Origin of the sequence: Desulfosporosinus sp. SYSU MS00001, from assembly GCF_049943955.1 — a bacterium.
GTDB lineage: Bacteria > Bacillota > Desulfitobacteriia > Desulfitobacteriales > Desulfitobacteriaceae > Desulfosporosinus.
Genome location: NZ_JBNFTW010000001.1, coordinates 211,050 through 326,392, shown reverse-complemented (window position 1 = coordinate 326,392; position 115,343 = coordinate 211,050). Strand labels below are relative to the sequence as shown.

Sequence of the window (115,343 nt, the reverse complement as noted above, 5' to 3'; positions counted from 1 at the left end):
GCTATAAATTTTCCCAGCAAATTGACTCTAAAAATTGATAAAAATAAGGGAGCGAGTACTAGAAGTAAAATAAGGAAGGCGAACACAAGCAACTCTTTGGATTTTATTAAACGTTGAAAATTAAATCGCGAATTTCGAACATTGACCTCAGACATTGTCATCCCCCTTTCCATCATCAATCCTTAGTCATCTAAAGAACGGCTGCTGATATTGAACAGCCCATTTGGTCTCCACTGTAATAAGGTGATAATTAAGATAAAGACTAGGACCTTACCCAGAGAAGCATTGGTCAAAAATTCAAGGGTCGTGTTCGCTGTCCCGATTAAAAGCCCACCCGCAGCAGTTCCCACGAGTGTTCCCACTCCGCCCAGAACAACAACCATAAAGGTATCGACAATATAATTCGTCCCTAAAGTAGACCCAATGGAACCAAGCAAGGTTAAAGCACAGCCGGCAATTCCGGCGAACCCAGAACCAATAGCAAAAGTGTAAGCGTCCACTCTGCGGGTATTGATCCCCATACTTTCCGCCATTTCTCGGTTCTGCATGACCGCCCGGATTCTTCTCCCAGTTTTGCTTTTATAAAGCAGGAAATACATACTGAGCAGACAAACAATGACCAAAACGATAATAAACAGCCGCTTATAAGGCAATTGCAGCCCTTGGCTGAGGACAAGTCCTCCGTCCAGCCAGTCCGGGCTTTTCACATCAACATTCGGCGCGCCAAAAATATTGCGGGCCAGCTGCTGAAGTACTAAACTAACACCCCAGGTTGCCAGCAAACTGTCCAACGGTCTATTGTAAAGGTGCCGTATAACCGTACGTTCCAGGACAAAGCCGACAAGCCCGGAAACGATAAACGACGCAGGAATAGCCAAAAGAAAGTAGAGTCCGAATAGGCTTTTAGGCAAATGCAGGAATTGATTCTGCATGAGATAAGTTACATAGGCACCTATCATAATGAACTCACCATGGGCCATGTTGATGATTTTCATCAAACCAAACGTAATGGCTAGACCCAATGCGGCTAATATAAGAATAGAGCTAACACTGATTCCATTAAAAATTTGCAGGAAATAAGTTCCCATTCTTCCACCACCTTTTCCATCGCTTTTTCAGGGCAGAAAGTAAAAACTTTCGTTATATACTTTCTAAGCACAAGTCCAACTAGGCGGTCGCCCTCGCCAGTGACTCATAAGTGCAAAGATAGTGTCTTCGGACGCCAGCCAAGTTTTCTTTATAAGGTTGGGGTTTAACGGCGGAGGACGATAAGCCTGCACCGTTAAACCAACATTTAAGAGAATGAATTCTTCTAATTGCTGAGCCCTTTAGCCCAAGGATAGGATTTCAGATAAGGATCTGGTTTGACCGCCTTGCCGGTGCTCCAAATCTCTTTAATCGAGCCATCGGCGGCAACCTCACCTATTCTTACAGTTTTCCATAGATGTTGATTTTCACCCTCGATTTTAACCTGGCCTTCCGGTGCCTGGAATTCAATTCCTTTAGCAGCCTGCCGGACCTTATCCACATCGGTTGAGCCTGCTTTCTTGACAGCCGCAGCCCATAAATACACGGCATCATAAGCTGCTTCAATCGGATCATCAGTTACACGGTCAGCCCCATATTTGGCTTGGTATTTCTTCACGAATTCTTTATTCTCCGGGGTATCGGTTGTTTGATAGTAGTTCCAGGAAACCAGTTGCCCGGCCATATTGGCGGCGCCAATACCACGGACTTCTTCCTCAGCGACACTTACTGAAAGGGTTGTCAGGTCTTTAGAAGTGATCCCTGCATCCTTTAGCTGCTTGAAGAACGCAACGTTGCTGTCGCCATTCAAAGTATTGAAAACAACATCTGGTTTTGTGGCTTTAATTTTGTTGATGATGGTACTATAGTCGGTGAACCCAAGTGGTGTGTATTCTTCATCAACCACTTCGCCCCCTAAATCTTTAAGCTGGGCTTTAATAATTTTGTTGGCGGTTCTGGGAAATACATAATCCGATCCCAGTAGGAAGAATTTCTTGCCTTTATTTTTGAACAGCCACTCTACCGCCGGAACGATCTGCTGATTAGGAGCAGCTCCGGTATAGAAAATGTTGGGAGATGATTCCATTCCTTCATATTGAACAGGATACCAAAGTAAGCCATTGTTTTCTTCGAATACAGGCAATACTGCTTTGCGGCTGGCCGAGGTCCAGCAGCCGAAGACAGTGGCCACCTTATCTTGCTGTAACAGTTTCTTGGCCTTCTCGGCGAATGTAGGCCAGTCGGAGGCGCCGTCTTCCACCACCGGCTCTATTTTTTTACCTAATACTCCACCCGCCGCGTTAATTTCTTCAATCGCCATCATTTCCGCATCTTTGACCGACACTTCGCTAATAGCCATCGTTCCGCTTAAAGAATGAAGAATCCCGACTTTAATTGTGTTCCCTGAACTTGTAGTTGCCGCCGGTTGACTAGTCTGAGCGGCTCCACAACCTGTTACCAGTAATCCGGCAACAAGTGTCAGGGAAATTACTCCCGTTAGGCGTTTTTTTAGTTGCGTCGTTAAAATTTTTTTCATGTCTTCCTCTCCTCCCCTTGAGCTAAGACAGCATGATTGGCCTTGATCAATGCTGATGAGTTGCGATAGCGCTATCGAACCAAGCAAAAAGGCGCTGTAAAAAATGTCTTCTCTACCTCGTAAGGTACATAACATTTTTTCTCAGCGCCTTTGCCAGTTAAACTATATTCATTTTTGCATTTATCCAAGAGAAATCAAACCTTACAAAACAGCTTTTTTCACCCTAAAAAAACGGTCAAAAAATTTTACCCTCCCAGCTTTCGAAACTGTAAAGGAGTAAAACCGGTGTAATTCTTAAATAGTCGGCAAAAATAATCCGGACTGCTGTAGCCAAGTTTTTCACTCACTTCATAATTTTTATACTTGCCGGTTCCAAGCAAGTGCTTGGCATATTCCATCTTGACCTTTGTAGAGTAATCATTAAAGTTCACTCCGATTTTTTGTTTAAAAACCTTCCCTAGATAGTCTTTGCTCACGTGGACCTCATGGGCAATTGACTCAAGGGTAAGATCATCGCCTAGATGGTCAATTAAGTATTGACAGGCTTTTCTGAGCATACTGTCTCTCTGATGAAGCTCATATTTCTTTATCACATTGACCAACTCTTTAATGCGGTCCAGAAACTCCGATTTCAGCGCACTCAAAGAATAGCTATCCTGAAGGACATGGTCAAGAGCCTCGTTTTCAACCTTCTGGAGCCAGGAATATTCCTGGAATATGGTTCCGGTTAAGTTTAAAAGCATGATTTCCAATAACTTTGCCGTTTTAAACAGGTCTTGATCCAGTAACTTACTTAAATCCGCAAAAGCCATTTCCGCTTCAGTCAATGCTCCCCAATTTCCTTGTAGGATAAAATCTGCAATTCGCTCTTCTCGATTTTTAGGGTAAAAAAGAGTCAGGCTTTCTTCAATCAGCCTGTGTTCTTCCTCAGCCCTTATTCTTTGTTGGTTTCTTTCCTCCAAATATTCTTTCGTTCTTTGTAAAGCCTCACTGAGAATCTCATCCTCCAGGGGTTTGGTCATATAATCGAAGGCCCCTAAGCGTATTCCTTGTTTGGCATATTCAAAATCGCTGTGCGTACTCAGCAAAATGGTGCAAATATCCCATTTCCGCTCCCGCAGTTCGCTGAGAAACTCTATCCCATCCATCCCCGGCATCCTTATATCGGTTATGACAAGATCAATTTGACAATTTCCCAGTTTTCGCAAGGCTTCTCTTCCGTCACAAGCCTCTTCTTGCATTTGAAATCCATAATTCGCCCAATTTTTATATCTCCTTAACATGTACCTTACGGCTTTATCATCATCAACAATTAAGACTTTAAACACTTGCCTAACCTCCTTGTCTAGGCTGTCGGGGCCGCACTATTTTGAGTTAAAACTTTCTTTAGCAGAACTGCGGCCTCTTCAAAATTGTACGTGAAAATTGCTTCACTCAGTAGGTTATAGTCCTGACTACTCAACTCTGACTTCAGAAAAGACTGACAAACTGTAAACACAGTTGTCGCTTCAGCGTCCCCCTCTTCCAGAAGCTTAAGGAGTCTAGCTGGCTCGTTATAAGCAGTTTTATCGCCTGCAGATCTTACAGAATACCCCTCTCCTTCCGGAAGAGAGTCGGCAACAAATTGGGCAGCAGCTTTCAGAGTTGCCGCCAAGACTTTGGCAAACCGACTTATTTCTTGAGCCATCAACTCTTCATTCCGACTGCCTAGGACATTTTCCAAACGCAGGGATACTTCCTTCAGTTTATTCGCTCCAATAGTTGCGGAAATCCCTTTAAGTGTGTGGAGCAACAGCTCGGCTCCAGCAACATCACCCTTTGTCAAAAGCAGATTAAATTGATCATGGTCATTTTTATGGTTAGCCAGGAATCTCTCCAGGATATGCTTATAGCCTTCCCGCTTGCCTTGTAAGCGCGACAGAACACTTTCAAAATCTATCCATGTATTCGGTATAGTTAGCTTAGGGAACAAGTTTGGATTAGAAAAAGAGTTATCTTCTTCTGTTACGGCTTGTTCCGTCAATCCGGTCGATTCAATCGATTCAGTTGATCCTAGGTACAGAAACTTTCTTAACTCTTCAATCAGTTTCCCGGGGTTTAGGGGCTTCGTTAAGTAGCCGCTCATTCCTGCCGATTTGGCCCTTTCAGCAACCCCCTCAACTGCGTCTGCCGATAAGGCGATAACCGGCGGAGCATCTATACCCTTAAGTTCTAAGATACGCCGGGCCGTTTCATAGCCATCAATTTCAGGCATTCGAATATCCATCAAAATGACATCATAACGGGTTCTTGCTGCCATGGATACAGCATTAAAACCGCTCTGAGCTGTGTCAACTTCAAACCCAAGGTTTTCGAGAATCTCTTGGGTCATTTGTAAATTTATTTGATTATCCTCCGTCAAAAGAAGTTTTTTAGCAGCAAACAGCCGCGAGTTTAGTTTTTCGCTTTGAGAAGATGTCGCTACATAACCGGCGATTTCTAATTTTGCCGTAAACCAAAAGGTTGATCCTTTTCCCGTTCTACTACGGACACTAATTTCCCCCGCCATGAGGCTGACAATTTTTTTGCATATAGCCAGCCCTAAGCCGGTTCCCCCATACTTTCGGGAAGTAGAGGCATCCCCTTGGGTAAATACCTCAAACAAATGCTTCATTTGTTCCTCAGGTATGCCTACTCCAGTGTCAGAAATACTAAAACGAAGGTAAGCCTGGCTGCCGCCGCTTTTTATAACTTCAACTAAAACTTCCAATTTTCCCTTGTCCGTAAACTTAACTCCATTGGATAGGAGATTTAAAAGAACTTGCTTGAGTCTTGTCACATCCCCTTTTACATAGCGCGGAACATCCCCTTGTATTTCACAGTGAAAACTTAAGCCTTTGTGCTGAGCTTCAAGTTCAAACAAACTGCATATCTCCCTGACTGTCTCGTATAGGTTGAATTCCACAACTTCGAGAATCATCCGACCGGCTTCAATCTTAGAAAAATCAAGAATTTCATTAATAATCCCCAATAGGCTCTGAGCTGCCATATTTACATTTTGCAGATATTGCTTCTGTTTGAACGTAAATTCGGTATGATCAAGTAAATAGAGATAGCCAATAATTGTATTCAGCGGCGTCCTTATCTCATGACTCATATTAGCCAAAAATTCACTTTTAGCATTATTAGCTTTTTCGGCTTCTTCTTTAGCAGTTTTCATTTTTTCTTCGGCGTGTTTTCGCTTGACTAATTCCTCCTGAAAGGACCGGTATAAGTCATTAAAGGTATTGGCAAGCAATCTGAGTTCCAGGGAGCCTTCCGCCAACAAGCTGAAGTTTTCCTTGTTAAAGGAAAATACTTTTAACAATTCGGTATAATTCCTGATGGGAAACGTCACCTGTGTAAAGAGAATTCGCAGCAATACCGCAACCGCACCAATAATAATAACTGCCAAGATTGCCTGCAGGATCGCTGCCCTTTGGGTGGCATTCCGAGCACTTTCCAATTCTGCTTCCAAGCGGGTATTCATAATCTGCTGGAATTTGTCGATGGGGTCCATAATGCTCCGCTTGTCGGCATCGTATTTAGCATCAAACATGATGTCCCGTGCTTTAGCCAGCTTTTCCTCAGCACTTAGCTTTTGATCTTCGCCGCTTAAACTGTAGGAAGCCACTTCTGGCGGCATTTGCGCCTCCGGTTCCTGCATAGCATTAAGTACAAGCCGCATGGAATGTCTTTCCGTGTTCACCAGGGCATCTGAATTCTTTTTCGCCTCAGCCAACAAGGCCATTTCTTCACTGGGAGAGTGTAGTTCCGCCAGCCTAGAGATTACATGATCCCGTGTTTTGGTAACGTTGATCTCCTCCCAGTATTTGTTCATATGAGTCTTATCATTGGTTACCGCATACTTGCGCGCTTCATCCGTTAAATAATCCGAAGCATTGGCTAAATCAATGCCCAGTTGTTTAAATTCTGTTCTTCTTTTTTCGGCATTCTGTTCATCTTTAATGCTTGAACTCATGTAAACAACACTGCTTCCCAGCAGGATAGCAATAAGAAAAAAGATTCCTACCATTAAGGCACTAATTGTCGATTGTTTGATGATAATTTTTGATGGCATTTGACTCATCTCCAATAAAAAAAGCAACGGAGCGAGTTTGATCCTTCAAACAGGCTCCGTTGCCTTAATACCCAATAGATTAAATGTATTATATAATAGAATTAGACCCTAAGCAAGGACCGCTTTAGCCTCTAACTTGTTTTACCGACTCGAACTTGCCTTATTAGTTATCGCTTGTTGAGCAGAACCCTTCCTTTAGAATTTTACTATCAAATCAATTGGAGCTGGTCTTTTTGGATTTTACCCAAGCAATGAATCAACCAGAAATCCTCCTGGTGGATGATACACCGGAACATATTGAAACGGCTGTAATGATGCTGCGGGAAAGCAACTTTAAAGTGCGCATCGCTACCAAAGGGAGTACTGCTTTTAAGTTAATTGAGCAGCATCCTCCAGACCTTATCCTCTTAGATGTCTACATGCCGGAAATGGATGGCTTCGACATCTGCCGAATTCTTAAAACCGAAAGTGATTTTAGCTATATTCCCATTATTTTTCTGACATCCAGCAATGATCCGGAAAGTATTAAAAAGGGATTTGAACTCGGTGCCCAGGATTATGTCGTTAAGCCTTTTAATATTTCAGAACTTCTTGCCCGAGTCCATACCCATATCAAGCTTAAAATACAAACAGAATCCTTGATCAAAGCGAATCAAGAACTGGATAGCTTTTGCTATACCGTTGCCCATGACTTAAAAGCTCCGCTGCTCTCCCTCAGAAAACTCACAGAATACCTGGCTTTAGACTACTCAACTCTACTGGATAACGATGGCCTGGAACTAATTGATAACATTCAGCAAAAGTCGCAGGAAGTTGTCAAGCTTGTTGACCATTTACTTGAGCTCTCAAGAATGAGTGAAATGCCGATGAGCATCGAACCGATTAATTTAGAGCAACTATTTAGGAAAGTTTACGACGAGCTCATCAAACTTGAGCCTCCAAGAAATGTAACCCTTAGGATTAATAATATCCCTCTTATTCAAGGCGACCTAGTCATGATCAAACTCCTCGCTATCAATATTCTCTCCAATGCTTTAAAATACACCCGCATTCGCAAAGATGCTTGTATTGATATCTCATCTTCAGAAAATGAGACTGAATATATCATCTCTGTCAGAGACAATGGTGCAGGCTTTGATATGCGTTATGCTTCACGATTATTTAGCGTCTTTCAGAGACTCCATTCGCAAAATGAGTTCGAAGGCTCCGGTGTCGGTCTTGCCATCGCCCAAAAAATTCTTAAGAGACATCATGGTTTAGCCTGGATGACAGGAAAGGTTGATGAAGGCGCAACATTTTACTTCAGTTTACCCAAAACCTAAGTGAACTCGTTCAGCTAAAGCTGAACATCGGGGCTTCAGATACAATAATGTCCAGTGGACATTATTGCCGAGCCACCTTTCTCAATAGGAATACTTGGCGGCGAAGGAGGACTCTACTCCACCTGAAGTTTTCGAAGGCCCCACCCCCACTTGTAAAAGTGGGGGTGGGGCCTTCGAAAACTTGATAAACTAGCCATAGTCCTGGCGGGTATAATTCCGACTTCAATTAACCCTGTCCACAAAGAAATTCTTGCACCAAAGATCACTCGGCTGAAGAGTGTCCCGGCCAAAGTTATCTGTACTCATCTAGTGAGCCGCACTTGGAGCCTCAAGCTTAATCGCCGTATTTGCTGTCCGTAAAATTCATATTACAAAATTTGATGTTGTTATTATCTCTTTCTCTAAAACAATGACATATTCTTACACATTCCGGACATCTGAAATACATATAGGTTCGACCGTCGTGAAAAGCATGAACCCCTTTCATCTCAGAATTGCTAATCTTAATTTTATTGTTACAATGTTGGCACTTGATTTCATAAATAACTTCCATACTTACTCCTATCTTTGACTAACATACCCTGTTGCTTCCCAGTTCAAAAGGATAGCAAATTCAATTCTATCTGCATTTCTCAATGGCTGACTCTAAAATTTGCAATCCCCTTTTGAGCTGAGCATCGGTAACAACCAATGGGCACAAAAATCTTATGACATTTGCATAAATTCCCGCACTTTCTATGATCAAGCCATTTGATGCCGCACACTTCACAATATCCGTAACCAATTTGGGATTAGGATTCTTACTCTTTTTGTCGGTAACGAATTCAATGCCCATCATACAACCTATACCTCTTACGTCACCAACCTCTTCATATTTCTCTTTCCACTGGTTAAATTTTTCTTTACATATTTCAGCAATATCTAGAGAACGTTCACACATATTATCCCGCTCAATAATTTCTATAACCTTTAGGGCAGACGCGCAGGCAATAGGGTTTCCGCCGAAAGTACCTCCGATAATACTGCTTTTAACACCGTCAAAAATTTGGGCGCTGGCTGTAACGGCGCTAAGTGGAATTCCGCCGGCAATAGATTTTGCAGTTGTTATAATGTCTGGAGGACAGCCAGCCTCAGCCCAGTAGTTTGAAACAAACATCTTGCCCGAACGAGCAAAGCCCGTCTGAACTTCATCGGCAATCATTAGAATACCGCTTTCATCACATAGTTTTCTGATAGCCTTGACCCACTCTAAAGGTGCAGGAATAAAGCCACCCTCTCCTTGCACAGGCTCGAAAACAACCGCAGCCACATATTCTGGCGGTGATGCTTCTTCAAATACTTTTTGAAATTTATCCGCATAATAAGCTATTTTCTCTTCTTCCGAATATCCTTGCGGTCCTCTAAATAGATAGGGAAATTCTGCTCGGTATACCCCATCTGGGAATGGACCAATACCGAAGGAATAAGCCTTTTTGGAAGTCATAGCAGAAGCAAGCAGGGTTCTGCCATGAAAAGCGCCCGAAAATACGATGATATTAGGTCGCTTCGTATAAGACTTAGCAATTTTAACGGCATTTTCAACAGCCTCTGCACCGGAGTTTACAAACATCGTCTTTCTTTTTTCACCTTTGACGGGGATAATTTGGTTCATTTTTTCTGCCAGCTTAATATATCCTTCATGAGTCACTATGTTCATCATAGCATGGAAATATTTATCGGACTGTTCTTTGACAGCCTCTATTAGTTCAGGATGACTGTACCCTATATTCAGTACACCTACTCCTCCAACCCAATCGAGAAAAATATTACCGTCCACATCTTCCAACATTGCACCTTCTCCTCTGCTGATTACGCAGGGATAAACACAGTTTATGGCACGTGGAACAGCCTCTCCTCTCCTTTCTATTATTGCTTTGGCCTTCGGGCCCGGCAAAGGCGTATTTATCGTTGGCAAAGCATCTCTAAGCATCATAAATTATCTCCTTACATATAAAATGTTTTATACCTATCAGACTCTCATACTGCTTCTCGGCACCACAGAGGTTGGGAAAATGAAAATGGAACTTTCCCGGCAATAAGTATGCCTTACGTTGCGTGGGATACTTTTTCTTTAGATTGCTTTCCGGTATATCCTTTTAATATCTTCCAAACTAAATACAACCGGGTGATTAGCGATTCCGGCCGCAGAAACTTTAAGGCAATTTTCCGCCATCCAATCCACATCTTCCAGAGTAATTCCCTGCTCGCCCAGAGTTGTTGCTAAATCAATTTTAGTAAGCAATTCCCTAACTTTCGCTACACAGTCATTTTCATCCTTACCTCCTAAAAGTTTGGAAATAACAGCAAATTTCTCAGGTGCACCACTGATTGATTCTTCAAAAATCACCGGGGTAAGGGCAGCTAGCCCCCTGCCATGGACTATATTTTTTAAACCGCTTGCAGGATGTTCCAATCCATGCGGTGCTGTAACACCGGCTGTATTAATAACCATTCCGCCAAGTGTACTTGCGAAACAAAGCTGCTCCCAGCTATCAAGATCGGACGGATCATCATATACCTTACAAAGGCTATAGGCACTTAGACGGATACCTTCCAAAGCCTGCATTCTGGTCAACGGTTGCGATAGAAAGGACAAATACCCCTCCATACAGTGACAAAGGGCATCAAAACCAACGCAAGCCAGCGTGGATTTTGGCATGGTTGTCATAAGCAGCGGATCTATTATGGAACATGCAGGCACAATGGCTTTACAGCGCAGAGATTTTTTATCCATAGTTTTCGGATTGGTCATTACGGCAAAGCCGTTTCCTTCGCTTCCGGTACCGCAAGTTGTAGGTATGGCGATAACAGGCAGCGCCTTATCACTGAGTTTGCGGCCAAAAACAAAGTCATTGATATCACCACCGTTAACTATTTGAAAGGCAATACCCTTAGCAGCGTCAATACTACTGCCTCCACCTACGCCGATTATAACGTCGCAGCCCTCCGAAGCTGCCAGTGCTGCACCTTCATAGATTGTGGTGGTCAAAGGATTCGGGGTGATCTTATCAAATAAACAAAAGGAAACATCATTCTCTTGCAGAAGTGCTTCAATCTTAGGCAAAAGACCAGAACGTTGGGTGCTGCTTCCGCCGGTGACGAGCAGGACGCGCTTGCCCAGTGCGGCCGCCTTTTCACCAATGGTATCTGATTTTCCGCAGCCGAACACGAGATTAACCGGCAAATGATACTGAAATTCCAGCATAATTAAACCTCCAAAGGTGCAGGGAGAGAAGCTCAGCGTCTCTCCCCATGATGTTTGATTTATCCAGTTTTTAAGACCTCCACTTCTCAATCTGCCTATCTGCTTCAGAGACTGCCTCCTCAAAGCGTTCAACAACGATGTTGAAATCCTCGTAAGAAGTGGTCGCTGCAGGCTCAAAGCGGATTACCTTAGAATTGTTGAGAGTCCCGGCTGTCATGACACGTCGCGCGAACATGCCTTTGGCCACGATGTAGCCGATCTCCGACTTCGGAAACTCAACCCCAATCATCAAGCCGATGCCGCGGATTTCACTGAGAACGCGCGGATACTTGGCCTGGACCTCCTTCAGCTTGCTCATGAGATATTGACCTTTTTCTTTTGCCTGCCGCGGTATGTCATATTTGAGCATGAAGTTTATCGTGGCAATTGCCGCGGCGCAGGCCAGGGGATTGCCGCCGAAGGTTGGGGAGCCAAGTATCCAAGGATTATCCTGGAGTTCCTGTGTCCATAGATGTGGCCGGGCTATAATGCCCGTGATGGGCATGATACCTCCGCCGAAGGCCTTGCCGTAGGTCATGATGTCAGGGGTTACCCCTTCTTCCTCGCAGCGAAACATAGAACCCGTCCGCCCCATGCCGGTCTGGATCTCATCAAAGATTAAACAGACCCCATATTCGTCACAGATCTGGCGAACCTCCCGAAGATAGCCTTGAGGCGGGACGATAACACCGGCTTCGCCCTGGATCGGTTCAAGGATGACAGCCGCTACCTTCTCTCCCACTGCTGTGAGGTTTTTGATTGCTTTACGGATATCTGCTGCCACTCCATATTCCACGTGCTGCACCTGCTGCACTATAGGCAGATAGGGAATGCGGTAAGTACCCTTTCCCCCCATTGACAGAGCCCCCATTGATTTGCCGTGGAAGCCTCCGATGCTGGAGATATACCAGCGGCCGCCCGTGGCAATACGGGCGAGTTTAAGCGCCATCTCAACTGCTTCGGCACCGCCATTAGTAAAAAAGCAGTATTGCAAGTCGCCAGGGGTAATTTCAGCCACCGCTTTGGCAAGATAACCGCGCAGCGGATCAAGCAGTTCTTGGCTGTGCAGTGCTTGCCGGTGAAGCTGTGCCTCGACCGCCTTTAAGATTTCCGGATTTCTATGACCGCACATATAGATGCCAAACCCACCTAGGCAATCAATGAATTCCTCACCGTAAACATCGTAGAAATAAGAGTCGTGATCCATCCACTCGACAAAGGCGGCATTCGTAGAAACCGATTTACGATATTTAAGCCAGCCAGGATTGATATAGGTGTTATAGTTCTCTATCGCATCCTCGACGATTCTTCCCTTATCTTCTGTGCTGAGCTCGTGGCCAGTAATATAACCGAGTGCCCTGTCAAGTTCTTTTAGTGCCTGCTCTTTACTCATTCTAAACTCCTCTTTCCCTTACCTCATAAATTTCCTACCTAATTAAATAATGATTCTGCTGCAGAAACATCAAATTTCGGACACGTGCTTAACGTTTTCTTGTCTGCATTCGCTTACGCAAATTTCCCTAATACGCTCTCTTGGCAATAGTTACTTTTGGTAGTGAAATCAACGATTAACATAAATGTAAGTTGAAAATACTCTGTTCCAGCCGGAAAGAAAAACTAATCACTCTTTAAACCAACCGAGGGGCGACGGTTCGAGATTGATATTGATCTGTTTTACCTCGGTATATTCCTCAAACCCAAAGGTACCAAGTTCGCGACCCAAACCGCTCTGTTTGTAGCCCCCCCACGGAGCTTCGTTATACGTTGGATTGTAAGCGTTGATCCAGGTAATACCTGCCCGCAGCTTTTTAATGACACGGAGTCCTTTAGCACCATCTTGCGTAAAAACTCCACCTGCCAGTCCATAAATCGTGTTGTTGGCCAAGGAGACGGCTTCTTGTTCATCTTTGAATTTCTGGACAACCAACACCGGTCCGAAAATTTCCTCCTGAACAATGCGCATTTCCGGTGAGGTGTCTATAAAAATCGTAGGTTCTACGAAGTATCCCTTTTCTAAATCGCCCTCCAGAATTCGGTTTCCACCGCACACCAGCCTGGCGCCCTCTTTTTTTCCCAGTTCTATGTAATCAAGTACCCGGTTCAGGTGCGTTTCGCTGATCAGGGGGCCCATCTCGACGTCCTCCTCCAGCCCCGGTCCGACCTTAATCTGCTTAGTCCGTTCGACAAGCCTCTCTAGAAATTGGTCATGGATACTCTCTTCAATTAGGAGCCTGGAGCCAGCGCTGCAGACCTCACCTTGGTTTACAAAGATGGCAAAAAGAGTCCAATCCACAGCCGCCTCAAAATCCGCATCGGCAAAAATAATATTTGGCGATTTACCGCCCAGTTCGAGGGAGATATTCTTAATGTTGCCTGTTGCAGCCATCATAATTGAACGTCCTGTCTTAGTACCACCTGTAAAGGCGACCTTATCAATATCGAAATTGGCAGCAATCTCGTGTCCCACTGTATCGCCGGCGCCCAGCACAAGGTTAGCTACCCCCTTGGGATAACCCACTACGTCAATAAGTTCAAAAAGCCTGATGACCGTCAATGGGGTTAGCTCTGAGGGCTTAAAGACAACTGTATTGCCTGCCGCGAGAGCCGGAGCTAATTTCCAGGCAGCCATCAACAGCGGATAATTCCAAGGAACGATCTGACCACAGACACCGATGGGCTCGCGCACAACCAGAGTCTGCATCGGATCAGCTACATCATAAGTCTGACCATGGGGCTTGGTGGCAAGACCGGCGTAATACCTAAAACAAGCGACCGCATCACTGACATCGCACTGAGCCTCGCGGAGAGCTTTGCCGTTGTTCTGAGTTTCCAGCTTGGCAAATTCCTCCGCCCGCTTTTCCAGTGAGTCGGCGAGAGCAAACATAAGCCTGGCGCGTTCACTTGGAGGCGTTACCATCCAGCCGTCTTCATAAAAAGCCCTCTTGGCTGCAGCGACGGCAAGCTGCACATCTTCCGCAGCGCCTTCAGCTATGGTTGCCAGAACACTGGCGTCGGCTGGATTGATAACGTCTCGGGTCTTACCGGCAAGCGCCGGCACCCATTGACCGTCAATATACATTTTTTCGATACGTTCCATACATAAGCTCCTCTCTAAATTTATTAATCGGGAAGTCCTGACTCAGGCAAGTTTATGGGTTTTAAACCAGACCCTTTTTAGAGGTTTTGGCTTCGAAGGTTCGCATGACCACAAGAATTAAGAGCGTGATCAGAATAATCACAGTGATTAAGGCATTGATATCTGGTGAGACTCCTGTTTTAACCTTATTGAAGATATAAATAGGCAGCGTCACGCTATCCACACCGGTGGTGAAAAAGCTAACGATCACATCATCCAGCGACAGGGTGAGGGCCAGCATAGCACCGGCGAGAATCCCTGGGGCGATGATCGGCAGCGTGATGCGCAAAAGAGTGTGCAGGCGGGTAGCACCCAGGTCCATCGCCGCTTCTTCCACCGACATGTCATAGCCGGAGATGCGTGAACGCACCGTGACAACAACATAGGGTATCGAAAAGGTGACATGGGCAATAATCAGCGTCGTAATGCCCAGACTAATATTCAGGATGTGGTAAAAGGCGAGCAAAGAGATACCCATGACGATCTCGGGGATAACAATGGGGATATAGAGGAAGGAGTCGACAATACTTTTACCCCTAAATTGATAACGAAACATTCCTATAGCGGCAAGGGTGCCAATAAAAACCGAGATGACAACGGTAGAAACGGCAACGATCGCTGTGTTTTCTAAGGCCGACATAAGATCCGTGTTCTGCAGCATAACGCCGTACCACTGGAGAGTGAATCCCTGAAAAACGATATTGAGCTTAGAGGAATTAAACGAGAAAAAGACAATGATCGCGATGGGCAGGTAGAGAAAAATATAGATCAGGGTCACAAAGACCGCCGACAGGAGCTTGGTTAACTGTTTGTTGCTTGAATTCATAACCTTACCCCCCTTAAGTAATATTTTCGAGACTACCGCCGAAGTGCTTGTAGACTCTCATCAAGACGATGGTGAAGACAATCAGGAGAATCGACAGGGCTGCACCGAAGGGCCAATCTCTTGCCGCAAGAAATTGGTTTCTGATAAGATTGCCAACGAGGATGGAATTGCCGCCTCCTAATAGGTCACTGATGAAGAAGTAGCCAAGCGTCGGGATAAAGACTTGGATGCAGCCGGCAAAGACACCCGGAACGGTAAGCGGGAGCGTTACCCGCCAAAAAGCTCGCCGCGGCTTGGCACCAAGATCGTTGGCGGCTTCCAGCAAAGAACGATCAAGTTTCTCGATTGAGCTGTAAAGGGGCAGCACCATAAATGGAAACAGGGTATAGACCATTCCGACCATCACCGCTCCGTTTGTATAAAGCAACTGGAGTGGTCGAGAAATCAAGTGCGCCGATTGCAGCAGTGTATTAAAGGTACCGTTCGTCCGCAGCAGGATTATCCAGCCATAAGTACGAATAAGTGAGTTAGTCCAAAACGGCAGCATGATCAGAGAAAGCAGAATACTTTTGTTGCGGTTACTGGCCCTGGCAATGATATAGGCGAAGGGATAGCCTATCGTCAGGCAGAGTACAGTGGTTGCCAGAGCAATGACAATGGAAACAAGAAAGATCTTCAAGTAAAGGGGATCATCGATCCGCAGATAGTTTTGAAAATTTAAGTTAGCAACTACTCCTCCATAAGTACCTTTTTTCATAAAGCTGATTACAAGGATATACGCCAGAGGAGCGGCGACGAAAATTAAAAGCCATAGGATGACCGGACCAACCATCAGGAAAAGCGGAATACTTCGGGAAAGGGCCATTCGCTGCTTAGATGCGGTTGTCTTTGCTCTGAACGAAACTGCAGGTGGAGTCACGGTATTCATACACTCACCTCGATTTTTGGGACCTGCTCTATGAGATTATAGAGAGTTTCCTCATGAGTATGGAGAACAACGGTACCATCCTTTTCCCAATAGACCCAAACGACCTCGCCTGGAGCAATCAGTGGTGTGCCTGCCAACAAACTCATTTTAAGGTCCTGTCCATTAGGCAGCTCAATGATTGTCTTGATAATCGAGCCCACATAGATATGTTCTTTGACAGTGCCCCTGAGGTTGAAACCCGGCACTGCGGCAGCAGAGCATTTGAGCTTTTCAGGGCGCACTGAGATATACACCATCTCGTCCTGACTGAACCCGGCGGCGCTAACCTCGGCGTTGCCAGTTTCAAAGATAACGTTGAGATTGTCGCCGTCAACACTTCCAACCGAAGCCTCAAGAATATTCGATTCACCAATAAAATCCGCGACGAATTTCGTTGCCGGTTGATTATAGATCACATCAGGCGGACCGATCTGCTCCAGGATACCATTGTTCATGACTGCGATGCGATCACTCATGGTTAAGGACTCTTCCTGATCGTGCGTTACATACACAAAAGTAATGCCCAGTTGGCGTTGGAGGTGCTTGAGCTCGACTTGCATCTGCTTGCGCAGTTTGAGATCCAAGGCACCAAGGGGCTCATCAAGCAGCAAAACCTTAGGTCGATTGACAAGCGCTCGGGCAATAGCCACACGCTGTTTCTGTCCGCCTGACAACTGGGAAGGCATCCGCTTCTCATAGCCATCCATCTGCACTAAGGAAAGCATCTCACCTACCCGCTGACGGATTTCCTCTTTCTTGACTTTTTTCTCAGTTAGTCCAAAGGCAATATTGTCATAGACGTTCATATGGGGGAACAAGGCATAATTCTGGAACACAGTGTTGACATTGCGCTGATAAGGTGCCTTGTTCCCAACATTTTCACCTTCGATGATCACAGCGCCTGAGGTCACGGCTTCAAATCCGGCAATCATCCGCAAGGTCGTCGTCTTGCCGCAGCCGGAAGGCCCGAGCATTGTTAAAAACTCACCCTCCCGTATCTGAAGGTTTAGGTTTTTGACGACCTTGTTAGCACCATAAAATTTATCCACATTGCGTAGTTCAACCATGACCTTAGCAGATACTTGTGCCATACGGGCACCTCCTTATTGCTTGTGTCGGTTTACAGAGTTTTCTCCCCTCTCTCTCCGGTTCGTATGCGCATGACATCGCGGACATCCGAAATGAACACTTTGCCGTCTCCCACTTTACCCGTGGAGATTGTTTCGTGGAGCTCAGTGAGAATCTCCTCGACATCCTCATCCAAAACCACCGTCATCACCTGAACTTTAGGCAGTAAGTTTATCTCGAGGTTAAGTCCTTCAAACTCCTTGATTCTGCCCTTTTGGTGACCACAGCCCATTACGGCTGTGACAGTAAGGCCGATATAGTCATGCTTAGCTAGAATTTTCTTGACGTCGACGAGTTTCTCGGAACGAGTGATTATTTCAAGTTTTACCATCTTGTTCACACTCCCTTTTTTTGCGTTCGCTATGCCTGGAAGACTAATTAGCCCTTAAATTCTGTCCAGATCCTATCAAATTGGCTCAAAGAGGCCCCCACATCGTTAAGAAGTTCGCTGCTTTTAATCTTGTCGAAGGGGATATTGCTGGCTGGGTTGTCAAGATAGCTTTTCCCTAACAATGAATGAGCGGCTTTATTGGGATTGGTATAGGGGTACTCGTTGGAAATTAATTTACTGACGGTCGGATCAAGGATATAGTTGATGAACATCTCTGCTTCCTTTTCATGCTTGGTACCTTTAACGACACAGAGGTTGTCAATAGTAAGTCCTGAAATGCCCTCTTTAGGCCAAATAACTTTGATATCCGGGTTCGATTTAATAGCCAGGGCAGCTTCGCCGTTGTAGATAAGGCCAATAGAACACTCTCCGGAAATCAAGGCGGTTTTAGGACTATCGCTGTCGAACACCTTAATATTCGGTCTGAGTTTCTTTAACCAACGTTCAGCGTCTTTTAGATCATTTTCATTGGTGTCGTTAAGCGAGTGACCTGTCGCGAGCAAGGCAGCTCCGATAATGGGCCGCTCATCGTCAACAACGACTATCTGGTCTTTGAATGAAGGATCAAGCAAATCGTTATAGCTGGTGATGGTCTTAGTCACCTTTTTGGTGTTGACCGCCAGAACAACCGGACTGGAAAGGTACGGAACAGTGTATTTATTTCCCGGGTCGTAATCACGGTTTAGAAAACTATCATCTATGTTTTGAAAATTAGGGATATTATCCTTGTTAATCGGCTGAATAAGATTTTGGGCTATCATGCCTTTAACCGCGTAATTGCTGGGTACGACAACATCATACTGTGAGAGCCCACCCGCTTGTAACTTAGCTATCATTTCCTCGTTAGAAGAGAAGTTACTCATCTTGACTGTGATGCCATACTTCTGCTTGAAGGAATCGAGCACTGACTGCGGGGTATACTCAGTCCATTGGAAAAAGTTAATTTCTTTAGTATCGCTGTCGTCACTCGTTGTTTTACTGGAACCACAGCCACCGAGAGATACCATTCCAAACGCCAAGAGTACCACCATAACTAGGGATGAGATACGTTTCATGAAAGTTCCTCCTTACTTTGATTTAATTAATACTTGTGTTGGTTATCTCTTATAAAAACTTAACAATAAAAGCGGTTGTTAAGCCAACACCTGCGTCAGGACAAGAAAAAGGGTTGTCTCGCCTGTAGCGAAACAACCCCATTGTTGTTATAAGATGAAACAATCCAGTTCTAACACTTTGTTGCTTTTTTGGATATTTAATCAGAAATGCCCCATTGCATAGTTTGGAGATTCTATTTTCAGAGCCTGTTATTTCAAATTGAATCTCTTCCTTATAATTTCTACGAGCACTTCACAGGTTCCCTCAACTCCCAGTAAACTGGAATCCAGCATTACATGCTTGAAGTCTTTATCTGACATGGAGTAACCACAATAGTGTTTGTGGTATGCGTCCCTCGCTTTGTCGACAGCAGCAATCATTTTCTTTGCCTCGGCGGGTTGCATATTCAATATCTCCACACAATTACAAAGTCTTGCGGTATAAGGTGCATAGATGAATACATTAATAATATCCGTATAATCTTTGAGAATATAATCTGAACACCGACCAACGATGATACATGGCTTTTTTTCCGCGAAATCTGTGATAATTTTTTGCTGAACAGCAAATATTTGATCCTGAATTTCGTTAGTCCCCATACCCAACGGATAACTCATGTTGAAAAACTCAGATTTTGCACTTTCCTCTTCATCACTTATAGTTGAAACAGGAAGATTCAGCTTCTTTGAGGTGAATTCCACGATCTCTCTGTCGTAATATTCGATGCCCAACATTTCACTGACTTTTCGAGCGATCGGCCGACCTAGACTGCCAAACTGCCGTGCTATTGTAACTACAAATTTTTGTCCCGTAGTTAATCATCCCTTCGGAGAAATCTTGTTTTGTTTATGTTAGTATTTTAGCACACATAAACTATAATCCAATGGGCCCACTCAACAAACATTTTGCATTTTTTTGTATTCCCAGTACAATTCATTGACCCTTTGGGCAATTCCTGAGCAACAATGCTTCTCCCCAAATAAAAGTATCAAGCCTTTTTCCGAAGGCTTTGGCGGACCTCAGCTAGAAATCAACTTACTATATTTATTATTTAATTAGTAAAATTAGTATGATATACTCAAAAAAATCTACCAAGGAGGTTAGCCCTATGCGGACACAAGTAAAAACTTTATATGAGTCTGCAAGAACAAAATACATGATGACCATCCTTGGCGGGCAAAATGGGTTGAACAATGCTACTTCCTGGGTATATGTTACCGAAGATATTCAAACCGTTTCATTTTTAAAGGGTGGAGAGCTGGTTATTACCACAGGGCTTTTTACTCAAAATAACATTAATCTGTATAATTTCATCCGTACGATCGCTCTGCACAATTGCAGCGGCATCGTGCTTAATGTAGGTAAGTATATTAGTAAGGAAGATATTACTCCAGAAATTATCGATTTTTGCAATACCAACGGATTTCCGCTCTTCACGATGCCTTGGGAGATACATTTAGTGGACATTTTGCAGGATTTCTGCAAACTCCTTCTCTATGACAACAATTGGGAAAATCAACTCAGTGCAACCTTTCAGAACGCCATTAATCAGATGCCGGTACAAGACAATACTCTCCGCGCTCTAAATCAGTTTGGGTTTGAAACTACAGGAGACTACAGAGTTCTCGTAATCCGAAATTTAACAGATACAACCATAATTACTTCACCACTGAACAGCTACAGTCTGAAATATCACCTGTTTCAATATGACAATATGCACATTCTTGTCTATAATACGGCACAGAAGCAGCTTTCCTTGGAAAGGGTAATTACACTGATTTGTTATTGTGACAGTATTATTCTGGGTATCAGTGATACAGCACATTCCCTTGCCCAAATTAGTTTAAACTATAAACGCGCTCGTTTTTCTCTGGCTGCTGCAGAATTCTACAAACGGCAGAGTGTGCGTTTTGATGAGCTTGGACTGTTTCAGATATTTTTCAGTTTATCTGATCCAAGTTTGCTGGAAACACTTTTTTCGCAGCATCTGGGCAAATTAGAAAAATACGATCGCGACCACGATTCAGATTACATGAACACGCTTCATATTTACCTCTTATCAGATTGCAGCCTGCTCGATACGGCATCCCGGCTGCACACGCATCGAAATACGATCATCTACCGCCTGCGAAAAATTAAAGAAATCCTTAATATTGAGCTGGACAATTCTTCGATTAAATTTAATCTTATGATGTCATTTTGTATTAAAGAATATCTCTCTATGTTCTAACGTATTGTTGATGAACACAAATAGTAGGGTACCTATCCCGTAAAACTTCAAATTGTTTCTTGCCAAGTTTAAAGTCACACGTTCGGCATAGATAGGCCGATCACACTTCGACGTCTCTTTTCCTTGGTTTCTCTTACTAAGTCATCAGAATTAACGATTCTAAAAGCATCTGTAGGGCACACTTCCATACAAGCCGGTCCGCCTTGTCTTCCCAAGCACAGATCACATTTATTCGCAACCATTTTCTCTTTAATGCAGAGCTTGCCGCCGTCATCACATTTTAATCCCGCTTGCTGTTTCTTCTCTCCATCTTCATAGCTTGAGACCATCTCTATAGCACCAAAAGGACATGCCACGATACAGGTTTTACAGCCGATACAAGTCCTTTGATTGATATAGATAACCCCCTCCTTATTCACAATGCACCCTTCGGGACAAGCATTGGCACAAGGAGCATCTTCACAATGCCGGCACTGTATGGGAGCGCTTACAGCTGCGGTTTTTATAACACTCAGCCGTGGATTAAATTCAATTTCCAGCTTTGTTGAGGTAAATATATTCTCACTTGAATGAGCCACAACACAGGCTACTTCACAGGTTCTGCAGCCGATGCATTTATTGGGATCTGCGACAACAAAGCTATTCATTAGTTTTGCCCCTTTCTGACAACATATTCCGTATGCAATAGATGATGCGATTGATGTCCCAAAGGTTCCCCCACGAATTCCTTATACAGTTTTAGAATATCCGGATTTTCATGAGACTTCCTTATATTCAACTGGGAATCATGCTCATAAATTGAAGTTTTTCTGCTTCTTAACGCCGCTTCTCTGTACTCCGGTAAAAGAAATTTTGGCTGTCCTCCGCCGTTGATACATCCTCTCGAACAAGTCATCACCTCAATAAAGTGATATTGGCATCTTCCTGCCTTCACATCTTCAAGGATCTTAGCAGCGTTCTTTAAGCCTGAAACCACAGCAACCCTAAGTTCCATCTCACCCGCCCGTATCATTGCGGTCTTAATACTCTCACTGCCTCTGACAAAATTCAGTTCTATTCTTGGGGCAGGCTTTTTAGTCATTAATTCATAACATGTTCTCAAAGCTGCCTCCATAACTCCGCCGGTTGTACCGAAGATAGCACCTGCTCCTGAATAGTTACCTAACGGTAAATCAAAGGCTTCATCCGGCAAATTGGCAAAGTCAATTCCTCTATCCTTGATCAGTTGTGCTAACTCCCTTGTTGTTAGGACAACATCCACATCCCTATAGCCGCTGTCCGCCATCTCTTCCCGCGCACATTCAAATTGTTTGCAGGTACAAGGCATAATTGCAGCGCTTAAGATTTTGGACGGATCAATATTATCAATCTTGGCCCCGTAAGTTTTAAAGATAACCCCGGACATCTGCTGAGGTGACTTACAGCTAGATAAATGATGAAGCAATTCCGGATATTCCTGTTCGGCATATTTTACCCAGGCGGGACAGCAAGAAGTAAACATGGGGAGATTCTTACCCTCTGCTATCCGTTTAACAAGCTCACTGCCTTCCTCCATAATCGTTAAATCTGCCCCAAAATTTGTATCATAGACACGATCAAAGCCTAATCTTCGCAGTGCCGCAGCCATTTTACCGGGTGTGAGAGAACCGTAAGGAAAACCGAATTCTTCTGCGAGAGAAACTCTTACAGCCGGTGCACATTGAACAATTTTATAAAGTTCGGCAGAAGCTAAAGCCTCCTTGACTTGTTGAGCATGACCTATATAGTAAGCAGCAAAAAGAGGCTCCTTGACAGTTTTCAGCATGCTTCTTTCCTCAAGTTTAATTGCTCTTGGTGTTAAACTTTCGTCAAAAGCTGAAGCATAGACACTGCATATCTGGACACATTGACCGCATAAAACACAGCGTTCCTCATTGATGGATTGCGGGGCATCTTTTTCACCTTCAATAGCATTCACAGGACAAACTTCTGCGCAGCGTCTGCACCCTGTACATAATTCACGATCTATATTAATTAAATAATCTGTTCTGTCCATCGTTACTTTTCCCTTCTCTTAGCTGTCAACTATCTCTTCTAAGTCACACTGTTATTTTACTGCTGCTAAAAGATTCACAGCGGCCTGACGATTTCGCCGTTTCTTTTCTTCTGCAGGAATTACAAGGGTTAATGCTTGTTGTGGACAAGCGGCAACACACGCCGGCTTACCATGTTCTTTACACAGGTCACACTTGTAGGCAACAGTTTTAACCTTTTCCTCAAGGCCGAACTCGCCCTCTTCTTTCAGGTTCGCTTGAATTACGGCTTCGCCATCCTCAAACTGCGGGAGTAAATCGATGGCCCCAAAAGGACAAGCGAGCAGACATGTTTTGCAGCCGATACAGGCGGTCTCGTCAATTACAATCCTATTGTCCTCCTGCTTAATTGCTCCGATGCGGCAGGAATTGGCACAAGGCGCATCTTCGCAGTGCCGGCATTGAATGGGCATTTTAAGGTCTTCACCCCTTACAAGGTATAACCTTGGAATGATCGGGGATTCTATAGTTCCCACAGCCATTGCCACTTGATTTTCCTTATTATGAACCGCAAAGCAAACTATTTCACAAACTTTACAACCGATACACTTATTAGAGTTTGCTGCCACAAATGAATTTAAAGTTCCGCTCATCCTGACTCGTCCTTTCCTCAGCAATTTTTAACCTTATATCCAACCTTAAGACTCACACGTTTACACCCATCTGTTTCCTTAATTTAGCGTATTCGTCTCTTACATGCTGCTCAGCCCACGCTTGGTCCTTAATTCTTTCCACTTTAACAGCGCAATATTTAAATTCAGGAGTTTTGGTAATTGGGTCAACATGGTCACTGGTCAATTCGTTGCATGCTCCAATCCACCACTGATATGTCATATAGGTTGCACCCTTTTTCACTCTTTCAGTTACAAGAGCCCTGGCCATAACGCTTCCTCTTCGCGAACTGATTCTTATCAACTCCTGGTCTTTGATATTAAGTTCTTCAGCGTCTTCGACACTGAGTTGTACATATCCCGGCTCATCTGCAAGTTGTTGCAGAGCACGGCAGTTTCCCGTCATTGTTCTTACAGAGTAATGGCCAACCTCCCGTACCGTTGACAGACTCAGGGGAAATTCCTCATCTGCCAGTTCCAGTGGAGGCCTCCAGTCACAGGCAAATAGTTGTCCTTTTCCATTAGGCGTTGAAAATTGATTTTCTCCATATAAATAGGGTGTTCCGCTATGCTCCTCTGTCGGACATGGCCACTGAATACTTCCTAATTCATCCAAGCGCTTATAACTTGCCCCTGCAAAACTAGGACAGAGACGTCTCATCTCATTCCATATTTCCTCGGTATCCTTATACTTCATCTCATACCCCATGGCCGTGGCAATTTCACATATAATCTGCCAATCAGGTTTGCATTCACCCTTGGGTTCCACTGCTTTTTTGAATCTCTGGAAGCCGCGATCAGCAGAGGAATATACCCCTTCATGTTCTCCCCAGGAGGTAGCCGGTAGTATAACATCGGCATGAAGTGCCGTCTTGTTCATAAAAATATCCTGAACAATGACCAGCTCCATCTTATCAAGGACTTCTCTTACCTCACCGGCATTTGGATCACTCTGCACAGGATCTTCCCCCATGATGTAATAAGCTTTAACCTTATCCTCATGGAGCACCAAATGGGGTATTTCCGTAAGCTTATAGCCGACCCGCTCGGATAATTTAACTCCCCAGGCCTTCTCGAATTTTTTCCGCGCTTTTGCATCCGTCACCCCTTGGTAGCCCGGATAAACATCGGGAAGCGTTCCCATGTCACAAGTTCCCTGAACATTATTTTGCCCTCTCACAGGACCAATACCAACATTCGCTCTGCCCAAATTACCGCTCAGCAGTGCCAGAGAGGCCAATCCTCTGACGACATCAACTGCTTGAGAAAATTGACAAACGCCCATACCATAGAGAATCATAGCGTTTTTCGCCCCAGCATAGTCTCTCATCGCTTTTCTTATGTCATCTGCCTTGACACCGGTTATTTCCTCTGCATATTCTGGAGTGTATTTAGCCACTTCAGTTTTATAGTCTTCTAGGCCTTCCACATACTTACTTACATAGTCCTTGTCATATAGCTCTTCATTAATCAGGACATTACCGCAGGCATTAACTAAGGCCATATTGGTACCTCCTTTTAAGGGAAGCCACAAATCTGCAATTCTCACGGATTCAGTTATTCTTGGATCCACGACAATCACCTTAGCTCCTTTTTCCTTGGCCTTAATGATTCGCCGGGCAACAATAGGGTGAGAGTCCGCCCCGTTGTACCCAAATATCAGCAATAAATCCGCATTTTCTATCTCAGGAATAGAATTAGACATTGCACCGTTTCCTAACGACTGGGCCAGACCGGCCACAGAAGGAGCGTGTCAAACTCTGGCGCAGTGATCGATGTTATTAGTGCCAATAACAGCCCTCATGAACTTCTGCATGACATAATTCGCTTCATTTCCGGCTCCTCGTGCCGAACCGGTACCCATAATTGCATCCGGGCCGTATTCCTTTTTAATTTCAGTGAGCTTCCCGGCAACAAATTCTACGGCTTCCTGCCAAGAAACTTCTTCTAATTTCCCATTTTTTCTGATGAGTGGTCTTTTTAGCCTTGCGGTCAAGATTTGAGGATCATTTAAGAAATCCCACCCATAGTAGCCCTTTAGGCACAGATTCCCTTCATTTGTTCTTCCATCGGCAGCCTCAGCTCTGATTACCTGCCCATCCTTAACGACAAGATACAACTTACATCCTGTACCACAATATGGGCAGACTGTTAATACTTTTTTCTCCATGTTATCTTCTCCTTTAAGGTCATTGCTAAAAATAAAAAACCAGTACACAGCGTATTAAAACGCAATTGTACTGGTTTATTAAAAGCTAAAAAGTTTTATTTCAAACCTTTTTCTTTTCAATCGAACCATCGCCTATGAATTTCAAAAATAAAACAATCGTTCTGTCGGGACTTTCCAGATGATTAATTTGCCAAGTATATTCAAAGTTCCTGCCTATTAATTCATAAACCTCTTCTGCATATTGATTTTCCAGATAAGGCCTCAAGGTTTTCCAATATTCTTTGACCCGCTCAACGTCGCCCTCTTCGACTAAGATTTCGGACAGATTGGAAAGAATCCCTTTAATAGTTATGGTTATCAATTCATCGTCTATTTTTACTATAACATACTCGGGACCCTTTCCTCTATAGTGTTTAACTATTTTTACGGCTAATTTTCTTATTTTCTCCTGCATTTCAGGACTTTTGTCAAACATTGCGATGACACCTCAACTAGCAACCCCGGTAAAGATCAATAAACAAATTTCCTAAAGAAAGCACTTATTAAGTCGGCCACTCATATTACAACATTCTACACCATGCAATAGAGTTCGACAAGTTGCTAAGTATAAAACAATGCCTCTTGATACCCCTTCTTGCAATTTTGCTTTTATAATTCGTTTTGCCACTGAAAATCGCTAGGATTAATTAAATCCAATTTAAGTTCACGTAAATATTTGCCATCATTACGTTCTTCCATAACATTTGAGGAAATAACTATCTCTATATCAATATCTTTAAGGAAATCGATGTCTTTTACATTGAACTCCAAAAAGTCATAGCGTTTACTAAGATTATAAGTTTTAATCTGATTTTTATCTAAAATCTGTTTGACAGTTAAGATATCGTTACCGAACACCTTTGCAGATTTGTAATAATAATCTTTTCCCGATAAGTAATAATAACGTTCAACACACTGCCCAAGGTTTTGTTGATAAATTTGTCCGGTTAGCTTATTTTCAAGCGAACAATAATGAACTCCTATCTTAAGCCGTTGTTCGATTGCATATTCCAGCAGATCAAGGCATTCAATCTCACTTCTGTCTATCGGCAGACCTCCGGCATACCAATAATCGTAAAGCACATTAAACGGTGGATTTTTAATTTTGCATCCTCTCTTGCGAAATTCCTCAGTATTATTGAAAGGATAGCAAAACTCCAATAGATTAATACCGTTAATGTCCAGATCATTTAAGTGAGATAATAATTTTTTCATTTCCTCTAAAGTACCTGGAATTATCGGCATCTCAACCATGACAACTGGGATATACGATTTAGCTAAGGCGATATTATCAAGAACTCGGCTGCGTACTTCTTCAGTGTCTTCCAGCTTAAGGCTAAAGCGAATTTCATTCAGTCCATTTTTTTGAAGTGCTCCTAATAAATCCGGATTAAGAAGATCCCCAGCCGTGTAGAGTCGCGTATAGACATTTGGAAATAAATCCAGTGCTGTTTTGAAAAAGTTGACGACTTCGGCTGGATGAAGCAGCGGTTCCCCTCCAGATAAAGCCAGGTGTAAAATTCTCTTACCTTGTTGGTGAATTTCCTGTAATTCTTGTCCACAGTTTCTTAGATTCTGACGATAATATTCATATCCCTCCTGGTTGGGGTTAAAACAAAAATAGCATTGGCGCGGGCACTGTAGAGAAAAAAACAAGGTTGTCGATCCCACTCCAGTCTTACAATTCTCACAAGCAGGTGACAACCAATTTAGGAAAAGGCTTTTATCATCATTACGGAAGACTACACCCAAATCCCGCAAACGTTCGATTTTATGACTTATCTCTTTTTCTTGATTAGCGCCTAATGTAATAACAGAGGCAGTAATTTGAGCCAGGAATCTTTTATAGATATCGCGATAGATCTGTGCATAACGCAGCAGACTCGGATTCTTAATCGTTGCATCTTGTTCATTACAGAGATTAATAAGCATTTCTTTACCTTTCTTGATATATAAGATCATACATTTATGAAAGCTTAACGGATACTTAATTGTTAGCTGGACAATCTTACTCTTATCTTCTAATTAAAACAGCTCCCAAATTACACTTACGCAGCCAGAAACCCGCAATGTCTTCAAAAGGGGATAGGTAAAAACGTATCTCTAAAAATCAAACTGGAGTGCAAAAAGCCAAAGGCGTTCTCACTTCACTAGTATAGTTGAGTGAGAACACCTATATTTAATGATTAGCATCGCATCATTTTAAGCCAATCATTATTGATACAGCGGATCCGTAAAACACATAACGGCCTATAAATTCTCCGACTGCGATCAAAGCCAATGACCCGTAAACCCATTTCTGGATGGGCACCTTATTCCCAATTTGTTTCAATGCATAGTAAAGCAAGCCTGCTCCAACAAGAGATATAAGCCCTCTGAGAATTAAGGGGAATAGATAACTTCCCGTAAGAAGCTGGGCTGAGGCCACTGCGGCCATATTACCGCTATCAAGGCTGCTAATTAAAACAGGCAGATAAATCAGAGGGAAAATGACCGCAACCCCAGTTATCAAGCTGATTTTTTTGAGATGTGCTGCGACGTTTTCGGAAAGCTGTTTTCCTTTTCCTCCATAAATAATTAAGGCAACACATCCTGCACTCCCTAAAGCCAACGTAGCTCCAAAAAAGGCAACATACGTATTCGCATTCATCCAAGCCGGACGGACAGAGTGGCTATAAATATTCGACATACTCAAAACAGCTGCCAAGCCAACCAGTGAAGTAATCCAGCCTAAAGCACTGCTCGCCTTCTTTTGAAAGGCTTGATAACTGATAAAGGATAAAACGAGAAACCCTCCGGCAGTTAAAATTTCACGACTAAGCCAGGATGTTTTCAAGTTAAGAATAGAGCGATAGGCTCCTGTGGGGGTTCCTAAGTGGAAAAGCGAAAGGACAAGGGCAACGACCATAATTCCCACAACCGCTTTGAATCCCGGCTGAGTTAACTTTGCTGCCTCTTGAGGATTTTGCTTCAATAATAAAGAGCGAACCACCATTAACATAAGAAAACTTCCAATGGCCAATTGGCTAACGAGCGTAAACATCATCAAAGGCCATTCTTGAGCAAACATGTAATAGGCCTCCTTCCATAATTTTTAGTCATTCGCTATTTCATCGCTTCTTTATTCGCCTTAATGGTTAACGATGGATGGGTTATACCGGAGTCAGGCAAGGGTTTAATATCCGCATTATTTCCGTATTTCTTTCGCAGTTCCTCAATATCGCCGAATTGCAAAGCTCTCATCTGGCAAGCATCGACACAGGCGGGGTTTTGGCCCTTATCAATGAGGTCAGCACAAAAAGTGCACTTACCCACCTTACCCAACTTCTCTATATACTGTGGTTCTCCATACGGACAAGACCATGTACAGAGTTTACAACCGATGCATTTATCGCGGTCGTGCATAACAATGCCGTCCTTCTCTCTCTTATACAGAGCTCCGGTCGGACAGTTCTGGGTACACTTGGGCTGAGCACAATGGTTGCAAGCAATCGAAAGGTTATATTCCCAAGGATTCGGGTATTTGCCGCCTTCAAAATTGTAAACCTTGCGAAAAAAAATCCCGACATCGAGATCATTTTTATCTTTACAAGCAATTTGACAAACCTTGCAGCCAGAACAAATTGTCATATCATAATAAAACCCGAGTTGCGCCATTATTTTTCACTTCCTTAGAAAATGATTCGTTGAGGCCATTTAACATCCGGATCGAGAGGTTGATTATATTTCTCCAGCTTCACATTGCAAGAATTAAAGCCTGTGTGTCCTTGACCAGTTGGGATATGTCCGTCAAGAATTCCAGTACAGCCTGCTTTATCAACTCCGGCTTGCTCATCCATTTCAACCCAGGCACCTTCGCCAAGAGCAACGACGCCTGGCATAATACGCTCAGTGACCATAGCCTGGCGAATAACTGAGCCATGACGGCTGGTTACTTTGACAATATCATTATTCTTAATTCCCAGGTTTTGAGCGTCGCTAGCGTTTATTCTCAGCTCTTGGGGAAAGGCTTCCCGCAGCCAGGGTACGTTATCTAAGGTCGAATGAGACCTCCGATAGTAATGAAGAGTAATGACTTGGAAAGGATAACCGTTCTTAGAACCATCTTCATAGCCCTCACGCGAAGGTTCGTACTTAGGTAAAGGCGATTTCGTCGTAAAGCCTACTTTTTCAATGGCCTTAGCGAGTGAGTCACAGTAAATCTCAAATTTTCCGCTTGGAGTTGCTAATTTCTTGCCAACCGGATTGCCAATAAAGTCCTCAAAGCTGGTGAATTCTAATTTGTCGCCGCGAGACCTCGGAATTTGATAAATTCCCTTTTCTTTGAACTCCTTATAGGAGATGCGTCCCGTTTGCGGAATTCCTTTCGCTCCCAGTTCCTTGATATCTTCCGCTGTCAAGGTAACTAGTTTTTCATATCCCGTTCCGTCTGCCTTCATCACCTTAGCACCAGCTATCTGGTTATACAGCATTTGCGCTTCAGACAACGGGTTGACCGCTTTCGTTGGATCAAGCCCCAGCCTTTTAGCCAATTCCGTTACAATCCACATATCACTTTTGGCTTCAAAAAGCGGCTTCATGATCTGACGAAAATAAATAAGAATTTCACGATTCCCGGTAAGCAATCCCCCCAGGCGCTCCCACTGCGAGGTAACCGGTAAAACAACATCTGAATACCGAGCGTCCGTCGATAAAAACAGATTTTGAGCAAGGACGAATTCAACGTTACGGTGCGCCTCGATGCCCCGTGTAGTACCCGCTCTCTGGTTCAAGGTATTCCCAAACCAATTCCAGATCATCTGGATATTAATATCTTTCTGATCACCTTTACTTGCGGTATATTTACCCGTCAAAACGGCGTTCCACATTTCACCGCTATTAATTTTGCTTTTCGCCAGAGGATTGGGAATCGCGGGCAAGCCGCTGGCCCCAGGCTGTACTAACACCGGTCCGGCATTTGTTGCCCGATTGTGCATATTGGGGCTAACTCCTGCACCAGGTTTGCCAACATTACCGGTCATAAAGGCAAGAGTCATTATCGCATGCGGAAAATGCTCTCCATTGTTTATGCGGGCGGGTGCTCCACCAGTAATAATGGCTGCAGGTTTTGTCGTTGCATATTCCTGAGCAAGTTGACGGATCGTATCCACACTTACACCACAGATCTTTGCTGCCCACTCCGGTGTTTTCGGGGTTCCATCAAAAGTACCCAAAACATAATCCTTAAAGTTATCCTTAGGATCTGCCCCATCCGGCATATGATCAGCATCAAAGCCCACACAATAAGTATCCAAAAAGTCTATATCCAGTAAATTATTCGTTAAAATATGATGGGCCATCCCCAGAATTAAAGTTGTATCAGTAGCCGGGTGAATCGGTATCCATTCATCTGCCATAACTCTCGCTGTTTCAGAATGGACAGGATCAATCAAAATAAATTTGGCTCCTGCCTTTTTGGCCTGAAGATAATTAAACGTTGGCGTTCCCTGACTGGACTGAGCAGGGTTCGCACCCCAAAGAATAATCAGTTTTGAATCGCGCAATCTGAAGCGATCGTTGCCTGCCATCGATCCATTATCAGTTGTGATGCCCGTAACCTTTTGCCATACTACAGGCCAGGCTCCCCAAGAAACATCCCCCCAGCGAGTTGTACAGCCGCCATAGGCACTCATGAGCCGAATAGGTTCCATGTCCCCGCCTGAACCGCCAGGGGGTAAAAAGAAACTGGCATTACCATATTTACCTTTAATTCGTTTAATCTCACTAGCAACGATACCCAGAGCTTCATCCCAAGAGATACGCACCCACTCATCTTTTCCGCGAAGTTCTTTTTTGCCGCCTCCCGGTTCCCAATTTTTCCGTTTCATAGGATATTTGAGACGATCGGCACCCAGTACCATTTTGCGATGGGAACGACCGCGTGCACATCCTCTTTGTTGAGGGTAATCCGGACTGTCCTCATGGGTATCGTCCGTCTTTTGACGAACGACAACTCCATCCGCAACATAAGCCTTGTTTAAACATCGTCCTCCACAATTATGCCAACAAGCAGCAGTAATCCATTCACCTTCCTTATCTGCTAACTCTGCAACATTTGAATCCACTTTTTGCAGCCCGCAACCCGGCAGGGTTACAGCTGCTGCGGCTCCGGCAGCCAATGTTGCCGTTGCACCAAGGAAGGACCTTCTACTCATCATGTGGCTTTTTGCCTTCTCGATTAAACTCATATTTTCCACCTCCACGAATTGTAAGAAATACTAAGAATATATTTTTAAAAGCTCGAGAAGAGCTTCTAGATCAAGAGTTAAGAAGCCTCGAAGAATTTTGCCCATTCCCCGATAGAAATCCGTCTCGGCGTGCTGGATCATGTCGTGACTGAACTTTGGAACCCATTGCAAAAGATGCTCTTCTAAAAAAGACTTTTGATCCATCAAAAGTTGTCTGAGATCAACGCCATTTTCATCGTTATTCTCTAAACATAGTTGACTGAGCCGGAACATAAAATCCAACTCTAGTCCTAAGTGATCATCTGCCTCATGACCAAACTCTACGGGAAGAAACGAATACTTTAGATAAGCCTTCCTAACGGCTAGCGTCTCCTCTTGAAAGAGCAAACGCTCCTCGTTTAAATAAGTGGATTCCCAAGGCGGAGAAGGTAATTGATACGGACCGATAAAAAGTCGTGTGAATTCCCAATGCAAGTCATTGTAAACAGTTTCGCTCTGTATATCGTTTTTAGAAAGGTAGTTTTTAATTTGTTGAACACCTTCTAAAATCATTTCACGTTCACTTGCCAAGGGAAAATCCGGTGTAATCATGCTATTTTTCACAAACACAAGGAAATCTTTTGTCGGTTCCATTAAGAAAGTACGGCGCAGAAAATCGTAGTAAAAAAGACGCAACTCCAGTAATGGAGTCACTCGACTTGAAGCATGATTCACGTTTGTCATAGTTTTACTCCTTCGTGTATAGCCACTTACTATCCTTGGTTTCACATTAGTAAGTAAGTCAAATTGACAGAATTTACTGCATACTGCATCCAGTGTGTTGTGTATTGTCTATTGTCTATTGTCTGATTGATTACCTGTTAGTTGTCATACAACTAACCAAGCACTATCTTATCAGTTTTTTCTATGATGTCAATAAAAACTTAAGCTTGTTCTGCATTCCTAAACATTTCAAGTTTAGCATCGATCATATCGACATAAGCCTTAAGGGCCAGCTCGAGGTTCCTCGTCTTAAGACCAATAACAATGTTATAATGCTCATCTTCCTCTACAGCCTTGGGTACTCCATCAACTTCCCAACTTTTTTGAACTGTCGATTCATAATGTGCCAGCAAAAGGCTGCCCATGAGGTGAAAGGTGCTGACAAACAGACTGTTTTCAGATAAACGAAAAAGCCATTCATGAAATTGTCTATCGAGATAAAAATACTCCTCAAGGTCCGATTTTTCAGAGGCCTGGCACATTTTTATATAGATTTGTTCCAAGTGGTGAATTCCTTCTTCACCGGCCCGTTGAAAGGCAAGACGTATGACTTCCGTTTCCAGAGCCTTTCTAAACTCTAGGATCTCAATCTGGTTATGCGGTTTCATCATGATGGGGGCAAGTTCGGTTAAATAAACACTGGGTGTGAATTCCTTAACAAAAGTCCCTTCTCCCACTTTGGCTTCCAGTAACCCAAGCGTAATCATTTTCTGGATGGCGACGCGTACCGATACTCGGCTTACGCCAAATAATTCAGCAAGTTGGTTTTCGGAAGGGATTTTGTCCCCCGGCACCCATCGCTCATTTACAACATTCTCCTTTAATTGATTATAAACAAGTTCGGACACACTATCTTTAGAAATTTTCGTGATATTGTTCATTCATTTACCTACTTTTACAAGATTAAAGAAACCTCATGATCACACATTCTAGAGCTTCTAGTGAACTCGTTCAGCTAAAGCTGAACATCGAGACTTCGGAGACGAAAGCGCCTAGCCCATAACAAATGCTATCGCGCTGAAGGATAGACTCTACCCCCACCGAAGCAGAGTTCGGGGTTCCCACTCCCACTTAAAGAAGTGGGAGTCTTACGATTGGTTAAACAAGCCCATCTGCTTTATATCATAGCATTCTGTGGAATCCTGTCAATTTATTCATTAGTTGTGTTTGTTGATTTCCGCTCATTAAGTTTTAGAAGCAAAGTAAGCAGGAAGGCAGCCAAGCTGCAGGCAATCAAAAATCCCAGGACACCATTAATGCCCAACGAAGAACCGTTTATGATGCCAACCAGCTTATTGCCGAAGAATCCCCCGATGCTTGATGATGAATTAATAATTGCTACCCCCACCGCTGCTCCTTCTGTGGTGAGAAACGTGGCAGGGACGGACCAGAAGGGCCCGTAAAAGCAAGCATTACCCATTCCGTTCAGAACTACACCCAGAATTTTAACTGCTACACTTGAGGAAGTTCCTGCAAGTGCCAGCCCCGCGGCTGAAACAAGCATTGGGATCGCAATATGGTACTTTCGTTCTCTCGTGCGATCGGAATGGAGTGCCCATAAAGGCATGGCAATGGCACCAGCAATTCCGGGAAGCATCATGATGAATCCAATATCTGTATTAGAAAACGTAGTTGAAAATTCTTTGACAAGGGTTGGCATCCAAAAAGAAACACTTTGAAACATCATTTGAATCGTTATGTGAATTACAACAAGATGCCACACTCTGAAATGGACAAAGACCTTGGCAGCTGAGTATGACTGAACTCGGTTTTGGTGTTGCTCCGCTTGTAATGTCTGAGTTAACCATTTTTTCTCATCGGAAGTAAGCCATTTCGCATCTTCCGGTTTGTTCGTCATATAAAAATACGTCACAACACCTAGAAGAACAGCAGGAATTCCTTCAATAACAAACAGCCATCTCCACCCCGCGTAACCCAACCAGTGAATATGGTCCAGGACATAAGTAGCCAGAGGAGCCCCAACAATATTGGAAATAGGGCTTGCCACCATGAACAGTGATGTAGCCCAAGCCCTTTCTTTTGCAGGAAACCAATAGGTAAAATAGTATATGATTCCCGGGAAAAAACCGGCCTCGGCCATACCCAGCAAAAAGCGAAGAAGATAAACATGGGTAAAATTCTGAGCAAAAAAGGTTAAGGAGGTGATCATTCCCCAGGTAACCATGATTCGTGCAATCCATTTGTTGGTTCCAATTCGGTGGAGAAGAATATTGCTGGGAACCTCGAAAATCAAAAAAGTTATAAAATACGCCGCCGAGAGCGATCCATAGGCTGCCGAAGAAATATGCAGCGCTTTATTCATTTCCAGGGCCGCAAATCCTAAGTTTACACGATCTATAATATTAACGATATATAGAATAAAGGCAAACGGCAAGATTTTATATTTAACTTTGGTCAGCGTTTGTTTCGCTATATCTGACACAATAAATTTCTCCCTTGTTCATTATGTATTAATACCAAAGTTTATAATTCGGCCGAACCTGTTGACGCACGACCTACTCGTCCTGAATCAGTGTACTTTAATACGTACCACAATACAAGAATAGATCCACGTGTCGCGACTTAAAACCTTGCTCGACACCATCAGCTATAGCAAAGCCTTCTAGTAATGTTGATAAAGTACGGTTGCGTTCACATACAAAGCAGAGGCCCCTTACACAGAACACTGACAAACCCCTGCTTCAAAAAGGAGCAGGGGTTTGTGGGTATAATTGTTAAATTACCATTTCTGAGTTTAGCCTTTTCTCGTAACAACACCAATACTGCCATTTACAATAACTGAATCACCTGTTTTTAGTTCGGTGGTAGCAATTCCACAACCTACAACCGCAGGAATCCCTAGCTCCCGAGCCACAATGGCAGCATGGGATAAAGGTGCTCCAAGATCTGTAATAATCGCAGCAGCTTTTGGAAACAATGGTGTCCAGCCAATGTTAGTCATTGTCGTTACAAGTATCTCACCCTTTTGAAAATCTTTCGCTTCATCAAAGCTGTGCAAGATACGCACCCTTCCTTCAATTGTACCCGGGGCACCGGCAAAACCTTTGATAGAGTTTTTATCAAGTACCGGCGCTTGGGCATTGGGATCATAGTAATCCTGCCTTTTATCCTTAGAATTAATCCATTCCTTAGGATTAAACCTGCCTCTAATTAACTGAGGAAAGACAGGCATCTTTTGATATTCTTCAAAGTTTTTACGTCTTTTAGGCAGCTTATCCAGCATTTCTGTGTCTCCCTGCAGAAATTTTGGGACTTCAAAGCAATACATCATAAATATATCATTGTTTATCCCTGTAACTGAGCCGATCTTAAGCAGTAAATGCCGCATCACTCTAAAGACCTTTACAAACTCATTTCTCAAAGACTCACGGGTATTTGCATCCCTGGAAACTCGTTCCAGCTTCTTCTCCAGCCATTTTTCCTTAGCAGGAAATTTTTGCGCAAAGAGCTTTTTACCCTTCATAAATTCACGTTGTTGTTTTTTCAGCAGCTCAGTGGCACTCAGGTTTGTGTCTTTGTATTCTTTTATTTGCTTGTCAATAAATGAAGGGTCATCTGCCGGATATTCATAAAAAACCTCAAACTCATGAGGGCTTCTATGACCGTATAGCTCCAGATACTTTTCACCGCTCAAGCTGCCATTAATAACTTGTTCTATTGCCAACAGGGGCTTCATGCTTACAAGTGTTTGTTCACCGCTGAAATTGGAACACAACAAATTTGCCAATTCCTCGCCTGCCATCTTAGCAAGCTTTTTTCTAAGCGTTGCTAAAGTTGAGCTTCCTGCACCTCCAAACCAGATATACCATAATGCAGACAAAAATGGCCGTACATCAGATGTCCACAGCTTAAACAAATCCTGCCTGGTGTTTGCAGCTTCTATTCTTTCAAGTGTTTTCACATACCAAACCGGTGTATACTCCAAGTAGTAAACCTTTTGTTTCTTGGAATCCTTCATTCGCTTCAAGCTCTTTTTTGCCCGGAGAAACATTTCCTTGATTAATTGAGGTGTTCTAAAGGGATAAATAGGAACTTCAATATTATCAGGAATATATCCAAATACATCGCTTATAAGTTCCTTTGCCTTTGGAACATTATAACCAAGCACTTTTAACGAAGAAATCATAATGCTGATATTTGAATATGTTCTGCCGCAAATATTGCCGAACATAAAATACCCCGGAACTTTCTGGCACTCCAAGTCCATCTCATGCAGCAAGCTCCATGTAAATGGACTCATTACGTCCGGTACAGCCTCACCAACATTATTACTGCTCCAAAGTGCGTCGGCATCAAGGCTTTGATTGATTTCATAGTTGTCATAATCAATTGTTTGAAGAGTCGTGATTGGGCGTGCCTGAACAATATAAAGCCTTCCCCCTTCAACAACCCATTCAATATCCAGCTTACAGCAGAAAATCTCCTCTGCCTTCAATGTGGCTTTGTACAAGGCTTTTGCATAAGGTACGAAGGATTTATCGCCTTGATACTTTCCTCCTAGTCTTGTTATCGTAAAAGGATAAGCATTTTTCTCGCCCGACACAAGCTGTTCGCCAGCACCAAATACAAAGTTTCCTACCATATTTACATGACTGCCGGTAATGGGGTCGGCAGAAAAAAGCACCCCTGCCATCTTTGCGTTTATCATCTTTTGAACTACAACTGCTATTTTGTGTTCCTGGTTAATACCGTGAACCTTGCTGTATTCGTTCACACGCTCAGATTTTACAGAAGCGGCAACGATTTCTATTGCAGAAAACACATCAGCCCTTGCTACATCCAACACGGATTCAAACTCGCCTGCAAATGATGTTTTTGCACTGTCCTCTGAAAGAGCGGATGAGCGAACCGCAAAAGTACTGCCGGACAGCATTTCAAGACACTTTTCAATGTCGGAGTGCGCTTCTATTTTCAGCCCATTATTTTCAAATGCTGTAGATAAAATGACAAATCCGTTCGGAATAGCAATCCCAGCGTTGTACATCCTGCAGAGGGAGCCGCCCTTTCCCCCCGCAAAGCCAAGAGCTTCATTGGTAATATCACTAAAACTGTAAGCATATTCCATACTATTTGTTCTCCTTATAAAATACTGAGCGCAGCACTGCAATATATTCATCAATTTCTCTTGTATACCGCTCGTGTTCCTTGTTGTAATCTTCAACGCGTTTTTCGGGTGAAGCTTGAGATTCGCTGTATCCTCTCAAGGTAAATATAATAATGTCGATAGCTTTTTTTATATCAAGATTTTCTTTAAAAAGAGATAAATCAATATCCTTAAGCATCTCGTTTTTTGTATCGGAATACAATATATTTTTATATTCATTAATTTTTGAAGCCACAGCCTGGTCTTTCTCAAAATAGGCTGATGCCGCAAAGTCAAAAATATCAGGATATTTATTGGTGAGTTCAATTTTTAAAAAAAACATATTCCGCAATCTTTCCAAAATATCTCTTTCCTTTAGGTTAACTTGTGCATAGTATTCCTGCATTATTAGAGTGTTAGCATACAGGAACAGAAAGATATACAAATCCTTTTTTGTCCCGAAATAATGAAAAAGCAAGCCCTTTGATATCCCTGCCTCCAAAATGATTTCATCTGTAGTAGTTTTTTTGTAACCGTTATTGGCAAACTTGTTCATGGACGCAATAAGCAGGGCGTCACGTTTTGTATCCTCCATCGTAAATATCTTGTGCTTAGTTAATTCTTCCAATTTGGAAACCACCCTCCTATAGCAATTGACTAATCCAGTCAATTGCTATTATATTATTATTGACTGGACTGGTCAATAGATTGCAGGCAGAACCGTCGGTGTACACGCATCAGAATACAGAAAAACTAAAAAAATAAGGGGTATTGTCTCTTAATTTCGTAAAAGACAATACCCCTGCTATTATTGCACCTAAACCTTCAAGGCCTTGGTGCCTTAGGCTTTTGCAACTTCACTTATCCTATTTTGGTCTTATTTCGATTGGTCTTTGTTGTTAACAGCAGCCTGGGTGGTTGCAAACATTTTAAGACCAATCCCGTTTTCCACTATTATGGAACACTTTTAGCAATAGAATTTAATATCGTTAACTTTAAAATGATTCTTCCACTCTGCGCAAATCATGAAAGTTTGAGCAGCGATAATATCCAATAACTCATTCAACTCTTTTTGAGGTATCCTGCTTCCATTATTGGCAATGATACATCCACCGGAAGCTGTTAGCCATATTTTAGTAGCATTAGCACTCGGCTTTCCTTTTCCGACATGGACATGAATCGCTTCATTATTTTCATTCGACCAAAAATACACCAGATATTCGCCAATACGAAACAAACTAGGCAATCTGTATACCTCCCGCAGCAGCATACTTATACAACAGATGAGCATTGCTATGCAGGAATTGGCTAAAGTTCTCAATCTCTTTATCTGAAAATCCGTCTCTCTTTATCCAGGAATAAGTAGGTAACGCACATCTGGCCACATCGAATCCACCTTCTTTCGGACGCTCGAAATGAACTTCCAAACACTGCATGCCATCTTCTTCAATAAGGTGAGAATGTGTGATTTCAGTTTCATCCGCCAAAGTCATATATGGATACATCATGGCCACTAACCTCCTTACTTTTTTGCGCTTATAGTATACCACAAATTGGATTTCTTTGTTCATTGGAGGTTGCAATTTTCTGCGAGATATTAGTTTTAATTATTATACCTCAACGGATAGAACGGCTTTAAAATAGGGTATTGTCCCTAACAATTTCTAAGAGACAATACCCATTTTATTCTGACACAGCTTTTAGAATACTTTTTTCATTTAATTTTAAGCCTTAATTCAATTGGTCTTTGTTGTTAACCGCCGCCTGGGCAGCAGCTATCATAATAGACTAATCTCATTTTTTACAATTCGGAACAATTTTAGTTACCACAACAAATAGTCTACTCTATTTTCCTATCAACTGACCAAGCTGCTGTTCGATGCCTTTATTCACGACCGCCTCTCCTCCGAAGATAGTCGTCCCGGTCATCTTTTTGCCTTTCAGATAATTCACGACTTGCTCAGACAAGCTGCCGTCTGTCAGGATAATCGAGGTATTGTGATTGGCCGCATAAACGCTTCCTGCCAGAGCATCAGGGAAATTGCTGCCCGTAGCGACACAGACACTTTGCCCGGCTAAGTTGAAGTATTGCGCAACAGCCAGGGAGGTATCATAACGATCCTGTCCGGCAATTCTTATGATATTGGTTTTGTTTAGCGTGGTGATCTGTTCTACCTGATTTTCCACCGCTGCGCTAATAACCCCTTCTCCTCCGATGAGATAGACTTTGCTGGGGTTAATGGCCGCTATTTCATTCTTGACTGCATCACTGAGTCCGTCTTTTTGGACCAAGAGGATAGGGTACTGATTCTCTGCCGCGATACTGCTGATGGATAACGCATCCGGATAGTTGTCTCCATAGGCCAGCACAATCGGTGTTCCACTCTTGACCTTTAATTGATTGGCAATTTTGACGGAGGTTTCATAGCGGTCCGTTCCGCCTAAGCGGGTGATCTGACCGAAACCATCGGCCTTTACTTTGGCTTCCAGATCAGCACTGACCACGGCTGTGCCGCCTAAAATATAGACGTTCCCTGACGGAGCAAGATTGGCCTTCATATAATCTAAGACCTTTTCTTGATCCGCCTTCGAGGTTCCGACCAAAAGGATCGGAGCATTGAGTTTGTAGGCCAGGACACTTCCGGCCAAGGCATCCGGATAGTTGCCGGCGGTGGCTAAGACCACATTGGAAAGCGTTCCTGTATAGTTTGCTTTGGCAATGGCTAAGGCGGTATCCACCTGACTTTGACCTGCCAGCCGGTTGACCCCAGTGATGGGGGTGCTCATTTTAAAATCCCAGTGGACGATGTCTTGCCCTACGGAAATGGTCGGACTGGTATAGGGTTCATAGCCATCCTTGGCTGCGACGATATAGTAATCCGTATCAGGGAAGACCATAAAACCATAAGCACCCTTCGTGTCGCTGGTCTGCGGGTTCTGATTGTTATTAGGCTTAAAGCCGTCAATGCCCGGTAAGGCTACGACGGTGTCCGGTGTTTTGCCGTTGGTCTTGTTGCGTTCCGTATTGGCATAATACAAGGTGACCTTTGCTCCGGCAATGGGTTTGCCCGTGGCAGCATCCGTGATGATGCCATAGGGGTCAATTAAGGTGCATTTTAGGCTGACGGTCCCATTATTGGAAACTGTGATTTCCAGGGTTCCCAGTGCAATTGTTTGACCATTGCCTAAATCATAGGTGATCTTATAACGATTGTCCGTTCCTTTGGCTAGGTTGGCAAAATTGATCGTTCTGTCCGCAGAAACGCTTGCTGAAGTACCTGCTGATGATACATAGCTCACTTTAGAAAGATCGCTTAAAGGACTCGTCGTTCCGTCAGGTAGTTGGAAGGTTAGCGTTTGAGGTGCCTGCATGAAAGCGGTATAATTCCCGTCACTTTCCGTCGTTACAGTAGCTGTCAGATTAGCAACAACACCACCTGTCGTACCATCCAGGACACTGCCAGTAACGGTTGTCCCTCCGCCTGATGCGCTTCCACCTCCCGCTGAACTTCCTCCACCGCCTTCGTGTACAGCATTGGGTATCGTTTCAAACACCGCAGTTATGATAACGTTAGCGGCCGGCATGGTGAAGCTCGTGCCAGTTATACTATGATCGCTTCCGTCATTATATTTCAAGCTTCCCGCTTGTAGCTGCATTCCTGCATTGGGAGTTATGCTCAGGTTAATGGCCGAACCGGAGGTTGCACTGGTCGGGCTGGCTGTAATCGTACCTCCTGTCAAAGGAGCGATACTGACCGTGTAATAGCTTGCCGGAGTCTGTCCTGCCTCAGCATCAAGGAGTGCCTGGTAGATTGCTGCATGCCCTACTGTTGTGGGATGCGGATCGAGCTGCAGGGTCGCTAAGTTAAAATTAACAGCTCCGGGAGTTGTTCTGAACTTTGTATAAACATCGGCAACTTTATAGCCCGCCATTGCGTTGTTGTTGATTGCTTGATTGATCCCTCTGATGAGAGGATCAAAGACTGAGTACAGTGGATCTTGTTCACTAAAGGGATTGTAGAGATTGAGAACGTAAATTTGGGCCTGGGGCGAAAGGGTTTTAACCGCAGTCATAATTTGCGGGAAATCTGTGCCAAATTGAGTAACACCGGCTTGTAAAGCTTGAGTTAAGGCCGGCGAATTTGCTAAACTCGCTAGGATAGCGTCTTTATTCGGATTTGCAGCCATAGCCGCTGCTAATTGGGTCATTAAATTAGGATTATTGACGGGGTTCACCCCAAAAGCTGTACATACGGAAGCAATGACCGGGGAAAGCAAATTATCCCCGCCGATACTTAGGGTAATAACCTTGGCATTTCCGACCGACGCCCTATATTGGGCATTCGTTAGTAAGCGCTGCAGCAAATCGCTGCTCTTATCTCCCGATACGGCCAGATTATTTAAGGCAAGCTGATTAGAAGCGGGATCTGTCAGAAGATGATTATAGAAAAGATGGGTGTAGTCACTTCCGGGTGCGGCACTCATTCCATATGCGATGGAATCGCCTAAAGAGAGAAATGTTTGAGCGGTATACGCCGGCACCACCACGTCAGCGTCAGGCCCCGCATTAAGTCCTGGCCCTGCTGCGAGTCTTACTTGATATGTCCCGGCTGCCAAACCGGTAATCACTGTGGCTGAAGCCGGAACTGGAGTGTAATTGGCCGCTCCCTGGAGCCGGTATTCCATGCTGTCAGTGACACCTGTGATTTTACCGTCATTATTAGCGGCCGAAGTGGGAGCTATTCCGGTCAGCCCTGTTGGCGCGGATTGGTCTTGGTTCGGTGCAACGTACGTAAATTGGTCACTTGAAACCACCGTACTCGTTCCGTACGGCGTTGTTACCGTCACGTCAACTGTTCCGCTTCCCGCAGGAGATGTGACTGTGAGGGAAGTATCACTGACAACTGTAATACCACTTCCAGTCGTACCGCCAAATTTGACTGCCGTGACTCCGCTGAATCCTGAACCGGTTATCGTTACGGAAGTACCTCCGGCTCCCGAACCATTGGCTGGATTTATAGAAGTAATGGACGGCAACCCTGTTACAGAAACTGTATGAGCAGCTGCCGCACTGCTTTTTGTTCCATCATTGACGACAAACGAAATAGTCCTGTCACCTGTTGATGCGTTCGAACTACAGCTAAATACAACCGATGACAGCACATTTGCCCATTGAGCGACAGTAGCAGTTGCACCGGAAGAAGTCAAGGTCAGAACTCCTGTAGCAGCATTGTAACTGCCAACGATATTACCAAAGAGAGTAGAACTGGTGTTGGTAAAGGATAACGTATCACCGCTATGGAAACCGCTGCTTATACTTACAGTTGCGCTGGATTGGGTTGTATTATCCAGATCAGATATCGAAACACCGTTGTCGATAACTACAGCAGAACCACCGACAGGATACGTTATGGAGCCACCTGATGTGACAACAATGGGTGTCTGGTCTGTATCTGCCACGGTAACTGTTCTGGTGGCCGTATTACTGGTGTGACCTGAGCTGTCAACTCCTGTAAAAGAAACGGTTCTGGTTGAGCTGTTAGGTGTCACCGCCGTATTTGTATAGGTAACTGACTCCAACGCACTCTGCCACTGAGCGACAGTAGCGGTTGCTCCTGCTGAAGTCAAGGTCAAAACTCCTGTAGCGGCAGTGTAGCTGGCAACGATATTGCCATAGAGGGGATCGTTGGCAAAAGATAATACATCCTCACCGGAATGGAAGCCGCCGGTAATTGCCACAGTAGCACTGGACAGGGTTAAAGTATTTAAACCCGTTACCGTAACACCGCTGTCGATAGCAACTGGAGTTGATTTGTCATTGTCCCCGGCAACAAACGCAGCTGACCCGGAATCTGTGGTGATAACCGGCAGATCAACAGCTAGTGGAACTATACTCATCTGAGCGCCTGCCGACGGTGCTAATGCCAGGGTCAGTGCAATCGCTGAATTGTTTTGCAATGTTACAATATCCCCGGCGTTAAGCGACAGAATGACACTTCCTGAAATTTCGCCTGTAGCAGTAAGCAGCGATATCGATGGGGATGGGGCAGCTATACCATCAATCGCAACGGCCAAATCGGAACCCGCACCTGCGGTTATGCTGGCATTATAATCAATCTTATAAGTGCCAGTGTTCGCGATCATCATCGTTGGAGTCCCGGCAAGATGGCCAATCCCTGACATTGGACCATTCGTGCTGAATGGCACATCTGCTCCACTAACGACAGTTGCATCTGCTAACGTCGCCAATTGATATGCATTTCCCATTATTCCGCTAACTTCTGTAATGCTTATCTGAGCACCCGCCGCCGGTGCTAATGCCATAGTTAGGGGAACCGCAGAATTGTTACGCAATGTTATAACATCCCCAGCTTTAAGCGACAGAATGACATTTCCTGAAACTTCCCCTACAGCGGTAAGCACCGGTATCGATGTGGATGGGGCAACTATACCATTGATCGCAACGGCCAATTCGGCACCCACACCTGCGGTTATGCTGGTATTATAATCAATCTTATAAGTGCCTGCGTTGGGGATCGTAATAGTTGTCGATCCGGCTGTATGGCCAATACTTGACATTGGACCATTCGTGCTGAATGGCACATCTGCTCCACCAACGACAATCGCATCTGCTGTCGTCGCCCATTGATATGCATTTCCCACCGTTCCGCTAACTTCTGCAATGCTCATCTGAGCGCCTGCAGACGGTGCTAACGCCAAGGTTAGGGGAACCACTGAATTGTTACGCAATGTAATAACATCCCCGGCATTAAGCGACAGAATAGCACTTCCCGAAACTTCCCCTACAGCGGTAAGCACTGGTATACCTGTGGATGGGGCAACAGTGCCATTGACCGCAACCGCCAACTCAGCATCTAAACCCGCAGTTATGCAGGTATTATAGTCGATCTTATAAGTGCCCGTATTCTGGACCGTAATTCCTGTAGTTCCGGCAGTATGGCTGATACCTGACATTTGACCATTACCATTAAACGGAACATCTGCCCCGCCCATTACAGGTGCATCTGCTGCCGTCAAAAATTGGTTCACACTTCCATAGGCACTTGGTTGACTAGGTGCCGCATGCACAACTGGTACGCACATAGACATTACGATACAAACGATAAGCAGCACAGAAATAATAGGTTTCATTCGCATTTTAACTTTCAAGTTTATCACCACCAATGTAATTTTGGGCGTTTTCAAATTTTATCTAATTATTCAGACTATATCATATGTGCAAAACCTAACACGGCATTTATAAAACCTCCGTTGACATTTAGCCACAATACGGGATTTTACGTCAGCTGTTAATCTCTCATTATTATATTTAGTGCATAAGTTCACATTATAATACCATATTTGGCCACATTTTCCAAGATAATTATTTTACTAGTCTAAAACCTTTTCTTCTACAAAGCGGGATATTACAGATCTGCTTTTTCCTTAATCTATTTTCAAAACCTTTGATTGCGCATTTCGTTTCTCCTCATAAATACAAAAAAACAATAAAAATAGGGTATTATTTCCTTTAAATCATTAAGAAATAATACCCTTACTATGTTTTATACTCTGCGTCTCAACGTCTTAGCACACAAATCTTTGAGAGCTTTTACTATATTAAAGCCTTACATCGCTTGGTCCTTGTTGCTAACAACCGCCTGAGTGACTGCAAACACTTTAAGAGCAACCCCGTTTTTACTATTACGAAACACTTCCTGTAATCAGTGATTTTCATTATCTTAACCACTTGTGTGAATTCCAAAAAGTATCTGTACAAAATCCTGCCGTTCATTTAGAATTCTAACGATTAGCACTCTATTACCTTTAAGTCTATAGAATACATAATTTCTTTCAATGAAGATATACATATACTCTACAGGAACATCAATCATTCTTCCCAGATCTACACCTAATGCTGGATATTCCTCTAATCTTCTAACGCTACCTGTAATTTTAGCAAGAGCCTTTTGGGCAGCATCAACTCCAAAATTCTCAATGATATATGCCTTGATTTTCTGTAAATCCTCCAGAGCCTTCGGAGAGTATTCCACTTTTCCCATACTACAATCCTAATGAAACTTCTACTTCATCAGCAGAAAGCCACCCTTTCTCCCTGGCTGATTTTTCCCCTTCCTCAAGCTGTACCATAAGCCTTATCGTTGCGCGGAGTTTATCAAGTTCTTCCAACTTAATAATTGCATATTCACCTCTTCCATTTCTGGTAAGGTACACCGGATTGTTGTAGGCTACCTCTTTGAGTACTTCTGTATAATTTCTCAAATCGGATATTGGTTTAATATTTGGCATTTTCATCACTCCTAATAAATATTATATGTCAAACTATTTAAAACAACAACGTAAATTAACACGTTAATTTACAGCATTTGATTGCTTAATTTTCAAAATGGTATTCAATTGGTATAACCCTTGTGCCGAATCGGTTGGTAACAAAAAACAGGGTACTGTACTTTAAAAATATTAAGTAACAGTACCCTGTTTCGAATTCTTATCATAGCCCTCAAACTTTAGGTATATTTGTGGGCTTTACCTTACTATTTTCAGCCTTACTTCGATTGGTCTTTGTTGACAACAGCCGCCTGAGCTGCAGCTAAACGAGCGATCGGAACCCGGAACGGCGAACAGGAAACATAATTCAAGCCCACGAGATGGCAGAATTCCACAGAATTCGGCTCCCCGCCGTGTTCTCCGCAAATTCCCAAACTAATATCCGGGTTAGAACCTCGGCCGAGTTTCACAGCCATATCAATCAACCTTCCAACCCCGTCACGGTCAAGTACGACGAAAGGATCAGATTTCAGGAGGTTCTTTTCCAGATAAACGGGCAGGAACTTACCTTGAGCATCATCACGGGATAAGCCCATAGTCATCTGGGTTAAGTCGTTCGTGCCAAAGGAGAAGAAGTCAGCCACTTTACCGATTTCATCTGCCAGAAGGGCAGCCCGCGGCACCTCGATCATAGTTCCTACGTGATATTTAATTTGAACATTTTGTTCACCCATTACCGCTTGAGCTGTGTCGTCAACCAGTTTGCGCATCATCACAAACTCTTCTTTGCCCATAGTCAGCGGAATCATGACCTCGGGATGAATATCATAACCTTCTTTAACTAAGCGGGCACTGGCTTGGAAAACAGCTCTTGCCTGCATCACTGTGATTTCGGGGAAGGAAACTCCCAAACGGCAGCCACGATGGCCTAACATGGGGTTAAGCTCAGAGAGAGCACGGACTTTGCGTAATAAACCCTCTTTTTCATTTAACGCTTTCGGGTCGCTCTTAGACATACGAAGTTTCGTAATCTCAACAATCAGCTCTTCAGAGTGCGGCAAAAACTCATGCAAAGGCGGATCCAAGAGACGAATGGTTACAGGGAAGCCTTCCATCGCTTTTAAAATGCCATAGAAGTCTTCTTCTTGCATGGGCAGCAATTTAGCCAGAGCAACTTCACGTTCTTCCAAAGTTTGCGCCAGGATCATTTCCTGCACGATGGGAATCCGTTCAGGGTCCATAAACATATGCTCAGTTCGCGTAAGGCCGATTCCCACGGCACCAAAATTCCGGGCATTGGTTGCTTCAGCCGGAGTATCGGCATTGGCCATAACTTTCAGGCGGGAAATTTCATCAGCCCAGCCTAAGAACTCTTTAAACCCTTCACTTAATTCAGGATCAACCATCTTGACTTCGCCTTTAATAACTCGACCTGTTGCCCCATCAATTGAGAAAAGAGTTCCCTCAGGATATTCAACACCGTCAATAGCAACCAGCTTTTGGGCATAGTCAATTTTTAAAGCATCACAGCCGCAGACAGCCGGTTTTCCCATATGACGGGATACTACCGCTGCATGACTTGTCATACCGCCGCGGCTGGTTAAAATCCCTTGAGCCGCCAAAATTCCGCGGATATCGTCAGGAGTTGTTTCAGTACGGACAAGAATAACCTTTTCGCCTAATTGTCCTAATCGTTCTGCCTCTTCAGCGCTAAAAACGATCTTGCCGGAAGCGGCGCCTGGCGAAGCCGGAAGACCCTTGGCCAGAATTTGGAGTTTTGCTTCTCCATCCATCCGACGATGAAGCAGATGATCCAGTTGCTGAGGTTCGATGCGCATGACCGCTTCTTCTTTAGTAATCATACCCTCATGGTAGAGATCGACGGCTACTCGGATAGCTGCTGAAGCCGTTCTTTTCCCATTACGGGTTTGCAGCATATACAATTTGCCCCGTTCAATGGTAAATTCAATATCCTGCATATCTCGGTAATGCGCCTCAAGGCGTTGGGAATTTTCCACAAACTGTTTGTAAATATTTTCGTTTTCTTGGGCTAAAGTAGCAATAGGCTGGGGTGTACGTATCCCTGCTACCACATCTTCACCTTGGGCATTCATCAGGTATTCCCCGTAAAGTGCTTTCTCCCCAGTCGAAGGATTGCGGGTAAAGGCGACCCCGGTTCCTGAATCTGATCCCATATTGCCAAACACCATGGACTGTACGTTGACAGCCGTTCCGATATCGTGGGGAATATTATTAATGATGCGATATACATTGGCCCGGTCATTATTCCAGCTTCGGAAAACGGCTAGCACGGCCAGTTGCAGCTGTTCTTTCGGATCCATCGGAAAAGGCTTTCCTGTACTGCGAAGAATCTGTTTTTTGTACTCGCCAACCATCCATTTAAGGCTTTCTGGGGAAAGCTCCGAATCAAAACGAACTCCCTGTTTATCTTTAGCAGTCTCTAATATTTGTTCAAATAAGTAATGTTCAACCTCAAGGACCACATCGCCGAACATTTGAATAAAACGGCGATAGCAATCCCAGGCAAAGCGCTCATTTTGAGTATTAACAGCCAAGGCTTCCACAGTATCGTCATTCAAACCAAGGTTAAGTACAGTATCCATCATGCCCGGCATGGAGAACTTTGCTCCAGACCTTACCGAAACAAGAAGCGGATTTTTCTTATCGCCAAAGAGTTTTCCTGTAGCAGTTTCAACATCAGCCAAGGCCGGCCAAACTTGATCCCACGTCCCATCCGGAACGTTTTCTCCGTTAGCATAATACCCATTGCAGGCCTCCGTGGTAAGTGTAAATCCTGGAGGTACCGGCAGCCCAATTTGAGTCATCTCCGCTAAGTTAGCGCCTTTTCCTCCTAACAAGTCGCGCATGGATGCTTTCCCTTCTCGGAATAAATAAACATACTTCTTAGCCATTTCGCTCCCCCTTAAACAATATTTCTAACACAATGCTCGCAGTTTCTTCAACTGCTTTGCCTGTTACCTCAACGATTGGACAGCCTATACGCTTCATAATCCCCCGCGCATACTCTAGTTCCTGCATAATTCGCTCTAAGTTTGCGTAATCTGCCGAAGCACCTAAACCGAGAGTTTTTAAGCGCTCAGTACGTATCTGGTTCAAAAGTTCTGGCCGCAGAGTCAAACCAATTATTTTCCGCGGCGATATTGCATAAAGTTCATCCGGAGGAATTACTTCCGGAACCAACGGAATATTTGCAGCCTTAAGTCCTTTATAAGCTAAATACATACTCAGAGGAGTCTTGGAGGTTCGAGAAACCCCAATCAATACTACATCCGCATAAAGAACTCCACGGGGATCTTTACCGTCATCATATTTTACGGCGAATTCAATGGCCTCAACTTTCCGGAAATACTGCTCATCCAAACGATGAATAATATTAGGAGTATGAGTAGGTTCCATCTCCGTCTGCTTAGAAAGGGCCTCAATCACAGGGCCCAAGATATCCACCGTTTTCAGGCCTCTCTCAGCCGCCCTTCGCTCTAAATAATCTCTAAGGCCTTTCAAGACCAAGGTATAGACTAGAATAGCCTCTTCCGCCACAGCTTCTTCCAAAATCTCCTCAAGATGCGCTTCATCCCGTACATAGGGAACCCTTCGGATTCGAGTTTTTATACCGACAAATTGTGCTGCAGCCGCCCGGCCTACAAACTCGGCCGTTTCACCGAGGGCATCTGAAATTACATATAATACAGGCATTGGGCCCGTTACGTCCACACGACTACACCTCCGTCTTATTCCAAATTTACATAGAGACCCCGCCTACTTCTGACCTCTGGATATGTATCGCTACTCAAACTCTGAATACTCAATATAGCAGATGACCAATCTCACTCATTTTGATCGCTCATAGTCATTGTCGCGCTATGCTTTTGTCTCAGCAATCTGCACAAAGAGTTTCGTTACATTAGTCTTTGTGAAACGCCCTACAACCTCATAGCATTCTTCTCCGTTTTCATCAATGAAACTTTCAACAACCGGCAAGCTATCAACCTGATGCTGAACAAGCTTTTTGGCTGCACTATACACTGGTTCATCCGGAGTCGTCATAAAAATGTTGGGCATCCTTGTCATAATAACCCCGACTGGAACTTGCTGAAGATCTCCCTTGCCGAGAGACGCTTTCATGATATCTTTACGTGAAATCATTCCCAAGAGCACCCGCTCCGACCCAACGACCGCTAGACTTCCAACGTTTTGTGTAAACATCGTCACAGCTGCTTCATAGATACTTGCACTTTCCGGTATAGTTACCGCCATCGACTTAAAAGAACAAACTCTTAATTGAAGCAGCCTTTCCATCATCGGGGATGGTCCAAGATCATCTCGGTACGAATACCCAACACGCGGTCTGGCCACTAAGACCCCGGACATCGTCAAAATAGTTAAATCCGGGCGGAGGGTGGCTCGCGTCAAATCCAGCTTTTCCGCAATTTTTTCACCGGTTATGGATCCTGCTTCTTTAACGATCTCCACAATTCGCTGTTGACGATCCGTCCATTCCAACCCATTTCACCTCTTAATGATTCTTTCTACCTTTAATGTGACATACTAAATGAGGTTTACGCGTTTAATTATATCACATTATATAATCCTTTTACTAGATAGTGTTTATTTTTTATCGCAATAACTTACCAATTTGTTCAATTTGAATAACCTTTTATATTATTTAAAAAGCTTAAAACAAATAATCGTCACCAGGAAACAACGATCAGAAAACATATTTTAAGTTAGACTTATCTGAAAAAACAGAATCCCACTCAATACCCTTTAGTTAAAGTCATTTCAAAGTACATTTCTAACCAACGGCACCCTAAAAAGTTATTTTCCTGGTCATTAATCCAATCAGATTAATCATGTATTTTCTTTAATTAAAGCTAAGGATGGAGCGACGAGCCCCATCCCTAAGTCCTTAATCCAAAGGAAACTGGCTTTACTGAGTCATAGCGAAAGCAAAGCCTTTAATTGCACTTATAACATTGAATCTTAAGCTAAAACACTTAATTCACCTAAGCACCCTAACATTTTAACGCACTCTCCCAACAAGGCGAGTCGATTGTTCTTCAAGTTCACATCCTCAACCATAATCATGACTGCTTGGAAGAGCGCTTCAATCAAAGGAACAAGCTCTCCGGCCAATTGGTACGCTTCCCCAAAGCTGCCATCATTCAGGGCTTTGACAAAACGTTCTCGGCGCTGAGCAATCCCTTTTTCTAAAGCCACTTCGCTCGCATCAACCAACAAATTAGAGTTCAGATTTTGTTCAGATTCTTTTTTCGTCAGATTAAAACAACGGGTATAGGCTTGAAGGTAAGATACAAAGCCTTCCTCTTCACGTTTTTCCGCAAGTACCTGTGCTTTTTGCAGAACACAGTTTAATTGGTCTCCGCCTTGAGCCAAAACGGAATCCACAGTATCATAACGCAGTCCCTGTTCCTGGAGCACAAACCTTAACCGTTGTTGGAAGAAGTCCTGCAGGAGTTTCATGATCTCCTCCAACGGCAGCAGCGAAGTACCCTGTTCCCGAAAGGAACGATATGCTTCCTGAAGAAGCTCTGTCAAAGAAAGGTTCCATCCGGACTCCAGGAGTATTGCCACAATCCCTTGGGCTTGGCGTCTTAAAGCATAAGGATCCTGGGAACCCGTCGGCTGAATTCCAATCCCAAAGGCTCCAACGATAGCATCCAGTTTATCCGCGATACTGACAACGCGGCCTGCTTCAGATACCGGCAAACTATCACCGGCAAAGCGAGGTTGATAATGTTCGAAAATTCCCTGACATACTACCGGATTCTCACCGTTCGCCCTTGCATAATCCGCGCCCATAATACCCTGCAGTTCAGGAAAATCGCTGACCATTAAGGTAACAAGGTCGGCCTTTGCCAAATAGGCTGTGCGGTCAATATTCTCCGTAAGGGATTTGGCATAGCCTAATGTTTCGGCGATAAAACGAGACAGCCTGCGCAAACGTTCTACCCTTTGCTCGACGGTACCCAGTTTTTCATGATAGACAACTTTCTTCAGCTTAGAAACAAGCTCACTCAGCGGCACCTTCTGATCTTCTCGATAATAAAACGCGGCATCCTCCAGACGAGCTTTTAAAACCTTTTCATTGCCGGCCTTAACAACATCCAAAGCAAAAGCATCACCATTGCGCACTGTAATAAAGTAAGGCAAGAGTTTCCCTTCCTTGGATCGAACAGGAAAATAACGCTGATGTTCGCGCATAGGCGTCGTAATGACTGCTTCAGGCAAATGCATGTAACGATCCGCGACTTCACCCAACAAAGCGGTAGGATATTCTACGATATGGATGACTTCCTCGAGAAGCTCTTCATCGTCAGGAACCTCTCCGCCCACCTTTTCCGCAAGGGCTTTGATTTGTGTTTGTATTGTCACTTTTCGTTCTGCAGGGTCTACAATGACATAAGCCTTGCGCAAAACCTCGCCGTAATCTGAAGCATTCTCTATTAGAACAGAGTCTTTTGCTAACGTGCGATGTCCCCGTGTACTGCGGCCGGACTCCAGACCCACAAATTCAAAATTAACGACCTCGGTGCCATAAAGAGCCACGAGCCAACGGATCGGACGTGCAAAACGGAAATCCAAGTCTCCCCAGCGCATAGGTTTCGGAAAATGCAGGGCATGAATCATGTCTTGAGCTAATTGTGGCAAAAGTGTCGCGGTCTCCACACCTATTTCAGATTTGCGGGCAAATACATAAGGCACACTGTTAACCTCTTGGACAAACAAATCTTCCACGGTTACACCCTGACCTTTAGCAAAACCTTGGGCAGCCTTTGTGGGAACCCCCTTGGCATCATAGGCCGCTTTGACGGCAGGGCCTTTAACTTCTGTCAGCAAATCTTCCTGCTTGTCCTGAAGGTCCCTTACTAAAAGGGCCAGCCGCCGCGGTGTGGCATAAATCTCCAGTTTGCTATAGCTTAAGCGAAGTTCCTCTAAACGCTTACTTGCTTGTTCTTCTAATTGTTTCATGGCACCCGGGGAAAATTTAGCCGGGATTTCTTCTGTTCCGATTTCCAGTAAAAAGTCCTTCGCCACCTTATTTCACCTCTTTCAGGGAATTATTCTTGAGCAAAGGGAATCCCAATTTCTCGCGTTGCTCCACATAAGCCTGAGCGCAAAGACGGGCAAGGGCTCTTACCCGCCCGATATAACTGGTGCGCTCTGTAACACTGATCGCTCCGCGAGCATCCAAAAGATTAAACGAATGCGAACATTTTAAAACATAGTCATAGGCAGGCAGAACCAGCCCCTTCTCCACAACTCGTTTAGCTTCACGTTCATACATATCAAACCAAGTCTGTAAAGCTTCGATATCCGCTACTTCGAAATTGTAATGAGAGTAGTCAATCTCATTCTGCAAATAGATATCTCCATAGGTTACATCTCCGACCCATTCAATATCGTAAACGCTGTCTTTATCCTGAATATAGGTTGCCAGCCGCTCTAAGCCATAAGTGATTTCAGCACAGACAGGTTTACAGTCAATCCCTCCGCACTGCTGAAAATAGGTGAATTGGGACACTTCCATACCGTCAAGCCAGACTTCCCAGCCCAGGCCCCAAGCACCCAAGGTCGGAGACTCCCAGTTGTCCTCCACGAAACGAATATCATGTTCCTTGGGATTAACACCGATACGTTCCAGACTATTCAAGTATAACTCTTGAACATTGTCCGGCGAAGGTTTGAGAATAACCTGGTATTGAAAATAGTGCTGTAAACGATTTGGATTTTCACCATAGCGTCCGTCCGTCGGCCGACGGGATGGCTCAACATAGGCCACATTCCAGGGTTCAGGCCCAAGGGCACGTAAAAAAGTAGAAGGATTCATCGTGCCAGCCCCTTTTTCCACATCATAGGGCTGAGCAATAATGCAACCTTGTTCCCCCCAGAACTGATTAAGGGTCAGGATTAAATCTTGAAATTTCATAGTCCAGCCTCCTAGGTTAAGAATTAAGTTATTAAGCTGAAGGAATTTCGGCAAATAAAAAAGCACTCACTCCCGCAGCCATAACGGCTACAGGGACGAGAGCTTGTTCCCGCGGTTCCACCCTGTTTGACCCAAGCAAAGGGTCCCCTTAATTTTCTAACACTCAGAGCCGCCCCATTTGCCATCTCATTCGGCTTCCACCATCCCCGAACTCTCTAAAGAGACCTCCGCAAACTTCCTGCCCATCATCGCATTCTTAGGTTAATTAATCATAATTATATGCTGTAAATAAAATTGTGTCAAACGTTTATGGTATTTTTTTCCTAAAGATATTAATCCTCGCTTGCTACGAAATTATAGCCTTCATCATTATAGATCGAGGGCTTGTCAACAGAATCAATTTCCAAATGAAAATGATTTAACGCCGCTCCGACAGCCCCAACAAGAGCCACCATTCGCAAGCTGGGTTTTCTCCAGACCGAGTAGGCTAATGCTACCCCCAAGGGAGCCGAAAGACTTAAAACCGTCGTGTCATTTCTCTTCAGATTAATCTTCGTCCGATTAAACTCCTTCATTTTAGCTTTAATACTGTCCCACAGTTCCTCCCCGCGATCAGGAATCCCCTCACATATCTTTATCCTATCGTGTTCATGCCGTTCTCTCTCTAAAGAATCCAAGGCCTTTACCACATCACCCTGAGCCGAATTCAAAGCAGCACGGGCTTCCTCGTATCCGATGCCCATACGTTCCCGTAAAATATCCATCTTCTCAAGTTCCGACCACAACGCTTCACTCAAATTCTTTTCCTTCCTTTCCGTTAAAAGATCGGATATGACGTTCTAAGCCATCACTAATAGTGTTGCCCAATCTCCAGGATTTAAGAGGCCTTTCAAACTTATGCTCCAAATAATGCCGCAATGTCTCCAGAACCTCCTCCCTCATCCAAGCAGCCCAACGCAGCCGGTCAAGCTTAGAAAGATCAACCTGAATCAACTGACGCATAAAAGCAATACTGCCCGCCCGAACCATCCGCCCGGAATAACTCTCCCTGCATCGTCCACAAAGCGTACCACCTGCTTCAGAACTGAAAAACAAGCGTTCACCTTGTAACATCTCCCCACACTCCACACAATCACCCAAATGAGGCCGATACCCTAATATGACCATCAAACGCAGAGCATAAGCACTGAGCAAAAGAGACGTTTCATACTGTTCAAGAAGAAATAAACAAGTCAGCGTCAGCGTAAAAAGTTCAGTATTAGGCTGCCCCGAAATCGTCGAAATATCTAAAAGCTCCGCCATAGCCGAAGCTGCCAAAGAACGATCCAGATCTGACCAAAGGTAAGAAAAACTTTCCTTCGGACTGCACTGGCTCACCGTATCTAAGCTCTTGCCCTTATGAATTAAAAAATCCCCATATGTAAACAACTGCGCCCCAGCCCTTTGACGACTCTTAGGTTTTCTCACTCCTTTAGCAACAGCCTGAATTTTCCCCATCTCCCGGGAAAAAAGCGTGAGCACCCGATCCGATTCTCCAAATTCTCGGCTCCGGATCACCAACGCGTCCGCATGATAAACGGCCACGCCCTCAACCCTTTCTATTCTTTGTTATCTCTAAGGCAACTATACATGAACACGGGGTGAACACGGGGGACGGTCCTTTTAACACACTAAGCCAACACCGATTGCAAAACATGACAGGGAATAGCCTCAGAATCAGAATAAACATAACTACCTTTGCAAACTGAAGGCACCCAACTCCAACAGTGCTTAGGGAGCAGTTATCACAATACTCCCATCCGTCCCCTGACCCAGCTCAAGATGCTGCACGACGAGAGAACCATCCGGTAAACCCCAATTCAGACGGTGCACATACAATGTGCCGTCACCACATCATCCCCGTCGTTCCCCCGACCATAAGCCCAGGACGCAGTATGACAAGAGCGTGAAGTCTTTACGTAAGCAGTTAGCAAACTCCGCGAAAGCGACTGACCCCAGACACGGGGCGGCGCATAGGACGTGCGCCGCCGCCATAGCGCCACGGAGGGCGCTTATGGCGGGAACCCCGCACCCCAAAGCAGTCGCTTGAACGGCTAGTTTGCTCTGCGTCGTATGACTGAGCGCTCTGTCATACAAGTCCTCACTCAAGTACCGCGCTCGTCCCCAGCCTCTCCGCGCCGGCCTCTACCAACTGAAGAGCAAACTCCTTGGTCCTTATCCCCCCGGAAGCCTTGACCTTAACATTTTCCCCAACCCAATTTTTGAGGTTTCGCACATCCTCAACAGTCGCTCCACCACCGGCAAACCCAGTCGAAGTCTTAATATAATCAGCACCGGACCGTTTAACAATCTCCGCCACTGTTTTCTTCTCATCATCCGTTAATAAACAAGTCTCAATAATGACCTTGATTAAAAGCCCGCAACCATGAGCGGCTTCGACAACCCGGACAATATCCCGTTCAACCGCGTCCCACTTACCGGACTTAGCCCAGCCAACATTAATAACCATATCGACTTCTTTGCCCCCATGAGCTTTAACCATATAAACTTCCGAAACCTTTGCTTCTGTAAAGGTAGCCCCCAAAGGAAAACCAACAACAGCAGCCACACCAATTCCCGTACCAAACAAAAGCTTAGCCGCTGTCTGAACATAGGAAGGATTCACACAAACCGTTGCAAACTTATGCTCCTGCGCTTCATGACATAAAACAACAATATCTTTTTCAGCAGCCTGGGGCTTTAAAAGCGTATGATCAGTCATACTCGCTAAATTAACTTCACTCATTTTATTCATCCCGCTCCTTCCCATACCCATAATTACGCAAACTGTCGGCCCGATTACGCCAATCCTTCTTCACTTTAACCCAAAGCTCCAAAAACACTGGACTTCCCAGCAAAGCCTCAATGTCCTGACGGGCTAAACTTCCAATCTCCTTAAGCTGTTTACCCTTGGCCCCGATAATAATGCCTTTTTGAGATTCACGCTCAACAATGATCAAACCCCGAATCTTAACTAAAGTCTTCTTCTCATGAACCTCTTCGATCACCACAGCAATTGAATGAGGAATTTCATCACGAGTCAACTGTAAAACCTTTTCCCGAATCAATTCCGCCATAATAAACCGCTCCGGCTGATCCGTGACCTCGTCCTCAGGATAATACATCGGCCCCTTAGGCAAAAGATCAAAAATAACTTTCAACAGCTCATCCGTATTCTCCCCAGTTTTCGCTGAAATAGGAACTATTGCCTTAAACTCAGCCAAAGAAGAAAACTGCTGGATTTTTTGCAGCAATTGTTCTTTATCCAACAAATCAACCTTATTCAAAACCAGCACAACCGGTGTCTTAGTATGCTTAAGCATCTCAATAATGTACTCTTCCCCAGAGCCAAATTCCGATGAAAGATCAACCATATACAAAATAGCATCCACTTCGCGCATCGATTCCTTCGCTGCGCCGACCATATATTCCCCTAACTTATGTTTAGGCTTATGTATCCCGGGAGTATCCAGAAAAACAATTTGCCCCCGTTCCTCTGTTAAAATACACTGAATACGATTGCGTGTCGTCTGAGGCTTATCAGACATAATCAGCACCTTTTGCCCTAACAAATGATTAAGCAATGTAGATTTTCCCGCATTCGGCCTACCAATTACTGAAACGAAACCGGAACGGAATTCTTTCGAAGTTATTGAAACCAACGGTGAAGTCACTTCCCTATTCTTAAACTTTAGTTCTTTCTTCTATACTTACCATAACCCTTAGATGTAGCATCTATTCAGTTCGTGCTTTGCAATCACAAATTGAAAAGCATTCCCATAAAAGTAAATGTTCTGATCCATTCCAAACTGCGCTGCAAGAATGCCGTCCCCTAATTCGTCACTCTGTTCCCAAATTCAGTGCTCAGAGTGGCACAAGCATAAGGTCTGTAAGTAAACAGCCCGGTAAAACCTTATACTAATTGACTAACTTCCTCATCCGAAAAAGATCTCCATTTCAGACGGTGCACATAAATGTGCCGTCAACCAATCCGTTCCCTCGTTCCCCAAGCCCAGGACGCAGAGCGATACAAGCACGAAGTCTTTACGTAAGCAGCCAGCAAAACCTTCTGACAATTGACCAACATCCTCACCTGAAAAAAGTCCTCATTTCAGACGGTGCACATGAAATGTGCCGTCCCCTAATCCGTTTCCCCGTTCCCAAGACCAGGACGCAGAGTGACACAAGCGCGACGTCTTTACGTAAGCAGTCCAGCAAACTTCGTGAAAGCGACTGGACCTCAGACACGGGGCGGCGCATAGGACGTGCGCCGCCACCATAGCGCCACGGAGGGCGCTTATGGTACGATAATCTCCAGTGGAGATTATCGCCGTAGGCGGGTTTCTTAAAAAATTGCTATCGCCGAAGGATGAACCCCGCTCCTCAAAGCCAGTCGCTTGAACGTTAGTTTGCTCTGCGAACGTACGACAGAGCGCTGTGTCACTCAAGTCCCGCTAAAAAATCCGGCCCAAACGACTCCGGAAGCAGCCTCCTTAAAGTCGTCCAGCGAGTTTCCCTCCGGCCATTGACCAAAATCACCAGACAATCCCTGGCAAATTCACGAATTACCTGCCGGCAAGCACCACAGGGAGATGGGAACTCATCAGTCGGAACAGCAACAACAATCGCCTTCAGCTCACGCTCCCCTTGAGCTGCAGCTTGAAAAACAGCATTTCTCTCTGCGCAGATTGTCAAACCATAACTGGCATTCTCAACATTACAGCCGCTGTAAATCTTTCCTGAAGAAAACAGTGCCGCCGCACCAACGGGATAATGTGAATAAGGAACATAGGCTTGTTTATAGGCTGCTTCAGCCTTACTGACAAGCTCTTCTCTTACTTGAGGCGGGATACTTGATTCCTGAATTACTGACGGCTGAGATTCAAACTGATTCAAAAGTCATTAACAGCTCCTCGAAAAAGAATCCTCTGTGAACTCATTCAGCTAAAGTCTTACGATTAGATAAACCCTGAGGCGAGAAATTCCCGCCCCACGCTTGGAGAAACTTTAAAAGAAATGGCTCGCCATACGAAAAAAACGCGGGCAAAAAACAATCGCCCCAATGACAATTGCTTGAATTGCTGTCACAAGGACAGCACCCGCAGCAACATCCTTAGCCATCCCGGCAAGAGGATCAAAATTAGGTTGAACCAGATCCACAACAATTTCCAGTGCAGAATTCATAGCTTCTGCGCTGATAACACTGCCAATAGCAAAAATAAGCATCATCCACTCCGAACGGGACACCTCAATCCACCAAGCTAAACACAAAACAGAAATTCCGGCTGCAATATGAAACTGCATGTGACCCTGTGTTTTACATGTGTACCATATCCCACGTTTCGCTTGATTTAAACTGCGCCAAAACCCCGATCTTTGATATCTCCCCATGCTTTCCTCCGTCTTTAAGCAAGCATTTTCAATGCCTATCGTTCTAAACCTATAGCAGCCATTACTTCTTCCTCTTTGGCCCGCATCTCCTGCTTGTCCGCATCATCTTCATGATCATAACCCAATAAATGCAACGTGCCATGGACCGCTAAATAGACAATTTCCCGCTCCAAGGAATGCCCGTATTCTATCGCTTGTTCTCGTGCTCTCTCAACTGAGATAACAATGTCTCCAAGCATATCGTCTTCGAATTCTGCATCGGGCTCCTCATCTGTTTCCTCTTGAAGAGCAAATGAGAGAACATCTGTTGGACGATCAACTCCTCGATAGTCTCGATTTAATTCGTGAATCCGTTGGTTATCAACCAATATCAAACTCACCTCCGCCTCTTCCGGTCCTGCGGCGGAACGTATTCCTTCCTGAATAGCCCGTTCTAACAACCCAGTTAATTTATCTCGTACTTCAACACTAACAGTGTCTTCTTCCCAAGAAATATCTAAAATCACATTTAACGGGCATCACACAATAAGTAGAGTCGTGATGCCCTTACCTCCCTCCATGAAAAAAACGTTAGCTACGAATTCTGCCCAGGATGCTCTGGGGCTGGCTGTAGTTCTGTCTGTGGTGCTGCCTGTGATTCCTCCGGCTGTGGTTCTGATTCTGACTTATCCTTATCGTCAGGTTTCTCTAAACTCTTATTTTGTTCTTGAGAAACCCCTTCCTCATTACCTTTTACGGCTCCTTTACCGGCATCAGTCACAAGCTTCTTTGAAGAGTGCTCTTTCCCCGACGGCAGTTCCGGATACTCCACCCGAGAATGGAAGATTCCGCTTAGAACTCTAACGAAGGCCATAGCGATTCGATCCAGATCCTGAAATGTTAAATCGCATTGATCAAGCTGCCCGTCATTGAGCTTGTCCTTAATTATTTTCCTGACAAAGCCTTCAACTCGTCCCGGTGTAGGATGTTTCATAGAACGCACAGCTGCTTCAACCGTATCGGCAAGACTGACCAGAGCTGATTCTTTCGTTTGTGGTCTGGGACCTTCATAATGGAAGGCTTCCTCAGGAACATCGTCTTTTTCCTCAAGAGCCTTATGATAGAAATAACTGACTAAACCGTCCCCATGGTGCTGAGCTATAATATCCTGAATCTGCTGCGGAAGTTTATTTTCCTTGGCTAATTCCAGTCCGTCTTTGATATGGGAGATAATAATCAACGCACTTAAAGTCGGGGCGATCTTATCATGAGGATTGTCTTGGGTAAACTGATTTTCAATAAAGAAATAAGGGCGTTTTAGTTTCCCAATATCATGATACAACGCCGCTACCCTGACCAACGTGGCATCAGCCTGGACTGCCTCTGCAGCAGCTTCTGCTAAATTCCCAACAAGTATACTGTGATGATAAGTTCCCGGCGCCTCCATTAATAAACGTTTCAACAGCGGGCGGTTTGGATTCGATAATTCCAAAAGCCGAACCGAAGATGTAATGTGGAATCCCGATTCAAACCAATGCAAGGCGCCGACAGTCAAGAATGATGATGCCAAGCCATTGACAATGCCTAAGATTAACCCCACAATCCAAACTGCTAAGCTTGCTCCAGTAGTCAAAGCTATGGAACTCACCATTAAAGCGTTAGCTGCTGAAACGAAAAGACCGGCGCGGGCCAAATCTGACCGCTGGCTTAGATGGGACACACTGTAAACTCCCACCACCCCTCCGAAAAGAGCTACGAGCCCCATTTGCAGGCCAATTGCTGTGGATAGAGTCGGATCAACTAAAATTGTTACAAAAACCGCTAAAACTACGGAAACAAGCAAGGCTACATCTGCATCAATTAATATTGCCACTGACATAGTCGCCCAGGCAACGGGGACCAGGATTCCAGCCATGGCATTAAAATCGTTTCCGCCTAAATTAATGGAAACAACACCTCTGCCCATCACCAGCACTAGAACCATCGTGAGCCCAATCAGAACCAAGCGGTTCGTCAAACGTAAAACATCCCGCTTATATTGATACAAATACCCTATAATCGCTGCCAGGCCAAAAAACACTAATAAAGCTATCCCTGCCGCAGCCTCCCAGGTATTGCGGCTGTTAATCAACCCGTACTGAGATAATACATTGTAAATATCCTTGGTAACAATCTCACCGGGGCCAACAATTTTTTGATTAGCCTTGTACTGGGTAATGTCCCGTTTAACAGACGCACGAGCAGCATTACGCAGCTTTTGTGTTGTTTGCGCATCCACAACCAGAGTCGGGCGAGTTAATTCCTGATCGATAAAGGCTTTGAAAAAGGCTTTAGCGTCATCATGCAAAGCCGACTGATCAATATCCGTTTTTGTTCGTTCACGCAACGGAGCAACATCTGTATCCGTACGAGCCCCGGTAACCACATTGCGGGCCCTCGTTAAGATAATATCCCCGCCGACTTGTTCTTCTGTGTCCAAAGCATCGGAGGACGTTTTGAGCAAGGATAATAAGATCCCTTGGGATAACGTATTAAAGGACTGCGTTTGCTTTAATTTTGCAACACGGGCACTATCATCTCCTGCCGCAGCCGCGGCATTATGCAGAGCTGTAAAGTCATCGCCCAGATCTCTGGTCAGACTATTAAAAAAGTCTTCATCCGGTTTATAAACCGGTTGAACAGCGTTCGCCGCAGCATCCTGGTCCTGAGCGTACTTTTCCGTATCTTCAATATCTTTGGTCCATGGAGCGGTAATAAGCTGAGGACTTGGTTCATTAACCTCCAGATGAAGCTTGGAAACAAACAAATTTGAAGATAACAAAACGGTAAACAACAGAAAATACATCACCGCAATAATGGCACGCAGCCAAAACGTGTGATGTCTAAACCAATCCAGACGGTTGGAAATCTCTCTCCAAGTCCTTTTGAATCTTTTAATCTTCAAAAACCATCATCCTTACTTTTCAGTCCATCCAGACCTCAAAGACCGAAAAATCTTATTCTGGTCACTCTTAAGGATTTGCATAAACGGCAAGATCCTCGTAAGTTTCTACTTCTACCCTGACTCGTTCAACTCCGGTATTACCAGGAAGAACTTTCACAGTTTCTTCGATTATCTGAGTCCCAGGCGAAATTTTCTTCATGACTTCACCCCGAGCAGTCTCTTCCGCTAATTGACGAGCTTCTTGAACCGATCGTTGAATATGAACGTTTTGCAGTTCCTTATAGTTGACCTGTATAACTTCGACAGGAAAACGCCAATTCCTCCAGAACTGTAAAGAATGGCTAAGGACTTCTTTATCTGCTTGTACAAAGGGAGAATTCTGCATTGTTACCATTATGACGCGAGATCCGAATTTTATACCCCATCCGTTTGCAGCTCTTCCACTTTCTTGATTTTTATCTTCAACCAAAGGTATTTGCTGCTCAGCGCTATACCACACACGTCCTCGCACGAATCCTTTGGCAGCAGATGTCGGAGGATCCGGAGTAGTACTCTTAGCAGGATTTGGCTTGACCTTGGAAATGCTTGGCGTTGTTGGTGCGCCAAGGCTTGGGGCCTTGGTTATCAAAACTTGACCTGCTCGCACCAGTTCTCCTTCATGAACCTGAGGAACCCCTTGAATCACCATGATTTCCTTAACAAGACCGGCATGACTGGCAACCAAATTGCCGGCCTCTTTAGGAATCGACGGCCGAATCTTTTCCGAAATCTTAATTTGGATCTCAGTTCCATTGCGTTCCAAGCCGACCCAAGCCGCATCCGGCAATTCCTCCTGCAGGGTTTTGGCAATCTCGTTTAAGTCCAACCCTTTCGAATAGGTCCAAGTTCTCAAGCCTAGTTTTTCTGCCCGCTGTATAATTTCCGAAGTCTCAATCCTTCGATTGCCTGTTACAGAGATGACAAGGACAAGCTGGGATAAAACTGTCAATCCCACAGCAATAACAGCTATCCCAGCCAGCAGCCCTTTTCTTCTCCACCAACGTGCCGCTACAAAAGGCCAGCCATATTTGGCAATAATATGCACCCTTGTATGAGTCCTCCGGGCGGCCTTTTTCAAACGCCGAAAATCATCAAGACGGACTTGAGCCCGCATTCCCCGCTCAGAGCGCTGAGTACGGTAAAGAGCCACACCCTCTTGCAGAACATAGTTGAGAAAGCGCGGCAGCTGTTCTCCCCGAGCAATGAAAAAAACTCTTCCTTGCCAAAATGCCCTCAACCGGTCAAACATTTTTTTCTGCCCCTTCCTCAAAGCTCAAAGCGTTTAGTTTTCCTTCAATCCGCAGCTCCGTGGCTAAAATAGTTTTCAGGACAAACCCCTTGCCACTAAGAAAAATCTCTCCATCGGTCGTTTCCAGACGGATTTCTTCCTCTGAAAAATTAATAATGCTCTGGTAATTCTCAACTAAAATTTCTTGTCTTCCCGTTATCGTAATTTTCGGACCCTCTCCAGCCACATCCGGCGGAAAATCCAAAATATCTCCGACACTTGTTTGGATTTTTTTAAACACAAAAAGCTCCTCCCTTCTGTAAAAATCTATGAAGGGAAGAGCCAGAATAGTCCAAGCCCACGATTTATTATGCAAAGAAAACTGAAACATCGTTTTGATAAGGCAAAAAGACCCAGAGGCTTACGCCACCGAGTCTTTTCTCATCTTCAAATATTATGCCCCGAGCACTTCACGTACAATAAGATTGACAAATTTGCCATCCGCCCGACCTTTCGTCTTTGGTGACAAAGCACCCATGACTTTGCCGAGATCCTTAGGGCCTTGCGCCCCCACAGCGGCAATGGTCTCTTGTACGAGTTGGCGAATTTCCCCTTCGGAAAGCTGTTGAGGAAGGTATTCCTTCAGGATGGCAATTTCCTCTTCCAAAGCACTTACCTTTTCAGGGCGATCCGCTTTACCAAATACTTCTAACGCATCTCGACGCAATTTTAATTCTCGTGCCAAAACTTCAACAACCTGGTCATCATTGAATTCGATGTGCTTATCAATCTCAGCATTTTTTATAGCAGCCCTGACCATTCGGATGACGGAAAGTCTTACCTTCCCCTCCTCTTTGGCCTTCATGGCAACCTTCATATCCTCAACGAGGCGATCTTTCAGGGACAATTCAAGACACTCCTTACTTGAACTTGCGTTTACGTGCAGCTTCAGATTTTTTCTTTCTTCTCACGCTCGGCTTTTCATAGGCCTCATGTTTACGAGCTTCTGCACTGACCCCTGCCTTTTGACAAGAACGCTTGAACCTGCGGAGTGCGGCATCAAGGGATTCGTTTTTACCAACTCTGACTTCACTCATTGTCTTATCCCTCCCTCCACTGGATCATCACAAATATACCTTATAATTATAATGGAATAACTGGGTTGCGTCAAGCTGACTTGATGATCTTAATAACAGCATCATAATATCCTGATATTCTCGTGCCGCAAGGCATCTAGCCGATTTTAGCCTCAAGAGCCTGCCCGCCGAGCAAATGAAAATGAATATGTCCCACGACTTGGCCCCCATCAGCCCCGGTATTGGTCACCACTCGGTAGCCTGTCTCTGCCACTCCGAACTCTTGAGCTAATCGTCGGATTACCCCGAAAAGATGACCAATCAGCCCCTCATACTCAGAGGTAACCTCATTAACGCTGCTTAAATGATTCTTGGGAATCACCAACAAGTGCACAGGCGCTAAAGGCTGAATATCTTTAAAAGCCACCACTTGATCATCTTCGTAAATTATATCACTGGGTATTTTGCGTTGGGCAATTTTACAGAAAATACAATCGTCATTATACATTTTCTTTGCCTCCTTATCATAATCCAAACTATCCTTTTGAATACTTCCCTAAAAGCGACATGTTTTGGCATTAAAGGTTAAGATTTACCTCTGAGTGAACTCGTTCAACTAAAGCTTAACATCGGGACTTCGGTGAGGGATTCTACCCCCACCGAAGCAGGGTACGAAAGCCCCACACCCACTTAAGAAGTGGGAGTCTTACGATTGAATAAAATCTTCTTCTAAAACAACTTGAACAAATTGACGTGAAAACCAGGGCTTATTCTGCTGTCTCGGCAAATGAACCTCAATATAATGGGGCGTATGTCCAACAGCATTGCCCTCAGGGTCAACCCGTTCCACCAGTACTTCTACCCGTTTCCCGATAAATCTGCGCATAAACGCTTCCTGACTTTCACGAGCAACCGCCATTAACTCCTTAACCCGTTGATCCTTAACTTTCTTAAGAATTTGATCAGGATAATCAGCAGCAGGAGTACCTTGACGTTTGGAATAAGGAAACACATGCACACCCGCAAAACCACATTCCCTCACAAAATTCAGCGTCGAAGCATGATCCTCCCCTGTCTCCCCCGGAAAGCCTACAATAATATCCGTCGTAACCGCAAGTTCAGGAATCCTTTGTCGCAAACGAAGTAATAACTCCCGATAATCCTGTAACGTATAAGGACGGTGCATACGGACTAACACCCTATCACTGCCGCTTTGCAAAGGCATATGTACATGAGGACAAACAATATCCGAAGAAGCAATACAATCAATCAACTCAGGCGTATATTCCATCGGCTCAATCGAACTCAGCCGCAAACGGCGCAGCCCCGGAATTTCAACCAGCTCACGAATCAAACGCGCTAAATTCCAACCCGAGTTCAAATCCTGACCATAAAACCCCGTATGAATTCCTGTCAGAACAATTTCCGGGTAACCCTCCTCCACCAACCTCCTGGCCTCAGCAAGAGCCTTATCCGGCTGGCGGCTTCGTAAAGGACCCCGCGCGTAAGGAATAATACAATATGTACAAAACTGATTGCACCCCTCTTGGATCTTCAGAAACGCCCTCGTTCTATTTTCCTCATTGAGCTGAGGAAGCTCCTCAAACTCACCCGCATCCGCAATCCCACGCACAGCATTCAGCGGCCTGCGCTCCTGCTTAACCCGCTCTATCCACTCTAAGATTTTCCCACGATCCTGAGTCCCAAGAACCAGATCCACTCCTTCAATATCAAGAACATCCCCAGGAGCAGTTTGGGCATAACAACCCGTCACCACAACAATACTCTCCGGATGAACCTTAATCATCCTGCGAATCGCCTGCCGCGACTTACTGCCTCCAGTATTCGTCACAGTACAAGTATTAACAACCACAACATCCGCTTCCTCCGAAGCATTCACCACATCATAATCAGCCTCACGAAAAAGTTGAGCCAACGCTTCACTTTCCGCTTGGTTCACTTTACAACCAAGAGTCAGAAAACAAACCGAAGATCGTGGTTCGTGGTTCGGAGTTGGTGATTCGAACTCAGCAGCGATCGTTTTAACTTGTCCAATTTCTATAGCCATTAATACTCACCTTTTTCGTGGCATATGATTCCTAGTTCCGGTCATATTCAAAATTTCCACGTTCTTCTAATTCGCAGCATATCACGAATTTACACAAATAGGCAACAGACGGCGCACATGAAATGTGCCGTCCCCCGGAAAAGACTCAAAATGGAACTTACCTTCTCTCCAAAGAACAGCCCCAACATCCCCCGAAGCCCAGGACATAGCGTGACACGGGCCCGAGGTCTTTACGGGAGCAGCCCAGCAAACTTCCGTTCAGGTGACGACCCCAGAGACGCGGGGCGGCGCACAGGACGTGCGCCGCCACCATAGCGCCAGGGACGACGTCACCGGATGTACCCAGCGTGTCAAAAGGACCGTCCCCCCGACACCCCGACACATACCCCTGTCTAGATCATCGCCCACTACAGACGGCGCACATGAAATGTGCCGTCCCCCGGAAAAAACTCAAAATGGGACTTACCTTCTCCAAAGAACAGCCCCAACATCCCCCGAAGCCCAGGACGTAGCGTGACACGGGCCCGAGGTCTTTACGGGAGCAGCCCAGCAAACTTCCGTTCAGGAGACCGACCCCAGACGCGGGGCGGCGCACAGGACGTGCGCCGCCGCCATAGCGCCAAGGATGGCGCTTATGGCGGGAACCCCGCCCCCCCCAAAGCAGTCTCCTGAACGGTTAGTTTGCTCTGCGAGCGTACGACCCGAGGGCTGGGTCACCCTACGTCCCCGAATTGCCCAAGCACCAGCGTCAACGCCGCCAACGCCGCCGTTTCCGCCCGCAAAATCCGCGGTCCCAGCGAAACGCTTTGCGCCCCCAGCTCTTCACTGGCCCTGGCCACCTCAGCCGCCTCAAACCCACCCTCCGGACCGATCAAAATAGCAATCGGCAGATCCGGATCAAAGGTACTCAGTACAGAAGTCAAACGCCGGGTCTTCTCCTCCTCATAAGGAATCAGCCACTGAGTTCCCTCAGGCAGCTTGTCCTTCAGGTCTCCCCAATTACAAACTTCCCCGATCCGAGGTTCCTTTACCCGGTGAGACTGCTTGGAAGCTTCCCCGGCAATCTTTTGCCAGCGAGCAACCCGTTCCTGAGCCTTACTTCCCTCAAGCTGCATCACTGAGCGTTTCGCCCGCAGGGGGAAAAGGCCTTCCATGCCAAGCTCTGTACCTTTTTGAATAACCCATTCCATTTTTTCCCCTTTAGAAAGTCCGGCCACCACAAAAACAGAGGTATGGGCCTCAACGTCCGGATAATCACTGCTGAGAATCCGACAAGTTACGCTTTTATCTTCGATTTTCAGAATCACACCCGTATATTCCATACCGCTATTATCATAGCCCAAAACCTTATCACCCGGAGTTAAGCGCAGCACACGGACCAGATGATCCCGTTCCGTTCCTCGCAGCCAAAAAGCATTTTTTCCAAGTTCCGTAATCTTAAAGCGATTCATGCTTAGCCCACCTTGCTCGAATTAGAATCCAGCCGGAATCTTCGACTCGTTCTAAGATTTCCAAACCGGCCTTTTTCATACCTTCCTCAACATCAGAAGCCCGGTGTTCAATAATTCCGGAGGCCAGAAATTCTCCTTCAGGGCTTAAGATTCTCTTGAGGTCTTCGAGCAGCATAAGGATAATATCAGCAATGATGTTGGCAATAACAACCTGGGCTTGACCGCTGAGCACTGTCCCTAAATCCCCCCGCAAGACACGAACTTTATCACTTACATGATTTAAATCCACATTTTCTTGCGCGACCCGAACAGCCACTGAATCCAGATCTACAGCCTCAACCTCAGCCCCGAGCTTGGCAGCCGCAATGGCCAAAATTCCTGAACCAGTCCCTAAATCAAAAACCTTCTGGCCCGGTTTAACAATGTTCTCCAAAGCTTTGAGGCAAAGAGTCGTTGTTGGATGAGTCCCTGTCCCAAAAGCCATGCCCGGATCAAGTTCGAGTATAATATCTTCCGGCTCCGGATTCACGTGCTCCCAGCTCGGCTTAATTAAAAACCGCTTGCCAATTCGGGCAGGTTTAAAATAAGCCTTCCAGGCCGTCGCCCAATCTTCTTCTTTTAAAGAAATTCCTTTAACTTGAACGACCCAGTTCGGAAAACGCTCCAACAAATCCCTAATTCCCTGATCAAGTCTTTGCAGTTTGGCAGGGAGTTCATTGTCCTCAGGAAAATAGCCTTTAATTACCATAGTTCCCGTAGCTTCAACTTCACCAAAATCGTGGAAATCCCAAGCCCCTGATTCTATGTATGCTCGTAAAATTTCCGGATCATCGACACTCACACCAGGACATCCTAACTGATAAAAAAGATCGGCAACAATTTCTTCCCCTTCTGCCGAAATTGTCACCGCTACTTCACGCCAATCCATGTTATGCTCCTTTTATCTCTATTAACCTAAATTTTTAACCCATTGCATCCCGGAGGTTTTCTTTAAATTTCTCAAATAAGGACTTCTTGCCCATTTGTTGGTGATCAGGAGTAGCCTCACCAAATTGGCGCAGAAGTTGTTTTTGCTTCTCATTCAGCTTTGTTGGTGTAGTCAAAATTACCCGCACATGCTGATCTCCGCGACCATTGCCCCGGCGATAGGGAATGCCATGCCCTTTAAGACGAAAAACCGTTGAAGTCTGAGTACCCTCAGGCACCTTCATCTTCACAACTCCATCCAGGGTCGGCACATCAATTTCCGCGCCCAAAGCAGCCTGAATAAAGGTAACCGGAATTTCACAATAGACATCGTTGCCTTCGCGATCAAAGAATTTATGAGGTTTAACCTGCAGAACGATATAAAGGTCTCCCGAAGGTCCGCCCTTAGCTCCAGCCTCGCCGTCTCCGCTCAGCCTTAAATTCAGGCCGTCTTCAGAACCGGCGGGAACATTGATTTTAATCGTTTTAACCTTACGAACTTTTCCTTTTCCGTGGCAAGTGGAACAGGGAGTACTGATTGTCCGACCTTCTCCTTGACAAGTCGGACAGGTTCGGGCCGTCTGAATCTGTCCAAAGGGCGTGCGTTGGGTCATTTTGACTTGACCGCTTCCATGACACTGAGAGCAAGTCGTCGGATGAGTACCCGGAGCTGCACCTGAACCCTGACATTCCGTACATGTCTCATCCCTCGGAATCTGGATTTCCTTTTCCACACCAAAAACAGCCTCTTCAAAAGTTAACGACATGGCATAACGCAAATCAGCACCTCGCTGCGGGCCATTGCGTCGTTGTCCGCCGCCTCCAAAGAACATGTCAAAAATATCGCCAAAGCCTCCCATATCCCCAAAGCCTCCGCCGCCTTGGCTGGGATCAAACCCGGCATGGCCAAATTGGTCATACCGCGCTTTTTTGTCCGGATCATTTAAAACATCATAGGCCTCAGCAACTTCCTTAAACTTTTCCTCAGCAGTTTTATCGCCTGGGTTAGCATCAGGGTGATACTGACGGGCTAATTTTCGGTAGGCCTTCTTAATTTCCTGGTCATTGGCCGACCGTTCAACCCCGAGCACCTCATAGTAATCGCGTTTCATGGTTTCCTCCATCACTCCTATAGCCATTCGCACTTTCCAACCATTTTAACCTGTTTAAGAGTTTCATTATTCTCTTAGGTTTCTAAATTAACCTGTTAAAGAAATAAATACTTTAAGGCCTTTAAGGGACACCATAAAGAAAGAATTTCCCCATCTTAAGGTAAAAATAAAGTCCTCTAGTATTATATGATCCTTCGTGTTTAAGCACAAGGCAATATCCTTATCTTAGAAAATCTAAATTTATCCAATACAAACAAAGGCGGGCACAAAAGTCCGGAAAACCCTTGCACCCAATTATTTTTGCGCAGCGAACCATTTGGCTCGGCAGCCTCCTGGTCCACTGCGCATCTATTATAAGGGGGCTGCCCGGCAATGGCTTACCCAGGATTCTGCCGCGTACCCCTCGACTCCCTATTTATCCTTATCAACCTCTGTAAATTCAGCATCTACAACATCATCATCTTTCTTAGCAGAACCTTCTCCGCCGGGCTGTGCTCCAGCATTTTGTGCATTGGCAGCCTGCTGCTGATACATTTTCTCAATATAGGGATGCAGAACTTTGGTCAAAGCCTCTGATTTAGCATTGATCTCAGCAACGTCTTCCGTAGAGGCTGCAGTCTTAAGTTCCTCAAGAGCTTTTTTGATACTTTCAAGTTCTCCCGCATCGCCCTTACCTTCGAAATCCTTAAGGGTTTTTTCGGTTTGGTAAATCATTGAATCGGCTTGGTTCTTAGCATCAATCAATTCTTTACGTTTTTTGTCTTCATCAGCATGAAGCTCGGCATCTTGTTTCATTTTTTCAATATCATCTTTTGAGAGGCCTGTGGAAGACGTGATGGTAACTTTCTGCTCGTTGCCTGTTGCCATGTCTTTAGCGGAAACGTGGACGATCCCATTAGCGTCAATGTCAAATTTAACTTCAACTTGAGGAATACCGCGGGGTGCAGGTGGAATACCTGTGAGTTGGAAACGGCCTAAAGTTTTGTTATAGCTGGCCATCTCACGTTCCCCTTGCAGTACATGAATATCAACAGAAGTCTGATTATCCGCTGCAGTGGAGAAAATTTGGGATTTGGTTGTCGGAATGGTCGTGTTACGGTCAATAATCCTGGTAAATACTCCGCCAAGGGTCTCAATTCCCAAGGACAGCGGGGTAACATCCAATAAGATCATGTCTTTAACTTCACCGCTGAGCACACCGCCTTGAATAGCAGCACCCATAGCAACAACTTCGTCCGGGTTAACACCTTTGTGGGGTTCTTTGCCGCTTAATTTGCGAATGGCCTCTTGGACAGAAGGAACCCGAGTTGAACCACCGACTAAAATAATTTGATCAATGTCTTTCCAAGCGAGTTTAGCATCTTCAATGGCTTGACGAGTAGGTCCAAGAGTTGCTTCGACCAGATCAGCGATGATCTCTTCGAATTTAGCCCGTGAAATGTTCATATCTAAGTGCTGCGGACCTTGCTCAGTCATGGTGATAAAGGGAAGATTAACGTTAGAGGTTGTCACACCGGAAAGCTCAATTTTCGCCTTTTCAGCAGCTTCTTTTAAACGCTGCAGGGCAACACGGTCATTCGCTAGATCAACACCATTGGTCTTTTTGTACTCGGCCACCATATAATCAATGAGACGTTGGTCGAAGTCGTCACCGCCTAAGTGGTTGTTACCGCTGGTTGCTTTAACTTCTACCATACCTTGACTTAATTCGAGGATTGAAACATCGAAGGTTCCGCCGCCAAGGTCATAGACCAAAACAGTTTGATCCTGTTCTTTATCCAAGCCATAGGCCAAAGCAGCAGCTGTCGGTTCATTAATAATCCGTAATACTTCCAGACCGGCAATAGAACCGGCATCTTTTGTCGCTTGACGCTGAGCATCTGTAAAATAAGCAGGGACAGTAATTACTGCTTTATCTACGGTTTGACCTAGGTAAGCTTCGGCATCCGTTTTGAGTTTCTGCAGAATCATTGCCGAAATTTCTTGCGGACTGTAGGGCTTATCATCAATTTTCACTTTATAGTCAGAACCCATATGACGTTTAATAGAAATAACGGTCTTCTCAGGATTAGAGACTGACTGACGTTTAGCAACTTGACCTACCAAACGTTCTCCGGTTTTAGAAAAACCCACTACTGAGGGGGTTGTACGATTTCCTTCAGCATTAGGAATAACAACAGCCTCTCCGCCTTCCATAACGGCTACGCAAGAGTTTGTAGTTCCTAAGTCAATACCAATAACTTTACTCATGACTAATTTCCTCCTTCAATTCAGTAACACACTAATTCGAAACTTTAACCATCGAGGGACGCAGTACTTTTTCTTTCAGAAAATAACCCTTTTGCAATTCTTCTACCACGGTATTTTCCGGATGATCTTCAGATTCAACTCTCATAACAGCCTCATGAAGATTAGGATCAAAAGGTTGGCCAACAGCTTCCATTGGTTTCAAGCCAACTTTACTCAAAGCCGTCTGCAACTGGCGGAGAATCATATCGACACCCTGTGAAAAGACCGTTATATCAGGATTATTTTGGGCAGAACTCGTCGCCCGTTCAAAATTGTCTAAAACCGGTAACAACTCGCTCACAAGTTGTTCAGAGGCATATTTAACAATTTCAGTCTTTTCTTTTTGAGTCCGTCTCCTATAGTTATCAAACTCCGCCTGCAAACGCAAGAATCGATCATAGTTTTCATCTGCCTTAGCTTTGGCCTGAGTAAGCTCAGCTTCCAGGGCCAAAATTTTCTCGGCAGGAGTCATTTCGTTACTATTTGAATTATCGTTTTGAGTATCAGATTCTTTAGAACCATCTGATTCGCTGGCTGTATATTCCTCGTTCACATCGGACGTTTGATCCTTAAAAGTTTCTTCCTTCTTTTCCACTATTCACAATCACCTCACGTACTCTAAATTTTATATGGAATGAACCAAAAGGTTCAAACATCACTTATATCCGCGCGGCTTACCCCGCGCCAGCACCTCAGTCAAACTTTTCGTCATAAAATCGACAATTGCAATTACCTTACCATAATCCATTCTCGTCGGTCCCAAGACCCCCACAGCACCGATAGTCTTTCCATTCACCTTGTAAGTTGCCGAAATTACACTGCAATCCCGGAATTCCTTCAGAGTATTCTCCCCACCGATAGTAACATTTAGTCCTTCCTGATGCGGCAGCAGAAGTTTCTTCAGAGGCTCATTTTCCTCAAACACCTTGAACAAGCTTTTAACCTTATCTAAATCCCGAAATTCGGGCTGATTTAACATATTAAGAGTTCCACCCAAATAGATAGGCTCATCTTCTTCACTGCCATCCAAGATAGCATCAAGCATTTCCAAAGCATTATCAATCAAATTCCTTTGCCGGGACAATTCACTATAGATCTCATGCAACATACTTCGCTTAACTTGGTTTAACGAATACCCCTTCATTTTCTGATTAAAAACATCAGCAACCTTTTGCAGATCTTCCGCCGTTATAGTTTCGCCCACGTCAACGATATGATTTTCAACAACACCATTTTCCTTTACAATCACCATAATAACCTGACCCGGCCGATAAGGCAGAAAATGCATCTTGCCAAAAGCACTCTTTCCCTTTTGTGGACCAAGAACTAAACTAGTCAAGCTCGTTAACTCCGAAAGCAACCTGCTGGTATGGGAAACAACCTCTTGAATCTCGCAAATCTTCTTTGTGCTTTCCCGTTCAATAATTTCCTTATCCTCATCACTTAGAGTTTGGGCATCCATCAAACAATCAACAAAATATCGATAACCAGCATCCGAAGGAATTCGCCCCGCCGACGTATAGGGCTGTTCAATAAAGCCCAACTCCTCCAAATCCGCCATCTCATTGCGAATTGTAGCCGGAGAAACTCCCAAATCAAACTTTCGAGCAATAGTTCGCGAACCAACCGGTTCAGCGGTAGCAATATAATCCTGAACAATCGCTCGAAGTATTTTTCGTTTACGCTCATCCATTTGCATTCATGCTTCCCGCCTTTCACTGTTACCTCAAGTTGTTAGCACTCTCCTCTAATGAGTGCTAACATTTTATGTCTTCACATTACCACGCTCTTATATCTTTGTCAAGAATCATTTTCTCATATAATATGCCCTATTTTGAGAAACATTTTAAGCAATTCACAGCCCAAAATCATCCCTCAAGCGTGTCAAAGGGACGGTCCTACTGACACGCCTTGAATCCGTTTGAGCCCGTCTCACACCCCCAAAGCCCAGTTCGCAGCGTGACACGAGCACGAGGTCTTTACGGAAGCAGCCCAGCAAACTTCCGTTCCTGAGACCACCCTAAGATAAATCGTGTCAAAAGGACCGTCCCCCAGACACACCCCAACAGGCCCAAAACAGACGGTGCACATGAAATGTGCCGTCTCCCAACCTCTCAAGATCCAAACCCAAACATCCCTCAAAGAATTACTCTCACACCCCCAAAGCCCAGGGCGCAGTGTGACACAAGCACGAGGTCTTTACAGGAGCAGCCCAGCAAACTTCCGTTCCAGCGACCAATCCCCAGATAAATCGTGTCAAAAGGACCGTCCCCCCGACACACCCCCAACACACCCCAACAGGCCCAAGCCAGACGGTGCACATGAAATGTGCCGTCTCCCGAACTCTCAAGATCGAACCCAAACATCCCTCAAAGAATTACTCTCACACCCCCCAAAGCCCAGGGCGCAGTGTGACACAAGCACGAGGTCTTTACAGGAGCAGCCCAGCAAACTTCCGTTCCAGCGACCGACCCCAGATACGGGGCGGCGCACATGACGTGCGCCGCAGCCATAGCGCCACGGAGGGCGCTTATGGCTGGAACCCCGCTCCCCAAACCAGTCGCTGGAACGGTTAGTTTGCTCTGCGAGCGTACGACCCGAGGGCTGGGTCACCCTGCGCCCCCTACGAACTCCCGCAATATCCCATTCGCCACAAACGCATACTTCTCATTCAAACACAAACGATCACCCCGAATCACAAAGCAATCCCTATACCGATAGCGTTCCAAGACATCCCCATAAATATCCCTAAGATCAACGCCAAAATCCTCGCGAAACTTCGTAAAGCTAATACCCTCACCCAGCCGCAGTCCCAAAATCATCCGTTCAGCCATACATTCCTCGAGAGACAACATCTCTTTCCCTTCTTCATCAAGAGGTTCCTTCTCCTCATGAAGACTTGCCCAATAAGCCCGCACATCTTCCACATTCTTTTGCCGAACTCGTTTAAGACAAGATACTCCGCCAGGGCCTAAGCCCAAATACTCCTCTCCGCGCCAATAACCCAAATTATGCTGACACTCAAAGCCGGGAAGAGCAAAATTAGACGTTTCATAATGAATATAACCGGCCTTCCCCAAGCATTCCACAGCCCACTCCTGCATATCCGCTTGAAGGTCATCGTCAGGCAAACCTTGAGCGCCGGTTGATTCCGCCCTGTCTAAGCCTTCTTCAAAGCGATCATGCAATGGAGTCCCTTCCTCCAGCATTAACCCATAGAGAGAAAGATGTTCCGGCCTGTACGACAAGGCTTCTTCAACAGACCTCTTCCATGAGCTCATAGTTTGACCGGGAAGTCCAAACATCAAGTCCAAATTTATATTCGTGAATCCCAGGGTTCTTAGAAGCAGAACACCATCACGTGCCTGCTGAGCGCTGTGAATCCGTCCGACGTTTCTCAAAAGCTTATCGTCAAAGGCTTGGACCCCTAGAGAAAAGCGATTGATTCCGTATTCCCGCAGCACAATCAGCTTCTCTCGCGTAAGAGTCCCCGGATTCCCTTCTGTCGTCTTCTCCGCCCGCTCCGCAAAAGAGAAACTACGGGTAATAAGCTTCAGAAGATGTTCCAAATTATCAAGGGGCAGCGCTGTCGGAGTGCCTCCTCCGATAAAAAGAGAAGACACTCCTTGCGGAGCATCTTTTTGACGATTGGCCAGTTCAATTTCAAGGCCCTCTAAATATAAGGGGATAAGTTCCTTAGAGCAATTTGTCAGTCCATGAGAATAGAACGCGCAATAATCACACTTCTGAATACAAAAAGGAACATGAACATATAGAGAAGGCATAACTGGTACCTCTCTCCTTATAAATTTAGCCATCTAATCTTCAATCTTTAACACGGCCATAAAGGCATCTTGGGGAATTTCAACATTTCCAACCTGTTTCATGCGCTTTTTCCCCGCTTTTTGCTTCTCGAGAAGTTTTCGTTTACGGGAAATATCTCCTCCGTAACATTTCGCCAGGACATCTTTGCGCATAGCCCGAACCGTTTCGCGGGCAATAACCCGATTTCCGATGACAGACTGGATGGGGATTTCAAACATTTGTCTCGGAATAATCCCTTGCAGCTTTTCCACCAGTTTTCTGCCCCGGTTATAGGATTTCGACCGGTGAACAATAAAGGAAAGGGCATCCACCAACTCACCATTTAAAAGAACATCGATTTTAACTAAATCCGACTCCTTATAGCCTGCTAACTCATAATCGAGAGAAGCATACCCTTTGGTCCGGGATTTTAATTCATCAAAATAATCAAAGACGATTTCACTGAGGGGAAGTTCATAGACCAGTCTCACCCTGCTTTTGGACACATAATCCATCGCCAAATAAGTCCCGCGTTTTTCTTGGTTCAGTTCCATGATCGGCCCGACAAAATCAGCGGGAACCAGAATCGTCGCTTTAACTACCGGTTCCGCAATCGTCTCAATTTGATCGACAACAGGCAAATTGGAAGGATTGTCAATATCCAGGACTTCTCCAAGGATATTCTTCACTTTATAGATAACACTTGGCGCCGTAGTTATGAGATTCAAATCATATTCTCTCTCTAAACGTTCCTGGATAATCTCCATGTGGAGCAGACCTAAAAATCCGCAGCGAAAACCGAAACCCAGGGCAGCCGAAGTCTCCGGTTCAAACACTAAGCTGGCGTCATTTAGATGAAGCTTCTCCAAAGAATCCCGCAAGCGGTTATAATCATTGGTTTCGACGGGGTAAAGTCCGCAAAAGACCATCGGGGTGGATTTCCGATATCCCGGCAGTGGTTCGGCAGCAGGACGTTCAGCATCGGTAATTGTATCCCCAACTTGAGTGTCCTTTACATTCTTAATGCTGGCCGCGATAAAACCAACTTGCCCGGCTTTCAGTTCTTCGACGATTTTCATAGCAGGCGTGAATACACCCACTTCCGTCACTTCAAATTCCTTTCCCGTGGACATCATCTTCATCGTCGTCCCTTTGGCTACCCGTCCTTCAACCACCCGTACATAGGAGATTGCTCCTTTATAGGCATCGAACTTTGAGTCAAAAATTAAGGCTTGCAAAGGAGCCTCATCGTCTCCTTGAGGAGGTGGAACCATGGTCACGATTCTTTCTAAGATTTCCTCCACACCGGTTCCCACTTTTGCCGAAGCAAGAATAGCATCACTGGCATCCAGGCCAATGACATCTTCGATTTCTTGCTGCACTCGCTCAGGTTCAGCACTGGGGAGATCAATTTTATTAATTACCGGAATAATCTCCAGATTGTTCTCCAACGCCAAATAAACATTAGCCAGGGTTTGGGCTTCAATTCCCTGAACAGCATCAACCACCAGCAAGGCTCCTTCACAAGCTGCCAAGCTCCTGGACACCTCATAAGTGAAATCGACATGCCCAGGTGTATCAATAAGGTTCAGCTCATAAACCTCACCATCATTAGCCTGATAACTGAGGCGTACCGCCTGAAGCTTAATCGTTATCCCCCGCTCACGCTCCAAGTCCATGGAATCAAGGACCTGTTCCTCCATTTCACGCTTGCTTAGAGCTCCCGTATATTCAATTAAGCGATCCGCCAGCGTGGATTTACCGTGATCAATGTGCGCAATAATAGAAAAGTTACGAATACGTTGCGAAGCCTGTGCCAAGGTCTTCCCCCTCATTTCTATATCCAGAAATAGTAATTCAAAATTTCAGCTGATCCATCCTAAACATAAAGTATATCAGATAGTGAGGGAACTCCGCAAGAATCGTGTAAGACATCAGTAAAAAATCGCTGCAAGGAGAATAAATTTGACCATCTATTGCCAAATTAACATTAAACTTATGAGGAGCGAGATATTCAAAGAAAACCATAAGATATTATAGGGAGGAAAATAGTTTGGGCGATTACTTTGACAATCTGGACGCCATTGAGGAAAATTTGAAGTATTTTACAGCCAACCACGAGCAAATCTATCAAGCTTACGAGACCTATGGCAAATTAGTCCATGAAACAGGTCCCCTTGATCAAAAAACTTGCTGGTTAATTAAAGTCGCCTTGTCCACCGAATGTCAATACCCCTATGCTTTGAGAACGCATATTCTCAAAGCATTAACAGGAGGATGTACGAAAGAAGAAATTGAGCATGCCATGATGTTAGTAGCTCCCACGGCTGGGTTTCCTAAAACAATGTTTGGCATATTAACTTTGAGAGAAGTAGTCGACGAGCTTAACAGAAACATACAATAACTATAATCTTAGCCATAGAAACATTTCAATATAGAAGAGCCAAACTATCTACGGATTCCGAAGCTAAGAGCAGTAGGTGTTCAATTAATCACTGTCACATGAATGGTAACTCGAGTTCATTCTAGCAGTGAAGCATAGTTTTACGTAATTGTCTTACCGGGGAAGCGGTCGTTTTCCTAATTGGAGAAAATGATCGTTTCCTTTATTTATTATTTAAATAAGTCTCGAATAGTCGTTAGATCAAACTTATTTGTTATACTATATGATTTAGCAGCAATCTTAGTTGAGTTATAGTCAAATATGGTGATTCAGCCATTATTGTAGAGATTCATTCCGAACCTTCTGTTCCCGTTAGTCTTGATAGTTATCCAGTACGAATCTACATAATTATTATTTGGAAGACTAATTTCTCTTAGCTTTATCTGAGAAAAGCCATTCATAATGAATTTGAGGGAGGGGGACTTCTTGCTAACGTGGTTAAACTCTAGGCCAAAGAATTAAGCTTTTCCAGAATATCGCCGAGGCCTAAGAATTCTCCCCAGGTCACCTGCACAAATTCCCCGTCCTGTTTCACAAAAGGTCTTGCAGTGCGCTCGGGATTGTACCTTAAATCAGAACCAATTCGACCCTTCAGACAAAGAGGGCGGCCCGCAGCGGCTGTTTTGGCTGTAACTCCCACCATGTTACCGTTCTTAAAGTTAAGGTTGAATTTGCAGCCTGACTCACAAAACGTACACGTCACTTCTTCTGTTGTTAATTCCCACTCTCTGCCTTTACCGATCATGCTCCTATCCATAAGAGCCCCCACGGGGCAGACAGAGACACACCGGTTACAATAGACACAAGCAGAATCTTTCAAATCCGTATCCATAAATGTAGCGACCTTAGTCTTAAATCCCCGATAGGCGAACCCGATCACATTGCGCTCTGCGACCGCCTCACAAGTGGCAATACATTTCCCGCAGAGGATGCATTTATTCAAGTCCCTTAAAATGTAGGGATTAGTGTCGTCAATGGGAAGGTCGTGTTTTTCACCCTGAAAGACGTTCCCTTTGACACCATATTCATAAGCATACTTAGCCAGGAGACAGCTGCCGAGCTTTTGACAAGTCATGCAATCCAAGGGGTGACTGGCAACTAACAATTCCAAAATCATTTTACGGGCATTTCTTACCTTGGGAGTCTGAGTTTCCACCTTCATCCCCTGGGTAACTTGGGTAGCACATGCCGGGGGAAGATTGCGCATTCCTTCAATTTGAACCACACACAAACGACAGGAACCGGAAGGTGTTAATTCCGGGTTATGGCACAAGGTGGGAATCGGCATATGATTCAGACGGCAGGCTTCGAGTACCGTCGTCCCTTTGGGAACGCAGACTTCCCGCCCGTCAATCGTTAAGGTAAACCATTCCATGGCTTTCTCGCTCCTTTCAAATTCTCCAAGGTCCAATCTCATCTCATTTAAGTTCTCAAATTATCTTTTCCATGGTGACTCCGATATCAGAAGGTTTTCCGAAATACACCGAAGTGGTTACAAGACCATTAATTCCCGTACGAGCGTACTCTTCAATATTTCCTTCATTAATACCACCCGCTCCCAGCAGAGTAATCCGGGGATTAATCTGCCGGATTTGCTCCACAATAGTCTTTAGCTCCGCGGCAGGGATTTTATCGAACTGCAATCCGTCAACGCCGGCTTCAGCCAGAAGACGTGCATCTTCAATGGTTTCCACCTCAACGATAAATTTTTTCTCACAGGCCTGGGCTTTAATTTCTTTTACCCTTTGCGCTAAATCATGAACATCGCCGAGAAAAACCATATGCTGCTTAAATACCAAAATTGTCTCCGACAATCCTAAGCGATGAGGTAAAGCACCTCCGGCGATAATTGCCTTGATTGAAAGTTCTTTAGTCCCCGGAAATGATTTGCGGGTAGCCAAAAGAGCAGCCTTGGGATTCACGGCTCGAATCTTATCCACCATCTTCCTGGTCCTGGTGGCAATACCTGAAGAATATTCAAGGATATTCAGCGACACTTTCCAAGCCATATGCAGGCTTGAGGATAACCCTTCGGCTTCAATAAAGACATCCCCCTTATTAACAACGGTTCCCGAAGGCAGGAACCGAACCGGCGTGATCCCCAGCTTGGCAAAGATCCTCAATACCTCCTCAACTCCAGATAACACTGTAAATTCTCTCGCTTTAAACGTTATTCTTCCCTTCAAGGCGCCAATACCCAGAGACTGCGTTGTTAAATCAAGATAGGGAACATCTTCCTTGAGCCAACGCTCAATCGTTTCATCACTAATATAAAGCATTTTCATCCACCTCGAGATTCCAATTATTTTCCCTTGACAAAACCATGCTCGTTGAAGATTTTCATAGCCTCATCACTTTCTAAATAGGCTAAGAATTTGGCAGCTGCCTCGCTGTTTTTAGAAGATGCAACAATGGCGGCCGGTAAGACGATGGGAGAATGGGAAGCGGCGGGTGCAGTTGCTACAACCTTCACCTTATCCGAAGTGATAGCTATGGTATCCCAGACAAAGCCGGCATCAGCATTTCCCGTTTCGACGTAGGCCATAATTTGCATCAAATCTTTACCAATGACCATCTTAGGTTGTAATTTATCCCACAATTTAAGACTTTTTAGGGTTTCCTGAGTCGTCTTAGCCGCCGGAACAGTTTTAGCTTCGCCGATGCCGATTTTCTTAACCTCCGGCTTGCTTAAATCTGCAAAGCTTTTAATAGAAGTATTATTCTTATTGACAATTAAGACCAGTTCATCACCTAACAAATTGACCCTTGAATCTTTCTGAATAAGCCCTTTTTGTTCCAGAGCATCCATCTGGGGCTTACCCTGAGAAATATAAATGTCCGTGTCTGCCCCTTGCTCGATTTGACTTTGCAGTGAACCAGAGGGTCCGTAATTAAACGTCAAGGCTACTTGGGGATTTTTAGCCTCATACAGAGTTTTTATTTCATCAAAGGAACCTTTTAGACTAGGGGCTGTAGAAATGACAAGTTTAACTTGCTTGCTTTGGCCGGCACCACTGCCTGCTGTAGTTGAAGCATCCTTGACACTGCTTGCACACCCGGAGACGGATACTAACAGGAGCAGAATAATGCAGCTAAGCACTCCTAAGATTACTCGATTTCCTTTTGGGTTCTTAATTCCGGAAAACATCTTATTTTCCTCCCTCTCTTTTTAAAATCAAAGGAATATTCAGAAAATAATCAGGTCTTCGGGGGCAATTCGTAAACTCCAGGGCTGCGGCTGATCTTTCATTGCCCGCCACATTTGCGGAGTCATTTCCCATTCCAGCAGCTGGCTGCCCTGCCTCCAATGATCTTGTTCTACCGCCAGATAAACCGATATTCTGGCAGGCCCTTCGCTTATCGAATTAAGCCGGCAGTGAAATACGTTATCCCTCATTTCCCCGGCGGCAGTTCCGATCAAATGGGCACGAACACCTACATGGGCAACTTGTCGTGAGAGCTGAATATTAGTGTTCAAGGTAATGCCCCAAGCTAGGGCTTCCAGCTTAAAAGGCGATATGTAATTGGCAGGAGAAATATTTTTGCACCCCGTTAATTGGGCCGCCGCCAGCGACGAGGGAGCTTTAAATACCTCCTCCGTCCCTCCTTTCCCTTCGATTTTCCCTCGTGCCAAGAGAATCAAACGTTGGCATACCCGATAGACTTCCTCCATATTATGGCTCACAAACAAAGTTGCCCCAGAATACCCGGCCAAAGTCTCCGTTAATTGTTTGACCATGTGGTTTCTCAGATAATCATCCAGAGCTGAAAAGGGTTCATCTAAAAGCAAGGCTTCAGGCTTTGCCCCCAAGGCCCTGGCCAGGGCAACTCGCTGCTGTTGGCCTCCTGAGAGCTGGCTGGGGTATCTCTTTTCTAAGCCCTCCAACTTTATCATCTTAACCATTTCCTTAATGATCGCCAAACGATCTTCCCGCTTCCGCTTCCCAATTCCGAAGCCAATATTTTCTTCCACCGTCAGATGAGGAAACAAGGCGTAATTTTGAAAGACATAGCCGACTTTCCTGCGCCGGCAAGGCAGATTAATGCCTTTTTGAGAATCAAACAAAACGCGGCCATTGAGGACAATTCGCCCCTCATCAGGAGATTCTATACCGGCAATACAGCGTAACGTCATGCTTTTGCCTGAACCTGAAGCCCCCAAAAGGCCTAAAACCTCTCCCTGAGTTTCAAAGTTAACCTTGAGTTCAAAACCCGCTAATTCTTTGCGGATATCAACAATCAATCCCATCTTATTCTCTGCCGCCTGCAACAATAGTCTTGCGCTGGAAGTCTGACCAATAATTCATTAACGTCATGACGATCAACGAAATAATAAAAATCAGGATCACCCATAACAGAGCCTTTTCCATATCTCCTCCTTCGGCGGCAAAAAAGATAGCCGCAGGGATCGTCAGTGTTTCTCCCGGAATATTGCCGCCGATCATCAGAGTAGCGCCAAAGTCACCTAAGGCCCTGGCGAAAGCTAATACTGTCCCGGCGGCTACCCCCGGCCAGGCCAAAGGAATGGTTATCCTCCAAAATATTTTCCATTCCGAGACACCCAAAGTACGAGCGGCATAAATAAGGGTAGGGTCAATTTGCTCAAAAGCACTGCGCACAGTTCGATACATTAAAGGAAATGCCACAACAGAAGCTGCAATAACTGTGGCCGGCCAGGAAAAGATGACCGTCATTCCAAGGCCCAGCAGAAATTTACCCAGAGGACCATTCCTGCCAAAAACTAAAAGCAGTAAAAATCCAACGACGGTTGGAGGCAGAACCAGAGGCAAGGTAAGAAGGCCGTCAATCACCCCCTTAAATTTCCCCCGATAAACTGAGACAAAATTTGCAGCCGCCAGGCCGAAAAAGAAGGTCACAAGGGTAGCCAAAGTTGCCGCCCTGAGAGAAATCAATAATGGTGAAAAATCCATTTCGCTTATAAAGCTAAACAAAATATCCTCCTTTCCCTTTTCGTTAAAGGTTATCATTAAAAAAAACTTTTGACTAACAGGTACGGAGACAGTGTCTTCGGGGATTAGCTGCACTGATGCTCAAAGAAAGGTGCCGTTCGCGACATATGTCTGAGCAAAATAATGGCTCCCTAAAAAGGGAGCCATTATTAAACCGATATTCAACCGGTATTCCGTGCTGCTCCTTTTCAAAACGTGAAGGCGTACCCGTTTCCAGAGACACCCTGAGGATCAAAAATCCTGTCCAGCGACCTTGGATGCACTCATTTGCTCTTTAGGTCCTTCTGGCTCGGAGATACATTATTAAATTTTCGGAAACATCATCTGAGGATTTTCTCCCCCTATGCCCATCATAATAATTTCACATTATAATCATGCACATAATATTGAGAAACGATAGATCCGCTCATCGGGCATTATTAAGTCCCCTGACTAGTTCCAGTTTTCCCTGTTCTTCCTGTTCCTTGATTATCTCCTGTTGCCCATGATCAATTTTAATGATCTGATTGCCCAACATTTCGGCTTCCTGAAGGTCATGGGTCACGAGAACAAAAGGAATCTTCCATTGTGCTTGGAGCTTAAGCAGCTCTTGTTGGAGGGTGCTGCGGGTGTTTTGATCAAGAGCCGAGAGAGGTTCATCGAGCAGCAATAATTCCGGTTCCGTCATTAAAGCCCGAGCAAGGGCAACTCTCTGTTTCTCTCCCCCTGAAATCTGACTAGGATAGCGATTCCGCAGATGTCCAATTTTGAGCATCTCCAGCACATCTCCGGCGGTAAGGACTTTTTCGGAAGCACTCCCTTTTTTCGGCTTGCCATACAGGACGTTTTTCTCAACCGTCATATGGGGAAATAAAGCATAATCTTGAAAGAGATACCCGATACGCCGTTTACGAATAGGAACATTTGTCCCTAATTCGGAAGAGAAGACTGTCTTATTGGAAATTGCGATTTCACCCCAAGATGGGGTCTGAAGGCCTGCCACACATTGCAGAATTGTCGTCTTGCCGGCACCGGAATGCCCGACGAGAGCGAGAATACCATTACTGATGGAAACATCAACCTCCAGCTCAAAGGAGGGTAATTTCTTCTTAAAATGAGCCTTAAGCATTTGTCCCGCCTCCCCGCGCATCTCGTCGTTTTCCTTTTCCCCAGCGATTCAAGCCATAAATCACCAGAAAGCTAAAGGCAGTCATGAGAATAACCAAGATACTCGCCGTACGCATATCCCCCGATTCATTGGCAAAATAGATAGCCAGAGGCATGGTTTGAGTTCTGCCGGGGATATTGCCGGCGATCATCAAGGTCGCCCCGAATTCCCCCAGTGACCGGGCGAAGGCCAGAACCAAACCGGCAATAATGCCATTCCAGGCCAGCGGCAAAGTAATAGTTAAAAACACCCTTACTTCCCTCGCCCCTAAGGTGCGGGCAGCCTTCTCCAGGTTTTGGTCAACATTTTCCATGGCAACCCTTACAGATTGGTACATTAAAGGAAAGGAAACCACAACTGCCGCGATCACCGCTCCTTCTATGGTAAAAACAACTCTAGTATGAAAGAACTGTTCAAGAAACACGCCTAAGGGACCGTTCTTCCCGAAAACAACCAGCAGCATAAAACCGATAACGGAAGGCGGGAGTACTAAGGGTAAGGTAATAATTGACTCCACAACATCTTTGCCCCAGAACTCCCGCCGTGCCATGAGTCCTGCTATGGGAATGGAAAAACAGGTGACAATGATAACAGCTGCCAAAGCTACCTTCAGAGATAATATAATCGGCACAAAACTAAAATCCATAGGACTCACCCGGCTATCAATTATTTTGCTAAAGTTTTAAATCCATAGTTTTGAAAAACCTTTTGAGCATCGGCACTTTGTAAGTATTTGAAGAAATCTTGAGTAGCTTGCTGATTTTTCGTTGCGGCAATGATAGCTGCCGGGTAAACGATGGGAGTGTGAGTGTTATCGGGAACAACGGCAACAACTTTTACTTTCTTTGATTGTTGAGCATCCGAGCGATAAACAAAACCTGCATCTGCATTCCCAGTTTCAACGTAATTAAGGACCTGGGTCACATCTTTGGCTTGGACCAGTTTGGACTGGACAGCATCCCAAAGTTTGAGGTTCTTCAAAGATTCCTGGGCATATTTGCCTGCAGGCACTGATTCAGGAGTACCGATACTGACCTGACTAACATCTGCTTTTGCCAAATCTTGTACGGAAGCAATCTTACTGTTATCTTTCCCAGCAACGAGAACTAAATCATTGCCCAGTAAGTTGATTCTGCTGTCTTTAAGCAATAAATTCTTTTTCTCCAGGGCATCCATCTGACTCTTTCCGGCAGAAATAAATAAGTCCACAGGAGCGCCTTGTTCAATTTGCTGCTGAAGGGTACCGGAAGCCGCAAAATTAAAGGTAAGTTTTACATCAGGTTTTACTTTTGTATAATCGCTTTGAAGTTCCGTCAAGGAATCTTTTAAACTTGCGGCAGCAGCGATCATAATCTCAGTGGGTTTCGCTTGAGTCTGTGAAGTGTTTGCAGTGTTTTCTGAGGATTGGGCAGTATTTCCTGTGCCGCAACCCACTAAAGTGAAAATCAAGAGCAGACTGGATACCAATAAAACGATCTTTTTCACATTTACTCCCCCTCTATGTAACACTAATTTTGTTTGTTTAAGTTAGTTTGTATTTGGCCATTTCCTAACGACACATTACTATAACTATCTAAAACTAACAAAACTTAACTAAAGCCATTATACTATGCCCTGAGCAAATTGCACAAGACAGTAGGAAATTTTATACTTAATACAATTTCCTTACAATTTACTAGCTCAGCACCTTCTACCGCAGCGTAAAAAATTACCCACCGAGGCACCTGAGTATTTCCCCACAAACAAAGCATTAGGGGCTAATGTGAATTTTACGCATTTAGCCCCTAATTTATTAGAGTTATTGGAGATTTTTCTGTGGCTTTCGATTTTGCACCTAATTTTGGAACCCATTACTTTGCAAGTATAACCCTTAAATTTTTCCAACCACATAGTTTAGCACACGACCGCGCTTTGAATATTGACAACCCTTTTGGACCCCCCCTTGTTCAGTCATCCTGCTCCCCATTGTCTAATAAAGCCCGACTTTGTCTTCACTCAGACTCATAAAGATATTCTTCATCTGAGTGTAATGATCAAGGATCACTTTATGAGTTTCACGGCCGATGCCGGACTTTTTATAACCGCCGAAGGGCGCATGGGCAGGCAGGTTATTATAGTTGTTAATCCACATTCGGCCGGTCTGGATGCTGTTGGCCACGCGGAAGGCCCGATTAATGTCTCTGGTCCATACCGCTCCGCCCAGACCGAACTCACTGTCATTAGCCATGGCAATCACTTCTTCTTCAGTCTTAAATTTAATCACCACGGCAACAGGGCCGAAGATTTCCTCCTGAGCAACCCGCATCTTATTGTTAACGTCAACGAGAAGCGTCGGAGCCATAAAGCACCCTTTATCCAAGCCCTTGTCTTTAATTCTGTAGCCGCCGCAGGCAACTTTAGCCCCTTCCTGCTTGCCAATTTCAATATAGTTTAAGACATCCTGCAAATGGGATTCATAGATCAGGGAGCCTAATTGAGTATCCTTTTCCCAAGGCAAACCAACCTTCACCTTATTAAAGGCCGTGATGGCTTCGGCGACAAACTTGTCATAAATATCTTCATGGACGAAAACACGGGAACCGGCGCAGCATACTTGACCCTGATTAAACAAGATGCCGATCTGCAAACCTTCGATAGCTTTCTCCCAGGGACAATCAGGGAAGTAGATATTGGCAGACTTTCCGCCCAATTCCAACGTGGAAGGAATTAGCTTTTTGGCCGCAGCATCAGCAATCGTATACCCAACCTCAGTGGAACCGGTAAAGGCCAGTTTGCGGAAGCCCTGATTCTCCAACATATAATTGCCGGCTCCTGAACCTCGGCCCGTGATCACATTCACCACTCCGGGAGGGAGAACCTGATCAAAAATCTTAGCCAGTTCTAAGAGACTCAAAGAAGTACTGCTTGACGGCTTAATAACGGTACAGCAGCCTGCGGCTAAGACAGGAGCAATTTTCCAGGCCCCCATGAGCAAGGGGAAATTCCAGGGGATAATCTGTCCGACGACACCGATAGGTTCTCTGAGAATAAGACTCATGGTATTTTTGTCGATCATCACTGCCTCGCCTTCTTCTGTCCGGATGGCAGAAGCAAAATAGCGAAAATGATCTGAAGAGAGAGGAACGTCGATTCCCGAGGTTTCCCTGATCGGTTTGCCGTTATCGAGAGTTTCGATCATGGCCAGTCGCTCAGCGTTCTGGTCAATTAAATCGGCGATTTTCAATAACATAGCGGCTCGATCCTGAGGACTGATATCTTTCCACGTCTCCCATGCCTTCCAGGCCGCCCCAACTGCTTTATCGACATCGTCCTTGCTGGCATCAGCACATGTGGCCAAAACTTCACCATTGGCAGGGCAAATAGATTTGAAGCGTTTCCCATCTTGAGATTCAACCCATTGACCATCGATATAAAGTTTGTACTCCTGATCGGCAATATTTTCCATCGTAATCCCACTCCTCTTAATATAAATTTCAGAGTTCACAAATCCACTCTCTTCATCTCAACTTTTAATCTGCAATTTAGTTTTTATCTGTAACGTTTAACAATCGCCCCCTCATTATTTGACATTCGTAAATTTTCTAAATACTGAGATTGCATTTTCTATGCCAAATGACTACGATGTAAGTAAAGAAACTCAGCTGGCGCTCGAAGACACTGTCTTCGCACTTGTTTGCTGCGGCGAAAGTGACAAGGATAGTTGCCCTTATGCCATGAGAAAGTATACAACCGAAGGATGTACTTTCTCATAGCATAAAAAAACAAGCACCAAAAGTACTAAGTGCTGTTCCTTTCTCAGCTATCCCAAAAAAGCATTGTAACCCATTTGTAACCCATTTGTCACCCTATTGTTCAAACAACAGGGTGACAATCCGTAAACACTCCCCGATTTTGCAGGCCGGCTTCAGAAAGGAGGTGCAACAGAAATCTAAAACATGACTTGTACATGAAAATTTTCTCTGAGATGTGTTGAGCAACTTAGTCAGAACGATTGTCTGAATTCTATGGTAACAAGATCTTAGAAATGATTATTCTTTCCAAAGAAGGAAGGCTTAAGTATGACCAAAGATATCGCTCCGGAAATTACCCAGGCATGGAATAGATTTGTCTCGGGTGCCGCCATCGATGACGGTATTGTGCGCGCGGAGGTAGCTGCCTCATGGCAGCGCTGTTCCGAGGCCAGTGTTAATCCTTATCACAACGGCGTCAGTCACCTGCTTTTAGACCAGAGGCAGTTGGAAGATTTACGGGCCAAAAAAAGAAGCCTGCTGCAAATTGCCAGACTCTTTATGACCAACCTTTACCGGTTCGTCGCCGGATCAGGTTTTATAGTCATGCTCTCCGATGAACATGGCTATATCATGGAAGTAATTGGAGACCGTGAAACAATGACCGTTGCTACGCAGCTCAATTTAAGCCAAGGAGCCAGCTGGGTTGAAGAAGAAGTCGGCACAAACGGTATTGGCACGGCCCTGGCAACTCAGAAACCTGTCCAGATCTCCGGCGCAGAACATTATTGTCAAAAAGTTCATTTCTGGACTTGTTCCGCCGCTCCCATTTTGGATTCTCAGGGAAAAATCATGGGCGTATTACAAATGTCCGGACCTAACTGGAAAACTCATGAACACACCCTGGGCATGGTCGTAGCTGCTGTGGAGGCCTTTAAAATTCAAATCCGGGCGCACCTTAAAAATAGAGATTTAAGTTTGCTCAATAATCGCTTGAAGAATGTAATTCTAACTGTTTCCGAAGGAATCATCGTTCTCAATAAGGGAGGACTGATCGAACAAATAAATCCGATAGCCGAAACCATCCTTCACCAACCCGAAGCAGAAATCAAAGGAAACCCCATCACGAAGTACCTCGGCAAGTCAGCGCTTATACAAGAGATGCTGGCAGAGGGAAAATCCTTTAAGAGTTCCGAAATTACAACCTATACTCCCAAGGGCAGCACCAATTGTCTTTCTTCCGGAAAACCGGTTAGAGATGACAAGGGAGACCTCTCGGGAGGCGTTTTATTTATCAACCCAATTCCCCGAAACAAACATTGCGCAAATCGGGGCAGCGGAGCACCGGCAGCCTATGAATTTTCAGCCATCATTGGCGTGAACAAAGAGCTCCAAAAGGGCATCGAATTAGCCAAAATTGCCGCCACAAGCAAAAGCCATGTCCTGATCCAAGGAGAAAGCGGCACAGGCAAAGAGGTATTCGCTCAGGCGATCCATAATTCCAGCAGCCGCAGGAACGGACCCTTCGTGCCCATCAACTGCGGTGCCATCCCGAGGGAATTGATTGGCAGCGAGCTTTTTGGTTATGAAGGCGGTGCTTTTACCGGAGCCAAGTCCGGCGGCAGGCCTGGCAAATTCGAGCTGGCCGCAGGGGGAACCCTCTTTTTGGATGAAATCGGCGATATGCCCCTGGAACAACAAGTCGCCCTCCTCAGGGTCCTGCAAGATAAGCGTGTCATGAGAATCGGAGGTTATCAATCGGTGCTGGTGGATGTCCGCATCATCTGTGCTACAAATAAGAATCTCCGCGAAGAAGTCAGAAAAGGAAATTTCCGGCAGGATCTTTTCTTTCGCCTTAATGTCCTCAATATCTCCCTTCCTCCTTTGCGGGAACGGAGGGAAGACATCCCTTTATTATTCAGAGCATTTTATAAAGAACTATGCACCAAGCTGGGCGTAAATCTCCTGCCTGTTGATTCGCGGGTTGTCACCTATTTAAGTCAATATCATTGGCCGGGAAATGTTCGCGAATTGCAAAATGTTATCGAGAGAATGGTGAATTTAGCTCAAGGACAAGGTATACGCCCGGAACACCTTCCGGATGAAATTCTCTTGCCCGATCCATCTGTTTCACAACCGGAAAGGGAACGTTTCTCAGATTCCGCCAAGAGGTTAAATGCGTTAAATAAGGTGAATACATTAACCAATGACCAGGATAAACTCTCCATTAAAAAGCTCTTGGCCAGGAATGAGCGGCAGGAAATAATCAACAAACTGTTAACATGTCAAGGCAATATTAGCCATACAGCCAAAGAGATGGGGATTTCCCGTAATTCCCTTTACAAAAAACTAAAAAAATTAGAGATTACCTTAAGATAATTTCCCACCTTTCCGCAGACATATCATCTCTGTAGTTTTCCAATTCAGTGCCTGATAAAAAGCCAAAGCCGGGGTGTTATTGCGGTCCGCTAAGAGCTGTAATCGGGCAGCGCCTCTCTCCAGGGCCCAAGCTTCTATCGACGACAACAATTCTTTTCCCAAGCCCTGCCCTCTCCAGGCTTCCTCAATAACTACATCTTCAATCAAGGCCACGCTTCCGCCCTCGGCCGTCGAAACCAACATCTGGGCCGTGCACATTCCTATGATTTGCTGCTGCGATTCTGCCACCATGAGGCAACGCATCCTAGTATCAGCGAGCATCATTTGCAATCCCCGCTGCTGAGTCAACTCAGCAAAGGAAAAATCGCTTTCCAGGGAAAATAAGAGTTTGAGGAGATTGGTCATTCCTCCGATATCCCCTTGATTTGCCCTTCTTATCCTATAGCGAGGACTCTGATCCGTCATATCCTTACCACTTCCGTTCTGCCTTAAATCTTACTGCTTCCGATCTGTCATAATCTTACCTACATATACTAAAGGCCTTCTTTGAGCTAGCTGCAGCAAAGAAGGCCTTAGTCTTTGATTTCCCATCTAACATGAGCTCACGACAATTTCCATAATATCATCTTCCCTCAAGACCCTCTTAATTTCGCAGGCCCGCCGCAAAATTTTGGCCAGAAGCTTATCAATGGTTTCCTGATCAAGTTCTATCCCTTTAGTCTTCAACAAACGCAGGATGCTCTTGCGGCCAGAGTATTTGCCGAAGGACGTCGTGTGTTGTCTGCCTACCGTTTCGGGTGGAAAGGTTTGATAGTTGTGGAAATCCTTTTTAAGACCGTCGATATGAATTGACGAGGTATGAGTAAAGACGTCGCGCCCGATGATCGGTTTCCCTCTGGGAATTTGCCGGCCCGTTGCCAAACTTACCAGGGAACCAATCGTATTTAAGCACTTCAAATCAATGCCTGTCTCCTCAGACAGGGTGTACCTCAGAGCAACTGCCACCTCTTCCAAAGGTGCATTTCCTGCCCGCTCGCCCAATCCCCCTACCGTTACACTCAAAGCCTTAAATCCTGCCTGAACAGCTGCAAGAGAGTTCGCCGTAGCCATGCCCAGGTCGTTATGCGCATGAAATTCCAAAGGAATGCCGGACATCCTGACCAGATCCTGGAGGGTGAAAAATACTTTTATGGGCTCTAAAACACCTATGGTATCGGCAAAACGCACGCGATTAACACCCAGTCTTTCTGCTTCGGCCAAAATTTCCGCCAGAAAAATAAAATCTGCTCGACTGGCATCTTCCAAACCTAGGACAATATAGTCGACTTCTTTTTTGGCATTTAAAATACATTGCCCCATTTGTTCGAGAACCCAAGCCCGGTCTTTTCTCAATTTGTTGCAGATCTGCTGTTCTGAAGCGGGAATAGAGATGGCGACTCCTTCAACCCCCGTACGATAACTTGCCTGAAGGTCTGTCAGCACAGCTCGGTTCCAGGTTATGAGACGAACCGGTAAATGCAAAGCTGCCAGCTGGGAAATTGTCTTAATTTCCGAGTCTCCAACCGCCGGAACTCCTACTTCCAGTTCGTCAATACCGGCGTCTGCCAAAGCCCGGGCAATCATTTCCTTCTCCCGGAACCCTAAAGCGACACCAGGTGCTTGCTCACCATCCCTTAAAGTCGTATCACATAACATAATCCTTTCCATAGCTAACACCCCTTTTCGTTCTTAAAGTATACCAATGGCGTCCGCACGACATTGCTGACAATGCTGCATTTGCGGAAGGATTCCACCCATACTGCTCCGGCAGCCGGCGATCATTTCTTTGGAGGGAGCTTTGATATGAGACAGTTTGGCCTGAGGAATCAAAGGAACGATATTATGAATGTGGGCACCTCGCTTTTTAATTTCTTGAGCTAAGCTGTAGAGAAGCTTGTCATTAATCCCCGGGATAATCACTGTGTTGATCTTTACCGTCATACCGGCCTGAGCTGCCATTTGCAGACCTGAAAGCTGATTTTCCAGCAGAACCCTTGCTCCCCTGGGCCCAATGAGAGTTTTCCCTTTCCAGCGTACATAACTGTAAATCTTAGCTCCCACGTCCTCATCAAGGGTATTAATCGTAATCGTGATATGGGATACTCCAATCTCTGTTAACTCTTCAATTTTTTCCGGCAAGAGCAGTCCATTAGTACTTAAACAAAGAATCATGTCCGGAAATTCCCGTTTTACCCCTCGGAAAGTCGCAAAGGTTGCACTGTTGGCTAAAGGTTCGCCGGGACCGGCAATTCCCACAACCCTGTACTTCGGTCCCATCTCCGAACCCTTCGCCTTGCGGACAGTTTCCAAAGCTTCCTCCGGTGTTTGCACCTTACTGGTTACTCCCGGTCGGGATTCATTAGCACAATCGAATTTACGGACGCAATAATTGCAGGAGATATTACACCCCGGAGCCACAGCAAGATGAATACGTCCTGTTTTGCCATGTCCGTGAGTGGCAAAACAGGGGTGCCCTAAATCTAAGCGAGGACTGGTTTGATTTCTTTGCAGACATTCTAGTTGCATCTTAATCCCTCCTATCATGGTTATCTCCACGCTTCATGAGTTTCTCTGAAGCTCAAAACAGTTGGAGATGAAAATGAATTCTCTTGTATCTGAAGACCCGATGTTCAGCTTTAACGTAAGCGAGTTCACTCAGGCAGATTTTGCTTTAAAGCTGTGAGCCTTCCGGACACAAACGCTGCCGCAGGACTGACAGCCAATGCACTGATCCTTACCGACAATGACAGCAACATGGCGTTCTGTCCCCTCCTCATCCTCGAAGCTTTCCAGTCCCAAACACTTTTGCACACACAATTTAACACATCTCCCACAGCCAAAGCATTTGTCCTTATCGATGGTTTCCACATATAAAGGGGTCCAGGAAAATCCCCCAAATGTCTTGCAGTCAATCATTGTTCGTTCACCTCTTTTCTTGAGCCAGTTTCTTTCTTAACCAAGGCGGCAGTTTGCCGGAATTAAACAATTGCACCAGTTTACCCAACTCGTCGTAAATTTTTGTCCCTTCCGGCACCTTCAAGGGATGAATACCACTCTGAACGAGGCGGGCTGCCGCCGGTCCGCCGATCTGAGTGCAATAGATAATGGCGCATTCTTTTAATTGCTTGATCCGAACATCAACTTTATCCTCCGCTTCTTCGCCGCCGGCGGCCTTTTCCGTATGAACTTGCGCAGAATGGACAAAGCCACGGCTTTTGCCTCCGAACTCATAGACTTCAAAGGCTGGTGAAGATGCAAAATGCGAATCTATGGATTCTCCGTTGCTGCTGGCAAAGGCTATTAACATTCCGAAACCTCCTCGCATAATTAATTTATCCAATTGTAAGACTCCCACTTCTTAAGCGGGAGTGGGTCCCCCGTCTCTGCTTCCAGCTAATTATGTGAGTTTAACGTATCAAAGAGAAACTGTTGAGTTCCTTCATAACCGATCCAGCGTTTTTGCGGATAACCAACCCGATCAAACACCGGCAATCCCGCTCTTAAATGGGGCTTCTTCAGCTTATCTGCTGCTTGACGGCCATTAGAATTGGCGATAATCAAAGTGCTGGTCCGTGCTCCCTCTTCAAGAGCCTCTAAATCTCCCACTTCAATGGGAACAGGCAGTGAGAGCCTGTGAATTCCCGCTGGGGAGGCCGCTAAGGCCAAGGTAATTTCCGCACCCACCTCAGCCAGGCAGGACGCCAAGCTATACAAAAGGTCCATTTCTAAAGCAACTGCAACTCTGAGCTTCCCCAATTGATCATGAAAATCAACCAGCGTATCCAACAACCGGGCTCTTTGACGCAGAAGTTTTTCAGGGATCGATTTACCCGTTAGCCGAGCCAGGGTCAAAATAAAGGAGTCCGTTGCCGCCAAGCCGGTCAGGGAAGGAAAGTTGGTGTGGGGAATCCCGTAAGTGCGTTTTAAAAATTCTCCGGCTTTTTCCATACTTAAGCCAAAGGAAAAACAAGCACTGCACTTGGCCAAACGCCGGAAATCTTGCAGCAATGTCCCGCCCTGTACCAGAGGAGCTGCTTCCAACTCCGCATGCCCGTCTAGGGAGATCGACAAGTCAGGAATAGTAATCGCTTGAAAACCGAACAAACTGACAATCTCTTTAAGTTCATCCACATCCCCCGGCGTTAAATGACATCCAGGCAGTAAGACAACGGCAGGGAGGGATTCAGCTTGAGCTCTGGCCTTACCATCTCCTTCATCCTCGAGGCTGCCGGAAACTTCCTCATCAATTTCGGAATTAACGGCCAAGGTGGTCAAGAGCGACTCCACCGTCCGCTGATAGCCTTCTTGCATAGAGCCGATATAATCCGGAGTACTGGCTAAAACAACCGGCAGATCCAGTAAGTCCGTCCGTTCCGAGCGAAGGCTGGACAGGGCACTCACCATATCATCGCCAAAGGTTTCCGTCAGACCGGTACTCATGACCCCTATAATTTGCGGTTTGTACTTATCGGCTGCCACGGCAATCCCTTTTTTGAGATATTCCCAACCGCCAAAGATCGCCGAATCTTCTAAAAGAGCGGTGGAATTCAAGGGAATCGGTTCTCGAAAATGGCGGGACAGCTGCAGGCGAATAAAGGAAGAACACCCCTGCGACCCATGGAGCAAAGCCAGAAGTCCATTCACTCCGAGAAAAGCTAAGGTCGCTCCCAAGGCTGGACTATTTTTTTGAGGATTACCCTGATACGATCTTGCATTCATCATGCTCTTACCCTCCCACCGGGGGAAATTCTGCTCTTAAATACCCCCAAACCGGACTAAAGACGGTTCGTGTTAAAGACTCGGCAAAGGTGACCATTCCCTCATAACCGGCATAAGGAAGTTTTCGGCCATGGTTAATATCGAGAAAGGGCGTTCGCGTTTTATGAGCCAAATACTTTGTCTTGCCTCCGGCAACAATCAAATCCGGTTTTTTCTCGGCAATAATCTTTAAAAATCCCGCTGAACTGGTGTCTTCGATAATCTGAGCCGTGGGATCCATAAGTTCTTTCATCCGTTGAAAATCCTCCGGAGTGGAGTTTTGCGTCCCTCCCGCCAGAATATTGATCCCTAATTCCGCCAGGGTAGAAACCATGGACCAGGTCTTAACCCCCCCGGTAAACAAAATAGCCTGTTTATTCTCTAAACGCTTTTTATATTGAGCTATAATTGCCCGTGTTTCCTTCTCTCGCTTCTGCACATAAGCCTCAGTTCTCGTTAATAAGTCAGGGTCCCTAAGGGCTTTAGCGATAGCAATCAGGGTTGCGGAAGTATCGTGAATTCCGTAAAAAGAGCCTTCAATAAATGGTATCCCATAGTGAATTTCCATTTTCCGCACCAAGTTGGTCAGGCTTTTGGAGCAAATCAGGACATTCAGGCAGGCTCGGTGGGCCGAGCGCAGATCATCAAACTTGGCGTCTCCCGTGATTGCCGTTTGCAGTGTAATCCCCAGGTTTTTTAAGTCCGGCAGGATTCCCCAAAGGTCCCCGGCGATGTTATATTCGCCAATCAGATTAATGGACAAGGGAATTTTCTCTGCCGAAACATCGCCGGTGCCGATAACCCGTTCAAACAAAACTTCGCCGGCAATGCGATTCCCGATATTCTTATCACCCAAAAAGCCCGGAGCGTTGACAGGGATGACGGGAATTGGCAGTTCCGCCTCAGCCTCGGCACAGATTTTGCTCATATCATCACCGATCAGGGCAGAAACACAGGTTGCGTAGACAAAGATTGCTTTCGGCTGATGCTTGGCGGCAATTTCCCGGATAGCCTCTTTCAGCTTCAACTCTCCGCCATAAATTACGTCGTTCTCCAGGAGATCAGTGGTCAACCCTCGGCGGTAAAGCTGGGAACCGGAGGAGCGAGCTCCCCGGTTATCCCATGAGTTTCCCGCGCAGGCAATGGGACCGTGAATAAGATGTGCAACATCGGTAATGGGCATCAGCACAACTCTGGCTCCATCATAAGCACAACTCCGCTCTGCGCCTTCGCCGGGCAGGGCCTTCATGCACAATTTCGGCGACCCGGCCTCTGCCAGGGAAGGTTTATCTTTGAGGTCCAATTTTGTTAGATTGGTAAACATAAATGACCCCTCCGTTCTCAACGCATCTAACGCATTAATTCAAAATAGGTGTCTGTGGAATTCCTGTCCTTTTCCTCCAGAAAGGTGTTAGCAATCATAGTAATCAGATTAATAACCCCGTTATAACCAATGATTGGATAGCGGTGGAGATTCACCCGGTCATAAATAGGCAGGCCGATGCGAATTAAGGGAATATCGGCATCGCGGGCTGCATATTTGCCGTGGCCGTCGCCGATCAACATGTCAACCGGTTCCGTCACCAACAAAGACCGCAGGTGCCAGAGATCTTTGCCGGGATAGAGTGTCGCGCCTTGACCGTAAGGACTGGAGGCAAGCAGCTTCTCCATCGCTTTCTTAAAGGCGGGGGTGGAGTTGGTACAAACGATATGAACAGGCTCCCCGCCCATTTCCAAGAGGAAGGAGACGACGCCGATCAGAATATCCGGATCGCCAAAGAGAGCAAACCTCTTGCCATGAATATATTGATGAGCATCTGTCATAGCATCAACGGCCCGTCCCCGCTCACGGGTAATTTCCTCGGGAACATCCTGGCCCGTGAATTTGGCGATGGCTTCAATGAATCTGTCCGTTCCCCCAACGCCGATGGGCATGGGAATTGTTTCCACAGGAACTCCTTTGCCTTCCAGGTACTTGCTGGTTGCCGGAGTGGAATAGGACTGTAAACATAAATAGCTCTTGGCATTTAAGGATTCCTTCATGTCCTGAATGGGGGTTCCGCCGGGGAAGAGCTCATAGGTGCCCAAATTCGGGGAATCTAAGACCTCACTGTGATCAGGAATTAGGGTGAAGGGAGCACCCATAATTTTGAGATAGCGCTTATATTCCCGAAGATTCGAGGGATAGGTATCAAATCCAGGAACAACATAGAGCCTGTCGTTAAGTTTATCCTCCTCTCTCGGCTCACCCAAACAATCAATAAGACCTTTAAGCATGGAGTCATAGCCCATAATGTGCGACCCCTTAAAGCTTGGGGTGTTGGCCAAAGCAACGGGAAACTCTTGGGGAATTGAACCTTGCTTTTTGGCATTCCCTAAATAAGCCTTAATATCATCACCAATAACTTCAGCCATACAGCTGGTGAAAACCGCGATCAATTTGGGCTTGTAAACGGTATAGGCATTCTTCAAACCTTCATGAAAGTTATTCTGTCCGCCAAAAACCGCCGAGTCCTCAGTCATGGAATCGGATACCGCTGCTACAGGCTCCCGGAAATGCCGGGCCAAGGTGCTGCGGAAATAAGCGGCACATCCTTGAGAACCATGAACAAAAGGCAGGCATCCTTCAATTCCCAAAGAACAAAGCAGGGCACCGAGGGGTTGGCAGGCTTTAGCCGGATTAATCACCAATTTTTCACGGGCAAAATTCTTTTCCCGGTATTCCATCGAATTAAGCCAATCTTTTGTGACCTTAGTACAAGTCTCCATATGCGACATCCTTTCTGCCCAACTTATTTAGCCCAGGGAGCTTTAATTGATTTCCAGGTAGGGCTGTTAATGGCCATATCCATATCCCGGGCGAAAATGGGGAACCCTTGGTAACCATGATACGGCCCTGAATAATCCCAGGAATGCATTTGCCGGAAAGGCAGACCCATCTTCTCAAAAACATATTTCTCTTTGATCCCTGATCCAACGAGATCAGGCTTAAGTTTATTAACAAATTCCTCAAGTTCATAGGCTGTTACATCATCGTAAATGAGGGTCCCGTCTTTAATGTTGGCCATAGTTTTGTCATAATCTTCGCCGTGGGCGAATTCGTAGCCCGTCCCGATAACCTCCATGCCCAAGTCCTCATAGGCTCCCACCACGTGCCTGGGGCGAAGCCCTCCTACATAAAGCATGACCTTTTTCCCCTCAAGACGCGGGCGATAAATCTCGATAACCTTCTGCATCTCTGCCTCATACTTTTCCAGAACGGCATGAGCTTTTTCCATAATGTAGTCATCAAACATGGCAGCAATTTTAAGAACCGATTCTCTGATCTTTGTCGGGCCGAAGAAGTTGAACTCCAGCCAGGGAGTACCATAAGTTTCCTCCATGTGACGGGCCATGTAATTCATACTGCGATAACAGTGAATTAAGTTCAGCTTGACAAGATGCCCATTTTGCAGCATTTCTACAGTAGAATCCCCGGTCCAGATATTAACAACGTTTAAGCCCATTTCCTCCAGAATTTTTTTACTGGCCCAAGCATCGCCGCCGATGTTGTAATCCCCGATAATCCCGACATCGTAGGGACCGACGTCTCGTTTCGGACCTTTGCCAATGAGGTGATCGCGGATGGCGTCATTGGCAATATGATGACCCAATGACTGACTGATGCCCCGAAATCCCTCACAGCGAACGGGAATGACCGGCAGCTTCAGATTCTCAGTCATGCGCCGCGCCACGCTCTCAATGTCATCACCGATCAACCCTACAGGACATTCCGAGAGGACAGAAACCCCTTTGGTATTGGGAAACAGCTCCACAACCTCTTCAATAACTTTCTCCAGCTTTTTGTCTCCGCCGTAGATGATATCGCTCTCCTGAAAGTCTGTAGTGAATAAAAAGGGGACAAAGTTGTCTATACCGATCTCGCCTTCCGCCAGATTCCTGCGGTTAGCCCAGGAGTAAAACCCGCACCCCACAGGCCCGTGGGAAATATGGGTAATGTCTTTTACCGGCCCCCAAACAACTCCCTTGGCTCCCGCATAAGCGCACCCCCGGGCAGTCATCAGCCCCGGAACTGTTTTGGCGTTTGATTTAACAGCACAGCTGGAGCACTCATTATTTTCTTTGACGGTGATATGTTTTCTCCGATTCTTTTTGGCCTTCTCCGGATAAATCTCCAATACTTCTTCCACAACCTGTTTCCGGAAATCCGTTGTCTCTAATACACTCATAAGGCTGTCCTCCCTCATTTCCATCGCTGCCCGTTATTACATTTCCATAATGCCGAATTCCATCATTAAGGCTTCTAATTCATCCATGCTGAGCGGAGTCGGGATGGTCAGCTGGGTATTATTCTCAATTTTTTTGGCCAATTCTCGATATTGATCTGCCTGAGGATGGCTGGGATTATATTGAATTACCGTTTGTTTGCGCACTTCAGCTCGCTGAACCTCATTATCCCGGGGCATAAAGTGAATCATTTGGGTATTTAACGCTTTAGCCAAGGCCTCAATCAATTCCTGTTCTTTGTCCACAACACGGCTGTTGCAAATTAAACCGCCCAAACGCACCGTTCCGGTCAGGGCATATTTGAGAATCCCCTTCGAAATATTGTTGGCAGCATACATCGCCATCATCTCGCCGGAAGTTACAATATAAATTTCCTTCGCTTTGTTTTCACGGATCGGCATGGCAAACCCGCCGCAAACAACGTCTCCTAAAACATCGTAGAAAACATAATCGGTATCCGAGGTATAAGCTCCGTTTTCCTCCAGGAAGTTAATCGCCGTGATAACCCCTCGGCCTGCGCAGCCTACCCCTGGTTCCGGCCCCCCTGATTCGGAACAGCGAATACCTAAAAAACCTTCAACTAAAACATCTTCCAGTTCCAAATCTTCCACAGTCCCCCGCTCACGGGCCAAATCCATCACTGTCGTTTGAGCCTTGCTGTTGAGAATCAAGCGCGTGGAATCCGCTTTAGGGTCACAACCCACGACTGTAACTTTTCTTCCCATTTCAGCCAGAGCCACCACTGTATTTTGGGTGGTCGTTGATTTGCCGATACCACCTTTTCCGTAAATTGCAATTTGCCTCATGACAATACATCTCCTTTATCTCTAACCTTTCAATAGGAAATTTGCACCTTTTACCATCCTAACTGTTATTTTTCACCCCTCTCAGGGACTGCTTAACTCTTAACTCTTAACTCTTAACTCTTAACTCTTAGCTCTTAACTCTTAACTCTTAGCTCTTAACTTTTGGCTCTTAACTTTTGGCTCTTAACTTTTGGCTCTTAACTTTTGGCTCTTAACTTTCGACTCTTAATACTTAAACCACCGCATCGCTTCCGGTTTCTCCGGTACGCACCCGCACAACTTCTTTCAGCGGACAGACAAAGATTTTCCCGTCTCCCATATGCCCCGTCTGGTTTGCTTTAATAATTAAATCCACAACCTCCTGAACTTGATCATCCTGTACCACGATGGTTAACAGCCGTTTGGGAATCCAGTGGAATTGGGACTCATCCGGGTGTACCTGATCAATCACAGTATTCAATTCCGGATCAACCTCAGCGGCCCATCCTCCAATTCCACCTTGTTTGCCACGGCCCTCGACGCTTTGAATGGTGAGGGCGGGAAATCCGGCATCTTCGAAGACTTTCTTAGTGGCGGGAACTTGATGCCGCCGTATAAATGTCATAATTTCTTTCATAAATTACAACCCCTTTGTTCCAGAACTTACGGTATAAGCCTCTTCCACTTCCGTCACAAAAATTTTCCCATCCCCCATGGTTCCCGTTTTTGCTTTTTCCAGGATAATGGAAATGGCCTCTTCCAGTTTGTAATCTTCGATCACTAAAAGCAGAAGCGTCTTGGGAAACTCATCGTATACAACGTCGCCAATTCGGATTCCTTTTGTTCTGCCGCGCCCAAAGACATGCATTTTCGTTAAGGAAGGCATCCCTGCCTGAGCCAGGGACTCAGCAACCTCCTCCGTTTTATCCGGCCTGACAATTGCTCTAATCATTTTCATAGAAATCATCCTCCTTCAAGTTTTGGATTAATGTGCTTTTTACTATAAGTCCACCGGAACTTAGGTAAACGATCAATCGCATCACCTCCTGCAATAATCCTTCGCAACAGAATCCCGTAGAATTGTGTTGTAAGCAAATATCCTTGAGATAAGTCTTTAGAAAAAGACAAAGAGAGCCCTAATTCCTAAAATTAAGGGCTCTCTAAAACACTTTTCCGCTCCAAACCATTCCTTAGTTTGGTGCCCGGTTATTCAATTATCCCAATATGGGCAAAATCACTATTCCTCTTCAACACAATTACACAATTGTTACACGCTAAATTAATAATCACCCTTTGGATTCCAACTTCCCCCTGATTAAACCCACTTCAATAAATTCTAAAACTCTAACGGCGACTCCTATAAACGGGTATCCCTCTTTATTATCAAAGATGCATAAATCCCAAACCCACACGGGAATGTTCTAATAGAGGGTGTAAAGACGAACGGCCGAAAATTGCTACCGCAATCCACTCCGTATCCGTTGTTAAACCGATTTTCAGGGCAAAACTGGCATTGCTGTTCGTATGAATAAAAATACTGTTGCTGGCTTCCAGCGTTGCATGGATCAGAGCGTGAATTTTACGGCCTTCCTTGGGAATTACTCCTGTGTTAAATGCTGCCGAGATCACTGAATTGGTCAGTTTACCCGTATGCTGCAAGGTCGAGACCATTCCTCCAAGTTCCGTCACCCCGCAGCGAATACCTGTAGATTCCTGAAGAGCTTTCTTGAGCCTTTCTTCTTCCTCTCTCGTTTCAGTCATAGCTAAAAGGATCGCGGAACGTTCCAAGGAAGGCTTCGTTTTAACTTTCACAGAACATGCCCTCCCCTTTAACGACAAAAAAAGCCGCCAGATATCATTAAGATATCTCGACGGCTCCATTGCCTCTTGGTTAACTAATAATAGTTATAATACCTAAGAATCAGGTTTTTGTCACAGCTGATATGTTTCCATATTCCAGGAAATAGGGATATTTAACAAGCATTTCATAATAGAATCGTTTAAATCCATCCATTTACGAAAAGTTTCAGTAAACTCGACCCACCCCACTTATCGAAGTGGAGGTCTTAAAAACCGGATAAATCATAGCCTTAATGAGCTCTCTTAAACCTCCGCTGCAGTAAGCCAACGGTCTGTTCAAACTCCTCCATTTTCAAGACCTTTGCCGAAATGCCAAAGACTACAGCCCCCAGAACCGTACCGGAAATCAAGACAATCAGCGAAGAAATAGTTTTAACCCCTAAAAACCTCGTTGTCCACTGACTCCAAATCCAAATAACAAAGGCCATAAGCAAAGAAGAAAACAGCGTCTTTAGGCCGGTTATCAGCATACTTCTCCCATCCATTTTGCCCAATTTCTTACGCAGGACATAGAACAGCAACAACATATTGACAACGGCTGAGACCGTATCGGCCAGAGCAAGTCCTCCAGCAGCGAGAGGATGAACCAGCAAAAACATGCATAAAATATCAATAGCCATGGAAATCAGGCCCAAAATCACCGGTGTCCATGTATCCTGCAGGGCATAGAAAGCCCGGGGCAAAATCTGAATCACAGACTGAGCCGAAATTCCTAAACAGAAATAAAGCAGCGGGACTGTTGTCCGCGCTGTATCCTCAGCCGTAAAATGCCCGTGTTGAAAGAGTGCTCGTATGAGTGGAAAGCGCAGAACAATCATGCCTACAGAAACCGGAAGGGTAATAAAAACCACCATGCGGATCGTCCGGGAAATCGTTTCACGCAGACCGTCCCATTGCTTTAACGCCGCTTGCTCTGTCATCGTTGGGAAAGCGGCCACTGCAATTGCTAAAGCAAAGATGCCAACGGGCATTTGGAAGAGACGCGACGAATACCAAATAGCGGAAATACTTCCCGGAAAAAGAGTTGAGCCAAAGTTATTATTCACAGCAATCTGAATTTGATTTAAGGAATAACTCAAAATAATCGGCACAGCCAAGGCAGCAATCCGGCGCACACCGGGATGATGCCAATCAATAATCGGGTGATAACGTACCCCTACTTTACGCAGGGCAGGAATCTGGATCGCAAAATTGACCAAAGCACCGACAACTACCCCTACGGCAAACCCGGAAATACTTTCTGGTTTCGCTGGGTTCGCCAAAATTGTTCCAAAGAATATAACACTGGCATTATAAAAGACTGTGCCTAAGGCCGAAGGCCAAAAGATTTTATAAGAATTCAGAACGCCCATCGTCAAGCCGCTGAAGGCCATAAACAAGGGCTGCATCAACAAAATTCGCGTTAAGTGAGTTGTCATCGCAATATCTTTGGCTTGAAACCCCGGAACCATAAGCTTTAAGAACTCCGGTGTGAAAAAAAGCCCAAACAAGACGAATACCCCAAGAACAAGAAAAATGATATTCACAACTGAGCTGACGACACGCCAGCCTTCATCTTCGTTGCCTTGAGCAATATATTCGGAGAAAACAGGAATAAAAGCAGCACTCAAAACCCCGCCTACCAATAACCAATAGAGCAAGTCAGGGAGAATAAACGCCGTATTATAGGCATCCGTAACTCGACTCTGCCCAAAAAACCCTGCAATTAACGTTTCCCGCAAAAAACCTAGGAGTCGCGAAGCCATTTGTGCTGCCATTAAAAATCCGGCAGCTTTTAAAAGTGTACGGTTCGTTGATGACATCTCTAACCTCTTCTCCCCATCATCCTAGTCTTACCTTCCGCATTATAGCATTTTTCAGGGGATAAAGAAAACGGACACAATTTTATTCATCGGTGGTACTGTTTGCGACATGTACCGTAATACTAAATGATTCTTCCTTCTTATTCTTTAACCGCGTTAGCAAGAAGTCCCCACTTCAACGTTCGCAGAACGTAGTGAGAGGAGCATGTTCACGTTATCTATTAGACGTTCCTTTAAGATAATCCGCCAAAATATCAGCGACGGCTTCAGCTGTGCCGTTGGCTTCCGCTAATGTGTTGAGCTGACTCCCAAATTCCAGCAATATCCCGCCATTGGAAAGGTGTTGATTGTAGCGGGCATCATCGGCATAACTTATATTCTCTTCAAAAAGCCCGGGATATTTCTTATTTCCTAAAGCAATAAGTTCTTTAGCCAAAGCATCATTGATTTGCCAATGCGGATTTTTCTTGCCAATAACAACCATTGCCGGACTGACGTCTTTACCATTAACGCTGACTGTCTCTTTGGACACCCCCGGCGGGAATCCATCCCGATGAAGGTCTATTAAGATTTTAATGGTTGGATAATCTTTAAGTAGTTTCGCTGCCGTATTAACAGAGCGGGAATATGCCGTCATAAAATTCTCCCCATCATGGATGGTCAAAGAATGAGCCGCTCCAATGCCATGTTGCTCCAAGGCCTTTTTCAAAGTTTCTCCTACCGTCACCACGTCTCCATTTTCTCCTTGCTCGCGGTCGGGGCCTCCATCTCCGGAATAACATTCACTGTTATGCGTATTGTAAATTCCTACAAGAACGTCCTTGGCTCCGGAGACCGGCGGCGCAGGAGTCGTTGCCGCATTATTATTCACTTTAGGAGGGCTTTCAATAGGTTCCAGTATCGGTCCCTCAAACTCCGGATCTTTAGGATTATAAGCCCACCCCAACCAAGTCGGCCCTTCAGGAGGCGGAGAAAAATAACTAAGAAAAAATGTGCGAGGATCGGCAACATTAACACCTGTCAATAAATACATACCCGTAGCTAAGCTCTGACTCCTAACCTCATCTAAGCGTGCACGCTGCGGTTGAGAGTAGCCCGGAATTCCTTCCAACATGATCGCCTCAAAAGGAAAGGATTGCTGTGTTAAAAATTGGACAAATTGTACTGAACTTTCATTTTTAACGGAATATATAAAGCTTAGCAGAACGAGGCAGCTAACCAGGCCAAAAAACAATCCTCTCATCCATTCTTTAAATTTCCAGCCTTTGATTTTTTTATTATTGTAATGATTATAATGATAATAATTTTCCCGCAACAAAGAACTTGTCCCCCTTTCTCCTATTGAAGAAATATGAGGGACAAGTCTTAAGTAGAACTAAAAAGTAATTCTGTTTAGACGTTTATCGTCTTGTTAGCCCCAAATAATTAACGGAGTGTTGTCGGTACAAAACTATCCACAATTCCAATAACCAGGGAAGCTAACAGAGCCCCAATAATGGAAACTGAAATGGAACCGGGAACGATAAACTGGCTCAAATAAATAACTACAGCTGCCGTTATAAAGCCAATAGAACCTCGTCCCATCCGTGAAACCTTGTTCCCAAAGGCCAATTCAACCAGATACCCAATAACAGCAATCACCACCGCTGCAATTAGGGCACCTGTGAAACCGGCGACTCGCAAGCCGGGAACAATGTAGCTTACTAATAACAAAACCAAAGCAGATACGATAAACCTTACGATCATACCTATCATTGATAGACCCCTCCTTATTTATTTTCTCGCTTTTTTGAAAGCAATTTTAAACTACGAAACTAGTTTTAACAAAAAACAAGAAATTTATTTATTCCATTCTCATCCTAATTTACCTTGATAATTTTAAATCAAAATGTTAAAATGTAGTTTGTGTACAACTGAGGATATCGCAACCAAAGGGGGTGACTATTAGTGCCAAACATTAAATCTGCCATCAAAAGAGTCGAGTTGGGAAAAGCTCGCATGATTAAGAATGCTGCTGCGAAATCAGCTTTACGTACGACCATTCGACGTTTTGAAGAGTCAATCAGCACAGATTCTGAGACTGCAGCACTCGCTTTGAAAAAGGCTACTCGTGCTTTGGATAAAGCCTCCTCCAAGGGTTTAATTCATAAGAACCTAGCAGCTCGCAAAAAGTCCCGTCTGACTAAGAGATTCAAAACCCAATTTTCTAAAGTAGGTTAAGTTTATATTTCTTACGATGACACAAAAAGAGAGCGACGATTAATCGTCGCTCTCTTTTTGCGTTTTTTAGCTCTAAAAAGTAATTTGTATTTTTTTACTCACAAAATTTCACAATCATGACTTCCAATAAAAGCCCTGAATCCCCGCCGCTTGTTTTAAGGGCCAGATCTGTCTTCAAACATTCTTGCAGCCCGCGGGTTAATTTCTCTGTCGAGAGATGAAGGGATTGCTGCCATAACTTTTGAGCTTCAAAGGGTGAAATCCCCAAAGAAGAAGGAGCCTCAGATACACTTCCGCCCCGTTCTCGTAAAGCATTACAGCCTAAGAGCAGCCGTACTTGACGAACCAGCAACGTTAGCACCTTCAGTGGATGTTCCTTGCGCAGAACTTCATGCAAGGCCATAATTGCCTCCTTGACAGAGCGCTTCGCCACCGCATCAAGAAGTTGAAAGACACTCGCCTCAATAGTTTGGGTCGTCACTGCTTTAAAGTCGTCTACTGTGATCGTCTTCCGATCTCCCGTATAAATCTCAAGTTTATCTAATTCTCGGCTTAGGACACCCGTATTATGCCCGGCCCATTCAATAAATTGAGAAACAGTCTGACGGCTCATTGTTTTTCCGCGAAGTTTTACTTCATCTTGCAGCCATTCGATCCATTCCTGCGGTCGTTTGGGAGAGCGAAACTCCAGAATTTCCCCGGCTCGATCGAGAGCCTTATAAAGCTTCCTCCCTTTATGGACATTTTCCGCCAGAAACAGAAGACAAGTCGAAGGATTAGGATTCGTGAGATAGCCCAGCAAAGGCTCGAGATCAGCAGTCTGTCCGTCTTGAAAATAAGTAACTTCTTCAACCACAACTAAACGATTGGCAAAAAAAGACATAGAATTAGCCACTTCACAAATATCACCAGGAGCAACAATCTTCGCCGAAACACGTTCGATCCCGCTCCCGGAAGGATCTGTCTGAAGATAGAAGGACTTAAGAACATCATAGGCCTCTTGCATCAAAAAACGGTCTTCACCATACCATAAACAAACGGGTGGAATCTTACCCTTTGCCACACTCGCCTTAACTTGCTCAATTTCTTTCATGAAATCCACCCCCCTTTGCTCATTTTAATCGAGACCTCAAAAAAAAGCCAGATTTTACTCCTCAGACTTGTACGAAAAAAAGCCCTCCACGACTCATGATCGTGAAGGGGCAAAAGAAAGAGGAGGAGAAAAGAGATGTTCCTTGTTATTCTTACCCAATATTTCCTTTTTATACATAAAAGTCTGGCTCAGAAGAACTTTTTTAAGATGCTTGTCTGCCAGGAATAATTTCTATCATTCCTGCTTTAAATAAAACTCTTAACGTACCCTGCTCATCAGTGCGATAGACCGGAATGTGACGATCACCCCAGTACTGCAAAACCTCAGGAGCCGGATGGCCAAAAGTATTTTTACCAACTGAAATAATCACAGCACTTGGATGGAGCCTATCAAGCCAGGATCTGTCCAGAGAAAAACGGCTTCCGTGGTGAGGCTCCTTGAAAACGTCTGCTTCAAAAGTCTCTCCCGCAGCTGCGATCTCTGCCATTTCTTCTTGCTCCATATCCCCAGTTAAAAATACCTTCTGTCCTGAATAATTGAGCATCATCACCAAAGAATTATTGTTGGGATCCGAATGAGTGTTAGCGAGAACTTCTTGGGGGCCAAAAACCTCCAAGAAAGCTCCGGAATCCAACTCAATACGATCTCCCCTTTGTAATGTCTTCAATAATGGGGAATGAACAGTCAAACCTGCAGGAAGTCCCCCTTCCCATTCTTCATTCTCTAGACGCTCCCCCACGTTGGGTACCCCAATCCAATCAGTAGGAATCACATTTAAGACAGCTCGAATTCCCCCGATGTGATCCTGATCTTCATGAGTAATCAATACAGCATCTAAATGACCGATTCCCCTTTTCAACAAATAGGGCAAAACGATCCGCTCCCCCGTATCAAAACTCTGACTGCGCGGACCGGCATCAATTAAGAGGGCATGTTGTTCAGGAGTTCGAATTAAAATTGAATCTCCTTGTCCTACATCAATCAAATCCACTTCCAACTCCCTTGAAAAATTCCAAGGACTCCAAAGCAGAACGAACATGAACAAAAGACCGCTAGAACACCAAAAATACAAACGTTGCCTTTTAATTGCTAAACCGCTTTGAGAAATACCTTCACTCAAAGCCCTTAATCCATGACTAATTTCAGCGCATCGCAACGTCATAAGCTTTAGTGCGGCTGCTTCCAGTCGTCGTTTCAAAAAAAGCAGCCAGACATTAAAACTAAAAAACGTCCGCTCCTTTCCCCAGAGAAGAACCCCAATGGTTCCGTACCAGACCAAGCCAAAAAGCGGTCCCGGACTAACAATCCAGACATCTGCCCAAGGAACGCCGGCCAGTACCTTCAAAACCCCGTTTGCCCCTCCCAAAAGCCAGAGACTAACCTGGAAAAGCGGTGCACACAGACGCCAGGAGAATGAGGCAATAACTCCAATCAAGCCTATCTCCAGCACACTTCCTAGCAGAAAAAGAATCAGCACATTAGCCAGGAGCCCGATGAGAGACAACCGGTGAAAAGCCGTTACGAGCAGAGGCAGCGTAGCCACTTGAGCCCCTATGGTGCTTGCCAAAACCGTTCGAAATAAAGCAGGAACCCTTTGCAGGCAAGCTGTTTGCAAAAACCTGGGCACAAGTACAACCAGACCCCAGGCCGCACTAAAAGACAGCTGAAAGCCAAGATCCCGAATCAGCAAAGGATTAAAGATAAATAAGCCAGCACCGCTAAAGAACAACCAACGAAGGGCTGCCACCCTTCCCCGGCCAAGACGTCCTAAAAGAACAGCAACTCCTAAGACAGTTGCCCGGATAATGGGAGCATTTCCCCCGCATAAAGCACCATAAAGAATCAGTGCCAGAATCGACCCAATAATCCGCAGCCGTTTCGGCAGGAAACCCAAAACCAGCCAAGCCAATCCCATGACAAAAGCAACATTTGATCCCGAGGCGGCAAAAACATGCAGAACACCAGTTACCTTATAGCGCTCTTGGATTTCAGAAGGAATATGACTGGAATCGCCAAAGAAAATCCCTTCGAGAACTCCTGTTTCCTGAGGATCCCATGCTTCTAACTGTCTATGAACGTTGTGGCGTATTTTCCAAGTCAAAGACGGCTCTCCGAGAGCAGCCAGCTTAGCATCCCCCTGCGCTGTCAACGTTCCGCTAAGCCCCCTGACCGCATTGTACAAGCGCAAATCAAAACCGCCTGGTGTACCCACCGGCTTCGGCCTCTCCAAACGACCCAAAAATTCAACCCGATCTCCCGGCTGAACCCCTTGCCATTGTCCAGGTACTTTCCCCTCTTTATCCGCATAGACAACTAAGCGATAAGACTGACCTCCCAGCTCTTCCCGTAGCTCACCGTCCGCCACAGCCCTTTCAACCAAGAGTACCCCGACGCTCTTATCTCTCCCCACATCCCAATCCCTAAGAGTCCCGGTGACTTCAACCCTATTCAAAGTCAGCGGCTCCAACAGCATTCTATCAGCTAAAGCCCCATACATATAACCCAACAAAAGAGTAACAGCCAACAACAAAAACTCCGGCCGATATACTTTGCCCATAAAATCACGAGGCCGCCAAAAAAAGACCAAGCGCAGCCCCAATAAGCAGAGAACACCAAACACCCAAAAGCGCAGAGACTCAGGCATCAAAGCAGCGCAAAGCCCCCCGCCTAATAAAGCAGCCGAACGTCCAACCCAGGGATCTCTCATGGCCCTACCGTTACTTGCGCAGCCATTTTCTCATAGGTCTTCGCACCAATACCCGAAACATTCTGCAGATCTTCCGGCTGGGAAAAAAACCCGTGCTCCGTCCGGTACTGAACAATCCTCCCTGCCAACGCCGGTCCCACACCAGGCAGCTTGTCCAGCTCAGTAACCCCGGCCGTATTAATATTTATCTTACCCTCAGCAGATCCCGCACTAACCTTTCCCGTACTCATTCCCCCGGCACTCACCGCACCACCACTTCCGGAAACCTCTCCTGCCCCCTTCGTCACACTACCATTTTCAGCACTGCCTCCCGTCGGGGAAGTTCCGACACCTCCGTTTAACGAAGCAGAAAGATTCTTATAAGGCACCGTAATCTTCTGCCCATCCTTGAGGCGTTCTGCCGGATTCATACTCTCCAAATTAGCCTCCGGTAAAAGATGAACCTGTTTCAAAGCATCATCCAAACGTGCATCCGGCGCTAGATGAACAAGCCCTGGGGTTTTAACGGCTCCGGCAACGTAAACGACAATTTCGCGGTTAGCAGCAGATTTTTGCAAATAGGCATTTGTGCCATGGGGCAAAAACAGCTTCCAGATGGCCAAAACCACCAGCACAAAAAGGACAAACCACCAAACCTTACGCAGCTTACGCTCCATTGACCGAACCCCCATTCAGGTTACCATTGGTGACTATTAGTTCTGCACTCGTATCTGCGAAAACACCATAATTCCCTCTCTAACTTCGCAATCCATTACAAGCCCATATAAATGATAAAGGCTCAGTCACAACTAATGATTGAAATTCACACACTTCTACCCTAAACAAATATATCGCTTAATTCTACACTTAAACCTTCAAATAAATATGACCTAGCAACATCGTGATATATCATTTGTTCATCGGAAACAAAGTTCCAGACTGTGATGCATTTTGATTTTGGATCAATGATCCAGTATTCCTTCACTCCTGACCGTTTGTACAGAGCAGCCTTTTCGATGTTATCAGCATAAACCGAAGATGGTGAAACAACCTCGACGATCAGTACTGGAATCTCCTCAATGAAAGTTGAATTTATGTCGTTGTTACCACAAACCACCGTAATGTCAGGGATCACATCCCCAATTTTCCTTTTTTCATCATCCAAAAACCTGATATTAACTCCTTGTAACATCTGGTAATTCTTATCCGTAAAATGTCCATCCAAAATTTTAGCCACTTGAAAACAAATTCGCTGATGTAGGGGTGACGGCGCTGGAGTCATATACACGATGTTATCAATAAACTCCACTTTATCATTACTTGCTTCTCTGAGTTTAAGAAAGTCCTCGTAAGAAATGGTTCTGGCTTTTACAAGGGCCATATCGCTTCTCCCTATTTTACATATATTACAAGTCAATTATATCACAGAGATTTTTCTTTGCTAAAAAACATTAAATTAGCAACCATCTGCTGTGACAGAGCCATGCAACTCCTATTTAATTTTGATTTCGGTAAATTCCCTCTTTTTCCTGCTGCAAAGTATTTCTTATCCTGTCGAATAAGCAAGGGATTCCATTTTGAGATGCAAACAGCCTCTTTGCTCGACCCCTTAGCCAGGGACGCAGTGTCAGGCAGCGCGAGGTCTTTACGTAAGCAGTCAGCAAACTCCGTGAAAGCGACTTGACCCCAGACTCGGGGCGGCTCGCAGGTCCCCTCTCGCCATCCATGGCCGTCGGACGTGCGCCGCCGCCATAGCGCCATCTCCCTCTAAAGCAAGCTTGCTGCCCTTGTTGCCAAATCGCTCCGTTCCCCGTGAATCAGCCGCACCTGGCCATAGAACGGCTGCCCTTTCAGCCGTGAGGCAATATACGCCAACCCATTACTTTCCCTATCCAAATACGGATGATCAATCTGATCCGTATCCCCGCAAAGAACAATTTTCGTCCCCTCACCGGCACGCGTTATAATCGTCTTAACCTCATGGGCCGTCAGATTCTGAGCCTCATCAATAATCAAAAATTGATTAGGAATACTCCGTCCCCGAATATATGTGAGCACTTCAATTTCCAGCTGTTTTTTCTTAATCAGCAGATCAATGGCACTCTCCACAATAGACTCACTGTTTCGCTCCCGTTCCTTATCCCGCTTCGACCTTAACAAAAACTCCAGATTGTCATAAATAGGCTGCATATAGGGACGTACCTTTTGTTCCTTTTCCCCGGGAAGAAAACCAATATCTTTGCCAAAAGGAATTATTGGCCGGGCACAAAGCAGCCGAACATATTTCTCAGCGTGAACCGTCTGTTCCAAACCACTCGCTAAAGCAAGCAGGGTCTTCCCCGTCCCCGCCGGACCCATCAGATTGACCAACTTTATTTCCGGATTGTGGAGCATCTCCAAAGCCCAGGACTGTTCCATATTTTTAGGCCGAATATCCCAGGAAGCCCGTCCTTGCCCCAGGCAATAAATCAGCTTATTGCCATCCGGCGACGCAACAAGCGGGAGGACACATTGATCACTCAAAACCGTCTTAATACAGCCATTGGCCGGTAAAGGCTCTTGCCAATAAATAAAGTTATTCCGGTATAGTTCATCGATCTGCTCATCTTCCAGGGATAAAGTCAAAACTTCATCCGTAATCTGAGTCATAGCCACCTTGTCATTATAATAATCCTCCGTCAAAATTCCCAAAGCATCAGCTTTAACACGCATAGCAATATCCTTCGTAACCAATATCACACTGCGCTCATCCTCATGGGCCAAACTTAAGGAAACTGCCAAAATTCTATTATCCGCTAAACCCATATCGGACTTAAGCGGAAGAATTTCCTTTGAATAATGATTAAGTTCAATCCGAATTATTCCCCCGCCTGGTAAAGGGACTCCTTGAGAAAGCTGACCGGAATTCCGCAAATAATCCAGATTTCGAACAGCCTCCCGAGCCGCTCGGCCAACATTATCCTGCTGACGTTTTTTGCCTTCGATTTCCTCTAAAACAACAAACGGAATAACGACCTCATTATCCTGGAATTGAAAAATCGCTCTCGGGTTATGCAATAATACACTTGAATCGAGCACATAGACCTTTTGCAAACTAACACATCCTTTTTGCCCCTCTTCTAATAACATATTCCATAACTTCCCAAATATCTTTAGAAATCCATTACTGCATGTAAACTTATCTCATTTAATCTATATTCCATAATGAAATAACCATGACCAGCATACGGAAACCAACAAAAAAAGCCATGCTCTGAAAAAGCATGACAAAATCCTTCTAGCTTACATAAGAGTCAGCGAACTTCCTAAATCTAGGTTGGTAATCTTTAATTCGCACATTTAGGGATCAGCAAAAAAGACGATCCCCATTGTAAAGATATATATAAAGAATAGAACTTCGAGAGTTACTAAAATTCTTGAGGCATTACTTATTGGCGAGAAGTCTCCCATGCTTGCAGTAGCAAACGTTGTAATACTAAAATAAACAAAAGTAAATAATTCGGAGACAATGTCGTTTCCGAAATTGCTTCCTGTAAAACTTCCCGGAACCATGTGATATTCAAGGTCATAAGCAGCTGCAAAATAAATTAACAAAAGAGTAATGGCAGAGACCGTAGGAATAAATGCAGTAAGCAAATGCCCATCTGTTGATGATAAGACCCTATACACATAGTAAGAGACACCAGCAGTTGCGACTATCGAATAAATAACGACTACAGCCGAGCCAACCGGCGTATTTTGAGGCTCCGGATATCCTTCAAAACCCTCATTATCGTTCTCATCATTCCATTGCTTATGGTTTGCCATAAGCAGCAATAAGATCGCAGCTCCGGCCCCAACAGCCGCAGGCAGCAAAGGCCAAATTTCAGCAACTACAATATCTCGCTCCGATAATCCGCCAGATTCACGCTCAGGTTTTGGGAAAGGTTTAGAATAGGTGAAGGATGCCTCTCCCTTCTCGACATTTGATGAACTTATAGGATCTGGATGTGGCGGATACCAAATATGCGGAGGCCATTGGCCCTTTAATTTATCCTGCTGACCCATTCCATCACCTCCTCATACCACCATATTATTCCAAATAGATCATTTCTGTGTTACTTACCCCTCTCGTCCACAAAAAAAGACGGTGCACATTTATGTGCCGTCTCCCAAAACCACACTTATAAGACTTACCCGCGCCATTCCCCGACCCTTTAGCCAGGGACGCAGTGTCAGGCAGCGCGAGGTCTTTACGTAAGCAGTCAGCAAACTCCGTAAATGCAGCAGCCCATCATTTGCATCGAACATTCAATCAGACACAAACACAAAAAAATCTCCACTTATCCCCTCGTCCACAAAAAAAGACGGCGCACATTTATGTGCCGTCTCCCAAAACCACACCTTATAAGACTTACCCGCACCGTTCCCCGACCCTTTAGCCAGGGACGCAGTGTCAGGCAGCGCGAGGTCTTTA

99 protein-coding genes and 1 riboswitch (1 of these 100 only partly in view) are annotated in these 115,343 nt (G+C 45.1%); of the genes, 5 read left to right on the top strand and 94 right to left on the bottom strand.

The annotated features are described in order from the left end of the window. The 5 genes from urtC to ACPUYX_RS01455 form a co-directional block, all read right to left on the bottom strand. On the bottom strand, nt 1-155 hold the 5' portion of the coding sequence (urtC, locus tag ACPUYX_RS01475; protein WP_426377972.1) for an urea ABC transporter permease subunit UrtC. It extends 955 nt beyond the left edge of the window; 155 of the gene's 1,110 nt are visible here — the first part of the coding sequence; it begins with the start codon at nt 153-155; its stop codon lies off the left edge, out of view. Between the two features lie 27 nt (nt 156-182). Then, nucleotides 183-1,088, bottom strand: coding sequence for an urea ABC transporter permease subunit UrtB (gene urtB, locus ACPUYX_RS01470; protein WP_426377971.1), 906 nt, complete (start codon nt 1,086-1,088; stop codon nt 183-185). Nucleotides 1,089-1,312: 224 nt separating this feature from the next. Continuing rightward, nucleotides 1,313-2,563, bottom strand: coding sequence for an urea ABC transporter substrate-binding protein (gene urtA / locus ACPUYX_RS01465; RefSeq protein WP_426377970.1), 1,251 nt, complete (start codon nt 2,561-2,563; stop codon nt 1,313-1,315). 245 nt (nt 2,564-2,808) lie between these two features. Continuing rightward, nucleotides 2,809-3,891, bottom strand: coding sequence for a response regulator transcription factor (locus ACPUYX_RS01460; RefSeq protein WP_426377969.1), 1,083 nt, complete (start codon nt 3,889-3,891; stop codon nt 2,809-2,811). Nucleotides 3,892-3,908: 17 nt separating this feature from the next. Continuing rightward, entirely contained in the window at nt 3,909-6,662 is a 2,754-nt protein-coding gene (locus ACPUYX_RS01455) for an ATP-binding protein (protein WP_426377968.1), read from the bottom strand. Nucleotides 6,663-6,895: 233 nt separating this feature from the next. Here ACPUYX_RS01455 and ACPUYX_RS01450 point away from each other — a divergent pair, with 233 nt between their 5' ends. Continuing rightward, nucleotides 6,896-7,984, top strand: coding sequence for a sensor histidine kinase (locus ACPUYX_RS01450; RefSeq protein WP_426377967.1), 1,089 nt, complete (start codon nt 6,896-6,898; stop codon nt 7,982-7,984). 619 nt (nt 7,985-8,603) lie between these two features. On the opposite strand, the gene ACPUYX_RS01445 is transcribed toward ACPUYX_RS01450, so the two are convergent. The 10 genes from ACPUYX_RS01445 to ACPUYX_RS01400 all read right to left on the bottom strand — a co-directional run bounded on the left by ACPUYX_RS01445 (nt 8,604) and on the right by ACPUYX_RS01400 (nt 19,598). Next, on the bottom strand, nt 8,604-9,953 hold the full coding sequence (locus tag ACPUYX_RS01445; RefSeq protein WP_426378303.1) for an aspartate aminotransferase family protein: 1,350 nt from the start codon (nt 9,951-9,953) through the stop codon (nt 8,604-8,606). Between the two features lie 141 nt (nt 9,954-10,094). Continuing rightward, the gene (locus ACPUYX_RS01440; RefSeq protein ID WP_426378302.1) at nt 10,095-11,225 is read right to left on the bottom strand and encodes an iron-containing alcohol dehydrogenase; all 1,131 of its coding nucleotides are present in this window, start codon (nt 11,223-11,225) and stop codon (nt 10,095-10,097) included. Nucleotides 11,226-11,298: 73 nt separating this feature from the next. Next, complete coding sequence (locus ACPUYX_RS01435) at nt 11,299-12,660, bottom strand: putrescine aminotransferase (RefSeq protein WP_426377966.1); 1,362 nt, start codon at nt 12,658-12,660, stop codon at nt 11,299-11,301. Nucleotides 12,661-12,888: 228 nt separating this feature from the next. Next, nucleotides 12,889-14,364 (bottom strand): aldehyde dehydrogenase family protein, encoded by a 1,476-nt coding sequence (locus ACPUYX_RS01430; protein WP_426377965.1) that lies wholly within the window; start codon nt 14,362-14,364, stop codon nt 12,889-12,891. A 61-nt stretch (nt 14,365-14,425) separates the two neighbouring features. Beyond that, entirely contained in the window at nt 14,426-15,229 is an 804-nt protein-coding gene (locus ACPUYX_RS01425) for an ABC transporter permease (protein ID WP_426377964.1), read from the bottom strand. A 13-nt stretch (nt 15,230-15,242) separates the two neighbouring features. Beyond that, entirely contained in the window at nt 15,243-16,157 is a 915-nt protein-coding gene (locus ACPUYX_RS01420) for an ABC transporter permease (RefSeq protein WP_426377963.1), read from the bottom strand. Further along, a complete protein-coding gene (locus tag ACPUYX_RS01415) occupies nt 16,154-17,287 on the bottom strand; it encodes an ABC transporter ATP-binding protein (RefSeq protein ID WP_426377962.1) in 1,134 nt (377 codons plus the stop codon). The genes ACPUYX_RS01420 and ACPUYX_RS01415 overlap by 4 nt, the downstream gene beginning before the upstream one ends. Before the next feature lie 29 nt (nt 17,288-17,316). After that, on the bottom strand, nt 17,317-17,655 hold the full coding sequence (locus ACPUYX_RS01410) for a P-II family nitrogen regulator (protein ID WP_088228717.1): 339 nt from the start codon (nt 17,653-17,655) through the stop codon (nt 17,317-17,319). A 47-nt stretch (nt 17,656-17,702) separates the two neighbouring features. Then, nucleotides 17,703-18,770: an ABC transporter substrate-binding protein gene (locus ACPUYX_RS01405; protein ID WP_426377961.1), complete on the bottom strand. Its 1,068-nt coding sequence runs from the start codon at nt 18,768-18,770 to the stop codon at nt 17,703-17,705. Nucleotides 18,771-19,019: 249 nt separating this feature from the next. Beyond that, entirely contained in the window at nt 19,020-19,598 is a 579-nt protein-coding gene (locus ACPUYX_RS01400) for an AAA family ATPase (protein ID WP_426378301.1), read from the bottom strand. A gap of 320 nt (nt 19,599-19,918) precedes the next feature. Here ACPUYX_RS01400 and ACPUYX_RS01395 point away from each other — a divergent pair, with 320 nt between their 5' ends. Beyond that, a complete protein-coding gene (locus ACPUYX_RS01395; RefSeq protein WP_426377960.1) occupies nt 19,919-21,040 on the top strand; it encodes a PucR family transcriptional regulator in 1,122 nt (373 codons plus the stop codon). A 74-nt stretch (nt 21,041-21,114) separates the two neighbouring features. Here ACPUYX_RS01395 and ACPUYX_RS01390 read toward each other — a convergent pair whose 3' ends face one another. The 46 genes from ACPUYX_RS01390 to lepA all read right to left on the bottom strand — a co-directional run bounded on the left by ACPUYX_RS01390 (nt 21,115) and on the right by lepA (nt 78,510). Continuing rightward, entirely contained in the window at nt 21,115-21,687 is a 573-nt protein-coding gene (locus ACPUYX_RS01390) for a 4Fe-4S dicluster domain-containing protein (protein WP_426377959.1), read from the bottom strand. After that, nucleotides 21,687-23,075: a [FeFe] hydrogenase, group A gene (locus ACPUYX_RS01385; RefSeq protein ID WP_426377958.1), complete on the bottom strand. Its 1,389-nt coding sequence runs from the start codon at nt 23,073-23,075 to the stop codon at nt 21,687-21,689. The genes ACPUYX_RS01390 and ACPUYX_RS01385 overlap by 1 nt, the downstream gene beginning before the upstream one ends. A 51-nt stretch (nt 23,076-23,126) precedes the next feature. Next, nucleotides 23,127-23,705 carry a 4Fe-4S dicluster domain-containing protein gene (locus ACPUYX_RS01380; protein WP_426377957.1) on the bottom strand — a complete coding sequence of 193 codons (579 nt, stop codon included), beginning with the start codon at nt 23,703-23,705 and terminating at the stop codon, nt 23,127-23,129. Nucleotides 23,706-23,757: 52 nt separating this feature from the next. Then, the gene (gene fdhF, locus ACPUYX_RS01375; RefSeq protein ID WP_426377956.1) at nt 23,758-25,893 is read right to left on the bottom strand and encodes a formate dehydrogenase subunit alpha; all 2,136 of its coding nucleotides are present in this window, start codon (nt 25,891-25,893) and stop codon (nt 23,758-23,760) included. Between the two features lie 100 nt (nt 25,894-25,993). Further along, nucleotides 25,994-26,368 carry a Na-translocating system protein MpsC family protein gene (locus ACPUYX_RS01370; RefSeq protein WP_426377955.1) on the bottom strand — a complete coding sequence of 125 codons (375 nt, stop codon included), beginning with the start codon at nt 26,366-26,368 and terminating at the stop codon, nt 25,994-25,996. Between the two features lie 173 nt (nt 26,369-26,541). Further along, the gene (locus ACPUYX_RS01365; RefSeq protein WP_426377954.1) at nt 26,542-27,864 is read right to left on the bottom strand and encodes a radical SAM protein; all 1,323 of its coding nucleotides are present in this window, start codon (nt 27,862-27,864) and stop codon (nt 26,542-26,544) included. Nucleotides 27,865-28,129: 265 nt separating this feature from the next. After that, on the bottom strand, nt 28,130-29,002 hold the full coding sequence (locus ACPUYX_RS01360) for a dimethyl sulfoxide reductase anchor subunit family protein (protein WP_426377953.1): 873 nt from the start codon (nt 29,000-29,002) through the stop codon (nt 28,130-28,132). Between the two features lie 35 nt (nt 29,003-29,037). Next, the gene (locus ACPUYX_RS01355; protein WP_088187805.1) at nt 29,038-29,589 is read right to left on the bottom strand and encodes a DMSO/selenate family reductase complex B subunit; all 552 of its coding nucleotides are present in this window, start codon (nt 29,587-29,589) and stop codon (nt 29,038-29,040) included. A 14-nt stretch (nt 29,590-29,603) separates the two neighbouring features. Then, complete coding sequence (locus tag ACPUYX_RS01350) at nt 29,604-32,159, bottom strand: molybdopterin-dependent oxidoreductase (RefSeq protein ID WP_426377952.1); 2,556 nt, start codon at nt 32,157-32,159, stop codon at nt 29,604-29,606. Nucleotides 32,160-32,189: 30 nt separating this feature from the next. Then, on the bottom strand, nt 32,190-32,882 hold the full coding sequence (locus ACPUYX_RS01345) for a TorD/DmsD family molecular chaperone (RefSeq protein WP_426377951.1): 693 nt from the start codon (nt 32,880-32,882) through the stop codon (nt 32,190-32,192). A 200-nt stretch (nt 32,883-33,082) separates the two neighbouring features. Beyond that, complete coding sequence (locus ACPUYX_RS01340; protein WP_426377950.1) at nt 33,083-33,802, bottom strand: FadR/GntR family transcriptional regulator; 720 nt, start codon at nt 33,800-33,802, stop codon at nt 33,083-33,085. 269 nt (nt 33,803-34,071) lie between these two features. Next, nucleotides 34,072-35,364 (bottom strand): MFS transporter, encoded by a 1,293-nt coding sequence (locus ACPUYX_RS01335; RefSeq protein ID WP_426377949.1) that lies wholly within the window; start codon nt 35,362-35,364, stop codon nt 34,072-34,074. 312 nt (nt 35,365-35,676) lie between these two features. Beyond that, a complete protein-coding gene (locus ACPUYX_RS01330) occupies nt 35,677-38,007 on the bottom strand; it encodes a PEP/pyruvate-binding domain-containing protein (RefSeq protein WP_426377948.1) in 2,331 nt (776 codons plus the stop codon). Between the two features lies 1 nt (nt 38,008). Continuing rightward, nucleotides 38,009-38,653 (bottom strand): TetR/AcrR family transcriptional regulator, encoded by a 645-nt coding sequence (locus ACPUYX_RS01325; RefSeq protein ID WP_426377947.1) that lies wholly within the window; start codon nt 38,651-38,653, stop codon nt 38,009-38,011. 339 nt (nt 38,654-38,992) lie between these two features. Further along, nucleotides 38,993-39,271 carry a DUF4160 domain-containing protein gene (locus tag ACPUYX_RS01320; RefSeq protein WP_426377946.1) on the bottom strand — a complete coding sequence of 93 codons (279 nt, stop codon included), beginning with the start codon at nt 39,269-39,271 and terminating at the stop codon, nt 38,993-38,995. Beyond that, the gene (locus ACPUYX_RS01315; protein ID WP_426377945.1) at nt 39,264-39,533 is read right to left on the bottom strand and encodes a hypothetical protein; all 270 of its coding nucleotides are present in this window, start codon (nt 39,531-39,533) and stop codon (nt 39,264-39,266) included. The genes ACPUYX_RS01320 and ACPUYX_RS01315 overlap by 8 nt, the downstream gene beginning before the upstream one ends. Before the next feature lie 337 nt (nt 39,534-39,870). Next, complete coding sequence (locus ACPUYX_RS01310) at nt 39,871-45,195, bottom strand: cell wall-binding repeat-containing protein (protein ID WP_426377944.1); 5,325 nt, start codon at nt 45,193-45,195, stop codon at nt 39,871-39,873. Between the two features lie 572 nt (nt 45,196-45,767). Further along, entirely contained in the window at nt 45,768-46,088 is a 321-nt protein-coding gene (locus ACPUYX_RS01305; protein WP_426377943.1) for a type II toxin-antitoxin system RelE/ParE family toxin, read from the bottom strand. Nucleotide 46,089: 1 nt separating this feature from the next. After that, complete coding sequence (locus tag ACPUYX_RS01300) at nt 46,090-46,335, bottom strand: type II toxin-antitoxin system prevent-host-death family antitoxin (protein ID WP_426377942.1); 246 nt, start codon at nt 46,333-46,335, stop codon at nt 46,090-46,092. Nucleotides 46,336-46,592: 257 nt separating this feature from the next. Next, nucleotides 46,593-49,247: a pyruvate, phosphate dikinase gene (gene ppdK / locus ACPUYX_RS01295; protein ID WP_426377941.1), complete on the bottom strand. Its 2,655-nt coding sequence runs from the start codon at nt 49,245-49,247 to the stop codon at nt 46,593-46,595. Further along, nucleotides 49,240-50,049: a pyruvate, water dikinase regulatory protein gene (locus ACPUYX_RS01290; protein ID WP_426378300.1), complete on the bottom strand. Its 810-nt coding sequence runs from the start codon at nt 50,047-50,049 to the stop codon at nt 49,240-49,242. Before ACPUYX_RS01290 ends, ppdK begins: the two co-directional genes overlap by 8 nt. A gap of 165 nt (nt 50,050-50,214) precedes the next feature. Next, on the bottom strand, nt 50,215-50,856 hold the full coding sequence (locus ACPUYX_RS01285) for a helix-turn-helix transcriptional regulator (protein WP_426377940.1): 642 nt from the start codon (nt 50,854-50,856) through the stop codon (nt 50,215-50,217). A gap of 480 nt (nt 50,857-51,336) precedes the next feature. Next, entirely contained in the window at nt 51,337-53,412 is a 2,076-nt protein-coding gene (glyS, locus tag ACPUYX_RS01280; protein WP_426377939.1) for a glycine--tRNA ligase subunit beta, read from the bottom strand. A 1-nt stretch (nt 53,413) separates the two neighbouring features. Further along, nucleotides 53,414-54,304, bottom strand: a complete 891-nt coding sequence (glyQ, locus tag ACPUYX_RS01275; RefSeq protein WP_426377938.1) for a glycine--tRNA ligase subunit alpha — start codon at nt 54,302-54,304, stop codon at nt 53,414-53,416. Nucleotides 54,305-54,636: 332 nt separating this feature from the next. Next, nucleotides 54,637-55,101, bottom strand: coding sequence for a DUF4342 domain-containing protein (locus ACPUYX_RS01270; protein ID WP_426377937.1), 465 nt, complete (start codon nt 55,099-55,101; stop codon nt 54,637-54,639). Beyond that, on the bottom strand, nt 55,094-55,888 hold the full coding sequence (recO, locus tag ACPUYX_RS01265) for a DNA repair protein RecO (RefSeq protein ID WP_426377936.1): 795 nt from the start codon (nt 55,886-55,888) through the stop codon (nt 55,094-55,096). Before recO ends, ACPUYX_RS01270 begins: the two co-directional genes overlap by 8 nt. Nucleotides 55,889-56,444: 556 nt before the next feature. Continuing rightward, the gene (deoC, locus tag ACPUYX_RS01260) at nt 56,445-57,089 is read right to left on the bottom strand and encodes a deoxyribose-phosphate aldolase (RefSeq protein ID WP_426378299.1); all 645 of its coding nucleotides are present in this window, start codon (nt 57,087-57,089) and stop codon (nt 56,445-56,447) included. Between the two features lies 1 nt (nt 57,090). After that, nucleotides 57,091-58,005 (bottom strand): GTPase Era, encoded by a 915-nt coding sequence (gene era / locus ACPUYX_RS01255; RefSeq protein WP_426377935.1) that lies wholly within the window; start codon nt 58,003-58,005, stop codon nt 57,091-57,093. A 778-nt stretch (nt 58,006-58,783) separates the two neighbouring features. Next, complete coding sequence (locus tag ACPUYX_RS01250) at nt 58,784-59,239, bottom strand: cytidine deaminase (protein ID WP_426377934.1); 456 nt, start codon at nt 59,237-59,239, stop codon at nt 58,784-58,786. Nucleotides 59,240-59,350: 111 nt separating this feature from the next. After that, nucleotides 59,351-59,734, bottom strand: coding sequence for a diacylglycerol kinase family protein (locus ACPUYX_RS01245; RefSeq protein WP_426377933.1), 384 nt, complete (start codon nt 59,732-59,734; stop codon nt 59,351-59,353). Between the two features lie 35 nt (nt 59,735-59,769). After that, a complete protein-coding gene (gene ybeY / locus ACPUYX_RS01240) occupies nt 59,770-60,240 on the bottom strand; it encodes an rRNA maturation RNase YbeY (RefSeq protein ID WP_426377931.1) in 471 nt (156 codons plus the stop codon). A gap of 68 nt (nt 60,241-60,308) precedes the next feature. Further along, nucleotides 60,309-62,657 carry an HD family phosphohydrolase gene (locus ACPUYX_RS01235; protein WP_426377930.1) on the bottom strand — a complete coding sequence of 783 codons (2,349 nt, stop codon included), beginning with the start codon at nt 62,655-62,657 and terminating at the stop codon, nt 60,309-60,311. 67 nt (nt 62,658-62,724) lie between these two features. Then, nucleotides 62,725-63,945: a sporulation protein YqfD gene (yqfD, locus tag ACPUYX_RS01230; RefSeq protein ID WP_426377929.1), complete on the bottom strand. Its 1,221-nt coding sequence runs from the start codon at nt 63,943-63,945 to the stop codon at nt 62,725-62,727. Beyond that, on the bottom strand, nt 63,938-64,225 hold the full coding sequence (yqfC, locus tag ACPUYX_RS01225; RefSeq protein ID WP_426377928.1) for a sporulation protein YqfC: 288 nt from the start codon (nt 64,223-64,225) through the stop codon (nt 63,938-63,940). The genes yqfD and yqfC overlap by 8 nt, the downstream gene beginning before the upstream one ends. Nucleotides 64,226-64,378: 153 nt before the next feature. Beyond that, on the bottom strand, nt 64,379-64,831 hold the full coding sequence (locus ACPUYX_RS01220) for a GatB/YqeY domain-containing protein (RefSeq protein ID WP_426377927.1): 453 nt from the start codon (nt 64,829-64,831) through the stop codon (nt 64,379-64,381). Between the two features lie 13 nt (nt 64,832-64,844). After that, on the bottom strand, nt 64,845-65,021 hold the full coding sequence (gene rpsU, locus ACPUYX_RS01215; protein ID WP_014828857.1) for a 30S ribosomal protein S21: 177 nt from the start codon (nt 65,019-65,021) through the stop codon (nt 64,845-64,847). Between the two features lie 136 nt (nt 65,022-65,157). Further along, nucleotides 65,158-65,508: a histidine triad nucleotide-binding protein gene (locus ACPUYX_RS01210; RefSeq protein ID WP_426377926.1), complete on the bottom strand. Its 351-nt coding sequence runs from the start codon at nt 65,506-65,508 to the stop codon at nt 65,158-65,160. A 198-nt stretch (nt 65,509-65,706) separates the two neighbouring features. Next, complete coding sequence (gene mtaB, locus ACPUYX_RS01205; RefSeq protein ID WP_426377925.1) at nt 65,707-67,068, bottom strand: tRNA (N(6)-L-threonylcarbamoyladenosine(37)-C(2))-methylthiotransferase MtaB; 1,362 nt, start codon at nt 67,066-67,068, stop codon at nt 65,707-65,709. 713 nt (nt 67,069-67,781) lie between these two features. After that, complete coding sequence (locus tag ACPUYX_RS01200) at nt 67,782-68,519, bottom strand: 16S rRNA (uracil(1498)-N(3))-methyltransferase (RefSeq protein ID WP_426377924.1); 738 nt, start codon at nt 68,517-68,519, stop codon at nt 67,782-67,784. After that, nucleotides 68,506-69,447: a 50S ribosomal protein L11 methyltransferase gene (prmA, locus tag ACPUYX_RS01195; protein WP_426377923.1), complete on the bottom strand. Its 942-nt coding sequence runs from the start codon at nt 69,445-69,447 to the stop codon at nt 68,506-68,508. The genes ACPUYX_RS01200 and prmA overlap by 14 nt, the downstream gene beginning before the upstream one ends. Before the next feature lie 34 nt (nt 69,448-69,481). Further along, nucleotides 69,482-70,597 carry a molecular chaperone DnaJ gene (gene dnaJ, locus ACPUYX_RS01190; protein ID WP_426377922.1) on the bottom strand — a complete coding sequence of 372 codons (1,116 nt, stop codon included), beginning with the start codon at nt 70,595-70,597 and terminating at the stop codon, nt 69,482-69,484. 411 nt (nt 70,598-71,008) lie between these two features. Continuing rightward, nucleotides 71,009-72,847: a molecular chaperone DnaK gene (gene dnaK, locus ACPUYX_RS01185; RefSeq protein ID WP_426377921.1), complete on the bottom strand. Its 1,839-nt coding sequence runs from the start codon at nt 72,845-72,847 to the stop codon at nt 71,009-71,011. A 31-nt stretch (nt 72,848-72,878) separates the two neighbouring features. Then, nucleotides 72,879-73,481 (bottom strand): nucleotide exchange factor GrpE, encoded by a 603-nt coding sequence (gene grpE, locus ACPUYX_RS01180; RefSeq protein ID WP_426377920.1) that lies wholly within the window; start codon nt 73,479-73,481, stop codon nt 72,879-72,881. Nucleotides 73,482-73,541: 60 nt separating this feature from the next. Then, on the bottom strand, nt 73,542-74,585 hold the full coding sequence (gene hrcA, locus ACPUYX_RS01175) for a heat-inducible transcriptional repressor HrcA (protein WP_426377919.1): 1,044 nt from the start codon (nt 74,583-74,585) through the stop codon (nt 73,542-73,544). A gap of 910 nt (nt 74,586-75,495) precedes the next feature. After that, nucleotides 75,496-76,671 (bottom strand): radical SAM family heme chaperone HemW, encoded by a 1,176-nt coding sequence (gene hemW, locus ACPUYX_RS01170; RefSeq protein WP_426377918.1) that lies wholly within the window; start codon nt 76,669-76,671, stop codon nt 75,496-75,498. Nucleotides 76,672-76,704: 33 nt separating this feature from the next. Further along, nucleotides 76,705-78,510, bottom strand: coding sequence for a translation elongation factor 4 (lepA, locus tag ACPUYX_RS01165; RefSeq protein ID WP_088228765.1), 1,806 nt, complete (start codon nt 78,508-78,510; stop codon nt 76,705-76,707). A 233-nt stretch (nt 78,511-78,743) separates the two neighbouring features. Here lepA and ACPUYX_RS01160 point away from each other — a divergent pair, with 233 nt between their 5' ends. Next, nucleotides 78,744-79,094: a carboxymuconolactone decarboxylase family protein gene (locus ACPUYX_RS01160; RefSeq protein ID WP_426377917.1), complete on the top strand. Its 351-nt coding sequence runs from the start codon at nt 78,744-78,746 to the stop codon at nt 79,092-79,094. A gap of 484 nt (nt 79,095-79,578) precedes the next feature. Here ACPUYX_RS01160 and ACPUYX_RS01155 read toward each other — a convergent pair whose 3' ends face one another. The 9 genes from ACPUYX_RS01155 to ACPUYX_RS01115 form a co-directional block, all read right to left on the bottom strand. Beyond that, complete coding sequence (locus ACPUYX_RS01155) at nt 79,579-80,508, bottom strand: 2Fe-2S iron-sulfur cluster-binding protein (protein ID WP_426377916.1); 930 nt, start codon at nt 80,506-80,508, stop codon at nt 79,579-79,581. 55 nt (nt 80,509-80,563) lie between these two features. Then, nucleotides 80,564-81,412 carry a ModD protein gene (gene modD, locus ACPUYX_RS01150; RefSeq protein WP_426377915.1) on the bottom strand — a complete coding sequence of 283 codons (849 nt, stop codon included), beginning with the start codon at nt 81,410-81,412 and terminating at the stop codon, nt 80,564-80,566. Nucleotides 81,413-81,435: 23 nt separating this feature from the next. Next, a complete protein-coding gene (gene modA, locus ACPUYX_RS01145) occupies nt 81,436-82,281 on the bottom strand; it encodes a molybdate ABC transporter substrate-binding protein (RefSeq protein WP_426377913.1) in 846 nt (281 codons plus the stop codon). A 39-nt stretch (nt 82,282-82,320) separates the two neighbouring features. Then, the gene (locus ACPUYX_RS01140) at nt 82,321-83,382 is read right to left on the bottom strand and encodes a sulfate/molybdate ABC transporter ATP-binding protein (RefSeq protein ID WP_426377912.1); all 1,062 of its coding nucleotides are present in this window, start codon (nt 83,380-83,382) and stop codon (nt 82,321-82,323) included. Nucleotide 83,383: 1 nt separating this feature from the next. Then, nucleotides 83,384-84,064 carry a molybdate ABC transporter permease subunit gene (gene modB / locus ACPUYX_RS01135; protein WP_426378298.1) on the bottom strand — a complete coding sequence of 227 codons (681 nt, stop codon included), beginning with the start codon at nt 84,062-84,064 and terminating at the stop codon, nt 83,384-83,386. Between the two features lie 203 nt (nt 84,065-84,267). After that, a riboswitch (molybdenum cofactor riboswitch) is annotated at nt 84,268-84,410 on the bottom strand. 99 nt (nt 84,411-84,509) lie between these two features. Next, complete coding sequence (locus ACPUYX_RS01130) at nt 84,510-85,211, bottom strand: ATP-binding cassette domain-containing protein (RefSeq protein ID WP_426377911.1); 702 nt, start codon at nt 85,209-85,211, stop codon at nt 84,510-84,512. Continuing rightward, nucleotides 85,204-85,896 (bottom strand): molybdate ABC transporter permease subunit, encoded by a 693-nt coding sequence (modB, locus tag ACPUYX_RS01125; RefSeq protein WP_426377910.1) that lies wholly within the window; start codon nt 85,894-85,896, stop codon nt 85,204-85,206. The genes ACPUYX_RS01130 and modB (ACPUYX_RS01125) overlap by 8 nt, the downstream gene beginning before the upstream one ends. Nucleotides 85,897-85,916: 20 nt before the next feature. Next, on the bottom strand, nt 85,917-86,735 hold the full coding sequence (gene modA / locus ACPUYX_RS01120) for a molybdate ABC transporter substrate-binding protein (protein WP_426377909.1): 819 nt from the start codon (nt 86,733-86,735) through the stop codon (nt 85,917-85,919). Between the two features lie 484 nt (nt 86,736-87,219). Then, nucleotides 87,220-88,695 carry an aldehyde dehydrogenase family protein gene (locus ACPUYX_RS01115; RefSeq protein WP_426377908.1) on the bottom strand — a complete coding sequence of 492 codons (1,476 nt, stop codon included), beginning with the start codon at nt 88,693-88,695 and terminating at the stop codon, nt 87,220-87,222. Nucleotides 88,696-89,308: 613 nt separating this feature from the next. On the opposite strand from ACPUYX_RS01115, the gene ACPUYX_RS01110 reads away from it, so the two are divergent. Further along, entirely contained in the window at nt 89,309-91,357 is a 2,049-nt protein-coding gene (locus ACPUYX_RS01110) for a sigma-54-dependent Fis family transcriptional regulator (RefSeq protein ID WP_426377907.1), read from the top strand. Here ACPUYX_RS01110 and ACPUYX_RS01105 read toward each other — a convergent pair. From ACPUYX_RS01105 to ACPUYX_RS01030, 16 genes are all read right to left on the bottom strand, one after another. After that, the gene (locus ACPUYX_RS01105; RefSeq protein ID WP_426377906.1) at nt 91,349-91,822 is read right to left on the bottom strand and encodes an N-acetyltransferase family protein; all 474 of its coding nucleotides are present in this window, start codon (nt 91,820-91,822) and stop codon (nt 91,349-91,351) included. The two genes, ACPUYX_RS01110 and ACPUYX_RS01105, sit on opposite strands and share 9 nt — an antisense overlap. Nucleotides 91,823-91,948: 126 nt before the next feature. Beyond that, the gene (locus tag ACPUYX_RS01100) at nt 91,949-93,064 is read right to left on the bottom strand and encodes a homocitrate synthase/isopropylmalate synthase family protein (protein ID WP_426377905.1); all 1,116 of its coding nucleotides are present in this window, start codon (nt 93,062-93,064) and stop codon (nt 91,949-91,951) included. Between the two features lie 21 nt (nt 93,065-93,085). Beyond that, entirely contained in the window at nt 93,086-93,922 is an 837-nt protein-coding gene (locus tag ACPUYX_RS01095) for a radical SAM protein (RefSeq protein ID WP_426377904.1), read from the bottom strand. Nucleotides 93,923-94,051: 129 nt separating this feature from the next. After that, a complete protein-coding gene (locus tag ACPUYX_RS01090; protein WP_426377903.1) occupies nt 94,052-94,312 on the bottom strand; it encodes a 4Fe-4S dicluster domain-containing protein in 261 nt (86 codons plus the stop codon). 7 nt (nt 94,313-94,319) lie between these two features. After that, a complete protein-coding gene (locus ACPUYX_RS01085; RefSeq protein WP_426377902.1) occupies nt 94,320-94,703 on the bottom strand; it encodes a NifB/NifX family molybdenum-iron cluster-binding protein in 384 nt (127 codons plus the stop codon). A gap of 86 nt (nt 94,704-94,789) precedes the next feature. Continuing rightward, the gene (gene nifN, locus ACPUYX_RS01080) at nt 94,790-96,118 is read right to left on the bottom strand and encodes a nitrogenase iron-molybdenum cofactor biosynthesis protein NifN (protein ID WP_426377901.1); all 1,329 of its coding nucleotides are present in this window, start codon (nt 96,116-96,118) and stop codon (nt 94,790-94,792) included. A 4-nt stretch (nt 96,119-96,122) separates the two neighbouring features. Beyond that, nucleotides 96,123-97,478 (bottom strand): nitrogenase iron-molybdenum cofactor biosynthesis protein NifE, encoded by a 1,356-nt coding sequence (nifE, locus tag ACPUYX_RS01075; RefSeq protein ID WP_426377900.1) that lies wholly within the window; start codon nt 97,476-97,478, stop codon nt 96,123-96,125. A gap of 26 nt (nt 97,479-97,504) precedes the next feature. After that, nucleotides 97,505-98,932 carry a nitrogenase molybdenum-iron protein subunit beta gene (nifK, locus tag ACPUYX_RS01070; protein WP_426377899.1) on the bottom strand — a complete coding sequence of 476 codons (1,428 nt, stop codon included), beginning with the start codon at nt 98,930-98,932 and terminating at the stop codon, nt 97,505-97,507. A 14-nt stretch (nt 98,933-98,946) separates the two neighbouring features. Then, on the bottom strand, nt 98,947-100,383 hold the full coding sequence (gene nifD, locus ACPUYX_RS01065) for a nitrogenase molybdenum-iron protein alpha chain (protein WP_426377898.1): 1,437 nt from the start codon (nt 100,381-100,383) through the stop codon (nt 98,947-98,949). A gap of 36 nt (nt 100,384-100,419) precedes the next feature. Then, complete coding sequence (gene nifH / locus ACPUYX_RS01060) at nt 100,420-101,247, bottom strand: nitrogenase iron protein (RefSeq protein ID WP_426377897.1); 828 nt, start codon at nt 101,245-101,247, stop codon at nt 100,420-100,422. A 232-nt stretch (nt 101,248-101,479) separates the two neighbouring features. Then, a complete protein-coding gene (locus ACPUYX_RS01055; RefSeq protein ID WP_426377896.1) occupies nt 101,480-101,863 on the bottom strand; it encodes a P-II family nitrogen regulator in 384 nt (127 codons plus the stop codon). A gap of 3 nt (nt 101,864-101,866) precedes the next feature. After that, complete coding sequence (locus ACPUYX_RS01050) at nt 101,867-102,184, bottom strand: P-II family nitrogen regulator (protein ID WP_088228787.1); 318 nt, start codon at nt 102,182-102,184, stop codon at nt 101,867-101,869. Nucleotides 102,185-102,609: 425 nt separating this feature from the next. Then, nucleotides 102,610-103,038, bottom strand: coding sequence for a HutP family protein (locus ACPUYX_RS01045; RefSeq protein WP_426377895.1), 429 nt, complete (start codon nt 103,036-103,038; stop codon nt 102,610-102,612). A 278-nt stretch (nt 103,039-103,316) separates the two neighbouring features. After that, nucleotides 103,317-104,888 (bottom strand): murein biosynthesis integral membrane protein MurJ, encoded by a 1,572-nt coding sequence (gene murJ / locus ACPUYX_RS01040; RefSeq protein ID WP_426377894.1) that lies wholly within the window; start codon nt 104,886-104,888, stop codon nt 103,317-103,319. A 214-nt stretch (nt 104,889-105,102) separates the two neighbouring features. Further along, nucleotides 105,103-106,206, bottom strand: coding sequence for a stage II sporulation protein P (gene spoIIP, locus ACPUYX_RS01035; protein ID WP_426377893.1), 1,104 nt, complete (start codon nt 106,204-106,206; stop codon nt 105,103-105,105). 107 nt (nt 106,207-106,313) lie between these two features. Beyond that, on the bottom strand, nt 106,314-106,643 hold the full coding sequence (locus tag ACPUYX_RS01030; RefSeq protein ID WP_088228791.1) for a phage holin family protein: 330 nt from the start codon (nt 106,641-106,643) through the stop codon (nt 106,314-106,316). Nucleotides 106,644-106,835: 192 nt separating this feature from the next. Between ACPUYX_RS01030 and rpsT the strand changes: the two genes are divergently transcribed. After that, complete coding sequence (rpsT, locus tag ACPUYX_RS01025; protein ID WP_088228792.1) at nt 106,836-107,108, top strand: 30S ribosomal protein S20; 273 nt, start codon at nt 106,836-106,838, stop codon at nt 107,106-107,108. A 94-nt stretch (nt 107,109-107,202) separates the two neighbouring features. Here rpsT and holA read toward each other — a convergent pair whose 3' ends face one another. From holA to ACPUYX_RS00985, 8 genes are all read right to left on the bottom strand, one after another. After that, entirely contained in the window at nt 107,203-108,201 is a 999-nt protein-coding gene (gene holA / locus ACPUYX_RS01020; RefSeq protein WP_426377892.1) for a DNA polymerase III subunit delta, read from the bottom strand. 202 nt (nt 108,202-108,403) lie between these two features. Continuing rightward, entirely contained in the window at nt 108,404-110,908 is a 2,505-nt protein-coding gene (locus tag ACPUYX_RS01015) for a DNA internalization-related competence protein ComEC/Rec2 (protein WP_426377891.1), read from the bottom strand. Then, nucleotides 110,905-111,564: a helix-hairpin-helix domain-containing protein gene (locus ACPUYX_RS01010; RefSeq protein ID WP_426377890.1), complete on the bottom strand. Its 660-nt coding sequence runs from the start codon at nt 111,562-111,564 to the stop codon at nt 110,905-110,907. The genes ACPUYX_RS01015 and ACPUYX_RS01010 overlap by 4 nt, the downstream gene beginning before the upstream one ends. A 161-nt stretch (nt 111,565-111,725) precedes the next feature. Continuing rightward, entirely contained in the window at nt 111,726-112,268 is a 543-nt protein-coding gene (locus tag ACPUYX_RS01005) for a Uma2 family endonuclease (protein WP_426377888.1), read from the bottom strand. A gap of 41 nt (nt 112,269-112,309) precedes the next feature. Then, nucleotides 112,310-112,648: a hypothetical protein gene (locus ACPUYX_RS01000; RefSeq protein WP_426377887.1), complete on the bottom strand. Its 339-nt coding sequence runs from the start codon at nt 112,646-112,648 to the stop codon at nt 112,310-112,312. 6 nt (nt 112,649-112,654) lie between these two features. Further along, the gene (locus ACPUYX_RS00995; protein ID WP_426378297.1) at nt 112,655-113,980 is read right to left on the bottom strand and encodes a PhoH family protein; all 1,326 of its coding nucleotides are present in this window, start codon (nt 113,978-113,980) and stop codon (nt 112,655-112,657) included. Between the two features lie 246 nt (nt 113,981-114,226). Then, nucleotides 114,227-114,934, bottom strand: a complete 708-nt coding sequence (locus ACPUYX_RS00990) for an ion channel (protein WP_426377886.1) — start codon at nt 114,932-114,934, stop codon at nt 114,227-114,229. A gap of 90 nt (nt 114,935-115,024) precedes the next feature. Continuing rightward, nucleotides 115,025-115,177 (bottom strand): hypothetical protein, encoded by a 153-nt coding sequence (locus ACPUYX_RS00985; protein WP_426377885.1) that lies wholly within the window; start codon nt 115,175-115,177, stop codon nt 115,025-115,027. Nucleotides 115,178-115,343 lie beyond the last annotated feature (166 nt).

Excerpts from the sequence above, each read along its gene's own strand:
- ACPUYX_RS01130 (WP_426377911.1), bottom strand. The coding sequence starts at position 85,211 with ATGCTTAAGGCTCATTTTAAGAAGAAATTACCCTCCTTTGAGCTGGAG.
- ACPUYX_RS01100 (WP_426377905.1), bottom strand. The coding sequence starts at position 93,064 with ATGGAAAGGATTATGTTATGTGATACGACTTTAAGGGATGGTGAGCAA.
- ACPUYX_RS01305 (WP_426377943.1), bottom strand. The coding sequence starts at position 46,088 with ATGGGAAAAGTGGAATACTCTCCGAAGGCTCTGGAGGATTTACAGAAA.
- ACPUYX_RS01430 (WP_426377965.1), bottom strand. The coding sequence starts at position 14,364 with ATGGAACGTATCGAAAAAATGTATATTGACGGTCAATGGGTGCCGGCG.
- ACPUYX_RS01415 (WP_426377962.1), bottom strand. The coding sequence starts at position 17,287 with ATGGCACAAGTATCTGCTAAGGTCATGGTTGAACTACGCAATGTGGAT.
- ACPUYX_RS01090 (WP_426377903.1), bottom strand. The coding sequence starts at position 94,312 with ATGATTGACTGCAAGACATTTGGGGGATTTTCCTGGACCCCTTTATAT.
- mtaB (WP_426377925.1), bottom strand. The coding sequence starts at position 67,068 with ATGGCTATAGAAATTGGACAAGTTAAAACGATCGCTGCTGAGTTCGAA.
- glyQ (WP_426377938.1), bottom strand. The coding sequence starts at position 54,304 with ATGAAATTTCAAGATTTAATCCTGACCCTTAATCAGTTCTGGGGGGAA.
- yqfD (WP_426377929.1), bottom strand. The coding sequence starts at position 63,945 with ATGTTTGACCGGTTGAGGGCATTTTGGCAAGGAAGAGTTTTTTTCATT.
- nifH (WP_426377897.1), bottom strand. The coding sequence starts at position 101,247 with ATGAGGCAAATTGCAATTTACGGAAAAGGTGGTATCGGCAAATCAACG.
- dnaJ (WP_426377922.1), bottom strand. The coding sequence starts at position 70,597 with ATGAAACGCGATTACTATGAGGTGCTCGGGGTTGAACGGTCGGCCAAT.
- nifK (WP_426377899.1), bottom strand. The coding sequence starts at position 98,932 with ATGTCGCATATGGAGACTTGTACTAAGGTCACAAAAGATTGGCTTAAT.
- ACPUYX_RS01315 (WP_426377945.1), bottom strand. The coding sequence starts at position 39,533 with ATGATGTATCCATATATGACTTTGGCGGATGAAACTGAAATCACACAT.
- ACPUYX_RS01015 (WP_426377891.1), bottom strand. The coding sequence starts at position 110,908 with ATGAGAGATCCCTGGGTTGGACGTTCGGCTGCTTTATTAGGCGGGGGG.
- nifE (WP_426377900.1), bottom strand. The coding sequence starts at position 97,478 with ATGTTTACCAATCTAACAAAATTGGACCTCAAAGATAAACCTTCCCTG.
- ACPUYX_RS01385 (WP_426377958.1), bottom strand. The coding sequence starts at position 23,075 with ATGGACAGAACAGATTATTTAATTAATATAGATCGTGAATTATGTACA.
- ACPUYX_RS00985 (WP_426377885.1), bottom strand. The coding sequence starts at position 115,177 with ATGTTCGATGCAAATGATGGGCTGCTGCATTTACGGAGTTTGCTGACT.
- modD (WP_426377915.1), bottom strand. The coding sequence starts at position 81,412 with ATGCTTTATATTAGTGATGAAACGATTGAGCGTTGGCTCAAGGAAGAT.
- rpsU (WP_014828857.1), bottom strand. The coding sequence starts at position 65,021 with ATGAGTGAAGTCAGAGTTGGTAAAAACGAATCCCTTGATGCCGCACTC.
- ACPUYX_RS01425 (WP_426377964.1), bottom strand. The coding sequence starts at position 15,229 with ATGAATTCAAGCAACAAACAGTTAACCAAGCTCCTGTCGGCGGTCTTT.
- ACPUYX_RS01380 (WP_426377957.1), bottom strand. The coding sequence starts at position 23,705 with ATGAGCGGAACTTTAAATTCATTTGTGGCAGCAAACTCTAATAAGTGT.
- ACPUYX_RS01010 (WP_426377890.1), bottom strand. The coding sequence starts at position 111,564 with ATGGAGCGTAAGCTGCGTAAGGTTTGGTGGTTTGTCCTTTTTGTGCTG.
- modA (WP_426377913.1), bottom strand. The coding sequence starts at position 82,281 with ATGTTTTCCGGAATTAAGAACCCAAAAGGAAATCGAGTAATCTTAGGA.
- holA (WP_426377892.1), bottom strand. The coding sequence starts at position 108,201 with ATGAAAGAAATTGAGCAAGTTAAGGCGAGTGTGGCAAAGGGTAAGATT.
- ACPUYX_RS01340 (WP_426377950.1), bottom strand. The coding sequence starts at position 33,802 with ATGAACAATATCACGAAAATTTCTAAAGATAGTGTGTCCGAACTTGTT.
- ACPUYX_RS01370 (WP_426377955.1), bottom strand. The coding sequence starts at position 26,368 with ATGTTTGACAAAAGTCCTGAAATGCAGGAGAAAATAAGAAAATTAGCC.
- urtA (WP_426377970.1), bottom strand. The coding sequence starts at position 2,563 with ATGAAAAAAATTTTAACGACGCAACTAAAAAAACGCCTAACGGGAGTA.
- nifN (WP_426377901.1), bottom strand. The coding sequence starts at position 96,118 with ATGATGAATGCAAGATCGTATCAGGGTAATCCTCAAAAAAATAGTCCA.
- deoC (WP_426378299.1), bottom strand. The coding sequence starts at position 57,089 with ATGAGTGAAGTTAATTTAGCGAGTATGACTGATCATACGCTTTTAAAG.
- ppdK (WP_426377941.1), bottom strand. The coding sequence starts at position 49,247 with ATGGCTAAGAAGTATGTTTATTTATTCCGAGAAGGGAAAGCATCCATG.
- ACPUYX_RS01360 (WP_426377953.1), bottom strand. The coding sequence starts at position 29,002 with ATGTTTGCTCAAGAATGGCCTTTGATGATGTTTACGCTCGTTAGCCAA.
- ACPUYX_RS01210 (WP_426377926.1), bottom strand. The coding sequence starts at position 65,508 with ATGTATAATGACGATTGTATTTTCTGTAAAATTGCCCAACGCAAAATA.
- modB (WP_426378298.1), bottom strand. The coding sequence starts at position 84,064 with ATGGATTTTTCACCATTATTGATTTCTCTCAGGGCGGCAACTTTGGCT.
- ACPUYX_RS01395 (WP_426377960.1), top strand. The coding sequence starts at position 19,919 with ATGCGGACACAAGTAAAAACTTTATATGAGTCTGCAAGAACAAAATAC.
- ACPUYX_RS01355 (WP_088187805.1), bottom strand. The coding sequence starts at position 29,589 with ATGGCGCAACTCGGGTTTTATTATGATATGACAATTTGTTCTGGCTGC.
- ACPUYX_RS01345 (WP_426377951.1), bottom strand. The coding sequence starts at position 32,882 with ATGACAAACGTGAATCATGCTTCAAGTCGAGTGACTCCATTACTGGAG.
- ACPUYX_RS01140 (WP_426377912.1), bottom strand. The coding sequence starts at position 83,382 with ATGGGATTGATTGTTGATATCCGCAAAGAATTAGCGGGTTTTGAACTC.
- ACPUYX_RS01300 (WP_426377942.1), bottom strand. The coding sequence starts at position 46,335 with ATGCCAAATATTAAACCAATATCCGATTTGAGAAATTATACAGAAGTA.
- ACPUYX_RS01390 (WP_426377959.1), bottom strand. The coding sequence starts at position 21,687 with ATGAATAGCTTTGTTGTCGCAGATCCCAATAAATGCATCGGCTGCAGA.
- hemW (WP_426377918.1), bottom strand. The coding sequence starts at position 76,671 with ATGCCTTCTCTATATGTTCATGTTCCTTTTTGTATTCAGAAGTGTGAT.
- ACPUYX_RS01290 (WP_426378300.1), bottom strand. The coding sequence starts at position 50,049 with ATGCCTGTATTATATGTAATTTCAGATGCCCTCGGTGAAACGGCCGAG.
- ACPUYX_RS01245 (WP_426377933.1), bottom strand. The coding sequence starts at position 59,734 with ATGGGGAGATATCAAAGATCGGGGTTTTGGCGCAGTTTAAATCAAGCG.
- ACPUYX_RS01050 (WP_088228787.1), bottom strand. The coding sequence starts at position 102,184 with ATGAAAATGATTAGAGCAATTGTCAGGCCGGATAAAACGGAGGAGGTT.
- ACPUYX_RS01365 (WP_426377954.1), bottom strand. The coding sequence starts at position 27,864 with ATGCTTATTAATCTCTGTAATGAACAAGATGCAACGATTAAGAATCCG.
- ACPUYX_RS01055 (WP_426377896.1), bottom strand. The coding sequence starts at position 101,863 with ATGAAAGAAATTATGACATTTATACGGCGGCATCAAGTTCCCGCCACT.
- ACPUYX_RS01085 (WP_426377902.1), bottom strand. The coding sequence starts at position 94,703 with ATGTTAATAGCCTTTGCCAGCAGCAACGGAGAATCCATAGATTCGCAT.
- modB (WP_426377910.1), bottom strand. The coding sequence starts at position 85,896 with ATGGATTTTAGTTTTGTGCCGATTATATTATCTCTGAAGGTAGCTTTG.
- ACPUYX_RS01155 (WP_426377916.1), bottom strand. The coding sequence starts at position 80,508 with ATGGAATGGTTTACCTTAACGATTGACGGGCGGGAAGTCTGCGTTCCC.
- ACPUYX_RS01420 (WP_426377963.1), bottom strand. The coding sequence starts at position 16,157 with ATGAATACCGTGACTCCACCTGCAGTTTCGTTCAGAGCAAAGACAACC.
- ACPUYX_RS01110 (WP_426377907.1), top strand. The coding sequence starts at position 89,309 with ATGACCAAAGATATCGCTCCGGAAATTACCCAGGCATGGAATAGATTT.
- ACPUYX_RS01405 (WP_426377961.1), bottom strand. The coding sequence starts at position 18,770 with ATGAAACGTATCTCATCCCTAGTTATGGTGGTACTCTTGGCGTTTGGA.
- prmA (WP_426377923.1), bottom strand. The coding sequence starts at position 69,447 with ATGGATTGGCGTGAAGTAGCGGTGACAATTTCGGCAGAAGGGGAAGAA.
- murJ (WP_426377894.1), bottom strand. The coding sequence starts at position 104,888 with ATGTCATCAACGAACCGTACACTTTTAAAAGCTGCCGGATTTTTAATG.
- ACPUYX_RS01030 (WP_088228791.1), bottom strand. The coding sequence starts at position 106,643 with ATGATAGGTATGATCGTAAGGTTTATCGTATCTGCTTTGGTTTTGTTA.
- ACPUYX_RS01000 (WP_426377887.1), bottom strand. The coding sequence starts at position 112,648 with ATGGCGCTATGGCGGCGGCGCACGTCCGACGGCCATGGATGGCGAGAG.
- nifD (WP_426377898.1), bottom strand. The coding sequence starts at position 100,383 with ATGAGTGTATTAGAGACAACGGATTTCCGGAAACAGGTTGTGGAAGAA.
- ACPUYX_RS01105 (WP_426377906.1), bottom strand. The coding sequence starts at position 91,822 with ATGACGGATCAGAGTCCTCGCTATAGGATAAGAAGGGCAAATCAAGGG.
- ACPUYX_RS01350 (WP_426377952.1), bottom strand. The coding sequence starts at position 32,159 with ATGAGTTTAATCGAGAAGGCAAAAAGCCACATGATGAGTAGAAGGTCC.
- ACPUYX_RS01005 (WP_426377888.1), bottom strand. The coding sequence starts at position 112,268 with ATGGCCCTTGTAAAAGCCAGAACCATTTCTTACGAGGACTTTCTTAAA.
- ACPUYX_RS01435 (WP_426377966.1), bottom strand. The coding sequence starts at position 12,660 with ATGAGTAAAGAGCAGGCACTAAAAGAACTTGACAGGGCACTCGGTTAT.
- ACPUYX_RS01455 (WP_426377968.1), bottom strand. The coding sequence starts at position 6,662 with ATGCCATCAAAAATTATCATCAAACAATCGACAATTAGTGCCTTAATG.
- ACPUYX_RS01445 (WP_426378303.1), bottom strand. The coding sequence starts at position 9,953 with ATGCTTAGAGATGCTTTGCCAACGATAAATACGCCTTTGCCGGGCCCG.
- ACPUYX_RS01115 (WP_426377908.1), bottom strand. The coding sequence starts at position 88,695 with ATGGAAAATATTGCCGATCAGGAGTACAAACTTTATATCGATGGTCAA.
- dnaK (WP_426377921.1), bottom strand. The coding sequence starts at position 72,847 with ATGAGTAAAGTTATTGGTATTGACTTAGGAACTACAAACTCTTGCGTA.
- ACPUYX_RS01095 (WP_426377904.1), bottom strand. The coding sequence starts at position 93,922 with ATGCAACTAGAATGTCTGCAAAGAAATCAAACCAGTCCTCGCTTAGAT.
- ACPUYX_RS01200 (WP_426377924.1), bottom strand. The coding sequence starts at position 68,519 with ATGAATCGCTTTAAGATTACGGAACTTGGAAAAAATGCTTTTTGGCTG.
- ACPUYX_RS01330 (WP_426377948.1), bottom strand. The coding sequence starts at position 38,007 with ATGGAATATGCTTACAGTTTTAGTGATATTACCAATGAAGCTCTTGGC.
- ACPUYX_RS01410 (WP_088228717.1), bottom strand. The coding sequence starts at position 17,655 with ATGGTAAAACTTGAAATAATCACTCGTTCCGAGAAACTCGTCGACGTC.
- ACPUYX_RS00990 (WP_426377886.1), bottom strand. The coding sequence starts at position 114,934 with ATGGGTCAGCAGGATAAATTAAAGGGCCAATGGCCTCCGCATATTTGG.
- urtB (WP_426377971.1), bottom strand. The coding sequence starts at position 1,088 with ATGGGAACTTATTTCCTGCAAATTTTTAATGGAATCAGTGTTAGCTCT.
- hrcA (WP_426377919.1), bottom strand. The coding sequence starts at position 74,585 with ATGCAAATGGATGAGCGTAAACGAAAAATACTTCGAGCGATTGTTCAG.